The following is a 115,343-nucleotide window of genomic DNA, read 5'->3' as shown; positions in this document are numbered from 1 at the left end:
GTTTGGAAAGATGAAATGTCAAAAAAAACTGCTTAAAATTCATACAAAACGCGTTTTTAATGTAATTTTTTGCAGTTTTTTAAATTTTAGGACTTCACAACTTTCCCAATTATGCTACCTTAACTACTGTACTCGCTTAAGCCTTGTCACAAAAGGGATAGCAAGCGATTTACTTAAAGGTTAAAAAATTGTTAATCAGATCTTGAAGTTATTCTTCAAGCTTGTTATAACTTTTCGACTACAAAAATTTTGCAAAATATACGCAATATAATAACAAAACACTAAGGGGATCATATTGTGAACAAGTCTCAATTAATCGATAACATTGCTGCTAGTGCAGACATTTCTAAAGCTGCTGCTGGCCGCGCACTTGACGCTTTTACTGATGCAGTTACTTCTGCATTAAAAGATGGCGACCAAGTTGCACTTGTCGGTTTTGGTACATTCTCAGTTCGTGAGCGTTCAGCTCGTAGCGGCCGTAACCCGCAAACTGGTGAAACTATCCAGATTGCTGCTGCTAAAGTACCTTCGTTTAAAGCTGGTAAAGCACTTAAAGACGCTTGTAACTAAAGCGACATTAATTGTTAAAGGGCGATGCTTTTGCATCGCCTTTTTTGTTTCAAAACTGTATAATCTGCTCCCAGAAAAATTAGCAGAACGGCGAAGCTAGCCGTTACCCTCCAAAGTTTTACAAGGTTGTTGTAACTTATGTTAGAAAAAATTAGAGAAGGCGCTCAAGGACCATGGGCAGTCGCCATTGTTGGCTTGATTGTATTGAGCTTTGTATTCACGGGTGTTGGTTCGTATTTAGGCGGCTCAACAAGCGGTGCAGTTGCCACCGTCAATGGAGAAGAGATCACTGCGCAATCACTAGAAACAGCATATCAAAACGAGCGTTCTAGAATGGAAGCCCAGTTTGGCGAAGCTGTCTCTGCCATGTTTGCCAACCCAGAAACGCTTACAGAGTTTCGCAGCAACATCCTTCAAAGACTTATTAACGAGCGCTTGGTACAACAAAAAGCATATGAGTTAGGTTTGCGAGTAGGTGATGAAGAAATCAAGCAAACGATTGTCGAAATGCCTGAGTTTCAGTTGTTAGGTCAATTCGATAACGACACGTATCTGGCTCGTTTGCGCCAAGCAGGCTTTCAAGCTACTGATTTTAGAGATTTAATGCGCAATCAAATGACTGCACAACAACTAAATCAAGCTATCTCAGGCTCGTCATTTTCACTCAAAAATGAAGTATCAAGGTTGTTAACGCTTCAACAACAGACGCGTGATGCATCAGTACTTGAAATCAGTGTTGATAGCTTCAAACCACAAGTAGAACTCACAGAAGAAGAGATTCAAGCTTATTACGACGCAAACATTATGCGTTTTGAGACTCAAGAGCAGGTAAAACTCGCTTATGTGAATCTTGAAGTTAGCGAACTAATGAAAAATGAGTCAGTGACTGAAGATGAAGCGCGTGCGTTCTATGAAGAAAACAAAGCTCGCTATCAAACAGAAGAAGAACGTCGTGTTTCTCATATTCTTATTGAATTCAACGATGATGAAGAACTAGCACTTGCTCAAGCTCAATCAATTAGAGACGAAGTGATGGCTGAGGGTGCTGATTTTACGGCAATTGCGGCCGAAAAATCAGCAGATATCGTCAGCGCTGAATCGGGTGGTGACTTAGACTTTATCACGATCGGTATGATGGAGCCGTCATTTGAAGAAGCCGCGTTTGCCTTACCTGAAGTAGGCGCTATCTCTGAAGTAGTGAGAACTGAATTCGGTTTTCATATTATCAAATTGACTGATTTAACCCCTTCGGTCGTGACTGCATTTGAAGAGGTTTCTCAAGACATCACTGATACGCTTCTTAAAGAAAAAGCGCTTGATAAGTTCTTCGAGTATCAAGAGCAAATGGCAGCCTTGGCATTTGAGGTGCCTGATAGCCTTGACGAAGTCGCAAATGTTTTTGAAGGCACTGTCTTTGAAACGGCATTTTTTGAACGTGGTCGTCTACCAGCAGCCGTCAGCTATCCTCAAATTGAAGGGATTGCCTTTACGTCTGAATTGGTTGACGAAGGCGTTAATAGTGATCTAATTGAAATCAACAACGAAAAAGTGATGGTGATTCGCGTAGCTGACCACAAGCCACAAAGAACACTTCAGCTTGACGAAGTTAGAGCCGGCATCGAAGCTCAACTTACACAGGATAAAGCCCAAGAGCTTGCAATTGCATTCGCACAAGAACTTGAGTCTGACTTACACGCGGGTAACGATATTCAAGGTAAACTCGATGAGCAAGGAATTCAATGGCTGGCAACAAGCGCAGTCTCGCGCAATGCTTCTAGCCTAGACCCTGAAGTGACCAAAGCATTATTTGCCTTGTCTACCGAAAAGGAAAATAACTCTGATGTAGTGACACAAGCAAATGCGAACGTCGCACTAGTTAAATTAGACGGTGTTAATCAGCCAGCAGAAATAACAGAAGAAGACATCAAAGCTTCGCAAACTAGTTTTGCTGCAAGCAACAGTCGCAGAGTATTTGAAAGCTTTGTAGAAGCCTTAAAAGCAGAAGCTGAAATTGTGATTACGCAGTAAGCATTAGTTAAATACACTTCATAAAAACTGAAAGGGGCGATCATTTAATAATCGCCCCTTTTTTATATGTATTGACTCATTTTGAAAATCGTTGATTACAAAAATATGATTGTTCGCCACGAAAAATCGTCATCTTGGTGCATACTCCTAGCTCCTTGGAACACAGCACTGTTAAGTATAACCACTGTCGATAAACCTCAAACAAAATCTATTGCAACAAAAACATAAGCAAGCCAAATCCAAGCAAAATAGTCCCTGAGATCACCCCAATATACATAAACCCTTGTTTACCTTGGGCAAGGCTATAGTTGTTTTGTTTTAAATAAGCTGTCCATAAAAGCATTAGTACTAAAGGAATTAAGAACAAAAATTTAAACATTATTGGGCTCCATCTACCGAATCATTCCACACCAATGAAGTATACGTATGATGTTGGTGATAAGTACAAATTTTTCCTATTTTGTATTCAAAGTCAACATGCCCGAGTCTTTAGCTCAAATAGCGTTTCCGTTTCTTTTTAGTCAACTTATTCAAATCGATCATAACGAGTCCATCGACACAATCGTTGAAGTCAGGATCGCGATTAAAAGCAATATACGAAACCCCATCAGGTTCGCAAACTTCACTATATTGCTTAACAAGTGTCGGGACTTTGATATTCATGTGGCTCAATACATCTTTTAACTGCGAGAATTCATCTTCATAATGTTCGCCTGCAAACGTCATTAAGGGATCTTTGGGTTTTAAGACAGGCGTTTTTGGACGAGCAAGTGTTTCGTGATGAGGAAAATGTTTACCATAGAAATCGACTAACAGTGATATTGCGGTTTGCGGATAGGTTCCGGGTATGCTCACCGGACCAAACAAATAACGGTAATGAGGGTACTGCTTTAAAAAAGCGCCAATACCAAACCACAAATAGTCCAAACTGCGTTTACCCCAATATTTAGGCTGCACAAAGCTTCTTCCTAGTTCTAAGCCTTCTTCAAAATACCGCTGCATAGGCAGTTGGTAGTCAAATAAGGTGCCTGAATATAGGCCCGTGGGATGATCTGGGTTGGACAGTTTTTTTGCGTCCCCAAACCGATAAGCACCTGCGATTTCTAGCTCTTTTTCATCCCACAAAATGAGGTGAAAGTAGTGGCTGTCGTAGCTGTCGACATCTCTTCGTTTATTGGTTCCTTCGCCTACCGCTCGAAATGATATTTCTCGTAAGCGCCCAATTTCGCGCATGATTGCGCTGCTGGTTTCATGCTTGTAAAGGTAGATCTTTTTGTTGTCTTTTGTTTCGCCAAGTAACTCACACATCGAATTCATTTCTTTGAGCAACGTTCTGCGATCTTCGGCAAGGGCAATGGCCTTTTGCGTTTCAAACAAGCCAGGCTTATCTGCGGCTATCTTATAAATATGCCGTTTGAACAAAAGTGTTTGCTCATTGTAGTTAAGTTTCAGTGACAAATAAGACTCATTGGGTATCAGTTCACCTATGCGAAGACCAATGACATTTTCCTTTTGCTTAAACATCTCCTGAATCAACAAGGTAGTGGCGAGCGGTTTGAACAGCATCGAAACACTGTAAAACATGGGCGAGTTTTTAGCGTCAATATAGACAGGTAAGATGGGTGATTTTGTTTGCTTGGCAATACGAATAAAACCACTGTGCCATTTTGTGTCCCTGACCCCCTGAGGACGAAGACGAGAAACTTCGCCTGCAGGAAAGATCAGTACGATTCCTTCATTTTTAAGATGTTGATGGATATTTGTCAGGTTCTGTTTAGGGGTATTACCTTGCATGTTATTGACGGGGAGTAATAACTCGTGCATGGGTTCAAGTGCCATCAGCATCTCATTTGCGACGACCTTTAAGTCACCTCTTACATCCATAATCAACTTGATTAGGGCTAGCGCATCCAAAGACCCAATTGGGTGGTTTGCAATAATCACACATTTGCCTGATGCTGGAATGCGCTCTTTTTCGATATCCCTTACCGAAAATGAAATCGAAAAGTATTCGAGTACTTGTTCAACAAAATCAAGTCCTGAAAGGTGGCCGTATTGTTCGCCGAATTCGATCACGTCTTTTTCATGAAGTAAGCGGCGTAAAACAAATTTTAAGGGCTTAAACAGTAAGGGCTTATTAGCTATGTTTGGATAGTGTTTATTAAGTACTTCATCAACGGTGAACATTAAGCAGCCTCCGCTTGGCTGTCGCCCATTTCATTGACAGCGTTTGATTCTACGGCACTTAAAGCAGGTTTTTGCCAGTATATGATTTCGAGTGAACCATCTGAGTTTTCCGCAACGGCTGAGCAGTTTTCAATCCAATCACCATCGTTGATGTAAGTTGTGCCGTTTTCATTTGTTATTTCTGGATGGTGAATATGCCCACATATGACGCCGTCAAGCCCCATCTCTTTTGCTCTTTTTGTGCACGCAACGCGGTAGCGCGCAATGGCTTTTTGAGCGCCATTAATATGTGATTTGATAAAGCCTGCTAGCGAGAAATAGTGTTTTCTTCTAGATTGCTGAAGCTTGTTGTACCAACGGTTTATGAATAGAAGCAAATCGTACAATTTGTCTCCTATCCATGCTTCGAACTTTCCTAAACAGACTTCTTCGTCAAACTGGTCGCCATGTAGGACGAGATATCGTTTACCGTCTTCGGCTGTGTGAATGGTTTCTCTCAGCACACTGATACCACTAAAATCCATGCCTGAATATTTTTGCAGAGGTTCGTCGTGATTTCCGGGTAGGTAAATCACGTCTGTGCCTTCATTAGATAATTTGAAAATGGCATGCATCACTTCGTTGTGCGCTTTTGGCCATCTAAATTGACGATGCATCTGCCACATATCAATGATATCGCCAACTAAATACAGTTTTTCTGGACGGTGTAATTTCAAAAAATCTAGTAGTAATTCGGCTTTACAATCTTTGTTCCCAAGGTGGATATCTGATAACCAAATGGTTTTATATTGCTTAGGTGAGGGCATACTGTTTCTCCAAGCTCACTAAGATAGAAGGACTCAAGGCTTGGAATGCTAGAATATAGAGTGCAAATGACACATTCGTGACGATTTGTTGAAGGAATGGTGAAGCTGTTGCGCTAACTTACAGGCACAAAAAAAGCGCTTAAAGCGCTTTTCTTAGAAACAGTGCTAGCTGTTAGAGCATTAAAGCGCGTTGATTTGCGCGTTTAAACGGCTCTTATGACGTGCAGCTTTGTTTTTGTGGATCAAGCCTTTTGTAGCCATACGGTCAAGTACGGGTACCGCAGCATCAAACGCAGTTTGAGCAGCAGCTTTATCACCTGCAGAGATTGCAGCAATAACTTTTTTAATGCACGTACGAGTCATGGAGCGACGGCTTGCATTATGCTGGCGACGCTTTTCAGCCTGAATTGCACGTTTCTTAGCAGACTTAATGTTAGCCAAGGTGTAACTCCTAAATAAATTCATCTCAAAATTAAGGGTGCGGATTATGCTAGTTTTATCGGATGCTGTCAATCGCTATACGTGATAAATACTAAAAAATAGACGCAAATAACGCTTAAGTATGTTCTTACGCATGCGGATATAAAATATAAGAGAGTAAGAAGTGAATTTTAAAAGGAGACTTAGGTGCTGAAAGTCCAAGATATTATGACGGCGAACCCATTAACACTCACGTTTGGGCATACGTTAAAGAATGCGCATGATTTGACGCATGCTAAGGGGATTCGATACTTACCCATTATGGAAAACGACGAACTGGTTGGCATAGTGACGCATCGTGAAATGATTGCTAGCATCATTCGCATTATGCAAGAGCACGGCGCTGACAAATTGGTCGAGCAAGAAATGAAAACGCCTATCATGTCGCTAGCAGTGACCGATTTTAAACGGGTATATCTTGATCAGTCTTTAAAAGAAATTTCGTGCTTTTTCATTGAACACAAATACGGCTGCTTACCCGTTATGGATGCAAATGAAAAACTTGTAGGTATTCTAACTTCTTCAGATTTTGTTAAACTATCTATCAAATTATTAGAAATATCAGATAGCTAATTTTCTCAACGGTTGGACACAGCCGCTTTTCATGATTAGCTAACTCTCACAGAGCGTTAATCAATGTCTTCCAAATTATTGAAATCTGGCCTCATCGTCAGTGCGATGACTTTTATGTCTCGTATCTTGGGTCTCGTCCGCGACATGGTCATTGCTAATATGATGGGAGCGGGTGCCGCGGCCGATGTGTTTTTCCTAGCGAATAAAATTCCTAACTTTTTACGCCGTTTATTTGCCGAAGGAGCATTTGCTCAGGCCTTTATACCCGTGCTTACTGAAGTTCACGCACAAAACGATAAAAAGCAGTTGCACGAATTTGTGGCAAGAGTGTCGGGCACCTTGGGGGTAATCGTATTTTTCACCGCATTGTTAGGCGTTATTGGTTCGCCTGTTGTCGCTGCTCTATTTAGTGCGGGGTGGTTTTTAGAATACTTGAATGACGAGCCTCAAGGTGAGAAGTATGTATTGGCTTCTCAAATGTTAAAAATCACCTTCCCTTATTTATTTTTCATTTCGCTCGCTGGGTTTGCAGGCGCGGTATTAAATACATTAAATAAATTTGCAGTAGCCGCATTTACGCCGGTATTACTCAACGTTTGTATTATTGGTTGTGCCTGGTTGTTGTCGCCACATCTACAACAACCTGCGTTTGCATTGGCTTGGGGAGTCTTTTTAGGCGGTGCTGTACAACTGCTGTTTCAGTTACCATTTTTGTTTAAAGCTGGTTTATTAGTTAAACCTAAGTGGGGATGGCGAGATCCAAATGTGGTGAAGGTCCGCACATTGATGATTCCAGCGCTCTTTGGTGTATCGGTTAGTCAAATAAACTTATTGCTTGATGTGCTCATCGCTAGTTTCTTAATGACTGGCTCAGTTAGCTGGCTGTATTACTCTGATCGACTTTTAGAGTTCCCTTTAGGGTTGTTTGGTATTGCAATTGCGACGGTAATCTTACCAACACTATCAAGAAACCATGTTGCAAAAGACCCTCAAGCGTTTTCTAAAAACCTCGATTGGGCGTTCAGAGTTATTTGCGCCTTAGGTGTTCCCGCGGCAATTGCATTAATACTGATTGCTTGGCCTATTTTGATGGTTATATTTCAGCGTGGTGAATTCAGTATAAATGATGCATACATGGCCTCTTACAGCCTAATGGCCTATGCGAGTGGTTTACTTAGCTTTATGTTAGTGAAGATATTTGCACCTGCATTTTATTCAAGACAAGATACTAAAACACCCGTTAAATTTGGCATCATTACTATGGTGGCAAACATGGTTTTTAATTTGATTTTAGCCGTTCCGTTTGGGTATGTTGGACTCGCAATGGCGACAGCCTTATCTGGAACACTAAACGCTATTTTGTTATACCGCGAGTTACGCAAACAGGGTGTTTATCAGATAAGTCGCTCATCATTTATATTCGTCCTAAAAGTGACATTGTCCGCAACAATTATGGGTGGTGGTATCATATTTTATGCCATTGAGCTTAATTTACATGAAAGTTGGTTGAAAACTGAGCTGATTGGCCGCTTGATTGACCTTTCATGTATGATTGTATTTGGCTTATTCCTTTACATTTTATCCTTACTTATCTTAGGTTTGCGTCTCAAAGACTTTAAAAACATAAACCAAGCCTAATTCTTTTACTAAATGCAGCTTTCTAGGCATTGGTATTATCTATGTGGTCGTTTATAATTTCGCTCCCTAAAGATAGGCTCAGCACCGATCGATTAATTTTTCAGGTTCAACAGCAATTGAAAGGCAATTAAGTGGAGTTAGTAAGAGGCTTACATAACATTCAAGACAGGCATAAAGGCTGCGTTTTGACGATCGGTAAGTTTGATGGTGTCCACTTAGGTCATCAAGCCGTACTAAGCCGCTTAGTTGAGAAAGCAAAAGAACTTAAATTGCCATCTGTAGTGATGGTTTTTGAGCCGCAACCTGAAGAAGTATTTACGCCTGAGCATGCGCCAGCGAGACTCTCAAGACTGCGCGATAAGTACAAAGCATTCGCGTCTTTAGGTATTGACCGATTATTAGTTATAAACTTCAACCCAAAGTTGTCTTCAATGTCAGCCAATGCATTTATAGAGGATTTACTCGTTAAAAAACTCGGTGTGCAATTTCTTGTAGTGGGTGATGATTTTAGGTTTGGGCACAAACGTCAAGGAAACTTCGAGTTACTGCAACGTGAATCAAGCAGATTCCGCTTTGATGTGGTCAGTACCCAGAGCTTTAAGCTATTAGAATGCAGAATAAGTTCAACTGAGATCCGTACTGCGCTTGAGCAAAACAACTTCGCTTTGGCCGAAAGAATGCTCGGAACGCCCTTTGTGATTTCTGGGCGGGTAGTTCATGGAGACAAAAAGGGGCGGACAATTGGTTTTCCTACTGCAAATGTCCTTCTGAAACGCTGTAGATCGCCTGTGCAAGGTGTTTATGCGGTGAAAGTCAAGGTTAAAGGGGAATGCTATAAAGGAGTAGCAAATGTTGGGACTCGCCCAACTGTGAAGGGTGAACGCTCTCAGTTAGAAGTACATATATTTGACTTTAAGCAGACCATCTATGGTGAACTGGTTGACGTTAGTTTTGTCAGTAAAATTCGCGAAGAACGCAGATTTGACAGTTTCGAAGCGCTGCGATCACAGATAACAATAGACGCTCAGGCGGCTCGTGCTCAGTTTGCAATTGCCTGATTGAAAAATAAAGAATTAACACATTAAAAATAAAAGCATCATTATTAAGGTATAAGCCAATATGACTGATTACAAATCGACGCTGAACTTGCCAGAGACGGCATTTCCTATGCGTGGCAATCTGGCCAACAGAGAGCCGCAAATGCTAAAGAAGTGGACAGCGCGTAAACTTTACCAACAAATTCGCGAGGCAAAAGCGGGCAATAAGCCTTTTATTTTGCATGATGGTCCTCCATACGCGAATGGTGATATTCATATTGGGCACGCAGTTAATAAGATTTTAAAAGACATAATCGTTAAATCAAAAACACTGTCTGATTTTGACGCACCCTATGTTCCGGGTTGGGATTGCCACGGTCTTCCAATCGAATTGATGGTTGAGAAAAAAGTCGGTAAACCAGGTAAAAAAGTGTCTGTTGCTGAATTTAGAGAAAAGTGTCGTGCATATGCTCAACGTCAAATCGATGGCCAATGCAAAGACTTCATCCGCTTAGGTGTGCTTGGTGAGTGGGAAAAGCCTTATAAAACAATGGACTTTAAATCGGAAGCCGACATCATTCGAGTGTTAGGTGGTATCGTTAAGTCGGGACATTTAGAAAAAGGATTCAAGCCCGTTCATTGGTGCACAGATTGCGGATCGGCGCTCGCTGAAGCAGAAGTTGAATATCAAGATAAAGTATCCCCAGCGATTGATGTCAAATTTGAAATCGTTGAGAAAGAAATGTATGCAAAAGCCTTTTCTGTGGATGCCGACATATTATCGAATCTGAAAACCAGTGTGGTTATTTGGACAACGACACCGTGGACAATTCCTGCTAACCGTGCAATCAGTTTGCACCCAGAGTTAGTTTACAACTTAGTAGAAATCAGTGTAGAAAACTCTAAGCAACACTATATCTTAGCAGCCGATTTAGTCGAAGCATCGATGCAACGTTATGGTATATCTGATTTTAAGGTTGTCGCAAGTTGTCAGGGGCAAGCATTAGAAAGACTCACTGCCCATCACCCCATCAATGACTTAACAGTGCCACTAATATTAGGTGAGCACGTCACCACTGAATCGGGAACGGGCTGCGTTCATACTGCACCAGCGCACGGTGTGGACGATTTCAATGTGGGCAAAAAATACGATATCGAGATATACAATCCAGTTGGCGCGAATGGTGTCTATTTAGAAAATACGCCATTGTTTGCTGGGCAACATGTGTTCAAAGCCAATGAGAGTATTATTGAAGTGCTTAAAGAAAAAGATGCACTTGCGCTTAACACAAAATACAGCCACAGCTATCCGCACTGCTGGCGTCATAAAACGCCGATTATATTTAGAGCGACACCACAATGGTTTGTCAGTATGGATAAAAACGGCTTGCGCAAACAGTCATTGCAGCAAATAGAAAAAACCAAGTGGATTCCAGCATGGGGTGAAGGCCGCATCAAAAGTATGGTTGAAGGGCGTCCAGATTGGTGTATTTCGAGACAACGCACATGGGGTGTCCCTATCGCTTTGTTTATTAACAAGCAAACTGGCGAGCTTCACCCGAATACTAACGAGATCATAGAGAAAGTGGCGCTAGCCGTTGAGAGTAAAGGCATCCAAGCGTGGTGGGACATTGATGCGAGTGACTTGATTGATGATGCACAAGATTACGATAAAGTCACTGATACACTGGACGTTTGGTTTGATTCAGGAGTGACTCATTACTTTGTGGTCGATCAACGTGATGATATCCCAGCAAGCGCAGATCTGTACCTAGAAGGGTCGGATCAACATAGAGGGTGGTTCATGTCATCGTTGATGTCGTCAACGGCAGTTAAAGGGCATGCACCCTACAAAGAAGTACTGACTCATGGATTCACCGTTGATGCCAACGGTAAAAAAATGTCCAAGTCACTAGGAAACGTGGTCGCCCCGCAAGAAGTAACAAACAAATTGGGTGCCGATATTCTTCGATTATGGGCTGGTTCTACTGATTATCGCGGTGAAATGACCGTTTCAGACGAGATATTAAAGCGCTCTGCAGATGCTTATCGTCGCATTAGAAACACTTGTAGATTCTTACTGGCTAACTTAAACGGCTTTAACCCAGAAACAGATATTGTGCCTTTTGACGAAATGGTTGCGCTTGATCAGTGGGCAGTTTTAAAAGCAAAATCAGTTCAAGAGCAAATCCTTAACTCATACGATCAATACGACACATTAGTGGTTTGCCAAACCTTGATGCAGTTCTGCTCTATAGAGATGGGAAGTTTTTATCTGGACATCATTAAAGATAGACAATATACCGCGAAAACAGACGGCCATGCCCGTCGCTCGTGCCAAACCGCCTTGTATCACATTGTTGAAGCACTTGTGCGTTGGATGGCACCTGTCATGAGCTTTACTGCGCAAGAGGTGTGGGAGTCAATGCCGGGTCAGCGAGAAGAATTCGTATTCACTGACCAATGGTATCAAGGTTTACCAAGCGATGATGAACGAAGTGAGGCGCAAACGGTATTCAACGACGCATTTTGGTTGCAAGTGATGTCTATCAAAACTGAAGTTAACAGTGCCTTAGAAAAAGCCAGAAACGAAAAGGTAATCGGTGGTTCGCTTGAGGCGGCTGTTACACTTTACGTGGACGATACGCTTAGCGATGTGTTAGCTAAATTAGAAGATGAGCTTCGTTTTGTTCTGATTACATCGCAAGCCAAGCTTTTACCTCTTAGCGAAAAATCCGCAGAAGCAAGTGAGACTGCGCTAACAGGATTGTTTGTTGAAGTCAGTAAAGCTGAGGGCGAAAAGTGCGCTCGTTGCTGGCATCACAAAGCTGAGGTTGGCACCGACCAGACCCATCCTGAATTGTGTTATCGTTGTATCGAAAACGTTGATGGTGAAGGGGAAAAACGCGCTTATGCTTAAATTATTTACCCAAACGGGCTGGCGTTTTTTGTGGATTTCGTTAATTGCTTTTGTTTTGGACCAGTGGAGTAAGCAATCAATCGTAGCGTCTATGGATCTTTATGAGCGAATTCAATTGACTTCTTTTTTCAATTTTACCTACGTTCATAATTACGGCGCAGCATTCAGCTTTTTATATGATGCCGGCGGTTGGCAACGTTACTTTTTAACTATCGTAGCGCTTGTAGTAAGTGGTTTGATTTTGTGGTGGTTGAAGCAAACAGAACGTAAACAAGTATTACTCCCGGTTGCGTTTGCGTTTATTCTAGGCGGAGCACTAGGCAATGTTTATGATCGAATTGCTTATGGCTATGTAATTGATTTTATTGACCTCTATTATGGTAGCTATCACTGGCCAGCATTTAATATTGCGGACAGTGCGATCTTTATCGGCGCTGCACTGCTAATTATAGATATGTTTAAAAATAATGAGGCAAACGAACTTGAGCGTTGAATCAATTCAAATTGGCGATAATTGTGAAGTAATTCTACATTTTGACCTTAAATTATCAGACGGCTCAGCAGCCGACAGTACGCGCGTGAATAATAAGCCCGCAAAAATGGTAATGGGTGATGGCAGTTTGACCAAAAACTTTGAAGATTGTTTGCGTGGCTTGACTGCCGGTGACCGAAAAGAGTTTAGTTTGGCTGCGGTCGATGCTTTTGGAATGCCCAACCCTGACAACATCTACTATTTGGACCGAACCAAGTTTGATGCTGATGCAGATTTACAAGAAGGGATGATTATGGGATTTGCACAACCCGACGGTAGTGAGTTACCTGGTATTATAAGAGCAGTATCGCCCTTATCTGTAACGGTCGACTTTAATCACCCATTAGCTGGGCAAGATGTAGTATTTGATGTAGAAATCATCGAAGTTCGACACACTGAAGGCGAGTTGAAGGATTAACACTATGCAAATACATTTAGCCAATCCAAGAGGTTTTTGCGCAGGGGTAGACCGTGCGATCACTATTGTTGAGCGAGCACTTGAAATATTTGGACCACCGATTTATGTGCGTCATGAAGTTGTCCATAATAAGTTTGTGGTAGATGGTCTCAAAAGCCGCGGTGCCGTATTCGTTGATGAATTAAAAGAGGTGCCTGACGATACCATTGTTATTTTTTCTGCGCACGGCGTATCTCAAGCGGTGAGAAGCGAGGCCAATGAGCGAGGACTTAAAGTCTTTGATGCAACTTGTCCTTTGGTAACCAAAGTGCACATGGAAGTCATGCGTGCCAGTAAAAAAGGAACCGAATGTGTACTAATCGGGCACCATGGACACCCAGAAGTTGAAGGTACAATGGGGCAATACAATAACGCAGATGGCGGAATCTACTTGGTAGAAGATATCAAAGATGTTGAAGCATTGAGTGTGAAGAACCCTGATGAACTATACTATTGTAGTCAAACGACTTTGTCAGTAGATGATACTGCCGATGTAATCGACGCACTGCGCAAAAAATTTCCTAAAATAGATGGCCCAAGAAAAGACGATATTTGCTATGCGACTCAAAATCGTCAAGATTCCGTACGAGAGCTGGCTGCGGACTGCGATGTGCTTTTAGTCGTCGGCGCACAAAATAGCTCCAATTCGAACAGGCTTCGAGAACTTGCTGAGAAAATAGGGTCCAAGGCCTATTTGATCGCAGATGCTAATTGTATTCAAAAAGATTGGCTGAATAATGTCAATTCAATTGGGGTAACCGCAGGTGCATCAGCGCCGGAAGTCCTTGTGCAAGGCGTCATTGATAAACTCAGCGAGTGGGGCGCGACTAAAGCGACAGAAAGGCAAGGCAGAGAAGAGAATATAGAATTCGCAGTGCCCAAAGAGCTTAGAATTAAACAACTTTAGGTATCAAAATACCGCTGCTTACACGCATGGAGTATAGAGGCTTAAGTGCTAAGCCTCTAATTTATCAAAAGAATTTTCCAGCTAAATCTATCCTTATTACCAGTTAATCTCAGTATTTAATACCTTACACTATTTCAAAATAACCAATAAGCCACCAGTTTTCGTTATTGTGTTGCTGTTGAAATAGTCAGAAGAGTGCTAATGCAAGGTGTTAAGATAAATTGCTCAAACGCAAATAGTCCACTAAATATAAACAATGCCAATGCCTTCCTAGGTCAAACGGGTGTAGGTATGGTCGAAGTTCTTATTACACTATTTATCTTATCGGTTGGTTTACTTGGTGTGGCCTCACTGCAATTTGTCAGTGCGTTATCCAATTCTGATGCATTGAATCGCACGCAAGCGGTACTCGTTGCACAGCAATTTAGTGAAAGGCTAATCGCAAATGCTGTTCCATCGGCGCAAAGAGATGGCTTCGTCGTAGACAATGCTTACTTTAGTTCGAATGCTTATAACTTTGCTGATTTGACGTGTATCTCGGGTAATAATCCATTTGAGTGTTTTTGCCAGACACACCCTGCTGATATCCCTAATTGCCAAACAGGAGAGTGCAGTGCACAAGAGTTTGCTATGTTTGACGCGCATGAAATGTCATGTGCGGTCGTACAAAGTAACCCTAACGCTACTATTGCCCTTAGCTGCACAGACAATGACAATACAGATGCTGATGTTTGTTCAGCAGGTTCCATTCATAATGTGATTATTAAGTGGCCTACCAAATCCTTACAAAACCACAGTAAAATTTTAAACAGTGACTGCAATGCATCTACAAGCGAAAGTAATGACTGTATCGTGATTGAGGTGACATTGTGATGACCTCAAAACATATCAATATTAAAGCTGCTGTTCCTACCTTTGATAAACAAGCGGGTTTTACACTGATCGAAATCATGATCACCTTGGCGCTCGGCTTGGTTATCTCAACAGCGATCATTCAAGTAATGGCAAGTAATAGTGTGACAGAGCGCTTGAATCGAGCAGTGGCGTCTACACAAGAAAGTGGCCGCTTCATTATTAACAGAATGCGCAATGAACTCTTAATGGTCGGTATGTATGATGAACTCAATCCGCAGGTTGACCATCTTGCAAATGTGATTGACTTGGTCGAAGAAAACCAATTCGTGCGTGCTCATCCGATTATCTTACCCAACGAGTTCGGGGTAAGAGCTAGCTTAGGTAGCACACAAGGCGCAAGTGGTAATAGCGATGTTCTAGTGGTTAGTTTGTTAGCAGAACGGGATTGTCGAGGCTATAAACTTGGCTATGCCGACGGGGCGATGTTTTATGCAGTCAACGAGTACTTTGTAGAAAACAACAAATTGAAGTGCAGAGGGTTTGACGGCCGCTACCTTAGGGGACAAAAAGATGCCGTTGGACATAATTCGCATGCCGCTTTTACACTGCTAGATGGTGTCGAAAGTTTTCAAGTCACTTACGGTGTCTCTAGTTTTGCTGGTTCAAATGGCACTGCAAGGCCGATTCAATTTGTCGATGCGGATAGCTTAACTAACGCGTTTGCAAATGGTGAATTTGTGGTGGCAATGCGATTAGCTTTGGTTGTTAAAAGTGATGCTCAAATCAATGTGGATAACGCACCCACTTTCAAGCTGCTAAACGAAGATGCGTTTAGCACCAATAACGATGCCTTGTATAAATCATTTGAGACCACGATTACGCTGCGCAATATGAAGAACTATGTCAGGAGTAGTGTATGACTCAGATGAGTAATCGAACGGCCCAAACTCAAAAGGGCTTAGTGATGGTATTTGCATTATTAGTCTTGCTCTCGATGACCGTCTTAGGCGTAGCTTCGGTCTCTTCTAGCTTGATGCAAAACAAAATGGCGTCATCTTTAGAGCGAAAGTCGGTTGCATTTGATGCCGCAGAAGCTGCTCTTGCCGGCGTTGTATTTGAGTCAGAAGATGAAAGCCTTCTCGCGAACGCTGGCTTGAGTGATCCACTTTCAGAAGCGAGGCAACAAAATGCGCTCGATAGAACCGTTGAAACGCTGAGCTGCTTTGATGACAACCGTACCGACAGAATCATAACATCAACTGGGTTGACCAGAGGCACACGTCATATTGCTGAAGGTAATTATAGAGACAACCCCGAAGTGAGAAGTTGGTCCAGAACCACCTTCGTGCGGGAGCAAGCCTGCCGTGGTTCAAGTAATGTGATTGGTGGAAGTAATATTAATTGCCATGTCTTTATGATTCGAGGCTGTGGGCAAACTGCGGGCAGCAATTATGCTGTTGCAAATACGCTCAGCGCAGCTGTCTTTGCACCAGCAACAGGACAATGAGGTATTTCGTATGAAGTATACAAAGTTTAGTAGCCTTATATGTTCAGCAATACTAAGTGTTTGTATCAGTGTTGCTGCCTTTGCCGATGATTTAGAAATCTATTTAGGTACGGGCTCATCTGATGTTGAGTATTACCCCAATGTACTGTTCATCATGGATACATCTGGCAGTATGGCATCGAAAGATGGCACCTCTCAATCTCGGATGTTAAGAGTTCAAAATGCCTTAAAAGATGCGCTGTCCTCGGCAACAAACATCAATGCTGGGCTTATGCGTTTCTCTGATTTTGGTGGTCCCGTTCTTTTCCCTATAAGGGGTATTGATACGCCGGTGTCCCCCGAATTGATTGTGCCGGTGACTCGTGGTGAAGATGATGTGTATGAGATTGATGGAAATCTCAATATGTACTCAAACACTTTGCAACTGACACAAGGCACTGCTTCTGTGCTGACTGGCTTGCGATTTAGAAATTTAAATATTCCAAGAAATGCAATTATTACAGGCGCATTTTTACGATTTTCCTCAGAAGGTCTTAATACAGCTTCTTCAACACTAACCATTCGCGCTGAAAATAATGGTGACGCTCCTGTATTTGAAAATTCAAACAATAATCTTTCTGCCAGATCGGTGACGTCAAATGAAGTCGTTTGGGACAGTGATAATGATTGGCCTTTATCAGGTGAGAGCATTACGTCACCTGACTTTACCAATGTTGTGCAAGAGGTCATCGACCGCGCTGATTGGTGTGGAGGGAATGATTTAAATTTGATAATTGAAGGCGCTAGTTTAAATGGAACAAGTGCTCGTTCAACCACCTCAATTGATGAGGGAACGGGGTTGTCACCTCAAATAGTCATTACATATGATGAAACCAGCGCAACTGGGTGTATCCGAGATAGCATGATTTACCAAGTCGACCAGCAGGACGAAAATGCTGAAGAGCAAAGTAACGGTTATCAGTCCACGGGTAGCGAGCTAACACTCTATAACAGTAGCAATGCATATATTGGTTTACGGTTCAAAAATATCGAGTTACCAAAAAATGCAAACGTATTAAATGCTTACTTAGAATTTACTGCCTATCAGACCTACACAAGTGGTACTGCGTCGATGACGATTGAAGGAGTGAATGAGAACAACCCCAGTGACTTTGCCCCCTATACGCGTTACATGTTGCGTGACAAAGCAAAGACAGCTGCTATTAATTGGACGGGTATTGGCCCTTGGTATCGCAATCAAGTATACCAAAGCCCATCTGTGACCAACATCGTTCAACAAATTGTTAACCGCAGTGGTTGGAATATCAATAATGACATGATGTTCATTTTATCTGATTTTACGAGTAACAAACGCGGAGCATACACTTACAACGGAAAACCTTCAGGTGCCGCAAGACTTGTTATTGAGTTTGAAGCCAATGCTACACCCGGGACTAGTTCTACAGTTCGAGAACATTTAATGAGCAAGGTGGATGAACTATCAGCTAGTGGACTAACCCCTATTGTAGACACACTCTATGAGGCATCGCTGTATTACGGTGGCAAGGATGTGTATTACGGATTGAAACGAGGCGAGTCGTCTGTCAGCAGCACTGTTAGACGAAACACGCGCGTCAGTCATCGTTCATCGTACATTGGAGATGATCCCATAAGACCTTCAGGTTGTGAAGATGACGACTTGAGTGATAGTGATTGTATCAATGAACAGATCCCCAGCGGCGCAACATACATATCCCCTATTGTTGATTTGCAGTGTCAGACTAATAACCATATTGTTTTACTTTCAGATGGAGTGGCAAATAACAATCATAGTGTTGATGAAATACAAGCGTTACTCGGCACAAATTGTAGCGGGAGTGGAGGAGAGAAATGCGGTCTTGATTTAGTCAAAAACCTAGCAGATAAAGACCGAACAGCAATTGATGCAAGAGTGATTACACATACGATTGGATTTGCTGCCAATGCGACTGCATCTAACTTCTTAAATAAAATTGCGCTTGAAAGTGGCGGTGGCTTTTACGAAGCGGATAACAGTGCAGATCTTGTCACTGCATTTCAAACAATTCTCAGAAACGTAAAGGATGTTAATGCAACTTTTGTTTCTCCTGGCGTAGCTGTCAACCAGTTAAACCGCCTTACTCACCGTGACGAGCTGTATTTTGCGCTATTCAAACCGGCTGAAGGAGCGGTATGGCCTGGCAATCTTAAAAAATATAAAATTTCAGGAGACGAAGTACTCGATAAAAACGGTATAAATGCAGTAGATGGCTCAACAGGTTTCTTTTCTGAAAATGCACATAGTTATTGGTCTCCGTTAGCTGATGGTAATGATGTTAGGCAGGGCGGGGCAGCAAGCCGTCTAGATTTAGTGAGAAGATCATATACTTTTAACGCCACGGGTAACATTTTTACGACCGCTAACGAACTATCAGAGTCTAATACTAATATTACTGCAGAAGACCTCAATGTACACCTTCTCTCCGATTCCGCAGCTTTGAGGGAAACCGTCCTCAAATGGGCTCGCGGTGTTGATGTTCGCGATGAGGATGGCGATGGCTCTACTTCCGACGTCCGCATTCAAATGGGTGACCCAATTCATTCGCAGCCTGTAATCGTAAACTACTCTTTGACTGACAGCGCAATTTTTGTCGCGACTAATCATGGCTTCTTGCATTCGTTTGACGCAGAGACGGGTGAAGAAAATTTTTCAATTATCCCTAAAGAGCTGCTAGCAAACCTTTATGATTTTTATCGCGATGGGTCAAGTTTTAATCATATATACGGATTAGATGGGGATTTAGTACTGCGTCAATTCGATGACAAGACTTATCTTTATGTTGGTATGCGTAGAGGGGGAAACAATTACTATGTATTTGACGTCTCAACAAAACTAAGCCCAAGACTTGTATTCAAAGTTGATGGCGGTACTGGCGACTTTGCTAATATGGGGCAAACATGGTCACGTCCAACTATTACAAAAGTACGTATGGGAGATGTTGTCAAAAATGTGATGATTGTTGGTGGCGGCTATGATGAAGATCAAGATGATAAGACCAATAGCTCTGAAGACAATGTTGGTAACAGTGTGTATATGATTGATGCTGATACTGGCGAATTATTATGGTCTGCGAGCAATGCCAATGCAGACCTTATTATTCCTGAAATGAAGTACAGTATTCCTGCACGTATCTCAGTTGTTGACCGAGACAGCGACGGTTTTGCTGATCACATGTATGTTGCGGATATGGGGGCACAATTGTTTAGACTAGATATTTACAATGGCAAGTCTGGCAATGAATTTATTAGAGGTGCAGAGTTAGCGGATTTCAACTCAACGGAAGCTGAAAATAATCGCAGATTCTACTATGGTCCTGACGTATCTGAAGTGTCCCTCGGCGATGAACATTACTTTGCCGTAGCTATCGGATCTGGCTTTCGAGCAGGACCATTAAACACCGTTGTAGACGACCGTTTTTATATGGTCAAAGATACCGGTGTATTTAAGCGTGATGAAAGTGGGTTGTTCACTATGCCTTCAACGACAACCCTCACAGAATCAAATCTTTATGATGCCACTGAACACTTGCTAAATTCTGCGGATGAAACTCAACGTGAACTGGAAAATACCTTGTTTGCGAGTAAAAACGGTTGGATGATGAGGCTGACGGACGGGGGGGAAAAGGTCCTAGCATCGCCGCTTATTCTAGACTATAAAGTGTTTTTCACGACTTATTTGCCCGCCAGCGCAAGTGAAAGTGCGTGCGCGCCACCAACGGGCAACAGTCGTGCTTACCTTGTCAATTTAATTAACGGCAACGCAGTTGGTGACATAAATTTGAGCGAAATAATTGATAAAGAAGATCGCTCAGCCCAATTAGCGCAAACCGGTATCGCACCAGATACAAAAATATTGATTGAAAATATTGTAAAGCCTGTCGTTTGCCTAGGAGCAGAGTGTGTGTCTGCGGTTGTTGAAGTAGATGAAAATGGAGATGAAGTTGCTTGTGTCAACGGCTTCGAATGTTTGGCTCAAAACATATATGGACGTTTTGAACGTTTACAAAAAAATACTTGGACCACTGAAGTAGAGAGAAATTAATGAATAAATCAAACCAAAATGGCTTCACGCTCGTTGAGCTAATGATTGTAGTGGGTATCGTCGGCATTATTGCTTCCATCGCGTACCCAAGCTATCAATCCATGATTAATAACACAGCCAGAAGCACTGCTCAAGGTGACTTGATGAGTTTAGCGACGGCTCTTGAAAGACATAATGTCTCTAACTTTACATACAACGGTGCAGCCGCCAGTGGCGCAAATACGGGAACTCCTGCCATATACGCAGCATACTCTCCTGCTACCGAGAGTGTAGCTAATAAAAAATACGACCTTAGCATCGACTCGGTTGCGGCGAATGGGTTGAGTTATGTAATTAAGGCAACGCCAGTGAGTGGAAGTAGTACAGAGGGTACAGGTGCTTTATTTATGTTCAGCGATGGTCGAAAAGCTTGGGATAAGAGCAATGACGGAACGTTAGGTATCGATGAATATTGTTGGTCTTGCTAACGATAGGACTACCTGTTGAAACACGTCTTAAACATTCAGTAGCGATACGAAGCAATCACCGATGTGCGTGTTTCGGTATCGCTGGCCTGAGCAAAGAAATCAGGTTGATCGATACCAATCATTTTCCCACTCCGATGAATCTTTTCAAAGTTTATGCTAATTTTCCAAGCGCTAGAAGGTGCGTAACTAATCATCAATTTGAGAATATCTCGTTTATCTTTTAAATCTAAATCCTTGACGTTAGGGTTCCAGTCTCTGAAACGCTCAATTTTTTTATTATCTATAGAGTCCCAACGGTGCATTTTGGCATGTAAGCCCAGTGCCCACTGTTGATAATTGAGCTCAAAAGATGCGAAAGCGGTGTGTCCCAATGCGTAGGCATAAGCGTTCTCCCATAACGAGGACTTTGTATTCCAATAAAAATCTCGTACATTTTCAATGGCATTGTCTGCAAATGGTTTTACCATAGCAAAATCTACAAATGCATTGGCGCGAAAGCGCAACTCGATTGCTTTGTGATCGACATTTATCTTTCTCAAAGCGAGGCCTCCGTCTAGCCCTATTAAATTAGCAGTCGCGTAAAAGTCTTGGGTATCTCTATCTGCCCCCATGCTGTTGTATTCAATGCCCATTGATGGCCCAAGGAAAACTTGTTTTTCCCATGCAGAATGACGAATATTGGCTGCGCTAGCTTTTTCGGTTTTCGATGGCTTGGAAAAACGAGGGTTATCGAAATCTGAAGATTGATAGTAGTAGCCTCCTAGTAAAACTTGGCTATGTAAGCGGAAGTCTTCAAAACCTTCGCTCGAAAAACCGAACTCAGACACGACTTCTACTAACGTGGGCGTATATTTAAAACTGTCATAGTTGCCCTTTCGACTATCTACACTCGTCGTAATTCCAAGCGTTAATATTTGGCTGTTGCGCGCTCGATTTGCATGATGACTATTTGTATAACCTGCATAAACATCAAACACATCTACTGTATTTGAACGAGAGAATCTTGGTGCTTGTTGGTAGCCCATCCACGAGCGGATACTCTTTGCTGGATTGAATAAAATGCCGAATGCAGAGGGTATCCAACCTTCTTTTGTTTCAAGTAACTCGCTGATTTGAAAAAAGCTCTCTCCTAATACAATGCCACCATACGGCGTGAAAACCTGGTCGTTTATACTCACAACTTCCTTGTATTCAAAAAGTACTTCCCATGCTGTTGATGTGGCTATTGTTGCAAGCGTTGACTCATAAAAAGAGAAGTTATGGTTGCGAAATGCTTGGTGATAAATCATGCCTGCGTACGCATGCCCCCAATTCATTCCTTTAGTATTGTCGTCGAGTTTTAAGTATTCTTTTGTAAAAAGTCGATCGTGAAAGTACTCAAGTTCGTTGCCTTCTAGTTCATAATCAAAATCACGGGTAATTGTGTCGCCGCCGGCAAGGTATGCTGCTTTACCTAAAAACAAAATACTGCCTAGTTCATACATGGCAGCATTCCAATTTTTCGTCGTCGCACGTTTATCTGTATTAGTATTTTCTTCTAGCTCTATTAGAAACAATGTGGACGGGCTGTGAACGGGGGCAGATGTTTGGAAAGTTTGATCTTGAGCAATTGCAACGCGAGAGAAAACAAACATCGAAAAACAGGCTAGTAAACAAACCTTGAAATCACGCAAATCCATTTTGACACTCTCTGTGTAATTTTCTAGACAAACAAAAAATTTAAAACACGAGTATACAGTAGCTTACATCTGCATAGATAGTTAATTTAACAACTTAAGGGGTTACCATCAGTATCCTCATGTACACCATTTTTATCTGTGTCTTGGCTCAAACGAACGCGGCCTTGTAGACTTATTTCAATTTGCCGCGCATATTGCGCATTGTTAGATGTATGGCATAGCTTGATGATCGTTTGAGCACTAGACGCACCCGAATCTTCAAAGCTAATAACGTCACTTGTGCTGGTAAATGTCATGGTACTGTTCAAACTTTCCGTTGCGACTAATAACACCTCGTTAGCATCGCGTTCTCCATCATTATTTTGGTCAATAAATACCATTTTTGGATGTCGCCAATTCGTAGAACAGCTTGTAAAGTCGGAAGAAGGGCAAAAAACGGCATTGGCTTGCTCATCAATCGCACTATTGCGGGCATATTGAATCACCGTGCTCAGCTCGTTCATTGTTGCCACCGCTCTATTTTTGATCAAAATTCCCTGCACATTCGGTGCAACCACTGTCAGCACGATAGCTAGGATAGCTACGGTAATCATCATTTCCAATAGAGTGACACCTTTTTGCTTGCTTATGCTTCGTCTCATTTGCCCTTTATGCTCGCTATGATACTCTTAGATTAACTAACTTGCTGTGCATCCACAGCTGATTGAAAGTCTTAATTGCCAACCTAAATTATATGCGAATTATGTGCTTCATTGCGTATGTACAAAGGGCAAAGGTTAGTTGTCTTGATACCTTGAGCGTAAGCCGGATTATTAGCAGCTAGCGTGCAAATGATAGAAATAAATAAAGAGAATACTGCAATTAACGTATTGAGGAAGAATAATGCTTAAAGACGAGGTTATTAAGGAAATGCGGGTGTTACCGCAAATTGACGTTGAGTTTGAAGTTGACCGTAGAGTGCAGTTTATCAAAGACACGCTCACGGGCTCGGGCATGAAAACACTTGTGTTAGGGATTAGCGGCGGAATTGATTCGTGTACCTTAGGCCGTCTTGCACAACTTGCTGTTAATCAGTTAAATGAAGAACACGAAAGTGATGATTATCGATTTGTTGCGGTTAGATTGCCATATTCTGTGCAAGCAGATGAGGCAGATGCACAAGCTTCTATTGATTTTATTCAGCCAAGTATGAGCGTCACTACCAATATTCAAGCGGGCGCTGATGCTATTCATCAAGAAGCTGTCAACGCATTGGTCAGTGCTGGCTGCGAGTTTAGCGTTGAGAAAAGTGATTTTGTGTTGGGTAATACTAAAGCTAGAACACGTATGGCCACTCAGTTTGATATCGCTGGTTTGCTCAATGGCTTGGTACTAGGCACTGACCACTCTGCAGAGAATATCACGGGTTTTTACACAAAATATGGGGATGGTGCTTGCGATCTAGCTCCTTTATTTGGTTTAAGTAAACGTCAAGTTCGCGCGCTTGCAAAATTCATGGGAGCGCCTTCTAATGTCATTACGAAAGCCCCAACTGCTGACTTAGAAAGCTTATCTCCTCAAAAAGCAGATGAAGATGCATTGGGTATCAGTTATGATCAAATCGATGACTTTTTAGAAGGCAAAAGCAATGATGCAGATGTTGATGAAAAGTTGTTGGCAATTTATTTAAAGACTCAACACAAACGCGTTCCAATCCCTACTATTTACGATAATGAGTGAAACACATGAAAAAAATTGAAGCCATAATCAAGCCTTTTAAGCTAGATGATGTAAGAGAAGCGCTATCTTTGATCGGCGTGTCGGGCATCACAATGTCTGAGGTTCGAGGTTTTGGAAGACAAAAAGGGCACAAAGAGCTATACCGGGGAGCAGAATATCAAGTAGATTTTTTACCTAAAGTTAAACTTGAAATAGTGGTGACCGAAGACATGGTTGATCGCGTCGTCGAATGTATTATCGAAAGCGCTAAAACCGGCAAGATTGGTGATGGAAAGATATTTGTTTTTAATGTGGAACAGGCTTATCGCATCAGAACAGGTGAGCAAGCAGAAGACGCGCTATCTTAAAGCGCGTCTTTATCAATTTTTAGTGGCTGTGACCGCAGCCACCCTCTGCATGCACATGACCATGTGCAATTTCTTCAGTTGATGCTTCTCGAACGTCCAAAATTTCAACGTCAAAGTTGAGTGCAATACCCGATAAAGGATGATTGCCATCGACGGTAACAACCTCATCTGTTTTATCAATGATAATGACCGATTGTTCGCCATCGTCAGTCGTCGCTCTAAAACTCATGCCCACTTCAACATCCATGCCTTCGAACATTTGAGCAGGTACCTGTTGCACCAGTGCGTCTTGTCTATGACCATAAGCTTTCTCGGGCTCGACACTGACTTCAAACTTATCACCCTTTACTTTGTTATACAGCGCATCCTCTAGCCCCTGAATCATATAGTGGCTACCTTGAATAAAGGCTAAAGGCTCACTTTCTGTTGAAGAGTCAATCACGTCTCCATCTGATGTTTTAACAGTGTAGTGAAGGGTGACAACGTGATTGTCTTGAATTTGCATATCTGATCCTATTGCTTTGATGTTTGTTCTTTTATCTCGTAGGGAAGGCTTTGAACAGTAAATTGATGTTCGGGTAGCTCTTTTAATCTTAACACATCACCTACTTGTGTGTCATTTGCCAGTACAGCCAGAAGCCAAGTGCCGTTGCTATCAGCTTGAGATGTTTGATGCAAACTGGCTCCTCTCAAAATTGTGCCTCCAGAACGCCAGTTTTCACCTGCTTGTTTTTCCAATGCTTTTCCAGCTGCGATTGATGAGTCAGCTAACACCTCTTCACTCTTTAGAATAAAAGAAGCTCGTTTATTGCGCCCCAAAAACTTTGTTCTTGCTACGACCTCTTGGCCCATATAGCAACCTTTATCAAAGTCGATCGCTTCGATAGCCTGCATGTTCATCATCTGCGGTACAAATTCATTCACGGTTGCTTCTCTGACCACCGGTATGCCCAATTGTATGCACACAGCTTCCCAATATGCTTGATCTTTTAACATGCCAATAGGTAAATTTGCATCCAGCTTTGCTTTACCGTCACTAGTTAGTACTAACAAATATGCAGATAAGTCAACGTCAATACAAATTACATTGCCAAAGTCACTTTTTAAAACCGCTAAGTTTTGTTGGGGTAACTTAGTAAATATCGACTGTAAGCTTTCTATAGCATCTGCACCCACAACACCTACTATGTTGAGTTTTTCGCTTTCGTCTACAATGTCAACTTTCGAGAATACACCGTACTTTTTCAATTCGGCGAGTGACTGAGGTATACAACTTTTATCGCTGATAAGCTGATAACCATCATTGTCTTGTAGGGCTAAAAATGCATTCCATGTTTTACCCTTAAAATCACAATGACATCCATACCTCGATTTATTTTCAGACAACCTTCCCACGTCAATAGTGACTTGACCTTGAAGGTATTCTTGGGCTTGCTCGCCACTCAAAGATATTACGCCATAATGATTGAGTTCCGCTACAAAATTAACAGTGTTTACAGTCATACTTCATCCAAAATTTCTTTCTTGTCTTCATAAAAGTATGTCCAAACGCAGTAAAAGCAAGCATGTACGCATAAATAACCGCAAATAATATGAACTCAAAAGCAGACACTTGAGTTTATCGACTTGATATCTTTGTACAGTATTGTATCAGCACAACTTATGTTATTATTTAAGCTCATTTTTAAGAGAGACGATGGATGTTTACTGCAAAGCGATTAGCGAGACTGAAATGGGCATGTCGACGAGGTATGTTAGAATTAGACGTTCTTTTTTTACCGTTTGTAGAACAGGCATTCGATGATTTAGAAGATCATCAAAAGCTTGTTTTTGAACGCTTGTTAACGTGTGATGACCCTGACTTGTTTGCATGGTTTATGGGACACCAAAAATGCAAAGATCCTGAGCTATCTGATATGATAAAAATGGTACTCAATAGAGTAAAAGTCTAAGTGTAATTGGGCTGAAACTTGAAAAAGCGCTCAAAAGAAGTGACCTTTGATATCTATGTTTTTAACTTCTTATTTTTTACACCTCATTTTTGGTTAGTTTATTTGGCGCTTCCCCTAGGTGTTACTTGGTCTATTAAGGCGCATATCATTGAATATCAAATAGCACTACAGTGGTTAGCGAGTGCTTTAATTTGTTGTGGGAGCCTTTGGAAAGCAATTAGCTTATTTCAAGTCGAGTTAGATAAGCATTTGACCTTGGTAAATACTTCTGAACTTACAGAAAAGTCACGAGTTACACCCTTCTTTATCTTTGCAAATTTCACGTATGACTTACATTCATCTTCTGAAAAAGGGGCTAGGTGGTTAATTATCTATCCTTGGCAATGTTCCCCACCGAACTATAGGCGCCTCTGTCGCCAAATTCTGAAAATTCAATTATAGTTTAATCAGTTACTCTCAAAAGGATTAAAGTGAATGTTGTCACTGTTGGCGAAAAGCGCGTTGTATCGGCCGGATTTACCTAATGACTCGGGGGCCCTAACGCTACCAAAAATGGAAACGCGCCAATTTATCAAAATCAATGCTCAGCACTGCGAGCGTTACAATCGATTGTGTCAATGGCAATCTGGAATAGCCTCGGTCATTCATCCAAATTATATACAAGTGCTTAGCCTTCCTATGCAGCTTAGTATGATGAGTCAGCAACCTTTTCCCTTCAAACCATTAGGCTTGGTTCATATAAGCAACCATATTGAGGTTATTGCCTTGTGTGAACAACAATCAAAGCTAACACTTGAAACGAGCTTTGGACGATTGATGTGGCATAAAAAAGGCTGGGTCTTTGAGGTTATAACCAGGGCCTACGAAAATGAGAAGTTAATGATCGAATCTACGAGCAGTTATCTTGCTCGCACAAAGCACAGCACGAATGATTATTGTGATAATGCACTTGATTACAACGCTACTAAAACCAAACTTGCTAATGCTGATTTGTCCCTCGAACCTAATTATAAGCTACTCTATCAACCATTTGAGTTTCCTGCGAACGTGGGACGCCAATACGCGTCGGTGTCAAAAGACTATAATCCTATTCACTTATTTGCTGCTACTGCTAACTTGTTAGGCTTTAAAAAAGCTATCGCACATGGCATGTATTCTAAAGCGCTTTCGGTGTCGCACTTGTTAAAACGCATTCCAATGCTGAGGCATCATGTTCTGGGCAGGTTCAATATCTACACAGAATTTATGCAACCAATTTATTTACCCAGTAAAAATACGCTGGTGGCGAATAGTGTAAACAATGCCCAATACGAAGATAGTCGGTGTTTTAGTTTTCGGTTGGCGAGTTTCAAAAGTGGTAAAACAAGGGACTTTTTGCGCGGAGAAATCACTCCGCGCTAATATTTTTTTGAATGATCGTTGGTTCCGCATTTTCTAGTTGTTCGGGGTAATCAAGATTGTAATGAAGCCCCCTAGACTCTTTACGTTTCATCGCACACATGACGATGAGGTGCGCAACGCATACTAGGTTACGAAGTTCTAATAAGTTATTTTTCACTTTAAAGTTACTGTAATACTCGTCAATTTCTTGTTTAAGTAAATTAATGCGACGAAGGGCCCGCTCCAGGCGTTTGTCTGTGCGCACAATCCCAACATAATCCCACATGAATAGACGTAACTCATGCCAATTGTGTTGTATTATAACTTCTTCGTCAGAATCTATAACGCGGCTTTCATCCCATGGCGATATGGGTTCGTTTAAGCATTTACCTGTTATTCCGGCTAACATATGCTTGGCGGCAGCGTGCGCGAAAACCACACACTCTAGCAAAGAGTTGCTTGCCATCCTATTTGCACCGTGCAAACCAGTATAGGCGGTTTCGCCTATTGCATAGACATTTTCTAGATTAGTTCTTGCATCAAAATCGGTGACTACACCGCCACACGTATAATGAGCAGCAGGTACAACCGGAATCGGTTGGCGCGTAATATCAATACCAAGTGACCGACAACGACGATATATATTTGGAAAATGCTTAGTTATAAAGTCTGTCGATTTATGACTGATATCTAAATACATGCAATCGGCGCCCAACCGTTTCATTTCGAAATCAATGGCTCTTGCTACAATATCACGTGGTGCAAGATCACCTCTTTCATCAAATTTATGCATGAATCGAGTGCCGTCTTCATGACATAAAAAAGCACCTTCTCCGCGCAAAGCTTCGCTTATTAGGAAATTTTTAGCATCTGGGTGAAACAAACATGTAGGGTGGAATTGATTAAATTCCATATTGGCAATCTTACAGCCGGCGCGCCAAGCCATTGCAATACCATCACCACTGGCGATATCTGGGTTTGAAGTGTATTGATATACTTTACTTGCCCCACCGGTGGCTAGCGCAATAAATCGTGAACGGATTATTTCAACGCGCTCTTTGGTTCGATTCCATACGTAAGCACCCACACAGGTATTCTTAACCTGCTTACTTTTTATCAGGTCGATTGCATTGTAACGTTCAAACAAGTGAATGCTTGGGTGATTTTTAACTTGATCCGAAAGCGTAGCCTGCACGGCCTCTCCGGTTGCATCTGCTGCGTGAAGAATCCTGCGATGACTGTGCCCACCCTCCCTTGTTAAATGGTATCGCACTTCGCCGTCATTACTTTCTTCTTGATCAAATGGTACACCTTTATTAATTAACCAGTGCATACTTGTTTTTGCGTTGGATGCTGTGTACTCAACCACACTTTCGTCGCAAAGGCCTGCACCAGCCGTTAAGGTATCTTTTACATGAGCGCCCACCGAATCTTCATCATCAAAGACAGCGGCAATTCCGCCTTGAGCGTAACGAGTACTGCCTTCATTCAAATCGCTTTTACTCAAAACGATAACGTTGCAGTGCTCGGCCATTTTAAGTGCTAAACTAAGACCGGCTGCGCCACTTCCGATGATTAAGACATCACATCGGTGTTCTATAGAGTTGGACATATCTGATAAACTAGGGAATTAAGGGGTAGTTGGTTGGTGAATACTAATCAATAGTGGCAAAAATACAAGATTGGATCTTTTATTATCTTATTTTAAATAAAAAACGAACTTATCCATAAAGTGTCTGTCTATTAATACACTTGCATGAGCCATAGGTGAAAACGTTAGGAGTAGTGGCTCGAATGAGCGAGCAGAAAACCGACCAAGAGTTAGTCGAACAAGTACAGAAAGGCAACAAAAACGCATTCAATTTATTGGTACTCAGGCACCAGAATAAAGTAATGAACATTGTTGCTAGATATGTGAAAAACAGCGGTGATGTGGCTGACGTGACGCAAGAAGCGTTCATAAAAGCCTACAGAGCGTTACCAAACTTTAGAGGCGAGAGCGCTTTTTATACCTGGTTGTACAGAATTGCTGTCAACAGTGCAAAAAACTACCTTACTTCTCAAGGCAGAAAGCCGCCAGCGAGCGATGTTGATGCCAGTGAAGCGGACTATTACGAAGGAAGCGACGCATTAAAAGAAAATGCGTCTCCGGAAAAGACACTTTTATCGGATGAGCTTCAACAGAAATTGTTCGCAACAATCGAAGGATTACCTGAAGATTTGCGCTCAGCCATCACATTGCGAGAAATAGAGGGCTTAAGTTATGAAGAAATTGCGGCCGTAATGGAATGTCCGGTAGGTACGGTTAGATCACGTATATTTAGAGCCAGAGAGGCGATCGATAAAGTGATAATGCCATTGGTGCAAACTTAAAAAAGCCCAGTGGACGATAAATGTATTATCGAAACATACGTTGTCAAATGAGTATTATTTTAATGTGGTCAACACTAGCGTTTTAAATAAAAAACGGTGTAGTATTAAGGCCTAACTAGCAGGAAAGTGTTTATATGACGCAGCAACAAGAAAAGCTATCTGCATTTATAGATGGTGAATTAAATCAAGGTGATGATGTCAGTTCGTTGGTAAAAGAAATCAGCGCTGATAAAGACAACCTTGAAAAATGGAAACGATATCATTTGGTACGTGATCAACTGCGTAATGAAAATGTTACCGACATTCAGTTTGACCTTAGCGCGAATATTGCAGCCGCTATCGAAAACGAATTACCGATTGTTGCTCCTAAAAGACGTTGGACGGAATTGCCTGTCGTCGCAAGTGTTATCCCGTTAGTCAAGCAAAGTGGCCAACTAGCAGTTGCCGCATGTGTCACAGCGGTCATGATTTTTAGTTTCCAGACATACAACACACCTGAAGAAACGACACCATTCTTAACTGCACCACCTGTAGCAGGTCCTCAAGGCGGGCTGAGACCGGTTAATTTAGAACAAACTCGCAATGTTCAACGAGATGACATGGCCATTTTACTTGAGCAAAGGCGTCAAATTAACGCGCTAATCGAAGACCATCAACGCCAATTAAAGTTAAAGAATACAGGTTTGGTAGACGGTAAAACTCAAGAAAAAAACAGTGAAGTTGAAGTAAAAGAGACCTCTACAGCGCAACAACCATAGTCTAGATAAGCATGTTTACTGCATATAAATACTCATCCAAACAGCAGTCTTTTCGACTGCTTTTTTTGTTAACTTTGCTATGTTTCTTAACCGTGACACTTTCTCCAAACTTGCGCGCTCAAGAAAACCAAACTCAGAACACCTCAGACACTTCAACAACGCAAAGTGATGTCCAGACGCCGATTGACTCGGGAGAAAAAGCAGCCTTTCAGTTCAATGCTGCAGACCCTTTGTCATGGATAGAACGATTGGCCTTACAAGCAAGCTCATTAAACTATGAAGTGTCTTTCGTACTGAGCCGACCGAGTAGTGAAACTCAGCCATATTTGTGGCGGCATGCAGTACTCGATGATAATAATACTGTCGAACAATTAAGTTTGTTGAATGGTCCAGGGTTTGAGCATATTCGATACAACGAAGTCGTCAGTATTTTCGAGCCTGGCTTTCCTCCCTATAGTATCCCCGGTTTAGCAATAGATGGTCCAATACCTTCTGTTTTGTTAACAGATCCAGCTAAATTAAGAGAAGGCTACGAGTTTGTGCTTGTCGGCAGAAGTCGTGTTTCAGGACGTGCAGCCCAACAATTGCGGATAGTACCAAGAGATAAAACACGTTATGGCTATCACCTTTGGCTGGATGAAGACTCAGGTATGCTCTTAAAGCTTAATATGTATGATTTGGGTGGTACGTTGCTTGAACAGATTCAAGTTACTCAGCTGAGTGTATCTGACCGCGTCAAAGAGGTATTTAATAGTCTGCAGCTATCTAGTTTGCCACGTGTTATCACCATGAAAAACCCGCCTCAACGAAATCATAAATGGCAGGTTGAATTTTTACCTCTGGGAATGCAACGCGTTAAACAGGATACCCACCGTTTGGCGATCACGGGGCAAGTTGTTGAATATTCAATGCTCAGTGATGGGCTAGTTGATGTATCCGTTTATATTCAGCAGGCCAGTCAAGCGTTTGCAGAGGGCGTTGAGTACAAACTTGAAACCCAATCGGTTCTATCTCGAACCAATGGAAGGGTGCAGGTCACCGTAGTTGGTGAAATCCCTCTGGTGACGGCGGCACGAATCGCAGAGTCGATCGCTTTAATAGAAACTGAAGTTGAAAATTAATGAGTAAATCGTTTCATGATTGAAGAAATGGGAGTGGTAAAAAAAGTCGAAGGAGAATTCGTTTGGGTAGAAACTCAAGTGAAAACAACGTGCGGTTCATGCCAAGCAAAAAGCAATTGCGGGACCAGTGTTATTGCTAAAGTGTTCAACCCTAAAGCAGAATTACTGCGATTAAAAAGTCCAATCAATTTAAAGGTAGGGCAACAGGTTAAGCTAGGTATTCCAGAAGAAACGCTAGTGTCTGCTTCAGCCCTCGTTTATTTATTACCTTTGTCTGTTTTCATGTTAACCATTTTCTCAACTCAAAGCGCCTTTGCGTTACATGAACTATTCAGTTTATTTTTTGGCTTATTTGGGGCGTTGATATCTTTCTGGTGGGTGTCTCGATATAGTAAAACTCAGCAAACATCTTCGTTTTCTCCGATTATTATGGGCGCAATTAATCAGTCCGAGATCGTATTAAAACATGAAATTCCAAGTAAAAAACTCAGTTGAATCAAACGTAGACACGTTTAGTTACATTACTCATTCTAGATAAATCTAAAAACTCTGAACCAAGTTTACGCTTATCCACTCTAATCATTCGCAATCTCGCCGATAAAACGGTAAAATCGCCGCCTTATTTTTGCCCGTGTCGTGCGCGGTTCGAGCAAAGTGTCTTCATTTTCTAGGTGTAATTAAAACGATATGCAACTTAAGAATATTCGTAACTTTAGTATTATTGCTCACATCGACCATGGTAAGTCGACTTTATCTGACCGTCTTATTCAACATTGTGGCGGGTTGACTAATAGAGAAATGTCCGAGCAAGTACTTGATTCAATGGATATTGAACGCGAGCGCGGAATCACGATTAAAGCGCAGAGTGTCACACTAAACTACACAGCAACAGACGGTGAAACGTATCAACTTAACTTTATTGACACGCCAGGACACGTTGATTTTACCTATGAAGTCTCGCGTTCGTTGGCTGCTTGTGAAGGCGCATTACTAGTTGTAGATGCAGGGCAGGGGGTTGAGGCGCAAACGCTAGCAAACTGCTACACGGCAATTGATATGGAAATGGAAGTCGTTCCTATCCTAAACAAAATTGACTTACCACAGGCTGAGCCTGAGCGTGTCGCAGAAGAAATTGAAGATATTATCGGCATTGATGCAGTCGATGCGGTTAAATGCTCTGCCAAAACAGGCATCGGTATCGTAGACGTGTTGGAAGAGATCGTTAACAAGATTCCTCCTCCGCAGGGCGACGAAAATGCCCCACTCAAAGCCATGATTGTTGATTCATGGTTTGACAATTACCAAGGTGTTGTATCCTTAGTGCGCATTGTACAAGGTGAATTAAGAGCTAAAGACAAGATTAAAATCATGTCGAACGGTGTCGTTCATCAAGCCGACAAAATCGGTATTTTTACACCAAAACAAACCGAAACCGACGTGCTAAAAACAGGCCAAGTTGGGTTCATTATTGCCGGAATCAAAGAAATTCATGGTGCACCAGTTGGTGATACCATTACCTCTGCGCGCTACCCTGCAGAAGAAGCGCTACCTGGATTTAAGAAAATCAAACCACAGGTTTACGCTGGTATTTTCCCTGTGAGTTCAGATGACTATGAAGATTTCAGAGATGCACTGGCGAAACTTTGCCTCAATGACGCATCCATTTTTTATGAGCCAGAAAGTTCAGCCGCGCTAGGCTTTGGGTTCCGCATCGGTTTTCTTGGCATGTTACACATGGAGATCATCCAAGAACGCTTAGAGCGCGAATATGATTTGGATCTCATTACTACTGCGCCGACTGTGGTCTACGAGGTGAAAACAACGCGTGGAGAAGTATTAAAAGTTGATAACCCCTCAAAGTTACCACCGGTCAATGATATAGAAACGATACGCGAACCAATCGTGACGGCAAACATACTGGTTCCTCAAGAATATTTGGGAAATGTCATTACGCTTTGTGTCGAAAAGCGTGGCATGCAAACTGCAATGACTTATCACGGTAAGCAAGTGGCAATTACCTATGATTTGCCCATGGCAGAGGCGGTACTTGATTTCTTTGATAGGCTTAAATCAACCAGCCGCGGTTTTGCTTCGTTGGACTATAATTTTAGTCGTTTCCAAGAAGCCGACATGGTGCGCTTGGATATACTAATTAATGGTGAGCGTGTTGATGCGCTTGCGATTATTACGCATAAAGACAATGCTCAGTACAGAGGGCGTGATTTAGTAGAGAAACTACGTGAGTTAATTCCACGTCAAATGTTTGATATCGCTATTCAAGCTGCGATTGGTAACCACATTGTTGCCAGAAGCACGGTTAAGCAACTTCGTAAAAACGTAATCGCCAAGTGTTATGGCGGTGACGTCAGTCGTAAGAAAAAACTCTTACAGAAACAAAAAGAAGGTAAAAAACGCATGAAGCAAGTGGGCAATGTCGAATTACCGCAGGACGCATTTTTAGCAATACTCAAGGTTGATAATTAATGGCTAATTACTTTTCAATTTTTCTGGTTGTCATGACCCTGATCACCGGATTGATTTGGTTGATAGATTCACTGGTTTACGCGCCAAAACGCAAAGCCGAAAACAACGAAGAACTTCCCGCATTAGTTGATAATGCCCAACAGTTTTTCCCAATCTTTGCATTGGTCATGGTGTTTCGTTCGTTTATCTACGAGCCGTTTCAAATTCCATCAGGTTCAATGATGCCCACGCTATTAGTGGGTGATTTTATCCTTGTTGAAAAATTTAGCTATGGTCTAAAAGATCCTGTTTGGCGTTCAAAAATGATAGAAACGGGAGAACCCAAGCGCGGTGATGTTGCAGTGTTCAAGTTTCCTGATGAAAACAATAACATCGACTTTATTAAACGAGTGGTTGGTTTACCAGGCGAAACCATCGCGTATCGCAACAAGCAGCTTTTTGTAACACCAGCGTGTCCGACTAAAACCAATTGCAAACCTGAGGTCTCTATCGAGATTACCGATAATCAACGTAGCGAGTTTGAACAAAGTCGCGCACAACTGGTGCAGTCAGTAGAAAAGCTGGGCGAAGAACCGCACAGCATCTTACGTCATCCATTTTTAGGCGCAACAAAAGCGAATTTTTATCAAAAAAGTGACCAATGGGTGGTTCCTGAAGGGCACTATTTTGTATTGGGTGATAACCGTGATAACAGCCGAGACAGCCGCTTTTGGGGCTTTGTACCGGATGCCAACCTAGTCGGTAAGGCAGTGTTTATTTGGATAAGCTTTGAATTTGAGCGCGAAGATGACAGTGTATTACCGTCATGGGTGCCAACGGGTGTTCGCTTTAGCAGAGTCGGCACAATATAACAAGTGATCATGGTAAAATTAAATAAGACCAATTACAGCAGATTATTCAAGACCATAGGCTACGAGTTTTCACAAATCGAACTGTTGGAACAAGCGTTTACGCATCGTAGCGTGGGCAAAAACCATAATGAACGACTCGAGTTTTTGGGTGATGCGGTGCTTGGTATGATCGTCGCAGAGCTGTTATACCAAAAATTTCCCAAGCAACCTGAAGGAAAACTTACACGTATGCGGTCTTCTTTAGTGAAGGGCGATACGCTTGCAAAAATTGCCACAGAATGCGGCTTTGGTGAATATCTAAAACTCGGCTCTGGCGAAATGAAGAGCGGTGGGCACAGACGTAGCTCTACGCTGGCTGATGTGGTCGAATCGATCATTGGAGCGGTGTATTTAGAAGCGGGACTAGAGGCTGCTAAGCAGTTAATTTTAAAGTTATTTGCCGATCGCATCGAAAAGCTAGACCCAAACGTACAAATAAAAGACAGCAAAACGCAGCTGCAAGAATACTTACAGTCAAGACAATTGCCGTTACCCGAATATGAGGTTGTTAACATACAGGGTAAAGACCACGCGCAAACCTTTGAAGTAAGTTGTAAAACGCAGCCATTAGACCAAGTGTTAACAGGCGTTGGTCGTAGTCGCAGACATGCAGAGCAAAGCGCGGCTAAACAGACTTTAGAGAAATTATTAAATGGATAAAACCTATTGCGGCATGGTCGCAATCGTAGGCAGACCAAACGTCGGTAAATCTACAATTTTGAACCAGATTCTGGGGCAAAAAATCAGTATTACTTCACGCAAACCACAAACCACTCGTCATCGAATTATGGGGATTGACACGGTTGAACATAAACAAGCCATTTATGTTGATACCCCAGGTCTACATTCTGAAGAAAAGCGCGCAATTAACCGTTTAATGAATCGAGCGGCTTCAAGCAGTCTTGCCGAAGTTGGTTTAGTTTTATTTGTCGTTGAAGGCACACGATGGAATGACGATGATGCGCTGGTCCTTAACAAAATAAAAGAATCGGGCATACCCGCTTGGCTGGTGGTCAATAAAACTGACAAAGTCGAAGACAAAACCGAGTTAATGGCAACACTTCAACACTTAAATACACTTCATGCTTTTGAACACGTTGTGCCGGTATGTGCTAAACAAGGTAAGCACATCGACCACTTACGTCAATTAGTTCTAGCGTCCTTACCCGAGAGTGAATTTTATTTTCCAGAAGATCACGTTACCGATCGCTCGAGCCGCTTCATGGCCGCAGAAATCATTCGCGAAAAATTGATGCGCTTTACTGGCGATGAATTGCCATATTCAACAACTGTTGAAATCGAACAATTTAAGCTGACACCCAAAGGGATATATCACATCAACGGGCTTATCCTTGTTGAGCGCGAGACCCAAAAACGCATGGTCATTGGCAAAGGCGGTAGCCATTTGAAAACCATGGGTGCTGAAGCTCGAAAAGACATGGAATTGCTTTTTGACAACAAGGTGTTTTTAGAACTATGGGTAAAAGTGAAAGCCGGATGGGCGGATGATGAACGCGCATTAAGATCCCTTGGCTACGAAGATGACTATAAGAACTAATTAGCTTACACACCGCCCATTTAGAGACAAATGCGCTCAAAGGAAATGTATGAAGCCATTAAGTGATTTTAGAAAAGAATATACCCTTGGTCGTTTGACATCTGATTCATTAACCGAGCATCCTATCGATTTGTTTGATACATGGTTAAACGATGCGATTAAGGCTGAGTTACCTGATCCAAACGCAATGACAGTGGCGACAGTTGATAAAAACGGATGCCCCTCACAGCGTATAGTATTGCTTAAAGACCTTAGCAAAAAAGGCTTTGTATTTTACACCAACTTAGGCAGCCGCAAGGCAAAAGAACTTGCGGATAACGCTAACATCAGCTTGCACTTTCCGTGGTATTTTTTAGAAAGACAAGTGCGCGTGATGGGTAAGGCAACGCCACTTAGCAGAGCAGAGGTCGCGAAATACTTTTTCTCACGACCAAAAGACAGCCAGCTCGGTGCTTGGGCATCCAAGCAAAGCCAAGTGGTATCAACCCGACAAATGTTATTGACTCAATTTCAGCAGGTAAAAGAAAAATTTGCCAAAGGCGAAGTCCCCTTGCCCGATTTTTGGGGCGGTTACTTAGTTGAACCTCACACGATCGAATTCTGGCAAGGCGGCGAGCATCGCTTACACGACCGCTTTGAGTATGTGCGGCAAGACGACAATACATGGTCTACTCAACGCTTGATGCCCTAGTGATATGATAGACAGCCATTGTCATCTAGATTTACCAATCTTTGATAACGATCGAAATGAAGTGCTGCAACGAGCCAAAGCCTTGGGGTTAACCAAATGTCTGTTACCTGGTTTGTCTCTAAAGCAATTCCGAACTCTTCTGACCTTGAAAGCACAAGAACCTTGCTATGATATATGTTTGGGTTTGCATCCATATTTTCTAAGGTCACAATCACCTCATGAAACTCAACAGACGATAAATGTGCTAAATAAACTTGCAGATGAGCACAAAGACAAAATCGTAGCAATTGGTGAGACGGGTCTAGACAGCAAAATTACAACAAATATTGAATACCAGAAAATACTGCTAAAAGCACAAATTGAAATAGCAGAACGATTAAACAAACCATTAGTGCTGCATCATAGGCAGTCGCATAATGAACTTATTCGTTTGTTAAAACAAGCTGGGTTCAGCAATGGCGGGGTAATACATGCATTTTCAGGAAGTGACCAAATTGCACAAACCTATATTCAAATGGGTTTTTATCTGGGCGTTGGTGGCACAATAACGTATGAGCGTGCAAAAAAAACGCGTGAAACAATAAAGCACATTGGTTTACAATATCTTTTGTTAGAGACTGATTCACCTGATATGCCGATGTGTGGTAAACAAGGGCTTCGCAATGAACCTGCATATTTGATTGATGTCATTGCTACATTGTCCAAGCTTAAAGCTTGTAGCGAGACATCCATCATTCAAACGACAACGAACAACTATAACAATTTGTTTTCTGGTGAGTTAAAACGATAACGGTTTCTAATTTTGTAAAACAAACGCGTTAATAACATGGCGCATACTGCGGTTAGGCAAATTATCAAAACGGTCTGCATGAGTTGAGTTTTATTAAAACTCTGATGATGTTGAATAATGGCTTCTCGATCTAAAATTAATTTTAGATAACCAACTACTTCATCATTATGAATAATATCCTGAATGAAGATAAGCGGCTTAGTATCTTCTATCCTAAATTGCTGTACCACAGAATAGTCATTGTCAAAACTTTTTATCGTACGGCCTTTGTTATCATACAAAGCGGTGCCTTTTATAAAACTATCGACCTCAATGTTTTGTACATAACTATCAATTGCCTCTCTGTCATCATTCACCAGCGGCCCAGCGAGCATCCTAGCAGCCTGAGTAGCTAAACTTCGGCCTAACTGTTCAGACTCATAGCTGTACCATTGTTGTGCGTTTTTGTTGTGCATCAGCCATAAGTTTACCGCGATAATAATAATCAGTACCGCAAGTATCGCATTGGAAATACGTTTGATCACGGATGAATTTGATGGTTTATGAGAGCGCAATTGTTACCTAACAACACAAGTTTTTTGTTTACGATAGGTTAATTTAGCAAATTTTCCAAGCGCTTGTTTAACATTAAGCGCGCTTTCGTTATTATTAGCACCACATTAGTTAAGGCATATAATTGTGTCTACTCCCATTTATAAAGAGTCATTGTGTCAGTTCAATTATCATTTTCAGATTCATCTCTCGTCAGAAGCGTCGCGTTTTTTAATACTCAATTAAACACCCGCGCATCAATTAAGTTTTCTATAAATGAAAGTGCACTTGACATTTACTGTGAGATTGAACACGACACTACTGAGTTAGCGCAACACTCAACCCAAAAGCTTGTGATGATTAGTCAAACAATGACATTTGAAATACTCAACAAAATTTTGCGCGAGCTTAAACACTATACTTCGACTTTTCATGTGCGCAAAAATAGCTTTTCTGGTCAGTTTGCAGAAACAGTGATTGATGTTTTACCTAGCCAACTTTCAAAGCCTATTCCTAACGAATTACTCAGCAAACTTTCAAGGCAATTTCATGTTGATATCAGCGTTAAATCTAGTGCGCGCTTAAGTGAACCGGGTTTAATAGTGTTTGATATGGATAGCACGGTAATAGAAATGGAGTGTATTGATGAAATAGCTAAGCTGGCTGGGGTTGGCGAGCAAGTCGCTGAAGTAACCGAACGAGCAATGCAGGGTGAAATAGCCTTTAGTGATAGCTTGATACATCGAGTTGCTTGCTTAAAAGGTGTTGAGTTAGCGAAACTTCAAACCATCCGTGACCGACTGCCGTTTTCTCCCGGTTTTGCAATATTAGTGACACACCTAAAAGAGGCTAATTGGACAATTGCGATCGCTTCTGGCGGTTTTACTTATTTTGCAGACCATATCAAAGAAATGTTTGATCTAGACGTAGCAAAAAGTAACCAGCTTAAACACGAAGACGGCGTTCTTACTGGAGACGTGATTGGTGAGATTGTTGATGCTCAGAAAAAAGCAGATTTGCTAGTATCTTTAGCACAATCCAGTCGCGTAGATAGAGCACAAACACTTGCCGTGGGAGACGGTGCTAATGACCTTGTCATGATGAGTGCAGCCGGCTTTGGCGTCGCCTATCATGCTAAACCAAAGGTACAATTCGAAGCCCAAGGGAATATTCAGTTTACGGGGCTTCAGTCAATATTGTATTTATTGGCTTAGTGGCTCATTGCATACTGCCAAGTGCTTTTAATTTATACCTGACGAGAACCTCATCTGTGATATCAGTTAAATAGACTTCACCACTGATATTCCACATCAATTCTTCAAGTTCACGGGCTTTGTGGATTGCGTACTGACCTAGATACTGAATCTCCTCATTGAGTAAGCTAGTGTCAGGTCGTGAAACTGCATTTATACTCACTCTAAAGGCAATCAATTGCTTATTTTTCAGAGTGTTTTTAATGAATTTGTACTTGGCTTTATGGGTACTGAGATTGTGATCCCAATGAACAACACACGCTTTATCGGCATCAGGTGCTAGATTATTGAAAGCAATAAATACTTCTGTTTCAATCGGCGCTTTGTTGAATTTTAGGGTTCTCAGTGATCTCGCAATAAAGGCATCATTGCTTTTTCGGTCGTGGAACAGCCAAGACAAATTCAGTTTGCCCAATGGAATTTCATGACGCATAAAGCCATATGCGTAGTGATTTGGCTGACAGGTCGTCACCTTGATCGGCGCATAGCCCAAGGATGTTCGTTGAATATAGGCACAAAGTTGCGGAGTGACTCTACTTTGTATACAGCGAAGAGCAGCCCCCATTCCGGGTACGCTTTCTTCGTTTGAAATAACACCCAGTTTATCTTTGTTGTTATCAATCAAACGAGAAAAGAACTGTTCTGCAATGCTTAATTCATCGTCTGAAATTGCTTCTAAATGCAACACATAGCCGTCGTCGCTTATGTGTTTGATGCGGTATCTCAGGTTGGTTAAATCAAACTCATCAGTGCGCTCATGCAAACTAGGTAGCTCAATAGACACTTTGTCATTAAGTTTGCTTATCGACGGCGCCACTAATTCGAGCCGCAGTCCGCTAACGGACACGTCTTCCGTTACGCCTTCAATACTTATATCATCATGAACTATCGCCTGTGTTCTAAGCTGATAACGGCGCTCTTTACGCTTGTCTTGAGTGGTATACCTGAATACCTGGACAGGTTTTGGTGGTTTATTTCTAGGGTGCCCGAAGGCGGCGAGCAGTTTAATTCTGTCTTTTTCTAACTCTCGACGTTGATAGCACTGTTGACCTATATTAAAGGTGATATCGCTGACAGTAACCACATGAGAAATGTGTTGAAGTTTAGATACAAGGCGTGGGGCTAAAGGGCGATTTAGTTTATCGATGGCTTTATTAACGCCATTAGGTACCGATGAGGGTAAATAAGCGTAGTTCGGATTGACTTCACTTGGCACTAGTTTAAATACTCGCCAACTCACTTTCCTCGATGCATAGCTTAAGAACACATCTCTCAAATCATGGTTTTCAGCCAGTTCCAATTCACTCGCAGAGTAAAAATACACCTTGTTTTCAAGTACAAAAGTAAACGCATAAACGATAAGGCTGGGATCACTGGCGTTGCTAGTAGTGAGCGTAAGCAATCGCTTTTGATTTACTAAATGACCAATTAACTGTGATTTGTTTTCATCTAACCAATAATCAAGAATCTCAGCGTTATGGGCATTCACACATGCGTATTCTGCAAACGGATGTTCGGGGTCCTTGCTATTGACGTACAGGCTCAAGCTAGGGGTATTACTTGCAAATGCCTGCTCAAAGATTTTGCACTCTATCGACTGTTGAGTATTTTCTAAATTGAGTCGATAACGACGTTTTTGGTGTTTGATTAGATTGGCGACATATTCATTAAACGCAGTTGGGCCAAGCTGCCAGTCCCGTGATAGGTGAATGCGCGTTTGCTCGCCTTCTCCCGTGATTCTAACGACTTTGTATTCAATCGCTTCTTTACTCAGACCAGAGCTATGAGAAAAACCAGTGAATACAACGGTTAATGGACGGTAATTCTTCATTAAGCTGATGTCATCAGTATTTTGAAGTTTGAGTTTGAGTCCTCGATGCGAAATATCAACAGACGATGCTTCTATGCGTTTTGATGCTGATATGACGATTTCGAGATCGACCACAAAATTCATTCGCTCATCACGTCGGTGATGGTAATACATTAGATCATTGTAGGGCGTAATATACTTCTTCCATGCAGATTGCTCTTCTTGCCCTTTGATGTATTCACTTTCAAAAACTTGGTCTTTGTTTTGAGATGCAGTAGATGCATCTAAAATAGCTTCATATACCCCATAAGTGTACTCGCCATATTGAGCGACCAATTCATCAAATTGTTGAGTAGCATATTCATTTAAATAGTGCTCAATACCTTGATAATTAACCAATGCACATTCGTCATCCACCATAATACGCAGATCTATGCTCCGCAAACAGGGTTTGGCAAGGCGTTTCATTTCCATTTTTAATAGAAATCTGGTTTCGTCATCGACATTTTTGGTGTACTTACGCAACAAGCTACCAAAGTCTGCTTGTTGTACTTTAGGGGCCAGTTTGTCGATGATGTCTTGATATTCTGCGAGTTGCTCTGCCATTGAAACGCTTCTTTTATCCTAGAGTCTAGCGACTATACTTCAATTTATCGTATACCTAGATTGACTAATTTACGAGCTCAAATTGAACCATTTTGTGTTTAATTTTACTTCTAAATAGGTATCGGCCATCTGACCAGAATCTCAATAAAATAAAGTATAAACAGCGACATGGCGGTTAAAAATAAGTAAGCTTTAAGGTAAAAGCTCCATAAGGTAGATGCAGTAGAATGGCAAAAAGAAAAACAGCGTATGTGTGTTCAGAGTGTGGTAGTGAGCATCCGAGGTGGCAAGGGCAATGTAATGACTGTAAAGAGTGGAACACACTAAGTGAATTTGTGGTCGAAAACTCAACGACTAAAACTGTTCCTGGTCGACAAGGTTTTGCTGGTGCAACTAACGCAAAAGTCGAGCTGCTAAATCAGATTGACTTGGCCGCATTACCGCGCTTTTCTTCTGGTTTTAAAGAGTTGGATAGGGTGCTTGGTGGCGGCATCGTGCCAGGTTCAGCTATTCTTATCGGTGGTTCACCAGGAGCAGGTAAAAGTACATTGTTACTACAAGTGATGTGTCAACTATCGCAAAGTACCTCCGCTTTATACATTACTGGTGAGGAGTCGTTACAGCAAGTCGCAATGCGAGGTAAGAGACTGCAATTGCCAGAAGATAAACTGAAACTATTGGCAGAAACAAATGTAGACACCATATGCTCAATTGCACTAGAGCATAAACCTAGTGTCATGGTCATTGATTCCATCCAAGTCATGCATATGGCCGATATTCAATCTGCTCCGGGCGGTGTCGCGCAGGTTCGCGAGAGTGCAGCAGCCTTGACTCGTTTTGCAAAACAACATCACATCGCCATGTTTCTTGTCGGTCACGTGACTAAAGACGGGAGCCTAGCCGGCCCTAAAGTACTTGAGCATTGTATCGATTGTTCGATGATGCTTGAAGGCGAGAGTGATGGGCGATTTAGAACGCTTAGGGGCACAAAGAATAGGTTTGGTGCCATAAATGAACTAGGTGTGTTCGGTATGACAGAAAAAGGCATGAGAGAAGTGAGTAATCCTTCTGCTATTTTTTTGAATCGTGAGGAGCATGCTTCCGCGGGCAGCATAGTCATGACAGTGTGGGAAGGTACTCGACCACTCTTGGTTGAGATTCAAGCGTTGGTAGATTATTCGCAGTTGTCTAATCCCAGAAGGGTAGCAGTAGGTATGGATCAAAACCGCTTGGCGATGTTACTTGCTGTTATGCATCGTCACGGAAATGTACAAATGAATGATCAAGATGTCTTTGTGAATGTTGCAGGGGGCGTTAAAATTGCTGAAACGGGCGCAGATCTCGCGTTGCTATTGGCTATGGTATCTAGCTTTCGCAATCATATTTTGCCCAAAGAATTGATTGCCTTTGGTGAAGTTGGCTTGTCTGGTGAAATAAGACCTGTGCCTAATGGCACTGACAGGATTATTGAAGCGGCTAAACATGGCTTTAAAAAAGCGATTGTACCTAAAGCAAATGCACCTAAAAAAGCCATTAAAGGTATAGAAGTCGTACCCGTAACCAGGCTTACTGAGGCGCTGGAGGCGATTTAGTTAGCTAGAACAAGTTTTTCATTTGTAAGCTTCTTTCGCGTATCATTATCAATACGCTTTCATTACTTCTGAGCTTTTCCATTATGCTGAACATCGTTATCGTTCGTGCACGTTCCTCTTCGCTAGGGACGGTATGAAAAGTAACGGAAGTGAATGATGAGCCACGATAAGATATCAATAAGAACATTAATAAAAAAATCAGTAATTGCATTATCTTTCCTTGCACATGCATGCGTAGTTAGCGCACAAAGCGAAGTTCAGCAAGGCTTGTCGGCGTGGTTTTTTGACATAGGTGAACAAGGATTAATCTACACGATATTGGCACTATGTGTATTGACGCTATGTTTGGTCTTTCTTTTTATTAAAAGCAAAAAGTTGGCGAAAAAATTAAGCAATGAGCTTACGTTAGCGAATGTACCCGTGGCAATTAGCACTGCAGGCCTTATACAACTTGATGACAACTTTAGTGTTTCACACTGTAATACAGCAGCCGCTAGTTTATTGGGAAGGAAGGTCGAGAACTTAGTCAATGTTCCCATCACGAGTTTATTTAGCTCGTCTGATCAAAGTAATGTTGAAGCATACTTTAAAACGACTGATGACCAAAGGGGCTCAATTGTCCTGAAGGCGCAATCGAGCCAGAAATTTTTGAAAGTAAACCTTGAAAAAGCTTTCAATATGCTCGGCGATACAACGAATACCGTTAGCTATGTCGCCACTTTCGTCGATGTAAATTCTTGGATAAATGAGCAATCACGACTATCCCAAAGACTAAACGAACTTGAGGCTCATCATAATGAAGCAGGTAACTTGGAGTGGGAATTAGATCTCAAATCTCACCAGATACAGTGCACGCTTGGTAGTTTTGCATCACTCGAAATATTTAATGACGAAGATAAGCGTATATCGTTTGCAACGCTAGAAAGCTTGTTAACTAAATCATCTCAAAAAATTTGGCAGAACTTTATTTCTCAATTAGTTAGAGACGAGGGAAGTCATGCCCAACAGACACTTAATTTGAGCTTTATTGCGCAAAAAGAGCAACAGTTTACCCACTTAAAACTTAGCATCTTCTCTCTTAACGGCATGGTGTGCAAAGTCTTTGTCCAAAACACCACCAAAAGTACTCAACTTAAGCAAAGCGCCGATACCGCAGAGTTTAAGTTGCAAAATATCATCGCGATGTCACCGGAGCCAGTTTATATTCTAGATGAAGTGGGAAAGCTAAGTGCTTGTAACCCAGCGTTTGAGCGGCAGTTTGGTCTAAGAGGGACTCAAAACAAAGGCAAGTTACTCGAGCAGTTAAACATCATGCCTGACAAAATTGCGCAACTGCATGTGTGTGCTCCCGCGAAAAGACTAAACAAAGCTGCAAGCTTAGCTGGAAATCTTGCCACTAATATTACACCGATCGCTCCGGTAAGCGCCAAAACAATTAGAATCAACCAAACCATCTGTTTTGATAGAGATAACCCCAATGAGGTTATTTTTCCTCAAGAATACGAAAATGTACAAAACTTAAGAAAACTTCAAATCGTTGCACAGTCGGTCAGGCTAAAGGATAACAATCAAAGCCTAGTATTTGGGTTTACAAGGGACTTAAGCGAAATTCATCATGCCAATCTTCAACTGACGCGCGCACAGTCTCATTTTGAAAACATCGTGAATCTTGCACCAGTCGCTATTGCAACTATTGATAATGACGATCGAATCGTCAATGCCAATACAACGATGCTTGCACGTTTGGGGTTACTGGAAAAGGACCTTAAAGAAGGCAATTTTTTCGAACTATTCAATGATGTATCAAGCTCTGGGAAAATTGCCAAAGAGCTTCACAAAACAGGCCGAGTACGTAATTTCTTTGCGCAATTAAAAGGAAAAAATAAAGAGCTTCACCCAAGCGAAATCAACATAGACTTGTTCAACAAAGATAAGCAAGAGTATCTGTGTTGGATCAGTGATAAAAGCGCAGAGCAGTTTCAACAAGATCGCTTTGAAAGCTTACTGAACCATAGCAGTATGCCAATGGCAGTTTTAGGCGAGCATGGATTTAGTGATATCAACCCTGCGGCGATGCGCTTTTTTAAGACAGATAACAAGCAAGATCTGTTGCATATGCATCCATATTCGCAAGTGCTAAATGGAGAAGATGCAGAGCACTTAAAACATATAATCACTCAGGTTAAAGCGACCGGACAGTCTCAGACAGTAAGTTGGGAACATATGGTGAAACAACAATGCATGCCTTGTCACTTAACTCTAGTTCCTTTGTTTAAGGGGAAAGGGTTTGATTCTATCTTATGTATTTGGGTCGATTTAACCGCGTTAAAACAGGCCGACCAAGAGCGCTTATATGCCTTAAAACTTCAGCAGAAAGCGCAAGCAGAGACGATTGAAGTGAATAAAAAACTGCAAACTAGCCAGTCTATCCTTGCTAGTAAAGAAAAGAGCCTCGCTGAAACTGCCTCTGAACTTTCATTGGTCAAAAACAACCTAAATGAAAAACAAAGTGAGTATCAAAATCTCAAGGCCGCGCATTTGTCGGTGAAAGAACACCTTAAAAACTTACAAAATGAATATCAAACTAGTTGCGACCAACTTAAACAGGTTAAACACGATAATGAAGCACTGAGTAGCCAATTAAACGAGTCATCAATATTAGTCGAGCAATTAGAAGAACAACGAAAGGAAATAGCGAGTCGTCTTACCGATAGCCAGGAAAAATACGAAGCAACAAAACACGCGCTACAAAATAGTGAAGCAAAAGGCAAAGACCTGGAGCGAGCAAAAGAAACTTACATTCAGGAGATGGAAAACTACAAGCAACAAATTGAGTTGATGCACAATTCTATACATGAGAAAGACCAGCAAATAACTGCTGTTGGTCAACAGATTACAGAATTACAGTCACAACTGAACGCTTCTGACCGAGCATCCGAGACACTCAAACAGCAATTACTAAAACAGCGCCGAGCAAGCGAAAAAGCTGAATCTCAAAGAAGGGAGTTCGAACAAAAAGTTCAAATTGCACAAACTGAACTCTTAAGTAAAGAGGCTAATTTAAAGCATATACAATCTGAAATGCAAAAGCTTGAAGAATTATCTTCCATCGAAAAAGACGACATGCAAGCGATGCAGCAAAAACTTAAAAATGAACTTCAACAAAAACAAGCAGCCCTCACGCAGACCCAAGTTGAATTAGCGCAAAAGGCAAAAGAAGCTGAAAAAGAACGCAACGAAAAACAAGAGCAGCAGTCATTCCTTGCTCAATTGAGCAAGGAATTAAAAGAAATAGAAACAAATGCTCGAATTAAAGAACAAGACCTTCAAACGCTGCAGAAAGAAAGACAAGATCTTGAAGAAAGCATGAAAAAAGCCTTAGACGAGAAACAAGCTCAACTCCATGAGGCCCAAGATATTCTTAGTAAAGCTAAGCAAGAGACCGAGGCAGAGCGTGCCGAAAAACAAGCACGTTCTGCTGCGTTAGAAAAATTGGAAGTTGAACTCAAAGATTTAGAGCACAAAAATCGACAGAAGTTAGAAAACTTTATTAAACAAGAGCGGGAACGGAAAAGTCAACATGATGAAAAAGAGCAAGAGGTTGCTGCCAAAAAAGAGCAACTTGCGATCACGCAAGCGCGTGTTTCAGCATTACAAAAGCAAGCTGACGATGAGCGTCTTGCTCGACTCGCACAGCAGCGAAAAGTAGAACAGCTAAGTAAAGAGCTTGATGACGTGCAGGCTCGTGCGCAAAAACAAAAAGAAATGCTAGAAGGAAGTGACGAACAGTTCCGTGAGCATCACGAACAAATCGAAGAGCAAAAGCTTGCATTTCAAAAGGCGCTAGAAAAAGCACAGCAGCAAAACAAAGAATTGGCTGCACAATTGAAAAGTAATATAGAAGACCTAACACTTGCTGAGCAAAAAGTAAGCACCACACAATCGGATGAGCAACGTTTGCAACATGAACTTCAACAATCAAAAGCGCAAGCAAAAGCCCTAGTTGAAAAGCTTGCTTCACAGGAGCAAAAAGAGACGCTGTTACAAGATCAAGTAAACAATCAACAAGCAGCGCTTGAAGGCAGAGAGCGAAATATTGCTGAACTACAAAAAGCACAAGAGAAACTCGCGCAACAGCTCAGTCAAGTGCGGTCCGAATATCAGCAAAGTAAAAATAGTATGCAAAGCCAACAAGCTAACCAAAGCGAACTTGCGGATAAGCTTCAAACACTAGAAAGTGAATTAAATATTAGTAAATCTCAGCTTAACGAGAAAGAGTCGGCATTAGCAGAGGTGCAAGCTCAACTTCAACTAAGTGAGAGCGAAAAACGTGCTCAAGAACACGCTTTATTGGCAGCTCATAGATATGAGTTAAAAGAAGCCAGGAACCAACAACCATCAAATAACGAAAAACATGAAAACAACAACGATATTCTAGCGGTAGAAATGCCTGAAAACCCTAGTAATTGGTTTGACCTTCTATCTTACTTACAGGGGCAAGACCAAGAAGAACCTTTGCCAGTATCGCTTAAAAGTTTGCTCGATGAGTTAAGTGATCTGATTGACAACATTGAACAAGCAGTGGCTCAAGATAATCGAGGAGAAATGCTCAAAGGTGCTAGACACCTTATAGATATTGCAAAGAAAATAAACGCAGATGGTTTAACTGATGTTGTCAGTCATATGCATAGCGACGATGCGCAAGTGCTGTTGGACAACATATCAATTGCTTGGCCGAGCATCAAGCGCGCCATACAAAATACTCTAAGAGTTACTTACTCACATTTAATGGGTAAATAAGCGATAAATTTAAATATAATATTTATCTTATAAATATGGTTTGGCGTATTGCATGCTAGTAATATAGTGTTTATTCTGGCGCACATTAACTAGACATACTTTTGCTTGTATTTGTTTGTCCACTGAACATACCTTTTGATATCAAAGTCGGACCATTAAAAAAGCAATTGGCTTTACTTCGATTTTGAAAAAGGCTAAGCATGAACAATAACACCATCAGCTTATCAACAGTGATAGCGAGGCGAGACTGGGAAACACAACAGTCAGTCCAAGCAAATCAAATCAAAGCCCATAGTCCACTAAATGGCTACTTGTCCGTTGAAGATGCATTGCACAAACAGAACGCTCAAAAGCAATGTCTTAATGGTCATTGGGACTTCAAACTATTTGATAAACCAGAACTTGTCGACAATTCGCTTTTAGATCAGTTGACAAATGAAACGTTATCATCGCTTGGTTGGCAATCAATAGAAGTGCCATCAAATTGGCAAATGCAAGGTTTTGATAAGCCAATTTATTGTAATGTAAAATACCCTTTCACGGTTAACCCACCGTTTGTACCGAGTGATAATCCAACCGGCTGTTATCGCCGACAATTTTCTCTAGAAAAATCGCAACTGAATAAACGCAATCACATTGTATTTGATGGTGTTAATTCTGCGTTTCACCTTTGGTGTAATGGAACATGGGTCGGATACTCCCAAGATAGCAGGTTACCAAGTGAATTCGATTTAAGTCCATTTTTACACGAGGGAGATAATACCTTATCTGTAATGGTTATCCGCTGGAGTGACGGTAGCTATCTAGAAGATCAGGATATGTGGTGGTTGAGTGGCATTTTTCGTGATGTTTATCTTTTGTCTAAGCCGCAAACTCAGATCAAGGATGTATTTATCACGCCCGAACTAGATGCTTGCTATCGGGATGGTAGTTTAAAAATTAAAACGGCTATTGATGCCCCTGATAATTATCGCACTAGTGCGCAGTTGTTTGACGGTACGAAAATCATTGCACAAACCAAAATTGATGGCGCCAATAATAGACGCATAGATGAAAAAGGCGGATGGGATGATGTCATTTTTCAGTCTCTTGATATTTGTGAACCTAAAAAGTGGACAGCCGAAACCCCATACTTATATCGCTGTGTTATTTGTTTACTTGATGAGCATGATAATATCGTGGATATCGAAGCTTATGATGTTGGTTTCCGAAAAGTCGAGGTTATCAAGGGCCAACTGTGTGTCAACGGGAAACCAATTTTAATCCGCGGTGTCAATCGGCATGAACATCATCCAGAGTTAGGTCATGTCACATTAGAAGCTGACATGATTAATGACATAAAGTTGATGAAGCAAAACAATTTTAACGCGGTTAGAACAGCTCATTACCCAAACCACCCTCGTTTCTATGAATTGTGTGATGAATTTGGTCTGTATATGGTGGATGAAGCCAACATTGAGACACACGGTATGTATCCTATGGGGAGGCTATCCTCAGATCCAAGTTGGTCCGGTGCATTTATGTCACGTTATACTCAAATGGTCGAGCGCGATAAAAATCACCCTGCAATTATTATTTGGTCATTAGGCAACGAGTGTGGATATGGCGCCAACCACGATGCTATGTATGCATGGTCTAAAAGTTTTGACCCTTCTAGGCCAGTTCAATATGAAGGTGGCGGCTCTCAAACCAGTGCAACTGATATTATCTGTCCAATGTACGCGCGTGTAGACACGAATATTGACGATGAAGCGGTCCCCAAGCATGCCATTAAAAAATGGATTGGGTTACCGGACGAATCCCGTCCTTTGATACTTTGTGAATATGCTCATGCAATGGGAAATAGCCTTGGAAGCTTCGACGAGTATTGGAAGTCTTTTCGTGAGTATCCTCGTTTACAAGGGGGGTTCATATGGGACTGGGTTGACCAAGGCTTATCCAAAACTGATAAGCTTGGACAACACTATTGGGCATATGGAGGCGATTTCGGCGACGAACTAAATGACCGACAATTTTGTATAAATGGTATTCTATTTCCCGATAGAACACCTCACCCCAGCCTCTACGAAGCGAAGTATTGTCAACAGCACATTTTTTTCAATTTAGTTTCTCAGACCAGCGAAAAGCTAGAGCTCCAAGTCACGAGTGATTATTTGTTTAGGCATACTGATAACGAAAAGTTGGTATGGCGCTTACTTGAAAATGGCGTACCAATCGAGCAAGGCACCCTAACATTGCTGCTTTCCCCACAGGAAGAAAAGTGTTTCACAATTGTGCTAACTACTACTTTTAAAGCGGGGAAACAATATCACCTCAACCTTGATGTTGCGCTTATAAATAATAGTGCTTTTGCAGATGCTGGGCATATCATGGCGACTGAGCAATTTGCACTAGAGAACTCGAACATTTTGGTACCATTGCAAAACCTTAATTCTGAATGTTCTAGCAAGCCTTTTGAACTAACGTATAGAGATGATATTGCGCTCATTAAAGTTGCTTCGCAGTGTTTTGAGTTTAACCAAAAGAGTGGTTTGCTGAATAGCTGGAAGACAAATAGTGAATATGTGCTAGCAGGCTCACTCACCGACAATTTTTATCGCGCTCCTTTGGATAACGATATCGGTGTGAGCGAAGTTGATAATTTAGATCCGAATGCATGGGAAGCTCGCTGGATACGAGCAGGTATTGGTAATTGGTCACGAAAGTGTATTCAATTCAAAGTGATAGAAAGTAAGGTTGATATCCGAGTGATCTGCCAATTTGAATATAGCTATAAGCAAACTATTGTTGCCCAAACGAGGTGGATCTATACTATTGATTCAGATGGTATAATAACACTAGATGTTGAAGTCGGTTTGACGGATTCGTTACCCCCTATACCCAGAGTGGGTATCTCAACTACTTTGCCTGTATCGCATGAAGACTCTGCAACTTGGTTGGGACAAGGACCATTTGAAAACTACTCCGATCGCAAGTCTGCAAGTCGATTTGGTCAATACTCATTAACGGTTAGTGAGTTTCATACGCCTTATATTTTTCCCACTGACAATGGTTTGCGAAGTGACTGTAGACGGCTGAGTGCTGGGCATTTGATTGTTGAACCAGCTGCTTCTTACAGTGCATCGTATAAAAGTGGATTTGCATTTTCATTGAGTCCTTACTCGCAGAATACACTTAGTCAAGCCAAACATACCAATGAGCTAATACCAGATAAATATACGCATTTGTGCATTGATCATCTTCATATGGGGGTTGGGGGTGATGATTCTTGGAGTCCAAGCACGCATGAAGAATACCTACTCGATGATAAACGTTATCAATACTCTTTGCTGCTGCGCGCTAGGAAGGTTGAATAAGTAGTCGTTGAGTTAAGCGCAGCTTTGAGAGCAGAGCAAAGTAATCATTTAATACAAAAAGTGACTAGCGCAAATGCGGTAGTCACTTTAATCTAGAAGAATCTACTTAATTAAAAGCGGTAGCTACCTCCCACTAAGATTCGTCTATCTGTCAGACCTTGGAAGCACAGTAAGGCTCCTTCATTAACGCAAGATTGCACTGCATCAGACTGAGTGATATTGATCCCTTCAATACCGACACTAAATTGATCATTAACGGCGTAATTGAGACTCGCATTTAGCTGACCGCGCGCTTCGTTTACGCGAGGTAAACCAAATTGGAAAGCATCGGTTGCGATATAGCTTGAACGCCAAGTGTATCGAGCTCTAGCCGATATGCCATATTTCTCATAGAACAGCGTAAAATTGTATGCATTTTTAGATAAATTTTGTAACTCAACACGATCTTGTGCGTCTTCTTCTGCGATACCTAATGCTTCAAGAATAGCTTTTCCTCGACTATTAAAACTTCTGAAATCATCTCCACTATCAGCTTTTTGATAGGTATAGTTTGCAACAACACCAAAACCAGATGCCCAACCCAACTCGTCTTCAAACCCTGATAAGTCGTATTGAAAAGCGAGTTCAATTCCTTTTTGAGTGGTATCTCCATTTCCGTTAAACGTCGATTCAAACGGCACACAGATACCTTCTCCAGGTGTTGGGTTATTAATATTTCGGTCAGCTACTGGGTTGAAAATACCGCCACCTTCACATGGAGGTGTTATATCGATATTTAATACACCATCTACTACATTACCAGGGGGATCTTCGGTGAATGGAACAAACAGGTCTTTACGTTTCTTATAGAATATACCTGCGCTTAAAACACTTGAGGGTGCAAAGTAGTATTCCACCGCTAAATCAAATGACCAAATATCTTCTGGCACTAAGTTTGGATTGCCTGCTCGTACAGCCGCATTTGCGTTTCCAGTAAATTGAGTGGACGTTGATAGGTCATCAAAATCAGGGCGATTGATATCTCTGCCGATTGCTGTTCTCAAAACGATATCATCAGTTAAATCAGCAACAACATTCAAACGAGGTAATACAAAGTCGTAATCACTGCTTTGAACCACTTGCTCAAACGTTCCATTGTTTTCTACTAAACCAATCGACTCTAGCTCTGTCGTGATGTAACGCAGACCAAAACTTCCGCGAAGAATATCTGTTTCAAAATTTGCCTGAGCATAGAGGGCATGAGTTTCTTCCGATATATCAAAAAACGCTGACTCATCTTGAACGAGAGGACCTAATAACTCTCCAGGGTTCGAAGGGTCATCTGACGCACTAATAATTGCCGCGTTTAGTATGTCCGCAACTGTATCTGGGTCAGTGAAAGAGAGTGTCGGATCGATAATTAAGAAATCTTTGACGAATAATCGACGCCCGTCTGCAGCATTAAAGTTTGGAGATCCCGGTACAAGGATTTCTGAAAAAAGGTTCCCGCGGGGACGGTCAAACTCGGATGTAGAGCTCGTCAAGTTTACGCGCGAGTTTTCAAAGTCATTGTTTAGAGTAGATGTCTCATTGTATCGATAGCCTAAATCAACTGAAGTGACATAAGGTATCTGATCATCTAAGAAGTAAGTGAAATCTGTCCTAAATGCTGTTTCTTGGTTTTCGGCGATATCTCGCACTTGTTGAGCTTGGCTTAACGCGTAGTTAGCAGGGTCTAGTAACATATCGGTTGTCGGAGAGCTTGGTAAGCCTTGAGCGATACCAAATTGCAACATACCGCCGCGCAAATCAAACTCTACAGGCGTACCATTGTCAACACTGCCCCCAAGGACAGGTTGTGCCGCATTTGGATTGATAAAATCTAAACGGGTTGAAAGGTTGGGTGTCACCGTATCAGATTGAGAAACTGCGTATTCAGCGGTGAATACATAGTCATCATTTGTCCACTCACCGCCTATCCTGACCACAGAACTGTCGGTAAGACGAGCACCGGTTAGGCTTCTTGTGCGAATATTTGGATTGAGCCCACTTGCAAGCACTGCGTCAGGTAATAAGACACCTGAAGTCACAGCTTGAATACTGGGAATATTAATGATGCCGCTTGGCGTATCTATCGAACCTAAATTAATGGTTTCAAAAGACGTATTATTTGTTAAATCCACCACATCTATATCTGACACACCCGAAAACTGTACTTCTGAACTCTCTTGTGTACGCTGTTGGTCATTTACTAGGGTATCGACATATAGCCGCAGATTGTCGTTTGGAGCCCATTCGAAAGAGGCAGAAAGGTTAGTCGTTTCATATTCAAGATAATCATAATCTTGATTAAAAAACTGAATTCTTAAGAAATCAAAGTTTTCTGCGCTTCCTATTACTCTGTCAGAAGCTTCTCCAGCTCTACCGTCAGCATCGTAGTTTTGATTAACTGTTACAAGCCCATCTCGGTCCGCTCTGGGGCGGAAAGCTGAAACGCTTTGTTCGGCATAGCTCATACTAACAACGACGCCAAATTCACCGTTATCAGTTTGCCAATTATCTCCGTAAGTTCCCGATAATATTGGCGTATAATTATCATTCACATCCAAATCACTGTTTTGCAACTTTCCGCGAACAGCAAATACTGTATCGTTTAATTCTAAAGGTCGAAGCGTTCTTAAATTAATTGTGCCGCCAACCGAACCTTCTATGGTTTTAGCCTCTGGCGCTTTAGTAACTTCCACCGCTGAGATTAATGCGGCCGGCAAGTCCTCAAAACTTATCCCGCCACGTCCAGAACCAGATCCAACAGTAGAAACGCCGTTAATTTCAACTCTATTTTCGTCAGTTCCGCGAATCTGAACAGCAGTACCAACCCCTGCTGTTCGCGTAATTTGGATACCCGTTACATTTTCCAATACTTCAGCTAAGTTTTGGTCGGGCAGCTTACCGATATCATCCGACTGGATGACTTCAATAACGTTATTGGCAGAACGTTTTTCAGCCAGCGCTTTTGTTAAGGAAGAACGAATACCGGTTACTTCAATAACTTCTACTAGGTCATTGTTGGCAGATTGGTCTTGGGCTATTGCAAAACTTGCTGGTTGCATCGTCGCTATAAGTGCGATTGCAATGGTTGATAGTTTGAAGCGGTTTTTAGAACTCACAGTATCCATCCTTTTGGGCTTTGTATTGATGCTTCACCATGTTCTGCAAGGAACTAAGAAGCGATTTAACAACATATTCATGGTTAACTTAAATTTAACAACTGGACACTATGATTAACATTATCGGTCTATCTGTCAAGTGGTAAGGCCAAATAAATTTTGCCTATATTTTTTGTTTGTTTCTACTTGTGCTGAAAACGCAGGAACTGAAATTTATTCGTGTTGTTTCACAAGCCGAATGAACAAAATCTAGCCAAATGGCATTGAAATATGCACAGTATTTTGGGGAGTTGACGCGCTTTTTTTTCACTAGTGTGAAAAAACTGAACAGTTTTTTTACCTTTAAATTATTACCAAAAAAAGTTGGGTAATCGATTATTGGTAAGACAATGATTTTTGATGTTAATCAAATATTCACCGTTATTTTAACAATTATATTTTTTATAATTTGCATTTTTCGCATTTACCAATAAATAGATTATACGTATATTAAAGAGTATAAATCCTAATTAAAACAGTTGCATAGTGTTTTTTATTTTCTTTATTGTGTCTATTGTTTTGGTCTGTATGGTAATTTCTTAATTGGTTGATTAAATGTTATTAATTGGTTATATTAATTCTGAAATGTGAAAATTATTACATAGGGTTAACAATTTTTCGTTCATGGGACACTTAATAACACACACGGAGACCTCGATATGTTGTTTAAATCAGGTGCAGAATCTCGAGGAGATCGTTTGAAACTTCCTCATCAACAATTTGCGCTTCATCCAACTGCAAGATCAGTCAAAGCAATAATGCTCGCTAGTCTCGCAACTATTGCTAGCAGCGCTGCACTAGCGCAAGAGACCCCTCAAGCCGAACAAGCTGAAGATGACAAGCAACTTGTAGAAGTTATCGACGTTGTTGGAACGCGCAAAGTCATTCAAGACCAAATCGCAATAAAAAGAGAATCAACTACTATTGTAGATGGATTATCGGCTGAAGATATTGGTGACTTGCCTGCTTTGTCTATCGGTGAAGCGCTAGAAAATCTAACTGGGGCCGCATCACACCGAGAAAACGGTGGTGCGACGGAAATCACAATTCGCGGCTTAGGTCCTTTCCTAAGTGCTACACATATCAATGGGCGCCAAGCAACTAATGGTAGTGGTGATAGATCAGTTAACTTCTCTCAATTCCCTTCTGAGCTTGTTAAGAAGGTCGCGATTTACAAAACTCAAGATGCATCAATGATTGAAGGCGGGGTCGCCGGTGTTATTACGCTTGAAACACTCAAGCCCTTGGATTTCGGCAAACAGCGTTTCCAAGCTGAAGTTAAGTTAAATCACAACCCGGATGAAACTAACGTCGAGAACTCATTACATGACGGCGTCGGCTTTAGAGGCACAGTCAGTTATGTTGATCAGTTTGAATTTGACAATGGCCAAAGCTTAGGTCTTTCAGTAGGGATGCAACGCCAAGACATTTCTCAACCTGAAGCTGAATATAGAAGTTCAAGCCCTTCAGGCAGTTCTTTGTGGGGGTGTATATTTGACCCTTCAAACACCAATGAAGGTTTCTTTAGATCATCTGGTGGTGATTGCGAAGATCAAATCAGCGGTAGCAATAACGTTGGATATGAGACAGAAATCGATCCTGAAACTGGCAGAGCTATTGATGATGGCCAGCGCTATGCCTGGACGGGGAGTAGCAGAAGCTTCCGTCAGAATGAGACGTCTGATGAGCGAGATGCAGTATTCTTTGGCTTGCAATATCGTCCAACCGATAGGTTGGATATCAATATTGACGCGCAGGTTTCAGAGCGTGTTCAGAATGAAGCAAGACATGATTTAATCATGCTTCAAAAACGTGCGACACCTGGAATAACTGGCAATACATTGGTAACCAACTCGGTCGGTGGCATTTTACACTGGGAAGGATTCGATAGAGTAGAGTCAGCAGGTGAGCAGTTTGAACGTGCTGAAGATTATCTTGGATATGGCTTAAACGTTGTTTACTTTGCCACTGATGATCTAAAAGTAGCATTTGATGTTGGCTACTCAGAGACTAAACGCGAAGAATTACAAATTTCTAACCGCGGTCGCACTGGCAGCCCTGGCAGTAATCTATCTCCTTTCTTTACTTGGGACTTGGGCAGTGAGATTCCCCACTTTACCTTTACCAATTTTGATGTCACAGACATAAGCAATTTCAGCAATGACTTGCGTACGCGTGTCGACCGTGAAAACGTGCGTGACAATGATGTATTAGGTGCAAAATTAGATTTCGAATACACCTTAGAAAGCGAAGTGTTTTCTGTTTTGAAAGCGGGTGTTCGTACCTCAGAAATGAATTATATTCAATACGGTGGTAACCAAGGTAACGGCAGCAGAACACAAGGTACTTTGGGCAGTCTTGTTGATTCTGCAGATGTTTTTGGCCTGTGCCAGATCAATTTTCCTGAAAGTGATTTTCTATCAAGTGTTAGCGATGGGAACATCATTACCAACATAGATGAAAACGGCACAGTTATTCAAAGTGGAACAGGAAACTCTTGGGCAACTTATGACAACGTTTGTTTCTCCAAAGCTATCTTAGCTTCTACTGGTTCAGAGTTCGCTTATCCAGAAGTATTTTATGAAAGCACAGGTACTATTGACGTAACTGAAAAAACAAATGCTGTTTATGTAATGACTGAGTTTGATACTGATATCGGTGGTTACTTCATCCGCGGTAATTTTGGTGTTCGAGTTGTTGACACCGAAGTCACATCTCGTGGATTCAGAGGCGCGTTTGATATCGTCGCTGACGAAGAGACCGGGGCATTGGAAATTGTAGAAAATCCAGACGGATTGCTCGAGCAAGTCGAAGGTGGCGGTAGTTACACAGAAGTCTTGCCTAGTGCGAACTTAGTGGTTGATTATTCTGATGATATCCTTTTACGTGCTGGTGTCTACAGAGGTATGTCTCGTGTAGATCCTTCAGATTTATCTTTCAATCGTACTTTCCAAGAAGACACGTCTGGAGAGGCATTTACAGTTGCTGATTTGCTTGTAGGTGCAAATGGCTCAGGTAATCCAGATGCGAAACCCTTGATGTCTTGGAACTTTGATATCGGCGTTGAATGGTATCCAAACGAAGATGCTATTTTTGCACTCGGTTTTTACTATAAGCAATTCCAAGGTGGTTTTGAAAATCGCACAGTACTTGAAACGTTTAACGTTGGAAATGAAACTGTCAACCTTCCTATCACTAATCAAACGACAGTTGACGATACCTCTGATCTATTTGGCTTAGAAGCAACGGTTGCATACCGCTGGGATTCTGGCTTTGGAGTGAAACTAGGCTACAACTACGCAGATTCTAACTTCAAGTTTAATGACAGCTTGTACGGCGATACTTTCACCACTGATTTAGATGGTAATACCACGCAATTAACAGCCGGTATTATTCCTCCAGGAAGTGTTCCTGGTTTATCTGAAAATGTGTTCAGTGGTCAAATTTATTACCAAATCGGTGAGTTAGATGCGGCACTTATCTATAAGTATCGTGACAGTTACTTCCAACCATATGTGAGCAACGGCACACGCTTGAGATTTGTTGATGATGTCGGTGTGTTTGAGGCTCGTGTGAGTTACCGCATTAACAAGAATATTCGAGTTCGTTTAGAAGCTATCAACTTGTTTAGTGAACCAAGAAGCGATGATTTCTTTGTTCAAGGTAACTTAGGTAGTGTCAGTGATTACGGCCCACGCATGTTTGCGGGTATATCGTTTAAATATTAAGGGACAGATGCGGATGTTTGAACCACTATCCGCATCCATAAAAAATTAAGAAATAGAGAACAAACAAAATGAAGAATTTTTATAAAATTAGTGTCTTAGCTGCGGCTATCTCACTGGCAGCATGCGGCGGTGATGATAACGCTGAAAATTTTCCTGGCTCACTAAGCATAGCCGGTAGCGCAACTGAAGGCTCAACACTGACAGCCACGCTAACTGACCAGAATGGTGTTTCAGGTGGAAATGAACAGTATAGCTGGTTTGCTAATGGCGTGCCTATTGCTGGTGCAAGTGCGAGTACTTTTGTAATTACTGCAGCACAAGATGGTGCTGACATCACTGCATCTGTTTTATACGAAGATGACGACGGTTTCGTTGAAGTTGCATCTTCTACAAACTCAATCACGGCGATTGCCAATTCGCCGGGTGAAATCACTATTAGTGGATCTCCTTCCGTAGGTGAAACATTAGTAGCTAACCTATCTGATGCAAATGGTTTCCCAGATAGTATTGCATTTACATGGACAGCAGATGATGTGGTTATCGACGGTGAAACCGGTGCATCGTTAGTACTGACTGATGCGCAGGTTGGCACAGCGATCGCGGTAAGTGCATCTTATACTGACAACAACGGTTTTACTGAAAGTGTAAGCTCAGCACCCACAAATCCAGTTTCGTTAATGAATAATGCAGCCGAGTTTTCTGGCTTAACTGCTACGATTTCGAACGACACGGAAACACTGACTGGCACGGTAACTGTTACCGACGCTGACGAAGGTGAAGCAAGTATCGTTGCCGAGACCGACACGGCAACTACGTTTGGTACATTCAGTATCGACGAACAGGGTGCGTGGACGTATACACTCGATACTGATAATGCCACAGTTGCTGCTCTACCTAGTGCTAGTGATACAGTAACTGACACCATTTCAATCGCATCTGCGGATGGTACAACAGCGGATTTAGTGATTACTATTACCGGTACTGATGCAAACCTTAATGTAGCTGTTATTCGCGATACTAATGACAGTGATACAGGTGAGTTGCGTTATGTATTACCAGAGGATTTATTATCTGGAAGCGTATCTCTATCATTTAACCGTGTATTTGAAGCGACTGATACAATTTCTGGGAATAGAAGAGACGGTTTTATTACGTTGTTTAATGAGTCAAATAGTACAAGTGGACAACGCGCTATTCTTGATTTACGTATCCGCAATGACGAATATCAAATCCGAGATCAAACCTTTGATATTACTGAAGTTCCTAAGCCAGGTGAATTCCAAGATGCTGTAATTACATGGGATGCGCCAGATGCAACGACGCCTCCAATGGTCACAATTACGATTGACGGCGTAAGTTTCACGACTGAAGCATTTGCTGCTCCTGAAAATGCAATTGGTGGTGTAAGTGCAATTGCATTTAGATTTGCTGACAACAGTTCGGTACTGCCTGAGGAAGCAACTTTCGCAGTAGATGATGTCAAAGTAACGTCAGACGTTGCAGCAACAACAGAAGTGTTTTCTGATGACTTCGAATCATATGCTATTGGTGATTCTCTAGACTCAGATAACGATGCTTCTCCATATAACTCGTCTACATCAGAAGCAAGTGTTGCTGCTCGTGGTGATTTCATTTCTCGCGGCGAAGGTTCGGGTAATCAAATTGCAACAATTACGGATACTGATTCGGGTGATACTGGTGAATTACGCTATCAATTTAGCGATGATTTACGCGCTGCTACTGGTGGTGTGTTAGCTGGTAAAGTATCTATGTCATTTAAGAAAGATGACGATGCAGTTGAAATCAATGATGCTTTCGAGCCTAAGGATGCTTATATCACGCTTTACAATACCTTAAACAGTGTTGGAAGCGGCCGCGCGATTGCGGATTTACGTATTCAGTCTGAGCAGTTTGTACTAAGGGATCAAGACGATATTACAGTTCCGGTTCCATTTAGACCGGGCGAGTGGCATGACGTTGAGATTTCATGGGAAGCGCCGGACGGTGATACGCCTCCAATGGTAACCGTAACTATTGACGGTGTGGCAGTGACTACTGAACCATTTATGTCTCCTGAAAATGCATTAGGTGGTGTAAGAGCGATTGCATTTAGATTTGCAGATAACACAGCAATTCTTCCAGCTGATATTACTTTCAACATCGATGATGTGAAGATTTATACCGATGCGGCTGGCACTGTACTAGAGTTTGAAGACGACTTTGAAGCTTATGCTGAAGGTGATTCTCTAGATACTGACAATGGAGCCTCTCCATATAACTCTTCTACTTTCCAAGCGATTGTTACCAAAGAGTAATGCTTAATAGCTTTTAAGCTACGCAAGTAAAAATAGCGCTCTTGCAGCGCTATTTTTTTTGCTTTTGAACAGACGTTTATGTCTTGTAGTGATAATGAGCAGCTTTTGCTAGTCACCATGTATGACACAATTATTTGATTGCTTAAATCACGATTTAGTTGAAGTAATCTTTAACAAAGATAAGGAAAACAAGATGAAAAAATATTTGTTTCTTGGATGTTCGATTCTAATTTTATCTGGATGTGGTGGCTCTTCCAGTTCAGAGCCTCCCGTTGCAGAGCCAGAGGTGCCGAGTCAACCTGATCCCACGCCAGATCCTGATCCAACTCCTGAACCATCTATTGCTGACCCACTTTTTCCGCCAAATTTAGCCGTAACAAGCTGCACTGGCTTGGACTACATTCAGATCGTCAGCGCAAGCAGTGATGATAATACAAATAGTGCTTTTCTGGCTAGCAACGTTATCGATGGTCAACTCGACAGAAATGGTAGTTGGATTACTGAACTACCCGATGCAACCGTAACACTAGATTTAGGCTTTAGGTACGAGGTTAAGCAAATTGGAAGTGCTTGGTTGAACGGTGAACAGTCTATCAATAGTTTTGATATTGAAATTTCTGAAGACGGCAGTGCATTCGAAACCATTGCAAGTTCGGTCGACTCGAGTGGTGAAACCGCATATTTTGATATAACGAATATTGAAGATACTCCTGCTCGCTTTATTCGCTTAACGAGCAAGGGCAGCGACACGGATGGTCGAACTGAACTAGCAGAAATCGCAGTGATGGGGTGTCCTTTAGATGTTGATAGTGCTCCAATTACAGAACAACCCGTGGATATCGCTCAGTTCAATTTGGACCCAAATGTGCCACCGGGTAGCAATTTCGATTTATTGTCGTGGGCACTCGATACACCAGAAGTTGACCCCAACGATGGTTTTTCATTAAGAGCGAGTGAACGTCAATTAGATGCTGGTTATGTGAGTGAGCAATACTTTTATACTGCCGAAGACGGCGGAATGGTCTTTGTGGCAACGGTAGATGGTGCTAAAACCTCTGCTAATACCTCTTTCACGCGTTCTGAATTACGCGGTATGCTCCGTCGTGGTGATACCAGTATTCGCACGCAGGGTGTGAATGAAAACAACTGGATATTAGGTTATCAGCCTGATCCACAAACGACAGTTGGTGGTCGCGGCGGTCGCATGACAGCCACATTAAAAGTGGACGAAGTCACTACTACCGGTTCGCAGCTTCATGAAGGCCGTGTAATCGTAGGTCAGATTCACGCTGATGACGATGAACCCATTCGTTTGTATTACAAGAAATTTGAAAACAATGAACGCGGTTATATCTACTTTGCTCACGAATTACGCGGCGGCGATGATTTATGGCTCATGGTTGTGGGTGATGAATTAAGTAGCGACCAATCACATCCCACCATTACCAATAATCCTTCGCAGGGCATTGCATTAGGCGAGGTATTCTCTTATGAGATTGACCAACGTGGAGCACGCATTGATGTCATTATCAGAAGAGGGAATTTGAATGGCCCGATTATCGGTTACAACTACGTCGATATGAACGAACGCGGAAGCGGTTACGACATTATTGAAGAGTGGAATTATTTCAAAGCCGGTGCGTATTCACAAAACAATACGGGTGATGGTGATGATTTTTCTAAGGTGACGTTTTATCAGTTAAATACTGAGTATGGGCCTCAATAAACAACTTTCATAAAATTTGTGCCGCAAGGACGCGGCGCTAAAGCGGCATGGATGCCCGTGTGCGTTTTTATGAAAGCGAATGGGCTTATATGGTAAAAGCTGAATATTACATACGAAGTGCGATGCAAAGTCATCCAAATCAGCCCGCAAACCCAGCAAATTTTTCCAAAAACAAATCATGCGACGGCAACTTCGGTAGCGGCTCGTTTTTAATTTCTTTTAAGCGACGCAAAAACTCAAACAGATCAGCTTCACTCATTGAGTTTGCCAAAGGATGGTAGTCTTGAGGTTCAATACCTTGACCAAGCATGACTTGAAGCCAAGAACTTTCATGAAATAAGTCATTAAACTCCCGAACTATCTTGCCAGATTCTCTAAACAAATCCATTTTGTGTTGCAACAAAGATGGGATTTCCATTTCTCTCACATCACGCCAAAACGGCGCGTCTGTTCTCTCGTTTAATGTATAGTGCAAAATAATAAAATCACGAATTTGTTCGTATTCTAATTTAGATTGAGCGTTGTACTCATTGATGTTGCTCTGTGACATACCGTCATGCGGAAACAGTTGTATTAGCCTAGTCACCGCAGATTGGATCAAATGAATACTGGTTGACTCCAAAGGCTCTAAAAAGCCACTTGATAAACCAACAGCCACGACGTTTTTATGCCATTGCTTACGTCTTCTGCCGGTTTTAAATCTAATATGGTTGGGTTCACTTAGCGCTTTCGCATCAAGGTGTTTAAGTAAAAAGTCTTCTGCTTGCTCTTTGTTTAAATGAGCGCTGCTATAAACTAAGCCATTGCCATTCCTATGTTGCAGCGGTATACGCCACTGCCAACCAGCTTCACGCGCAATTGAACGGGTAAATGGTGCTGTTTGCTCATGTCGTTCTGAAGCAATTGCAACTGCGCTATCACACGGGAGCCAATGTGACCAATCTTCAAACCCTGCATTTAGCGTTTGTTGGATCAATAATCCTCTAAAGCCAGAGCAATCAATAAATAAATCTGCTTGCACTTCTTTGCCATTTTCTAGCTTTAAACGAGTAATATTGCCACTTTGCTCGTCTTGAAGAATCTTTTCAACACGGCCTTCAGTGCGCACTACGCCCATTTGTTCAGAAAGTTTTCGAAGGTAACGGGCATACAGACCCGCATCAAAATGATAGGCGTAGCTCAAATCCAATACGGGGTCTTTTGCGTTAATCTGTGCAAATTTATTCTCTTTACAGCACAAGTAATTAAGGTCGTATTCCCAAAGTGATTCTTTTAGACCTAGCGTCTTTGCGCGTTTCCAAAAGTGATGAAAGTGGCAAAATGCCATTGAACGACCAGGCGCGCCAAAAGTATGAAAGTAGCTTTCGCCATTTACTCGCCAGTTTTCAAATTTAATTGCCAACTTAATGGTGGCTTTTGTTTCGCGTAAAAACTCGGCTTCATTGATGCCTAAAACTTGATTTACTTTTTGAATCGGCGGGATAGTGGCTTCGCCCACGCCAACCGTTCCGATTTGCTCAGATTCTACTAATTCTACATCAACGGTTGTTCCCAACACCTTTTTTAATAGCGCTGCAGATATCCACCCAGAGGTACCGCCACCTAATACTGCGACTTTTTTTACCTGTGTTTGCATGTCGATGTATCCTTTTTACTTTTTTTAAAACAATGATTTTGCTAGTTTATAAGCACCAAAGACTAAGTGTTCACTCTGTATTATAAAGCGCTTATTGAGGCAAAAAGCCCACCAAAGGTGGGCTTTATTTAGCTTTGTAGAATATCACAAAACCTTAACTTAGAACTCGTAATTGAAACCAAGTAAGAAGTTGCGACCAAAGCGTTGGTACTGAGTGATCAAACGTGGGTCTGTGTCACTTGTTTGAACCGTTTCTTCGTCTGTTAAGTTTTGAGCTTGTAGCGTGATACGAAGTCCTTCAAGAGCTTCAATACCTGATTCACTAAAGTCATAGCCAATTTGTGCGTCTACCAATGTTGAACCTTGGTCAACGGTTTCGTCAAGACGTAGGCTTAAACCACGTACTTCAGTTGTAAACTCATCGCGTTTACGGGCTGAAATACGCACTTCAAAACCGGCTCTTTCATAGAATGCTGTCATTTGGTAGCTTTCTTCAGATAGGCCTGGAACACTAGTGCCGTCTGTGAATTCACCGTCTAAGAAAGTTGCACTACCGAATAAACCAAGACCTGCAAGCGTGTCGCTAAACATCGCAAATGGCAAGCTAGCTTGGAACTCGTAACCACGCACATAACCTTCTAATCCATCGTTAGTTTGGTTAACTAGGCCAGTGAAAATGGCCGGAGAAACACCGTTAGCACTTTGATGGAATTCAGGAATATATACCGCGCTAAAGTCTTGCACGTTATCTTGTGTTCTATGCCAGTTTTTGATGTCTTTGTAGAAGAAAGCCGCACCAAAGAAGCCTTCATCGTCAAAGTAATTTTCATATGCGATATCAAACTGGTTACTTTCGTAGTTTTTAAGCAATGGGTTACCAGAGCTTCCAGACCAAGCACTACGCTGAGGATCAGTTGACGTGATTCGAGTCTCATCAAACGAGAAACTAGCCTGATTGTTTGGACGCATATCGTCCATACGAGGGCGAGAAATTGTTTTTGAAGCAGCTAAACGAACGAACTGACCTTCAAGTACTTCTAACGCTAGGTTAAAGCTTGGTAATAGGTCGGTGTAGTCATCTCCACCTTCAACAGGTGTCGCTTCGCTCAGTCCTGCTGCGTTAGTGATAACACTAAAGCCAGTAGCACTTTGGTCTGCACTCATTGCTTGTAAGCCGAAGTTACCACGTAAGTACATATCACCAATAAAGGTATCGATGTCCGCACGTACCCACATTGACGTTAGTTCTTCTTCAACTACGTAAGTGTCACCTAGGCGAGAGTTGTCTGTTAGGTTTGCATTAAACTCGGTGTAGAAACCGCTGTTGAATAAACCCAAGCTGTCATATGCTAAAATACCGCCAATACCGATAAATCCAAGGTCAACTGTACCTAACACCTCAGGTATAGCATCTTCACCAGGGTAGGCAGGTGCACGCAAGAAAATACCGTCATTGACTTTAGACTTAGAACGGTCAGAGTATGCAAAGCCAGCTTCAACGCCAGAAATTATGCCGTATTCGACAACACCGTTTAAGGTGAAGCGAAGTGAATCTAAATCTTCTTCAAATGCAGGGCGGTTAACAAAACCGTCTTGTCCGTCGCTGCCTGTTATAGCAGAACCCCAAGCTTGTGGGCCAGCTAGCTTGATCAGGTTAGGGTCGGTCAAATCAACACCCGGAAGCGTTGGGTGAGCGCCAAACATAATGCCAGTAGCCGTTTGTGTCCAACTTCTCGCTGATAATGGGCGACCATCAATTCCAGCACGACCAACGCCTGAATAGCTTTCTATGTCAGTAATCGTTTTTTCAACGCTACCTGTTGAAATATCTAAATCAGCTGACCAGTAATCGTTAATTTGATACTCAACGTTAAGACCAAATGTCTTAAGTTCTGCATCTTGTTCTGACACGTCGTTGCGCACAACAGAATGAAATCCATCATGGAATCCAGCAGTGACTAATCCATCTTGAACTTCCGTGACTGTATAGTCTACGCCACCCCATACAGGGCCACCTTCTTCCAAGCCACGCTTTGCATTTTGCTCATTAAAATCGATAAATAGCGCGTCGAATTTAACTTCTAAATCATCTGTTGGTTGATATTGAACAACCGCTGCAAGTGAATCACGTTTTAATAAACCAGAACGGAAAAATGAATCATGACCGCCATAGATAAGTGTGCCCTCAGGGACATCAACTTGGTCGCGATCGTTTGTTGTGCTTGCACCAGGATATCCCCAACCACGGAAGTGCTCTTCTTGGCTTGGCGATTCTAGTGAAGCAAAAGTAACCGCTACACCCAATGTATCGTCAGCAAAAGAGTCTACAAAGTTGAGAGAGAAACGATGACCTTGGTCGTCAAAGTCAGGGTTTTGTGAATCAATTTGGTTTTGTTCTAAAGAGCCATTAAATACGATTGTGCGATCTTTACCAATTGGGTTGATAGTCTGTAAATCGACAGTACCACCAATACCTTGGTTTAATAGGCCAGCTTCAGGTGTCTTGTATACAACAACGTTCGCTATGATTTCAGAAGGGTATAAATCAAATTCAACACCACGGTTGTCACCCATACCAAGCAATTCACGACCGTTTAAGCTTGTTGCTACATAGTTTTCGTTAAAACCACGTACTGATAAGCCTGATGTGCGTCCGTTTCTTCGCTCACCTGCAATACCAGGTAGACGAGCAAGTGATTCAGCGATACTTGTATCTGGTAACTTACCGATATCTTCAGCTGAGAGCACTTCTACAAATGAAGTGTTATCTTGCTTAAGTGCTTGTGCACGGATAAGAGAACCTCTTATGCCTGATACTTGGATAATTTCTACGTTAACACTTGGCTCGTCGCTTTGAGCGTCTGTTTCTTGTGCAAAGCCATTTGAAGCGTATGCTAATCCGCTAGTCATTAGCGCTGCGCAGATTAGATTGGGTTTAAATTTTTTCATTATGTCTTGATCCTGTGGTGTGTGAACGATTTCGAATCTTTATCAAAAGACTTCAAAAATCTGACATGAATGTTACAAACCCACACTTTTATTAGCAATCCGTTTACATTTACTACATACGTATTCATAACGTCGGTCATCAAAAATGCATACGTATTCATAATTATTCAGGTGAAAATTAAACAAATTATTAACATATCCAGAGGGCGTATTTAGATTTTAAAAGGCTTGATTTTTACATTAATTACCTAAATGCTATGCCCGTTTTTAAAACTAAAATTAGGCCTAGTTACTATATGCTTAAACTCCGACCAAGCGAGTTATCTGCGCCAAACGAATACCATGACTTGAGTCGTGATGAATTTGAAGCGCTCATACAGAATACTTATCAACCATTCGTTATAAGACGGGTTGCAAAGGATTGGCCAATCGTTACTGCCTCAGATGATGCGTTTCGATATCTCCAAACTCAAGCCAGAGAGAGTGACAGTGAGATTGAAAATGTTCGATTGACAAGAGTGCCAAAATCGTCTCAAAAAAAGATGTTTTACAGAGAAGACATGAGGGCAATGAACTTTGGAATCGCAGAATTGAGTCTAAAGAATTGCTTTGCTCGCATGGAAAGAAAAATCGACGATGCCGATTATGCGGTTCAAAGTACACCACTTTCGAAGTTATTCAAAAGCATGTTAAAGCAGCATCACACGCATCTACTTGATAGCTTTAGAAAGCCACTAATTTGGTTTGGACATGGTTTAAAAATTGCTGCTCATTTTGATGAGGCAGATAATCTAGCTATCGTCGGCGCGGGTAAACGGCGCTTTACCTTATTCCCACCAGAGCAAATTGCTAATCTATATGTGGGTCCTATTGATCATACTCCTGCTGGCCAGGCTGTCAGTTTAGTTGACATAAACCAACCCGATCTTAATCGCTTCCCCAACTATGTTTATGCATATGAAAATGCTTTGTCGGTTGAATTGAATGCAGGAGACGGTATTTTTATACCAACACCTTGGTGGCACCACGTGGAAGCGCTTAGCAAATTTAATGTGTTACTCAATTATTGGTGGTCAGACCGTCGAGTTTCGACCGCTACACCTGTTGTCGCGTTGCTTCATGCAATACAAAGCTTTAACACTATGGAGAGCAATAGAAAAGAAGCTTGGAAAACCCTGCTAGGGCATTACTTGGGAGAACCAGAAAAGGTAAGAGGGCATATTCCAGAACATGCCCAAGGGATATTATCTGATATGGATATCGACCTTATTAAAAACTTAGATGCCTATATCAAACAAGAACTTAACAAACGTTAGTGTTTTTTGGAGCTTAAAAAATGAAACAATAAACCTTGTTTAATAATCATATCCTTGATGTTCATTTTTAATATGGTAGAAGGTAGCTTGGACAAAGTCATTGTCTTCACCGCCATTATTTTGGTTGTACACACCTGCTTTAAAATACATGTATTGGTTTGATTTTCCGTATCCGCTTTCGCTCATATCAACCGTTTTAGTAATGTTTGGTTTGCCTTGTCGAATAAGAGTGACGGTAAGATCATCTTTCACGACACTTATTTTGTATGAAAACAGTTCGTTGAGTTCGATCCCGTCTTCGGGGTCTGATAGGGTATGAGAGCGAGAGCCAACTAGGTTTATCCAAATATCATCCCCCCCATTAATCTCGTGTGCAAAGTATACTGAGCCCTTCGTGTTACCGGGTAGTTTGCGATAATAAAGCCGAATTGGCTCGTCTTTTATGGCATGTATTTGACCAACGATCACACGTCCTACCATTTTAATATCACCAGTCGTCGACACTCTATTGACTGCCAATGTAGCTTCTAAACTGCCGTCAACACCACCTGCTTTGCGCTGACCTGAACGATGCATTGAGCTAAACACCCAATTATTTTTATTAACACCTTGTGTTTTAATTGATTTGTTACCGCGACGAAGCATTTCACGTAATTCTGTTCGGGTGTATTTAGTGTTTTTTGAAGTTTTAGCACCTTTATTGGGAGCAACGAACACTAAGCCCCCATCGTTTCCTGTAAAAAACAAAGGCTTTAATTCAAATCCATTTGCCAAAAAAGGTTCTTGGATGGTGTCTGCCTTTCCATCTTTATTAGTGTCGATAGGCAGTGTTAGGTGCCAATCGATTAGTTCGAAATTTTCACTCGGCTTCTTCCTTGCTTTCACAGCGTCGATATCACCTAATAAAACACCATCGGCCAGTATTTCGTGGTCGTAAGCAGTTACGAGGCTGGGCGTTGAAAGAGAAATGATAGCGACTCCGCCTAAAAGTAGCTTCATGAGCGTTTGTTGAAGAAATTTCGAATACATTAAAAACCTCAATAAATGAAAACAAGTTCGATTGAACAAGCTGTTATTTAAGCGTTAATCACGCAACATCTTGCTAACACATAGTGCATGATACATAAAAAACATGGTATTACCAATAAATTCAATATTGGTAATATTTTAAATTTTAATTGGTATTAATAAAGGTTGACAATTATGCGATACATTGTTTACATATTAGTATCAAATGTATGACATTTTATTGTCGTTCATGAGTGCGTGTTTTTTGAACAGTGCTCGAATCAAAAATAATAATGATTAACGAAAAAGGTAGTGAAGTAATGAAGGGTACAAAATCAGCGGTATTAGTTCTCTCACTATTAGCCGTGATTGGCCTCAGTGCTTGTGTAGGGTCAAACGAGACGAAAACCAAATCGTCAATTGAGTTACCACAAGGTCACGTTTTAGTAGCCGACCAAATTGCTTTCAACAAGGCGATGGAAAACGCTCAACCTGGACAAACCATTGTACTCGCAAACGGTGTCTGGGAAGACTTTGAAATGTTGGTTCAAGGCAAGGGTACCAAGGAGTCACCGATAGGCGTAAGCGCACAAACTGAAGGTGAGGTTATATTGTCAGGGCTTTCTAACCTTAGTTTGTATGGTGAGCACCTTGTCGTGTCTGGTTTAGTATTCAAAGACGGTTATAGCCCGACTGGTTCTGTTATTTCCTTTAGAAAGAGCGGAGATAAACTAGCAAATCATTCAAGAGTGACTCGCACAGTCATCGACAATTTCTCTAACCCAGATAAATTTAGTTCTGACAATTGGGTTGCAATGTATGGCCGATACAATCGCTTTGATCACAACCATCTTGAAGGTAAAAGTAACGCTGGTGTTACAATGGCTGTTCGCTTAAATAGTGTCGCAAGCCAAGAAAACTATCATCAAATTGATCACAACTATTTTGGTCCTCGCCCTATTTTAGGCTCCAATGGCGGTGAGACGCTTAGAGTCGGAACCAGTAAATACTCACTGAGCAATTCCTTTACAGTTGTAGAGAACAATTATTTTGACCGGGCAAATGGCGAAGTCGAAATTATTTCGAATAAATCAGGCAGCAATACTTTTAGAAATAATACCTTTTTTGAGTCTCGTGGCACATTAACACTTCGTCATGGAAATGGGAATTTAGTGGAAGGCAATGTGTTTTTAGGTAATGGCAAAGACCACACGGGTGGTATTAGAGTTATCAACGCTGATCAAACGATTCGCAATAACTACATGGAAGGTCTAACGGGTATAAGGTTTGGAGGCGGTTTTGTTGTATTAAATGGTGTGCCGAACTCTAGAATCAATCGCTATCATCAAGTTAAAAATACAGTAATCGAAAATAACACTTTAGTTAACTTATCTAATATCAACCTTGCAGCAGGTAGCGACGCCGAACGCACAGCCGTGCCTATCGACAGTGCGTTTAAAAACAATCTAGTTGTCAGTGAAGGTGAACAACCATTTAAAATTTTTGACGATGTCTCTGGTATCACGTTTTCTGGCAATTTAACAAATGCTGATATGCCGGAACAAATAGCGTCAGGTTTCGTCAAACAAGCGATCAAGGTTGAGCGTGCTGCTACAGGCTTACTTGTGAATACCGAAGCTGCTTCAAAAGGAGTTGGCGCAAGTTTGACACTCCGCCCAATTGACAAAAATAAGACAGGTGTAAGTTGGTACCCTAAAGATACGCAATTAGTTGAGTTTAGCAGTGGAAATGAAGTGACGGTCGACAGTCCACAAGGTCTTGTTGATGCCGTTGCAAATGCAAACGCGGGCGATGTTATCAAGCTTGTTGCTGGTGAATACGAAATGGTTAAGCCACTTATAGTCGATACTACTGTGACCATCATGGGTAGCGGTGAAAAGGCTGCGGTAGTTTACCCAATGCGAACCCTACTAGCAGAAATCAGTGATGGTGGTAGTCTTAAACTTCACAACTTAGTCATCGACGGAGAAAAGGCACCAGATGCGGCTGGTAATGTTTTAGTTCGCAATACTCGACTTCCTACCTTAAAAAATTATCGCTTGAGCTTCGACAACGTAATTGTGCGAAATTTAAACGTCAACCACTCAGCACACGTGTTTGATGCGGGTTATCGCAGCATGGCTGATCGAATTACGATTACCGATAGTGTTTTTGAAAACATCACGGGAGACATTCTTAGATTAAATAAAGAGCAGGATGACTTAGGCATCTACAATTTAGAGTATCTGACTATTAGTAACTCTCAGTTTAAAGATATTCAAGGCGCGGTTGCTAAAATCTATCGGGGTGGGACTGACGAAAGTACATTTGGACCACATGTATTTGTTGAGAATAGTCGTTTTGAAAACATCGCTAAAGGCAAGCGCAATAAACACCAGGCGAGCTTTTATCTTCATGGCGCACAAGATACTGATTTGTTGAACAACGAGTTCGTTGACTTGATGCCAATAATCATCGAACACACTGTTGGTGAGCCACAAACGCTAGTCGCAAACAATTCATTTATAGACGTTGAACTGCCTAAGGTCACAGAAGTGTTTACCAAGGGTGATTCAACGGCAGTATTAAGAAATAACACAGTAAAAGGAAGCAAGTAGTCATGAAGCACATAGTTGTTTTGGTTTTAAGTTTATTTGCACTTGCATCATGCACGCAAGCAGTGAGTGGGCCAGATGTACAAAAATCACGAACTTACCTACTAGAGACCCAAGAACAAGTTGATAGCATGCGTTCGCAGTTGCTTAACAATGGCCGTTTTTCTGAGGCATTCTTGGCCCAAAAAGCGTTGATTGATGCGAAACTAACTCAAGAAATAAATGTGCCTTTACCAAAAGATGCTGGTGGTGGTTACACGCATGAAGTTCACAAAAAGAACTATGCAGATATGTACAACGCGGGGCGCTTGTATGTGCTGACTCAAGAGCAAAAATACGCTGATTACGTGACGCGTATTTTAATGGAATACGCAAACATGTATCCAACTTTGCCTTTGCATCCAAAACAAAAAGAGCAGTCTCCTGGGAAGTTGTTTTGGCAAAGCTTGAACGAGGCAGTGTGGTTAGTTTATACAAGCCAAGCATACGATGCAGTAAAACATGCAGTTTCAGAAAAAGACCAAGCATTTATAAAGACTAACCTGTTTGAACCTATGGTTGACTACCTTTCTGAACAGTCTCCACAAACGTTTAATAAAATCCATAATCACGGCACATGGGCGACAGCTGCTGTTGGTATGATTGGTTATGTGTTAAATAATCAAGAATGGGTAGAAAAGGCGCTATATGGCCTAGATAGAAACGGTGACGCTGGTTTTATGAAACAACTTGATATGTTGTTTTCACCACAAGGTTATTACAACGAAGGCCCATATTACCAACGCTATGCGTTAATGCCATTTGTACTGTTTGCACAAGCGGTAGAGACTAATCAACCTGAGCGCAAGATTTTTGAGTACAGAGATGAAATTTTGCTAAAGGCAATTAATACTACGATTCAACTTAGTTACAACGGCCTATTCTTTGGTATTAATGACGCGATAAAGGATAAAGGTATCGACACGAGTGAACTCGTTCACGGCGTTGCAATTGCTTACAATAAGACGGGCGAAAAGGGTTTATTAACCATCGCTGATAAACAACAGCAAACCCTATTGACTGGTTATGGTCTTCAAGTGGCCAATGATTTAGATAAGGGCATGGCTACTCCATATCCCTTTGCTTCAATAAACTTTGGCGACGGTGTTAATGGTGACGAAGGATCGCTGGTTGTGTTTCGTCAGAACCAGTTAGAAGATCATCAAACACTTGTCTTTAAGGCAACTTCTCAAGGATTAGGCCACGGTCACTTCGATAAACTGCATTGGATGTTTTATAACAAAGGTGAAGAAATCGTATATGACTACGGAGCGGCTCGCTTCCTAAACATCGAGGCAAAATATGGCGGTCATTACCTTCCTGAGAATAAGTCTTATGCTAAGCAAACCATCGCACACAACACACTAGTTGTAGACGAAATAAGTCATTTTAAAGGGAACACTAAAACCGGTAATCGCTTTCACCCAGAAGTGTTATTTGTTGAAACTGATGAAGAAATTCAAGTGGCTTCTGCGAAAATCGATGAAGCATATGACGATGTCAACTTTACCAGAACTCAAGCTATGATAAACACAAAAGAAGGCAAGGTTTTCGTGCTTGATATATTAGATGTAGCCTCCGAATCTAGTCACCAGTATGACGTGCCGGTTCATTTTATTGGTCAGTTCATTGACTCTACGGTGACATTGGAAGCAAACACACTAGAGCAGAAACCGCTCGGCGATAAAAATGGCTATGAGCACCTATGGCTTCAAGCTAAAGGTAAGGTTGAACAGCCACTTGCCAAAGTGACCTGGTTGAAAGATAAAACGTTTTATACACACGCTACTGTTCAATCAACGAATCATGAACTTTTGATGACGCGCATTGGCGCTAATGATCCAAACTTCAATTTAATTGCCAATCAGGCGTTGATTAACCGTGTTTCAGATGCGTCAAATCATCAATTTTTGAGCTTGCTAGAAGTTCACGGTGAATACAATGCTAGACAGGAGTTTACGATAGCGAGCCATAGTCAGCTAGCGACTCTAAAAAATGTGAGTTCAGCTGCAAGTAATGGTGTAGCTTTGTATGAAGTCACGTTTAAAACAGGCGAAGCTTATTTGATAGCGATTGCGCAAGACGCACAGTCAGAAAACGCATCGAAAACCTTCACTTTTAACGATTCAGAATACACGATCGTAGGTCAAGTTGAGTTAATTCGAATCTAATTCCTACCAGTTGTATGTGTGCCCCTGTTAATACAGGGCTTTCAAGAGGCTTATATTCGTATAGGCCTCTTTTTTATTTTGTAAAACCAGCCCACTAAAATGTTATTACCAATGATAAAGTTATTGGTAATGTTACTTAAATGGGTTATTCTTTACATATGGACACTTTATGTTATCAAGTCTTTTGTTAAGTCTTTAAAATCATTAAGCAAAAGTCTAGTTTTATAGTAAGAAAGTTAAAAGAATTATTCAAAAAGGTTACAAAATGAAAACCCGTCGCATGTTTTGGCATATTGTCGAAAAAATCGAAGCATTAATAGATTCTGGTTTATACCCACCTGGCAGTCGTTTGCCACCAGAGCGTGAGCTAGCAGAAACTTTTGATGTAAGTCGACCGACAATTAGAGAAGCAATCATAGCGTTAGAAGTTAGGGGAAGAGTAGATGTTAAAACTAGCTCTGGCGTTTATGTTTTAGAGCAAGTAAACCAAAGCGAACAAGAAGCAAATGTCAGTCCATTTGAATTAACGCAAGCGCGCGCTTTGGTTGAAGGTGAGGCGGCAGCTTTGGCAGCTCAGGCAATTACTGAAGAAGAATTGAAGGAGCTTGAGCGTACCCTGCAAGAAATGGAAAAAGGCGCTCACCCTGAAAAAGCAGATAGGGAATTCCATTTAATTATTTCTACAGCAACGCGCAATAATGCCATTCTACTTGCGGTTAAGAAATTTTGGCAGTTAAGAGATAGTCAACCTGAGATCAAAACTGCGTATAAATCAGTGTGTGACACCAGCGACAAGGATCGCCTTGATGAGCACAAAGCCATTGTCGACGCACTCAAGAATAAAGACGCTGCGGGCGCGAGAGCGGCTATGCATGCTCATTTTAATCGTCTAATAAATACACTTTTTGAAATGAGTGAAGCCAAAGCGCTAGAAGAAGTCAGAAAGAAATCTAATGAGACGCGTGGGCTTTATTCCTTGAATCATTTGGTTAATTAAATCGTTAAGTAAACCTTGTTAGCATATGACTAATACAAAAACGGCGCATGAAGCGCCGTTTTTTGTTTTTCGTTAATCAATACTTTTATATTTCAATCGATGAGGTTGAACAACATCCGCACCATGGGTTTCTTTCAACCAAGCTTCATACTCATTATAGTTACCTTCGTAGAAATTGGTTTTACCTTCATCTCGGTAATCAAGAATGTGAGTGGCGACTCTATCCAAGAACCATCGATCGTGTGATATCACCATTACGCAACCCGGAAATTCTAAGATCGCATTTTCTAATGCGCGCAGTGTTTCAACGTCTAGATCGTTGGTTGGCTCATCCAGAAGCAAGGTGTTACCGCCCGCTTTTAGCAGCTTAGCCAAATGCACTCGGTTGCGCTCTCCACCTGATAAATCTTTGATGAATTTTTGCTGGTCGGTACCTTTAAAGTTAAAGCGACTGCAATATGCGCGGCTATTTATTTCAAAGTTTCCAATGCGAATAATATCCTGACCGTCAGAGACTTCTTGGAAAACGGTTTTGTTCCCATCCATGTGATCTCTAAATTGATCGACACTCGCAATTTGAACGGTTTCACCGACGATAACTTCACCTGAATCGGCTTGCTCTTGACCCGTTAGCATTCTAAATAGCGTTGATTTACCTGCACCGTTTGGACCGATAATTCCTACGATAGCGCCTTTAGGTACCACGAAGTTCATGTCGTCGATTAAGACCCTGTCGCCATAGGACTTTTTCAGCTTCTTGACTTCAATAACTTGGTCGCCCAAACGCTCACCTGGTGGGATAAATAATTCGTTTGTTTCGTTGCGCTTTTGATAATCGCCAGTGTTCAACTCTTCAAAACGCGCCATACGCGCCTTGCTTTTTGCTTGACGACCTTTAGGGTTGCTTCTCACCCATTCAAGCTCTTGCTTGATTGATTTTTGGCGTGCGTTTTCGCTACGCTCTTCTTGTTCTAAGCGTGCATCTTTTTGTTCTAGCCAGCTTGAATAGTTACCCTCCCATGGAATACCTTCACCACGGTCTAGTTCAAGTATCCATCCCGCAACGTTGTCTAAGAAATAACGGTCGTGGGTAATGGCAACGACGGTCCCCTCGTAGTCGTGTAGGAATCTTTCTAGCCAAGCGACCGACTCGGCATCCAAGTGGTTAGTGGGTTCGTCTAGTAATAACATTTCTGGCTTTTCTAGCAACAAACGACAAAGGGCCACTCGACGCTTTTCACCACCCGAAAGCTTGCTTACATCGGCATCCCACGGCGGCAGGCGAAGTGCATCTGCTGCGCGTTCAAGCGCGTTTTCTAAATTATGACCGTCTTTGGTTTGAATGATTGATTCCATTTCGCCTTGTTCTTTAGCAAGGGCGTCAAAGTCAGCATCTGGCTCTGCATATGCAGCATATATTTCATCAAGTCTTTTCAATGCATGCGCGACATCGGCAACTGCTTCTTCGATATTGCCTCTTACGTCTTTGCTTTCATCTAACTTGGGTTCTTGCGGTAAATAACCAATTTTTAGATCAGTTTGAGGCCTAGCTTCACCTTCGATTTCAGTATCTACACCGGCCATTATTCTGAGCAAAGTAGATTTACCTGCGCCATTTAAACCCAATACGCCAATTTTCGCGCCTGGGAAAAAACTCAGTGAAATGTTCTTTAAAATATGTCGATTGGGTGGGACAATTTTGCCCACGCGATGCATGCTATATACGTATTGAGCCATAGTCTTCTCATATTGGTTTCATGTTATCGTTCTATTCTAATTGACAATGCCCATTCAGTGCTACTTTGTTTGTGTGTTATATTCTATAAAAAACTGCGTAAAAAATTGTTTGTCGGCTTTATATTCGTTTGCACGGGCGCACGAAAAGTAACACACAAGCGTAAACAGGGGACTCAACTTAAAATGACTCAAGCCTTTTCTTTGGGTGAAATCGCTCAACATATACAGGGTAAACTTGTTGGAAACAGTGATTTGATGATCACAAAAATGAACACGCTTGCGTCGGCAACGGGTGAACAGCTGTCTTTCCTTTCCAATTCGAAATACAAGGCAGATTTAGCAAACTCTAAAGCGGGCGCGGTGATCTTGAATCAAGCAAATGCCAGTGCATTTGAAGGCAATGTGATTATTTGTGATGACCCTTACGTCGCATTTGCAAAGGCTTCTCAATTATTAGATAGCACCCCTTCACTAGATGAAGGTATTTCAGACGCCGCAAATATTCACCCAAACGCTACTATTGGTGAATGTGCCAAAATCGCTGCAGGCGTAGTGATCGAATCGGGTGCTGTTATTGGAGACCGCGTAAGCATTGGCGCGAATAGTTTTGTCGGTAAAAATGCGGTGTTGGGAGACGATGTAAATTTAAGAGCCAACGTCAGCATCTATCACTCGGTGCAGTTAGCTGATGGTGTATCTGTGCACAGTGGAACGGTCATTGGTTCTGACGGTTTTGGCTATGCAAACGATAAAGGGCAGTGGGTTAAAATTCCTCAAACGGGCTCAGTAGTCGTGGGAAAAAACACCGAGATTGGTGCGAATACCTGCATTGACCGCGGCGCACTCGATGACACAGTGATTGGCGCAAATGTGATTATCGATAATTTGGTACAAATCGCACACAATGTCACTATTGGCGATGGTTCCTGTATTTGCGGCGGTACCGGTATTGCGGGCAGTACAAATATCGGTAAATATGTAGTCTTGGCGGGTACTGTTGTCGTGAATGGACATATTGATATTTGTGACAAAGTGCAAGTAACGGGATTCAGCATGGTGACTAAAAACATTACCGAACCTGGCGTATATTCCTCTGGCATGCCCGCGCTTCCGACTCGAGATTGGCAACGAAACACTGTGCGACTTCGCCAAATCGACAAACTATATGACCGCGTAAAAGCACTTGAAGCGTTTAACGCTAACAAAAGCTAACCTCTAACAGCGTTCTTCGTAAGTAATATTCAGCTTTTACCAGATAAGCATTTCCCCTTTATAAAACCACTTTACGGCATCCATGCCCGTTTCTAGCGCCACGTCCATTTGGCACAAGATTTTATAAAGGGGAAACGCTCATCTGGCGCGCTGAATGTTCTTTAGTAATGCTTGCTCTAAAGTTTGATTGAATGGTTGTTGATTGACGAGATTCCTTCATTCGAAGGAATGACGATCAAATTTGCAACATCGAAGAAACGTCATCCTCGCGAATGCGAGGACCTCCTTGGAACTCTTCCATGTTCACCACAAAGAAACGTCATTCCCTTGAAAAAGGGAACCTCCTTGGACCCCATCATAGTTAACAACAAAGAAATATCATTTCAGTAAAAGCGATAACCCCTTTGGAACCTTCCAACACCCAAAACTCCCATACTTTTACAGCCCCGCATAGCTTATTCCAACAAAGCGCTATACATGCTGGCAAAAATGAATAAAATACCCGCAAAATTTAAAATCTATATTTGTGATTGTTACCGCGTTATTGGAGAGCCCGCCTATGTTAAACGATAAAAGCACCATTGCTGAATTTGACCCAGAATTAGCTGCTGCGATTGAAAAAGAAAATCAACGTCAAGAGCATCACATTGAATTGATTGCTTCTGAAAACTATTGCAGCCCGCGTGTTTTAGAAGCGCAAGGTTCTCAGTTAACTAACAAATACGCAGAAGGCTACCCAGGCAAGCGTTACTATGGCGGTTGTGAGTATGTCGACATTGCTGAAGATTTAGCGATCGAGCGTGCAAAAGAATTATTTGGTGCTAAATACGCTAATGTTCAACCACATTCTGGCTCACAAGCGAACACAGCAGTGTTTATGGCACTTATCGAAGCTAACGACACTGTGTTAGGTATGAGCTTAGCGCACGGCGGTCACTTAACACACGGTTCTCACGTTAATTTCTCTGGTAAAACATACAATGCAGTTCAATACGGATTGCACCCAGAAACAGGCATCATTGATTATGACCAAGTTGAAGCATTAGCGCTTGAGCATAAGCCAAAATTAATCATCGGCGGTTTCTCAGCTTATTCAGGCATTGTTGACTGGGCGCGTTTCCGTGAAATCGCGGATAAAGTCGGTGCATATTTATTGGTAGATATGGCGCACGTTGCGGGTTTAGTCGCAGCAGGTGTATACCCAAGCCCACTGCCTCATGCTCATGTTGTGACGACAACAACTCACAAAACACTAGCAGGGCCTCGTGGTGGTTTGATTTTGTCTGCATCAGATGATGAAACACTTCACAAGAAACTAAATAGTTCTGTTTTCCCAGGCAACCAAGGTGGTCCTTTATGTCACGTCATTGCGGCTAAAGCAGTTGCCTTTAAAGAAGCCTTAGCGCCAGAATTTAAGACTTACCAAGCGCAAGTACTTAAAAACGCAAAAGCGATGGTGTCGGTAATGCAAGAAAGAGGGTACAAAGTTGTATCTAATGGTACCGACAACCACCTGTTTTTGCTTGATTTAATTGATAAAGATATCACTGGTAAAGATGCTGACGCTGCTTTAGGTCTTGCTAATATTACGGTTAACAAGAACTCTGTTCCAAACGATCCGCGTTCACCGTTTGTCACTAGTGGATTGCGCATTGGTACACCTGCGATCACGCGTCGAGGCTTCAAAGAAGACGAAGCGAAGCAAGTGGCTACGTGGATATGTGACGTATTAGACGGGATCAGTGATGAGTCTGTTATTGAGCGCGTTAAAGGTGAAGTCGTGGCCTTGTGCCAACAATTCCCTGTATACGCTTAATAAGCAAGTAGTCAGTATGCTCTTTCATTCACTATTGTCTGAATAGACAGCGCTGATAACGAGCATTTGATTTCTAACTATTTGAATTGATACAAATAGACTATACTACAGCCGGAGTTTTACACTCCGGCTTTTTAGTTAATCGGCTTTTTTAAAACCAAAGGACAGTTGATGTTTTGCCCGTTTTGCTCAGTACAAGAAACCAAAGTCATTGATTCAAGACTAGTCTCTGATGGTGCTCAGGTTCGTCGTAGACGAGAGTGTATGCAATGCAAAGAGCGCTTCACAACCTTTGAGGCCGCTGAACTTGTGATGCCGCGAGTAGTCAAGAGAGATGGTTCCAGAGAGCCATTTCATGAAGAAAAGCTGCGTGCGGGTTTGCAACGCGCGCTCGAAAAACGACCTGTGAGTACCGAACAAATCGAAAAATGCATTACCCGCATTAAGTCAACACTAAGGGCAACGGGCGAACGTGAAGTAGAGAGTGCTTTGGTAGGAAATATCATCATGGACTCCTTAAAGGAGTTAGATAAAGTCGCATATGTGCGCTTCGCTTCTGTTTATCGATCATTTGAAGATATTCGTGAATTTGGTGAAGAGATTGCCAAATTAGGTGATGAGTGATTCAAAGTAGTTTTTCAGAAACTGACCAAAAGTGGATGTTGCGTGCACTTGAGCTTGCTGCTAAAGGTCGTTATTCAACAACACCCAACCCTAGAGTGGGTGCAGTGATTGTGGATGAAACAGGACAGCTAGTCGGCGAAGGTTACCATCAAAAGTCTGGGGAAGCTCACGCTGAGGTTTTTGCATTGCGTCAAGCAAGGCACAAAGCAAAAAATGCGACATGCTATGTCACTCTAGAGCCTTGTAGTCACAAGGGTAAAACACCTCCATGTGCGGATGCACTTATTGCCGCTCAAATTAAAAGAGTCATTATTGCGTCAGTTGATGTAAACCCATTGGTCAATCAAAGCGGCATTACTAAACTAAAACAAGCTGGTGTTAAGGTCGAAACGGGCTTGTTGAAAGATCAAGCCGATGATTTAAATCGCGCGTTTTTTCACAGAATGCAGCATGCTAAGCCTTGGGTAACGGTAAAGCTAGCTTCGAGTTTAGACGGCAAAACAGCCTTAGCGAATGGCGTGAGCAAATGGATAACGGGCGAGAAAGCAAGAGCTGATGTGCAAGACTTGCGCGCGCAGAGTTGTGCGATTTTAAGTGGCGCAGATACTGTGCTGGTAGACAACCCGCAGTTGAATGTTCGTCCTAGTCTACTCTCTGAAGAAGCGCAAACAGCCTTCGCATACCGTGAAAAACAACCTTTGCGCGTATTAGTCGATAGTAAAAATCGTTTGAGCGATGATTATCAAATTTTCCAAGACAAGCATCCGGTACTTGTTTTCAATCATCAAATTAACAGTAAATTAAGCCAGAAAAACACACAACAGATCCAAGTCAAACTAAATGCTGAGAATACTCATCTTTGTTTGAAGTCCATATTACTTGAATTGGCAAACATCGAAATCAACAATCTTTGGGTCGAGGCGGGTGCAAGTCTTACGGGTGCTTTGTTTGATAATGCGCTCGTCAACGAGCTAGTTCTATATCAAGCGCCAAAAATCCTCGGCAATGGTGCGCGCAGTCTTACCAATACAAAATTATTAACTGACTTGACTGAAGTAATCGATCTTAAATTAGTGGATTGTGTACAAATAGGCGACGATACGCGCCAACGCTTTGTAATTAAACCGTCAAGTGCGCGAGTATAGGAGAATAAACCATGTTTACAGGCATTATTGAAGCAATAGGGACGATTAGCGCGCTAAAAAATCACGGCGATGATCTTAGACTGACCGTCAATGTTGGCAAGCTTGACATGTCAGACGTGCATTTAGGCGACAGTATTTCGACTAACGGCGTATGTCTGACGGTGGTTGATTTTGGCAGTGACTACTACTCAGTCGATGTATCTAAAGAAACCATCAAGTACTCTGGTTTTGCTAATTACCAAGTCGGCTCAAAGGTCAATCTTGAAAAAGCAATGAGAGCAGATACCCGTTTTGGCGGGCATATTGTCAGTGGTCATGTCGATGGTGTAGGAGAAGTACTAGCGGTTAACGACCACACGCGTTATGTTGAAGTCTGGGTAAAAGCGCCCGATGAACTTGCAAAGTATATTGCGCATAAAGGGTCTATTACTGTCGACGGCGTAAGTTTAACGGTTAATGAAGTAAAAGGCGCATCGTTTATGTTGTGGTTAATACCTCATACGCTACAAGAAACGATAATTGGTATGTACAAGCCAGGCACAAAAATCAATTTGGAAGTCGACGTAATCGCGCGTTATCTAGAGCGCTTAATGTTGGGCGATAAAGCGGCAACGACAGAAAAACAAGACATCAGTATGGCGTTTTTGGCCGAGCACGGGTATTTAAAATAGACCTTATAAAATAATAAAAAGTGAATAATTTACCTATACTTAGCGGGTTAAAGTCACATTAAGACACATGTAATTAATATGAATTGATTACACATTAACACACACAAAAGATATTAAAGAGAATTTGGTATGCCATTAAATAGTACACAAGAAATCATCGAAGACATCAAACAAGGCAAAATGGTTATTTTGATGGACGATGAAGATCGAGAAAATGAAGGCGACCTAATCATGGCGGCTGAACACGTGACGCCCGAAGCCATCAACTTTATGGTAACGCATGCCCGTGGTTTAGTGTGTTTGCCAATGACAACAGAGCGTTGCGAACGTTTAAAGCTTCCGTTGATGGTCGATAACAATGGTGCACAGTTTTCTACTAATTTTACGGTCTCAATCGAAGCCGCTGAAGGCGTTACTACGGGTATTTCTGCCGCCGATCGCGCTAAAACTGTCCTCGCAGCCGTTAATCCAGACGCGAAAGCAAAAGACATTGTACAACCAGGCCATATTTTTCCACTGATAGCAAAGGCCGGTGGAGTATTGAACAGAGCAGGGCATACCGAAGCAGGTGTTGATTTAGCTCGTCTTGCAGGATGTGAACCTGCGTCAGTCATTGTTGAGATATTAAATGACGATGGCACGATGGCAAGACGTCCAGAGCTTGAAGTTTTTGCTCAAAAGCATGATCTTAAAATTGGCACAATAGCCGATTTGATCGAGTACAGAAACCTTAATGAAACGACCATTGAAAAAGTCGCGACCTGTCAATTGCCAACCGAGTTTGGTGAATTTACCTTACATACATATAAAGATGTCATTGATGAGCAAATCCACTTTGCTTTGCAAAAAGGCGAAGTCAGCGATGCTGAACCGACCCTAGTGCGCGTGCATTTGCACAATACCCTAAGCGACCTCTTGGGCTCAACACGTGCAGTTAATCGCTCAATGCCCTTACACAAAGCAATGCAACGTATTCATGACGAAAATGGTGTGCTGGTTTTATTGGGCAAAGATGAAGATATCGAAGCTCAAGTTAAACGCTTCCAAGCCGAAGATAATGACGAAGTTGCAACCAGTAAGACATGGCAAGGGTCAAGCAGGACGGTTGGCGTTGGTAGCCAGATACTCGCCAGCTTAGGGGTCAAGAAAATGCGCCTGCTAAGTAAGCCTATCAAATACTCAGCGCTTTCTGGTTTTGGACTAGAAGTCGTTGAATACCTTTACGATAAATAACCTTAATTCCTTAGCGTGTTGTGATATACTTCGCGCCGATTTTTTGCGGGCCTTTTTTTAAGGCCCCAGTTTTGGAGAGCATAAATGATTGAGATAGAAGGCGGTATCCGCGCAACGGGTAAAAAATTTGCAGTCGTTGTTTCACGCTTCAATAGTTTTGTGGTTGAAAGCTTGCTTGAAGGTGCATTAGACGCTTTAGACCGTTTTGGCGAAATCAACTCAGATGATATCACCGTGGTTCGTGTACCCGGTGCTTATGAGCTTCCTATCGTGGCAAAGAAACTTGCTCAACAAAACAAATACGATGCAATCATTGCACTTGGCGCAGTAATTAGAGGCGGCACGCCGCATTTTGATTTTGTTGCAGGCGAATGTAACAAAGGCTTAGCGCAAGTCTCTCTTGACGCAACCATTCCAGTCGCTTTCGGTGTTATTACGACAGATAGCATAGAGCAAGCCATCGAGCGCTCTGGTACAAAGGCTGGTAATAAAGGTGCTGAGGCAGCGTTAAGTGCGCTTGAAATGGTCAATGTTCTTAGCGCTATTGACGAGGCTAAGTAAGTGAAACCAGCTGCAAGAAAGAAGGCGAGGCAACTCGCCACACAGGGTTTATACGCATGGCAAATGAGTAAAAACCCAATTGCGCAAGTCGAACTGACTATCGCCACCACCAATGATATGAGCAAAGTAGATATGGAGTATTTTCAAGCTTTGCTAAATGGTGTGGCAAGCAGAGTCGATGAGCTTGATGAAACAATCAAACCCTATCTTGGTCGTCTACCAGAAGAACTTGATCCTGTTGAAGAAGCGATTCTTAGGCTCGCAACACTAGAGTTGGTTGAACGCATCGACACGCCTTTCAAAGTGGTGATTAACGAAGCAATTGAACTTGCCAAGTTATTTGGCGCTGAAGAAAGCCATAAATTCGTTAACGGTGTACTCGATAAAGCGGTTAAAACGCTTAGAAAGGACGAGCGCAGTTAATACCTGCTCACGTAAATGAACCTGTTTTGAAAGAATTTGATTTAATCGCAAACTACTTTGCCACTGGTGGCCATCAGCGAAAGGATGTCCTAATCGGTATTGGGGACGATGCTGCGGTCACTAAAGTCCCTCAAGGGCAGTTACTCGCTTCAACGACCGATACTTTGGTTGAAGGTGTGCACTTCTTGCCGGGCACACCTCCAGAATACATTGCTCATAAAGCAGTCGCTTGTAATCTAAGTGACTTAGCGGCAATGGGCGCAGAGCCAGCTTGGATAAATTTAAGCTTGAGTATTCCCAAAACAGATGAGCTTTGGTTAAGCGCGTTTTCAAACAAGTTACATGAGCTAAGCGAATACTTTTCATTTCAACTGATTGGCGGTGATACTGTTCAAGGGCCGCTTAGCATTACGATCACCGCACAAGGGTTCGTACCCGAAGACAATGCATTGACCAGAGGCGGTGCGAAGGCCGGTGATTTAATAATGGTGACTGGTACACTAGGCGATGCAGGCGCTGGGCTAGACATTTTATTAGATAAAATCAGTGTTGACCCTGAAGCCTCAAATTATTTGACCTTAAGACACTGGTGTCCGACACCCCGAATACTGGCAGGCACAACACTAAGACGCATTGCTAGCTCGTGTATCGATATTAGTGATGGCTTATTGCAGGATGTAGGGCACTTAGTTGAGAAGTCTGGTACCGGCGCATTAATCCATTTAGACAAACTTCCCATTTCAGAACACCTAGGCAAAAACATAGACGATTTATCGACAGCGTTGAAATATGCGGCAACGGCTGGCGATGATTATGAGCTTTTATTCACGGTTTCTGAAGAGCAGCGCGTACACATAGAAACATCACTTGCAAGTTATAATATCGACGTTACCTGTATCGGTAAAATGACTGGTGCAACGGGTAAAATAGATATTCGACTTGATGAAAAACCATTCGATATAAGTACTTTAGCGTCCGAGGGCTTTGAGCATTTTAGTGAGAACTAACATCAGCCATCAAGCTCTAATCACAATAGTAGTATTTGATTTAACAAAGGCGTAATTATAATGGATAAACATTTAAGAGCCAAAGTAAGCCTTAAAAACCCGTGGCACTTCGCCGCGTTTGGTTTTGGCGCTGGTTTGATTCCGTTTATGCCAGGTACTTTTGGGTCACTAGTTGCTATTCCTCTTTTAATCGCGATGAGTTATCTCAACGATTATTGGTTTATTTCGATAACTGTTTTGTCTTTCATTGTCGGTATTAAAATATGCCAAAAAGCCTCTGATGCTATGGGCATGCATGACCACGGATCGATTGTTTGGGATGAAATTGCTGGCATGTTTGTCACGTTTTTATTCATACCGATCAGCATAACCACGCTCGTTGCAGGATTTTTGCTGTTTAGGCTATTTGATATTTTAAAACCATGGCCGATTCGCGTGTTCGACAAAAACGTGCATGGCGGCTTTGGTATAATGATAGACGATATCGTTGCAGGCGCGATGGCTTGTATATGCCTACATCTCATCCTGTATTACCTGATGTAACTCACCCATAAAATAAATCTCTAAAATCGATTCTTGTCACCTAAATGACGCACAAATAAACTCACAATTGAATATCATATATTTATAATATACGATATACCTGTTGATTTATCACTGACTTCAAAAGGAACAATGCTAAATGATGACTTATATTGAGCCGCTAATAGGCGGTATTATTCTGGGCCTCTCAGCCTTACTATTGTTATTCGTGAATGGCCGAATCGCAGGTATTTCAGGCATTGTGAGTCAATCCTTAAGTCTTAGAGCAGACAGTGCTTGGCGGTGGATATTTATTCTTGGGTTAATAATCGGCCCGTTTTTGTTAAGTGATACCAAATTTACTTTACCCGTTATTGATAGTTCATGGTGGATGATCGCAGTTGGCGGATTGCTAGTCGGATTTGGCAGTGTTTATGGTTCTGGTTGCACAAGCGGTCATGGCATCTGTGGTATTGGCCGTATGTCGAAGCGTTCGATTTCTTCGGTCTTAGTTTTTATGGCGACCGCTGCTGTCACTGTTTTTATTATTCGTCATGTTATTGGAGGATAGTAATGAATTTATTTTTTTCTCTACTCGCAGGTATCGGTTTTGGCATTGGGCTGACAATTTCTAATATGGTTGACCCGAAAGTTGTATTGGCATTCTTAGATATTACAGGCGATTGGGATCTCAGCCTTATGTTTGTGATGGGTGGTGCTCTAATGGTGTTTATTCCTAGCTATTACGTATTGAAAAAGCGCATGAATCGTCCATTATTCGCCGATTCGTTTTTTGAACCGACACTTAAAGAGGTTGATAAGCCTTTGTTAATTGGTGCAGCAGTGTTTGGTATTGGATGGGGCATAACAGGTATCTGCCCGGGCCCAGCGATTGCGAACCTAAGTGGAATGAATGAAAAAATTTTCGCCTTTATTTTTACAATGTTAATTGGCATGATGGTGGCAAATTGGTTTAAACGCACTCAGTAATTAAACGCTATCAAAGTTCTATTAACACTTATAAAAGATAAGCAGTTCACGCTATGAAAGATTTTTCCAAAATGGAAGCCAATGCTAATGAAGCAGTTAGTTTACTAAAGGCCTTGGGAAATCGTTATCGCTTGATGATATTGTGCGTGCTTCAAGAAGGGGAAATGAGTGTTTCAAAGTTGAACGAGCTTATTTCAATCCCGCAATCATCACTTTCTCAACATCTAGCTTGGTTGCGCAAAGAGCACTTTGTTGCAACCAGACGAGATGCTCAAACTATCTTTTATTCTTTAAGCAGCAAAGAAGTCACTGAAGTGATTGCTGTTCTTTACAGACTTTATTGTCAGGACGATTAAGCTAAGAACGCCTTGGTTTGCTTGATAATACCTGCTGTATCTAAGCCCAGTTCAGCGTACATTTCCTGTTGCGTGCCTTGCATAATGAACTGATCAGGTAAGCCTAGTTGCAGTAATTTACAGTGAGCTTGGTGTTTGAATAATACTTCCGCCACGCCACTGCCAGCACCTCCTGCAATCGCACCATCTTCTAGTGTTACAAGTAGCTCATGCTCTTGAGACGCTTTCAATACGGCCTTCTCATCCATGGGCTTAACAAAACGCATATCAATGAGTGTTGCGCCTAGAGCATTTGCCGCTTCTTTTGCATAAGGCATCAATGTACCAAAGTTTAAAATCGCGATTTTTTCACCTTGCTTGAGTAAATTTGCTTTGCCCAAGGTAAGTGCTTGCATAGGCCCAGTTGCATCAATGCCACTGCCAGTGCCTCGCGGATACCTAACAGATGCTGGTTGATTGGCTACGTGACCTGTATAGAGCATATTTCTACATTCGAGTTCATCCGACGGCGTCATGATGATCATGTTAGGAATACAACGTAAAAAGCTAATATCAAACGCGCCTTGATGTGTTGGGCCATCAGCGCCCACGATCCCTGCGCGATCAATTGCAAACAACACCGGCAAATTTTGAATCGCGACATCGTGAATCAATTGGTCATATGCGCGCTGCAAGAACGTAGAATAAATTGCGACGACTGCATTTTTACCCTCACGAGCCATGCCTGCTGCAAGGGTAACTGAGTGTTGTTCAGCAATAGCAACATCAAAGTATTGTTGAGGGAACTTTTGAGAAAACTTGACCATGCCCGAGCCTTCACGCATCGCTGGTGTGATGGCCATTAAGTCTTTATCTTGGCTTGCCATGTCACATAGCCATGAACCAAATATAGCGGAGAAACTGGGTGAGCTTGGTTTACTTTCAGGTAACTTTTGCTCAAGGTGATTAAACTTAGGGACGGCATGCCATTTAATGGGATCTTGTTCAGCTAATTCGTAGCCTTTGCCTTTTTTAGTGACTACATGCAGTATCTGAGGGCCTTTGATATTGCGCATGTTCTTAAGCGTATCAACCATGCCTTGCACATCATGACCATCAATAGGGCCAATATAATTAAAGCCTAGCTCTTCAAAAATAGTGCCAGGGACTACCATCCCTTTAATGTGCTCTTCTGCTCTGCTTGCGAAATCTTTTATCGGCGGAACATTGCTGAGGATTTTTTTACTGCCATCGCGTATTGAATTAAAGAAATTACCGGTAAGCAAGCGAGCGAGGTGGCTGTTTAATGCACCTACATTTTCTGAAATAGACATCTCATTGTCATTGAGCACCACGACCATATCTTTATCAATATCACCGGCGTGATTCATCGCCTCAAATGCCATACCTGCTGTCATAGCGCCGTCGCCAATCACCGCAACCACTTTGCGCCCTTTATCTTCTTGATCAGCGGCAATGGCCATACCTAAAGCTGCACTGATTGAAGTTGAAGAGTGACCTACTGCAAAGGTATCGTATTCACTTTCAGGTGGCCAAGGAAAGGGATGTAAACCGCCTTTTTGGCGAATCGTTGTCATTTTGTCGCGACGGTTCGTTAATATTTTATGTGGGTAAGCTTGGTGACCAACGTCCCAAATCAAGCGGTCAAATGGCGTGTTATACACGTAATGAAGTGCGACTGTTAGTTCGACGGTTCCTAAACCAGAGGCAAAATGTCCGCTACTAATACTCACGCTATCCAATAAATAGCGCCTTAGCTCATCGGCAACCGCAGTTAGCTTGTCCTTTGGCATCAAGCGTAAATCTTCAGGTGTTTTAGCCTTCGCTAGATTCGGATAGTCATTTAAGTCTAAGGTCATGCTTATTGTGTTCTTCTTTTATATATCAGCTTTATTATATAACAGTCTTAGTGATTTCGGTTCACTAAATAGTCGGTGAACGCTTTTAATTGCGCGGTATTGTAAGGTAGCGCCTCAAGCGCACTGAGCGCTTTGTTTTGCAAAGAGTGCAAAAACTCTGTTGCACTTTCTACACCTAAATGACTGACATACGTGCTTTTTTCTAGTGATTGGTCGGAGCCTTGAGGTTTGCCCAATGTTTGGGAGTCACCAATTACATCCAAAATGTCATCTTGAACCTGAAATGCAAGCCCTATGTTGTCTGCATAAATATCGAGATGTTCAAAGTCTTGTTCGCCGGTATCAGGTGCGAGGTGAGCCGCCATCATTATACTGGCTTTTAGCAAAGCACCTGTTTTTAAAGCATGGAGTTGACCGAGTTGCTCAATAGAGATATTTCTTCCCGTGGCTTCTAGATCAATACTTTGACCTGCGCACATACCGCCCATTCCGCTTGAGCTAGCTAGAATTTTGATAAGCTCGATGCGTTTGCTGTCACCATAACGCGTCATTGGACGCGTTGTTAGTAGCTCAAAAGCGAGAGTTTGTAGTGCATCGCCAGCGAGTATTGCAGTAGCGTCGCCGTATTTAATGTGATTGGTAGGTTGGCCTCTTCTAAGGTCATCGTCGTCCATTGCTGGTAAATCATCGTGAATCAATGAGTAAGCATGTACGCATTCGATAGCCATCGCAACGTTAACAATGTCGTTTCGATCGGCACCTAATAAATTACCCACTATCGTTGCAAGTACTGGCCGCATGCGTTTGCCGCCATTGAGCAAACTATATTGCATTGCTTCCTTTAGCGTTGGCGAAGCACATTGATAAGTGCCAATAAAGTCACTTAGACCATCGTCGATTTCCGTCTTGATACTCGACACTAAAGCCGAAAAATTTGGATTCATCTAAGCGCAAGCCTATGCGTCGGTTTCTTTATCAAAATCGGAAAGCTCACCTTCAGCATCGTTGCTAAGTAATATTTTTACTTTTTGCTCAGCATTTGAAAGCTGCTGTTGGCTGGCTCTAACAAGCTTAATGCCTCTTTCGAACTTTTCTAGTGAAGCCTCAAGGCTTATTTCGCCGCTTTCCATTTGACTCACGATATCTTCTAGCTCGGCTAATGCATGTTCAAATGATTCACTGTTATTAGGCATGTTCTGGCTTCTTTATTGACTGCTATTTAATGACGTGTGAAGCGTAACCGACAGGTTAATAGAGGTCAATTTTTTTGCCCATTCTGCACAGTTTTGAAGCATATATTTTTCATAAAGATTTATGTGTAAATGCCGTTACAAGAGCTAGTAGAAAATACATTGAAGCACCGAAGCATCCTTTTTCAGTCTTTAATGAAGCGATTACTTCAAGTAACGGGAGTCACAAGTGGATTTAGCAACCATTATCGGCATGATTGGTGCCATTGGTTTTATTGTCATGGCGATGGTGTTAGGCGGTGATTTAGCCATGTTCTTCGATGTGCCATCAACGCTTATCGTATTTGGTGGGACCACCTTTGTGACCTTATCTCAGTATCCACTTGGTCAATTTTTAGGAGCGGGTAAAGTTGCAGGTAAAGCATTTTCATTTAAATTGGCACCGCCGGAAGAGCTAATCGCAAAGATTGTCGAAATGGCTGATGCAGCTCGCAAAGGAGGGTTCCTTGCTTTAGAAGAAGCTCAGATTGATGATGCGTTCATGCAGAAGGGCGTTGATATGTTGGTTGATGGACACGATGTAGATGTTGTGAGAGCAACGCTTGGAAAAGATATCGTTAATACGACTGAGCGGCATGATGCAGGTGCGCAAATCTTCAAAGCAATGGGAGATATCGCTCCTGGCATGGGCATGATCGGAACGCTTATTGGCTTGGTTGCTATGCTTTCAAATATGGATGACCCAAAGGCTATCGGGCCTGCGATGGCGGTAGCATTGTTAACCACTATGTACGGTGCATTATTAGCAAACATTATCTGCCTTCCAATCTCGTTTAAACTTGGAGTAAGAGGGTCTGAAGAGAAGCTCAATCAACAACTAATTCTCGATGGCATACTAGGTATAGCTGACGGTCAAAATCCACGCGTAATCGAAGGTGTTCTTAAAGGTTATATCGCAGAAGGTAAGCGCGGCACGGCGGAGGAAGCGTAATGGAAGACGAATGTCCCAAATGCCCCCCCGAAGGTCTGCCCGCATGGATGGGAACCTTCGCGGATTTAATGTCCTTATTGATGTGCTTTTTTGTATTGTTATTGTCATTTTCAGAAATGGACGTGAAAAAATTTAAACAAATCGCTGGCTCGATGAAATTCGCTTTTGGTGTACAAAACAAGCTAGAGCTAAAAGATATCCCAAAGGGTACAAGTGTGATTGCGCTTGAATTTAGACCGGGTAAGCCAGAACCAACGCCTATCGAAAGTATTCAGCAAATTACTCAAGATATCACTAAACCGATGCTTAACTTTCAAGACGGGGAAGAAGATTCATCTGGGGGCACTCAAAAACAACGGGGCACTCTTCGAGGCGGTCAATCTGCTCAAACTGCCAATCAACAAGCGGCGGCAGCGTCTTCAAGTTCGGAAAACGAACAAACTGAGCAAAATAAGAAAAAAATCGAAGAGCTTCTCCAAAAAGAGATCAAAGATGGTGCGATTGATGTCGAAAGCTTGGGGCAACAAATTATTATTCGCATAAGAGAAAGTGGTTCATTTTCTGCTGGCTCAGCGTTTTTACAACCTCAGTTTGTGCCAGTAATAAGGCGGGTAGGTCTTTTGTTAAATGATATGCCAGGTGAGATTGTAGTATCCGGTCATAGCGATAGTACAAATATTTCAAATGAGTTGTATCGTTCAAATTGGGATTTATCGGCACAAAGAGCGGTGGCAGTTGCAGAAGAACTTAGACGTGCTCAAGGGTTTGACGAAAACAGAATGAGAATTGAAGGAAAAGCATCTACTCAACCCATGGAAGTCGAAGACACCGCCGAAGCGCGTGCACGCAATCGACGCGTTGAGATTCAAATCATGCAAGGTAAACCAATGTTTTCTGATCCGATATCGGTATTGGAACCACAATAAGTTTCGCAAACTACTATGCTAAAAAGGCGATGCTGTCGAGCATCGCCTTTTTAGTGTTACCAAAGTTGATGAGCTAAACGGTTCTAATTACCTCATCCCTATGCCCAGGTTTGCAAATGACTAGTTGTACAGTGCTGATAACCCGCTCCAAAAAACCACCTTCGCAATAATTCAAATAATACTGCCACATACGCATAAAACGCTCATCATATCCATCGGCAAGCAGCGCTTCTTTACTGCCATCAAAAGCAACATGCCAGTCTTTTAGTGTTTTGGCGTAGTCTATGCCGATATCATGTAAATCGCGCACCATAAAGTCGGTATACTTTTTTAAATGTTCGCTGATAATCAGTTGCGAGGGCAAAAAACCACCGGGGAAGATATGCTTTTGAATAAAATCAACGCTGTTTGAATAGCTGTCATAACGTTTGTCATTAATTGTAATAGCCTGAAGCAACATCAAACCATCAGGTTTTAACAATGAAGAACATTTTTCGAAGAAGTTTCTCAAATAACGTTTACCCACCGCTTCGATCATTTCAATAGATACCAGCTTGTCGTATTTTCCGTCAAGCAGCCTATAGTCCTGCTTTAAGAGCGTAATCTTGTCTTCTAGGCCTTCTTTTGCAACCCATTGTGTCGCCCAAGCGTATTGTTCTTCTGATATTGTCGTCGTGGTCACTCTACAGCCGTAGTTTTTTGCAGCATACACTGCTAAACCGCCCCAACCAGTACCGATTTCCATAAGATGATCACTTGGTTTTAACTTTAACTTGTCACAAATCGACTTCAACTTATAGGTTTGCGCTTCATTCAGGCTTGAATTAGCATCTGGATATATCGCCGCAGAATACATCATCGTTTCGTCTAAAAACTTGGTATACAGTTTATTACCCAAATCATAGTGCGCCGAAATGTTCTTTTTTGCTTGGGCCTGATGATTGCGATTCGCAAAGTGTTTGAGCTTCAAAAAAGGCATTGTTAGCCATTTGAATTTGTTTTCCCACTCATCAAGCGTCGGTAAGTTTCTGGCAAAAATGCGAATCACATTGGTTAAGTTAGGTGAGTCCCATAACTTATCGGTGAAGGTTTCACCTGAGGCGACACTGCCACCTAACATTAAGTGTTTGTATGCTTTAGGATCAAGAATATCGACTTCGGCATGAAGTTTATCGGCTTTGTTGCCAAAGTGAGCAACCAAATGCCCATTTTCTGTCAAGGTCAATTGACCTTCGGGTAATTTTTCCAATGCGCTCATAAATAATGAACGATAAAGCCTGTCCATATAAGACAGGGTTTCGGGATTGGTTAAAGTATGTTCACCGTGAGACATTTAGGTTTTCCTTACTTTATTGATGCATGTAAATAGGAACACGTTTAAAAAAGAGTTTAGTCGCTTGCCAGTATATTCCCAGTACGGTTTTGATAGTCATGCTCGGAATTGATAATAGGCTTTTACGTAAATTTGCATTATTGAGTGCTTTTTTTTCTAAATTTAGTGCAGCTGTAAAATGCTTTTCTTCTTTGACGCAGGATAATTGCAAACGCAAGCGCTCGCTCGGTTGTTGTACTCGCCATTGGTATTGCATATCCATGGGGTTAAATGGCGAGACGTGAAAATTTTTGTCTTGGTCTTGTTGGTCGTCAAGGTCAACCAAGTAGTGGTGACGTTCATTCCAAGGTGTATTGCTAACTTCTGCTAACAAATGAGAAAAGTGGCCGTTGGCTTCGCGCAGGTAATAAAAATTCACTGGGCTAAAATACATGCCAAAGGTACGCGCTTGCCCAAGAAAAAATATCTCACCTGCCAACTTTGTTCCCTTCAGTTCTGACATTCGATTAAGTACCGAGGTTTGCAAGCAAACATCGGTACCTAAATAGTCATCTCTGATAAACTTAACCCAAGACCACTTGTCTTTATTTGTCGAAAAGTTATTGAGCGTCGACGATAGCTCTGGAATTTCGCTTAGCTTGAGCCAGTACAGATAAATTTGGTAATCAAACTTATGCGTTTTTGGAACAAAGCGCTGGTGGTGCACTTTACCCGTGTAAATGGCACTTTCTAATTTGCCAGTCACAGACTTTCCCCGAAGCGTTTACACACATCTAATGCGCTTCTTACGCCGTCTTCGTGAAATCCGTTGTACCAATAAGCGCCACAGAAATGCAATCCATCTTTTCCGCACACTTCTTCACGGCGCGATTGGGCAGCAACCATCTGTGGACTAAATTGTGGGTGAGCATAGTGATAGGTACCTAAAATCTTGCTCGAGTCGATAGCCGCAGTGTTGTTTAAGGTAACGCAAAAGGTCGTATCAGACTCAATTCGTTGCAGAATATTCATATTGTAGGTCACACTTGCTGGCTTTTGACTTTCACCTTGTGTACCACAAATTTCATAATTCCAGCTTGCCCATGCCAAAGGTCGTTTGGGCAATACATTTGTGTCAGTGTGCAAAACCACTTCGTTCATTGAATATGGAATAGCGCCTAGTACGTCTTCGTAGTCTTTATGGTTAAGCTCGTTACTTTCATTTAGCTGTAACATCTTCATTGCTTGGTCACTGTGGCATGCAAACACAACCTCATCAAATTCTAGGCTTTGTTCGCTTCCTTGATTCAAAAAAGAAACATGATAGCTACCATCTACCTTTGTCACGCTTTGAATCGGCGAAGACAGCTTTATCTTGTCTTTATAATTTGCCGTTAAGGGTTCAATATACTGTTTTGAGCCACCAACTAAGGTTCTCCATTGAGGTCTATCAGTAATATTGAGGAGACCGTGGTTGTTGAAAAACTTTAAAAAGAATGACAAGGGAAAATTAGCTGAAGCTTCCAAAGAAGTGGACCATATAGCTGCGCACATCGGCAAAATATAGTTTTCTGTGAAGCCCTTACTCAAGTTGTTTTGTTCTATAAACGCTAACAAGGTAATGTTTTTGCTAGGTTTATTTTCAGCTAGGTGCGCTTTACACAGCTTATTGAACTTAACAATATCCAACACAATTCGCCAAAAGCTTGGGCTGATAATATTTCGTCTCTGAGCAAATAAGCTATTGATAGTATTACCATTGTATTCAAGGCCACTTGCCAGGTTTTTAACGCTGAAGCTCATCTCTGTTGGTTGATTCACTACACCTAGCTTATCGAGTAGTTTGATGAAATTGGGATAAGTCCAATCGTTGTACACTATGAATCCCGTATCAATAGCGTATTGTTTGCCGTTTACGTTTACTTCCTTTGTTGCGGTATGGCCGCCGACATAGTCGTTAGCTTCAAATACCGTGATATCATGCTGTCTGTTGAGTAAATACGCACACGTCATGCCTGATATACCTGTGCCTACAATGGCAATGCGTTTCTTCATTATTTATTTTTCTCTTGTTTCGCGTTGTTTTTTTCTAGTTCTTTTTTTGCAGCGTTGACCGCTTGTTGTCGCATCGACACACATAGTTTTCTTTGTATAAATTCTGGAAGTAGATTCAAAAACCTAATAATCGCGCTGAATCGCCGTGGGAAATACACACTTGAGCGATTCGAAAGTATGCCGTCAAGCATGTATTGCGCAGCTTGTTCCGAACTGATTAGCATTGGCATAGGAAAGTCATTTTTATCGGTCAATGGTGTTTTAACAAATCCAGGTGATATGCTTTGTACCTTGATGCCTTTGTCGGCTAAGTCTACTTCCATAGTCTTTGCGATGTAGTTCAACGCAGCTTTGCTAGCCCCGTAGGCTTGGCTTCGAGTGAAGGGCAACAATCTGGCTAAACTGTCAATAAAGACCACTTTATTCCCCGCTTTAAAATTGGGGAGCAAGGCGCCCATCACATTGACGACACCGAATACGTTTGCATCAAAGACTCTTTTGAACATGTCTGGTTCGACCTTAGAAACATCCACATATTCACAAGTACCAGCGTTTAAAACGGCGATGTCACAACGAATGTCGTTTAGTGCTTCTCTGGTTGATATTTCGTCTATTACATCAAAACGACATGTTTCAATATTTTGACATTGAGCTAGCTCAGCAAGTTTATCTTCATTGCGTCCACAGGCGATCACTTGATGACCGTTTTGAGCGGCAAGTAATGCGAGTGATTCACCCAGCCCTGATGTTGCGCCTGTTATTAATATTCTTGCCATTTATACTTTGCCTCTTGAAATACTTGGGCTTGCGCTCTAAACCGTAAACATTTATGTGAAGTTAGACGTTTGCACATTATTATTTGATATAAACCGTTTTACCCGTCTAAGTGTAGTAGAGATCATGAATTAAATATTTTTAATTCAGTGCTTTGCGAATCTAATTATCATTTGTCTGCGTAATTAGCTTTGTAAATTTGAAAGAAAATGAGAGTCGAGTGAAAAAAATGAAGTTACCCCTGTTCCCACTATCAGCGCACATCCTTCCAGAAGGAAGAATGTCTCTGCGGATTTTTGAGCCACGCTATACGCGGATGGTTAAAGAAGCATGTCAGAACGATACTGGATTTGTAATTTGCATGTTGAATTCGAAAGGTGACAAAACAACTAATTCTCACATTTTCCCAGTGGGTACATTTTGCAAAGTCATCGATTTTGATGTCCTCGATGATGGCCTTCTCGGCGTTACCGTAGAAGGTGAACGTTGTGTGACTATCGAAAAGATAGAAACTGAGGCTGATGAATTAAGAGTCGGTGAGTGCACATGGAGTGAACCATGGCAGTGCGGTTTTGAATTGGAAGACATTCAGCCAATGGATAAAAGACTTGCAGAAATATTCGAAAAATTTCCGGAAGTAAATGGGCTTTATGAACAGGTTAAATTAGATGACCCAATGTGGGTGATAAACCGGTGGTTAGAGCTTTTGCCAGTAGATGCTGAACAAAAGCAACACTTCCTGTCACAAAAAGATTGCAGCCAGATTGTTGAATATTTATCACAACTTATTGAATGATCTTTTCCAAAAGTGTAAACGTATACTACAGTTATAATCACAAATAGGTAATAGTGTAATGCTGATCGGAATTCCATTGGAAAACAAAAAGCCAGACGTAAGAAAGCCGAAAGACTGCGCCGCTGAAATGTCAGCGTATTTAGTGACGGTCGCGGAAGAACGTTGCAAAGCATCATTCGCCAAAATTTTTGGTTATTTTGCACCTCGCCTTCGCTCATACGCACTTAAACAAATGGGCAACGAAGCGCTAGCAATGGAATTAGTTCAGGACACTATGTCTAATGTTTGGCAAAAAGCTCATTTGTTCAACGCAGAGAAAGGTTCTCCATCGACTTGGATATTCACGATAGCGCGAAATATACGATTCGATATGTTGCGCAAACTTCAAAATCGAAAAGAGGACGTATGTTCAGACGACCTTTGGCCGGTGCTTTGCGAACAAACTGCTGATCCGAAGGAGCAGTCACTAGAAGAGAAAATCACCCTAGAAGAAGTGGGGCAGTATTTTAACAATTTGCCTGCTAAGCAGAAAGCGGTGATAGAAGCGATTTATATTGAAGGCAAGTCTCAACAAGAGGTTGCGGATGAATTGTCCATTCCGTTAGGAACAGTTAAGTCAAGGACACGTCTTGCGCTGCAACGTTTAAAGGACATGCTCGAAACACATGATTAATTTTCACCCAAACAATCAACAGCTAGCGTTGTTTGCGGAAGGAAACTTATCTCCTGCAGAGGCGTTGATAGTATCGGCACATTGCGACATGTGTGAGCATTGTCAAAGGATCGTGCAATTCCACACTGAATCGGTCGCCGAAGACCTGTTTGCAGACGATGCTGACGGTTCAATAGACTTCGATTCTATGATGAGCGAAATCACAAATATACATGTGGAACCGAACCAGCCGGCTAAAAGCTATTCGAAAATAATTGAGTTAGACGGTAAAGAGTTTGTATTACCAAGGTCGCTCAATAGATTATCATCCAAAATGGGTAATTGGTCTCATTTGGTTGGTAAAATTTGGCAGGCTCCTGTAGACATTGGCGGCGTTAACGTTGCAAACTTTATTTACATGGAGAAAGGTGGAAGCGTTCCAGAGCATACACACCGTGGAAGCGAAACAACGCTAGTCATAAATGGCGAATTCAGTGACGGGATTGCTGATTATGATAGCGGTGATTTTATTCAGCTTAATGGCAATCATACTCATACCCCTTTTACGCAAGCTCAAGAGGGCTGTTTGGTATTTAGTATTGTAGATAAACCGTTGTATTTTACGTCGGGTTGGGCTCGCTTAATTAATCCTTTTAGTCACTTGTTCTTTAAGTAAAACTTCATTTGTTTAGATAAAAAAGCTCTTCAGTTTGAAGAGCTTTTTTATTGGTATCTAATCGTTAATTTAAAAAAGCACTCTCTGGATAGTTTAAGCGAAGCGTTTTGGCCGCGTTATCACGCAGTTCAGGCAGATTTAGCTGGTCATAACTTTCCACCATGATTTCCAAAGCTGCTTGCACTTGATCGGTATCAGGAAAGTTTTCTATTACATATCTGCCTCGATTTGATGAGGCTACGTATGCACCGCGTCTCATATAATATCGAGCAACAGCGACTTCATAGCTCGCAAGTCTATTTTTAATGAATAACATGCGTTTTCTTGCGTCAACTGCGTACTTGCTATCGGGATACTTTTCTAATAAACGTCTAAAGTCTTCAAATGCTTCTTTTGCTTTTGATGGATCTCGGTCTGCTCTATCAACGCCAAGTAATTCTTGAAATACGTTGTTGTCTAGTTCCATATTCGTTAAACCACGCATGTATAGTGCATAATCGACATCTGCATGATTTGGATTTAAGCGCACAAAACGATCGACAGTAGCCAATGTCTGTTCGCTTTTGCCTGATTTGTAATACGAATATATTAAATCGAGTTGTACTTGGTGTGATAGAGGCCCAAAGGGAAATCTAGAATCTATTTGACTTAAAATCTCAGCTGCTAATGCAAAGTTGCCATTATCCATACTTCTTTTGGCATCTTCATAAAGCGCACCTGCTCCTTGATTAGCCAGTATCTTAGCTTGCTCGTCTTCGACAGAAGAACATCCACTTAGAGACAAAATAGAGCATGCTACAGCAGCTATCGCCGCTTGCTTAATTAACTTCATGTTTACTGTTTAACCCTTTTATTACCGCTTATGGTCTATTATCGCGAATCATCATTCGTTTTGCGTTTATAAAACGTATTTTCTCACGCCGCATTCTACACTAGCTAAATCTGATCTTACATAAAATCTTGTGTTAGGGATGTGCTTCAATTCTTGATATAATCCACATTCAATTTTTTATGATGAATGTTATGACGCAAAAAAGCCAAAACGAAGACCAAAGTGCCAGTGGGCAAGCCATCTCTTTATCGGAGATCGTGCCCGAAACTATGTTTAACCAAAGACTAGACCAATGTTTAGCAGCTTTGTTCCCTGAATATTCGCGTTCTAAGTTAAAAGAGTGGATTTTGGCTGACTTTGTTTGCGTCAATAATGAAGTGGTCAATACGCCCAGAACAAAAGTCGTAGGCGGTGAGTCTATATCAATATCAGCATTTCAAGAGGTGCAAGTACAAAACCTAGCTCAGAAAATCGATTTGAATATCGTTTATGAAGATGATGATATTTTAGTGATTGATAAACAAGCCGGTTTAGTCGTGCACCCGGGTGCAGGCAATCAAGACGGTACCTTGTTAAACGCTTTGTTGGCGCATGTACCGAGCATTGAGCATGTGCCCAGAGCCGGTATTGTGCATCGTCTTGATAAAGATACTACTGGACTAATGGTGGTGGCGAAAACATTGGTGGCTCAGACTAGCTTGGTTGACCAATTACAAGCGCGCAGTATGGGGCGTGAATATGAGGCCTTGATAATGGGCACTATGATTGCCGGTGGCACAGTTGATGAGCCTATCGGCAGGCACCCAACAAAGCGAACCGCGATGGCAGTACGAGAAACTGGCAAGGAAGCTGTCACGCATTATCGTGTGATCGAAAAGTTTCGCGCTTACACCCATTTGCGTTTGAAGCTTGAGTCGGGTCGCACACACCAAATAAGAGTCCATATGGCGCATATCAAACACCCACTTGTAGGCGATCATTTGTACGGCGGCCGACCACGCTTACCTAAAAATGCATCTGAAAGTTTTGTAGACACACTTCGTGGGTTTAACCGACAAGCGTTACACGCAGCGCAATTGACTTTAACTCATCCTATAACGGAAGAAGTAATGACCTTTAAAGCGCCAATTCCGCAAGACTTTGTTGATTTGTTGGCGGGTGTTCGTGAAGATACCAGAATTAACGGTATGGAGCTTTAGTGCAAAGCCTTTCGCTGTGTTTACCTTCGAAGCCATTAAGTGAAAACGTATATGCGTTTTCGAGTACTCGAGATATTGAAGTAGGACACAGTAAAGGCAATCAAACGCAGGATTTTAAAGCGTTTAACCTTGGTTTTCATGTGGCAGATAATCCGCAACATGTGCAATTAAACAGAGCGCTCTTAAAAGAACATGTTGAACATAGCTTGGATTCACGCTGCGAGCTAGTCTGGCTTGACCAAGTGCATTCAAACGAGATATTGTCTTTAGACAGCGAACAGGCAGTATCTGATTATCTCAAGTTATCAGAATTACCTAAGGCCGATGCAGTCTTTACCGACCAGTCCAATCTTGCACTTTGTATCATGACCGCAGATTGCGTACCGATTTTGCTAAGTGATCGAGATGGCAAGCAGATTGCAGCGATTCACGCAGGTTGGAAAGGCTTATATGCAGGTATTATTGAAAAGACCTTGGCTTGTTTTGATGCTTTGAGCGCGGACATTCAAGCTTGGATAGGCCCGTGTATTTCTCAGAATAATTTTGAAACTAGCATTGAGCTTGCAGATGCTTTTAGTGCTTATCCTAGCGCTATTATTCAAAGCGAATTAAACAGCAAATATCACATCGATCTTAAACTCATCTCCGAACTAAAACTTCGCGCACGTGGCGTCACACACATTCAAGTATCAAGCGCATGTACATATGCAAATACTGATTCGTTCTTTTCTCATCGCCGTAGCACCCACCTTGGCCAACTATCTTGTGGGCGAATGGCAAATATTATTATAAAACAGTAAATTAAACTATATTCTCCAAGTCATTGCTTGAATAAGTCAGCAGTTGTACCCATAACTTTTATGTGGAAATTTTGGAGAATTTTTATTCATGCGTTTAGATAAGTTCACAAGTAAGTTTCAAATTGCTATCTCAGATGCACAATCATTGGCTCTGGGACGAGACCATCAATACATCGAACCTGTTCATTTGATGACTGCATTGCTAAACCAGCAGGGTGGAGCCGTGCGTCCATTGCTAGATCAAGCGCAAATAAATGTGAACAGCTTACGATCTTCACTTTCAGAAGCGCTGGATAAATTGCCGCGTGTCGATGGAATCGGCGGCGATGTGCAATTATCGAATGGAAGTATCAGTTTGTTAAATTTGAGCGATAAAATTGCTCAGCAACGCAAAGACGATTACATCACGTCAGAGATTTTTGTACTAGCAAGCTTGGACGATAAAGGCGCTTTAGGAAACATATTACGCGATTTGAAGGTCGATAAAAAACAAATCGAAAAGGCCATCGATGCACTTCGAAAAGGTCAAAAAGTAACAGATCCCAATGCTGAAGACGTTCGACAAGCACTAGAAAAATATACCAGTGATTTAACTGAACGCGCAGAACAAGGCAAACTTGACCCAGTCATTGGTAGAGATGACGAAATACGCAGAACGGTTCAAGTATTACAACGCCGTACCAAGAATAATCCAGTGTTAATTGGCGAGCCGGGCGTTGGTAAAACCGCGATTGTTGAAGGTTTAGCGCAGCGTATTATCAATGGTGAAGTACCAGAAGGGCTTAAGAATAAACGCGTTTTATCGCTTGATATGGGCTCATTATTAGCGGGTGCTAAATATCGAGGTGAGTTTGAAGAGCGTTTAAAAGCTGTACTGAACGAATTATCCAAAGAAGAAGGCCGCGTCATCTTGTTTATTGACGAGCTTCATACCATGGTCGGTGCAGGTAAAGGCGATGGCGCGATGGATGCCGGTAATATGTTAAAACCAGCTCTTGCACGCGGTGAACTTCATTGTGTCGGTGCAACTACGTTAGATGAATACAGACAATATATCGAGAAAGATGCTGCGCTTGAACGTCGCTTCCAAAAAGTACTAGTTGAAGAGCCTAGTGTCGAAGATACCATAGCGATTCTGCGGGGATTAAAAGAACGGTACGAACTGCATCATTCAGTAGATATTACTGATCCTGCTATCGTGGCTGCAGCAAGCCTATCGTATCGCTACATTAGCGACCGTCAGTTACCTGATAAAGCGATAGATTTGATTGACGAAGCTGCTTCATCAATTCGTCTTCAAATCGACTCAAAGCCAGAAGAAATGGATAAGCTCGAAAGACGTATTATTCAACTAAAACTCGAAGAACAAGCGCTAGCGAAAGAAAAAGACATCGCAAGCCATAAGCGATTAGAAGTAATAGAGCTAGAGCGTGAACAGCTTGAGTTTAAGTATTCAGAACTTGAGAAAATTTGGAAGTCTGAAAAGCTTGCCATGCAGGGAACACAAGGTATCAAGGCTGAATTAGAGCAAGCTAAATTAGACTTAGAAATTGCCAGACGAGCATCTGATTTATCTCGTATGTCTGAATTACAATATGGCCGGATACCCGAGCTCGAACTTAAGCTTGAGCAAGCTGGCGAAGCAGAAACGCAAGAAACCCAATTATTAAAGAATAAAGTCACGGATGTCGAAATCGCCGATGTCTTGTCTAGGTGGACGGGGATTCCTGTTGCCAAAATGTTGGAAAGTGAAAAACAAAAACTTGTGCATATGGAAGAAGTGCTTGGCAAACGAGTGGTTGGTCAGACCGAAGCCGTTTCTGCAGTCTCTAACGCAATCAGGCGAACAAGGGCTGGGCTAGCCGATCCGGATAAACCAATGGGCAGTTTCTTGTTTTTAGGGCCGACTGGCGTAGGTAAAACAGAATTGTGTAAGTCTCTAGCAAGCTTTATGTTCGATACAGAAGACGCGATGATTCGACTAGATATGTCGGAGTTTATGGAAAAACATTCTGTTTCTCGTTTAGTGGGTGCTCCTCCGGGGTATGTTGGTTATGAAGAAGGTGGATATTTAACCGAAGCCGTTCGACGTAAACCTTACAGCGTTGTATTGTTGGACGAAGTTGAAAAAGCTCATCCAGATGTATTTAATATTTTATTGCAAGTACTCGATGATGGGCGGTTAACCGATGGACAAGGCAGAACCGTAGACTTTAAAAATACGCTTATTGTGATGACGTCTAACTTGGGATCAGACATCATTCAATCGTTTAATCAAGACTCGGAATATCAGCATATGAAAGACGGTGTCATGGCTGAGGTTGCCGGTCACTTTAGACCAGAGTTTATTAACCGAGTGGATGATATTGTCGTCTTCCATGCGCTAAACAGAGAAGAAATAAAATCGATAGCAAAAATCCAGTTGCTGGGTTTACGTCAGCGGTTAAATTCGATGGATTTAAAATTAGAACTTTCTGCAGCCGCGCTTGATGCAATTTCCGATGCCGGTTTCGATCCTGTCTTTGGCGCGCGACCTTTAAAGCGGGCAATTCAAATGCAAATTGAAAACCCGTTAGCCAACTTGTTGTTGGGAGGGGAATTGGCAAATAAAGAATTGGTGCGTGTCGACATAAAAGATGGTGAAATAGTAATTACCTAACCTGTCTGCTTTTAGTCATGACCCGTTTGAGGTCATGACTAAATAGGTGAGCATGTTTTAGCTGTTAACTTTGGTCATTTAAAAGATCTAATAAATTAAGCGCGCTTTCTCTATTTTTAAAACTTTCGGACTTAGCAAGTGCCCCCTCTAGCGTCTGCTTTGCTTCTTTTTTTCTATCAAGTTCCTTAAGTGCAAATGCAATATGATACATTGTATTAGGGTTAGAAGTATTTAACGAATATGACTGCCGCAATAAGTCGAGGCCCTCTTGCACCTCGCCCATGTTTACAAGTGACCACCCCAGTGTGTCTAAAGTCGCGCTATTGTTAGGTTCAAGCGCGAGTGCATTTCTAGCATACGTAACAGACTGTTCGAAATCTTTTTCGAGTTGATATACGTAACTCAGGTTATTCAATATTGAGGCCCTTTTAAAATAACGAGTATCTCTTAGTGCCAAGGAATAGTATGACTTGGCTTTAGTGGTGGCACCGCGACTTAAGTAATAATCTGCAAGGTAGTGATTAACAGATGTGGTAGTGTCGCTTTGAGATGCAAGTTTTTCAAAAGATGAAACAAAATGAGTTTCTTCAATACCACGCATTGCGAGGTTATAGCGTTTGTAGAGTGCCTGTTCAAAATATTTATTTATTTTTATTGCGGTGTCGTAGTAACGACTAGCTTTTACAGCGTCATTTTGTAACAAAGCAAGGTCGCCTCTTAATAGCGCGACATCAGGATTATCTTCGAATAATTCAGACAAGACTGAGATAGACGAGGTAGCTTCGCTCAATTTATCTAATGCAAGACTGTATTGAGCATGCAATCTAAGCAAATAAAAGTCGGTGGGCTTTAATTTCAGCGCGCTTGAAACGGATTTAAACGCCGCTTCTTTTTCATTTAAACGCCATTGAAGAGCTGCAAGAGTATATAGATCTTCAGGCGAGTCTTGGTGAATACTAAAAAGTGTATTGAGATCTTTAACGACATTTTCAAATTCGCTAAGCTGATAGTATATCGTTGCTCGTAATTTCAACAACTCCTCATCTAAAAAGTTTTCTCTCAAAAGCACATTGACTTCAGACAAGGCCTTAGAGAATTGGTTTAAGGCTTGGTAGTTTTCAATCTGCAATATTCTGGCTTGGCGAAAATCAGCTTGTTGCTGCAATGCAATTTCTAATTGGTTGATGCTAAGTTCAAATTCTTGAGCAGAATGAGCAATCGCCCCCAATAAATAAAGCACGTTTACTTGTAACTCTTTCTCTTGTTGAAGCACTTGAGCAAGCTGTTTTGCTTGCTCAAGTTTGCCCTGATTAAAATACACAGATGCTAAATTAAACCTAGCTTCATAGTGTTGAGGTGAAGTATTTAGTAGCTTCTTAAGAAGGTTCTCAGCTTCTGCAAAACGCCCTTGCTTAATCAATATACCCGCTTTCAAGTTCAAATAATCAGAGTTAGTAGGAGACTGTTCAAGAAGTTGATTAGATGTGGTTTCAGCAAGTTGTAATTGCCCTGTTTGAATAGCCAGCAAAGCCTTTGTAATTTGAGTTGTATTACTTGTTTGTGTGATGTTTTGTAATAATGTGAGCGCCTCTCTGTCTTTTCCTTGAGCAGACAATGATTGAGCTCGCAGTGACAAGATAAGAGGGGCTTGCTGTAAGGCTGGGTCGATGCCTCTCAATAGTCTGTTGCATTTAATGTGCGATTTCGATTCGAAATATAAGGCGCAGACCCTACTAATCAAGTCTATATCGCTTTTCAAACGCTCACTAAAAGCAAGTAACGTACTTAGTGCTGCATTCGTGTTTCCCGTTCTTGCGTATAAGTCAGCCAGTATTTTGGCTGCTTTCAAGTTATTTGGTTGATAAGTGAGGTATTTTGCAAGTTCTGTTTTCGCTTTTTCATTATTGCCCAAAGCAAAATTAGCTAATCCATTTACGTACAGAAGCCCAGAAGCTTTATCGATGATAGCATTGTCAATTAGACTCAAATCGTTAACAAGGACTTGAAGTCGTTTACTTGAACTATCAGTTTCACCACTAAGTGAGTCAATATAACTCAACAATAAACTGGCCATAAAATCCTGTTTATTATTGGCTAGTAGCTTTTCTAAGAGCTCACGAGACTTTTTTACATCATTTTCAGACAAGTACGCTGTGATCAAATCGCGCAGAACAAAAGGTTGTTCACTGTCTATCTCAATTGTTTTTTCGAGGGTTTCTATGTAAAGCTGCTTATTATCAGACAACTTGTAAAGCAGGGCTTGTGTTCTAAGTGTTTCTGAATGTGCAGCATCGATTGAAAGAGCCTTGTCCAACTGTGCTTGGGCCGCCGAAAGTTGGTTATTTGAAATAAGATATCTAGCGTATGCGTTCAAAATACTTGGATTATTTGGCCACCCTTTGAGTGCTGAATCAAAATACTCATCTGCACCGGGCTTGTCGAGCGCCTGTACTGCATTTGCTTTAAAAGAGTTGAGAAGCGCAATATTTCTGACACTAAGCCTTTCTTTTGAAAGACTTAGAATCTTATCAAACTCCCGCTGGACTACTAATGAGTTCACGTAAAACTCTATTATCAAATTTGGATCTGCACCAGCCAGAAGAGCTTCTTCAAACTCTATTATCGCTTCAGAATAATAAAGTGATAGCGCAAGTACTTTTCCCATTAATACCTTCGATGGAAGGTGATTTGGCTCATTATCAAGGCTATTTTTCAGATGTATATAAGAGGCATCAAACTGCTCGGAATTAAACGCCTTTATTGCTTTTTCGTAGTCTTCATTAATTTCACTTGCTACTAGCTGCAGAGTGAAAAAAACTAAGGAAACGAAGGCCAAAACACTGCGAAACATCAAATTACTCCTGTTGAGCTTCGATTATTAAAAATAAAAAAGGCGGATGTCAAATCCGCCTTGATGTTTCATTAAAAAACCGCTTACTTCGTTTTTCTTCTGAATACCATAGCGGCACATCCTAACGCAAATATACCTATGCTCGCAGGAGCACTAATTGTGCCAGTTCCGCCGTCAGTAAAGTCGCCGAGCTTCATGAAGTCTACACCTGCAATTTTGATGTTGTCGCTGATGTCATATTTTCCGCTTTCGTAAAAAGCACGGCTAACATTGTTTGCTGCCCCAACAAGCCAGTATTTTGAAAAAACACCAGTAGAGGCAATCGGCATTTTGTAGTATTGACCTCCACCGATGGACACTTTATCAGTCCCGTTTGCGTCAAAGCTTTCATCAACAATTTCCCAGCCATCTTGCAGGGTATCTTGCCATGTTTGTGTGCTAGAAAAAGGTGTTGAAGGATTGAATGACGAACTATTACTTGTAAGCGCCATTGCAGAGGCCTCAGCTTGCCCTTGAGAACCATAGATTGTTCCTCTTTTTTCATAGAGCTTGTAATTCCAACCTGTGTAAAGGTTGCTAAGGTTTACTTGTTCGCTAAAGGAAAGTAATAACATGTCATAGTCAAAGTCATTGTTGTCTACAGCATGATTATAGTTTGAGCCTGATTCATCATCGTTTATTGCGCCTAGACCTGAAGTGCCATACTCAGTCAATTCTGCCCTTTGGATACACTGGTCGTAACCTGAAGCATCAAAACAAGAAGAGCTGCCACCTAATGAAGACGACCAGGCCGTTATGTTTAAGCTAACGCCATGTTGTTCAAGATTGAAAAAAGTATTGTTAGCACTAACACTGTTGTCATACTTTTTGATATTTAGTTCATCAACATGCGAATTGGTAAAATTTGAACTGAATCCAAAAAAATCTGGACCGGCAATAATAGACTGACTAAAGGCGACCAAAACAGCTGATAAGACTAATTTTTTAAACATAACTTCTCCAACTTCTATCCCTTGAACTATACTTTTAAACAGTATTAAGAGAAAAAAGCGACTGCTCTACTTATTTTATACTAATTTTCAGCGTCATCGACACATTTTGGTGCGTCTTGCAAGTTTTAGGCCGATTTTTAAGTTGTTGAATTTTAATGACTTAATATACAAAAATCCACCAATATATTAGGTGTGTAAAATATGCTGACTGTATACTTGGCTAATGTTTGCCACGCTGAGCTTAAAGCAACTGGCGTAATTCTTCAATACTAGTGTTCAGTTCGGTCGAGTATTCCTCTTCAATCTGTTCCAATATTTGTCTTGCTTCAACTTTCCGTTCTAACTCATGCAATGTATAAGCGAGATGGTATTTTATAGAGTTGCTTTGCGAATTCTTGGCATAAGCCTGTCTCAGCACACCTAAGGCCGACTCATATTGCCTATCTTTTATTAAAAGCCTGCCATATGTATTTAAGATATGCGCTTGGTCGGGTGACAATTGATAAGCCAAAAGAATATGAGATCTTGCTTCTTGTGATTTGCCTTCGTCTAATAGTATGTTGCCTAGATTGTTTGAATTTCCAGCAGTATTGGGCGCATTATTTTCAAGCAAGTATTCATAATGTACCTTTGCTTCTTTGGGCCTTTTTCTAGTTAACAAAAAATCGGCAAGTAAGTTTCTATGAAAGCTTAAATTTTCATCTACTGCTAGAGACTTTTCCATTAGTTCGTCAAATGCAATATTAACTCCTTCTTTCACTGCCAACGAATACAATTTTGCTGCCGGAAGCGCTTCGCTTGGGGACAAACTTAGTGCTCTCTTATAATGCTTGGCTGCTTGTTCCTTCTCCTCATAAAATGCTAAAAAATAATCGCCCTCTAGTAACGCTATCGTTGGATCATTTGGGTATTTTACCTTTAATATTTCAAGGGTTTCATTACTTAGCTCTTTATTGCCAGAGTATATTGCTAAAGATAGAATGCGGCGCTGAACAAAATCACTTTCTTCTAATTGATAGCTCTTTTGTAGCGAAGCGATAGCATCATCAAGCGCATTAATATTTTCTTGAAATCGAGCTAGCCGAGAAAGGTCGATTGCAGATTCCTGCCATAATCCATATAAAATCCTAAGTTGCTGTTTTGCTTCTTCTATTTGTTCTAGTGCGTATAGAACGTCTGCTTTTAGTTTGATATACGTTGGTTGCAAAAAGTAGTCTCGATTGAGCTTATTTACCATAGTCAATGCTTTTTGAAACTCGTTAGTTTCAATATAATGACGAACCAAAAGCTCAAGAGGGGCGGGTTCATTGTTATAGATGGCTACCATATCAACTAGCTTAGTTTCCGCCTCTTCAAAGTTTCCTTCTAGTAAAAGAGTATTGGCTAATAGAAAATTAGCTTGGTATTCCTTTGGAAAACGCTCTACCAATTGCACAAGTAAATTTTTCGCTGTCTTTATATCACCGGTCGCTAGTGACACGCTTGCTTCATTGAGTTGTGCACTGTAGGAGTTAGGGTTTTCTTTGATTACTTGATTATTTATCTCTTTAGCATCTTCAAAACGATTAATTGAAATCAGCAAATTTGCTTTAATTGCCTGCAAGCCACGGTTTTCTTTATCGTACTTCAACCTTTCTTGAATCGATGCAATTGCTGTTTCTTGTCGACCCGTTTGTCTTAGTAGCCTGATATAGATTAGGAAGTTTTCGATCGACAACTCCTCGATTCTAAAATGATCTTTTAAAACCGTCAGTGCCTGTTGGTATCGCCCTTTCTTTTCAAGAATTTTGACATTAACAAGAGATAGCGCGGCGGTATCTGGGAATCGAAACTTTAGTAAGTCCCGCAATTGTTCGCATTTAAACACTTTGTTGTTGTCCAAATACAACTCACATAACAAAACACCTAAATTGAGGTCGTTTGATGTCAGTTCATATTGCCTGTCAAGCAGTGCCTGTGCCCTTCGATTTTGGCCTAGATTTAAGTAAACGTTTGCCAAAATTGCGATAGCATTTTTGTTATTTGGGACTTTTGATTGATAAGCTTCTAGATGCGAAAGCGCAAGTTCAAAGTTACCGGTCATAAAGGCTGATAGCCCTTGGATAAGCTGAATAGCTGTATTTTGCTCGATGAATTCGTCTCTGAATATCGATAAGTTCTGAGTGATAGAATCGAATGCTTGAGTGGCTAATAATGATTCTGAGTTAATGTTTAACAACCTCGCTTGGAACAACAACGCATAAGGATCGGACGGTGTTTGCGCAAGTATTTCGTCAACTAGAATACTTGCTTCTTCAAACGATTGCGCTCTCATTAATTCACTCGCCAAGCCTCTTTTGATCAAGGGATCTTGACTGTTTAATGAATGCGCTTTTTTATATTCGTTTAAGGCTAAATCAAAATTACCTTTTTGCTTTTCAAGCTCCCCATTTAGGTAATGATATATAGAAGAATTAGCCCCTTCATCCCTGACTAATTGAAGTGATTTTTCTGCTTTTTGAACTTGGCCCGTTGCGATGAAAAACTCAGCCTGGCTCGACAGCACTCTTAGTCTTTGAAAACTGTTTTTGAGTAGACTTTCATAGGTTTCCTGTGCTTTTCCCAATAACCCTATAGATTGGTATGCGTGGGCCTTAGCGAGCAATAGTTCCGTTGCATTTGTATCGTTCAATCGCTCCTCAGATAGCTGAAATAATTGATCGTAGTTACTTGTTTGAATATAAGATGACGATAAAGAGCTAATAATTAAATTTGGATCTGCACCTCGTTCAAGTGCTTCTTCAAATTCTTGTATGGCTTCTCGCGTGAAACCTTTTGCCAATAATACTTCTCCCATAAGTACTTTCGACGGTAGGTGCTCATCATCCTCTTGAAATGCGTTTTTTAAATAAATAAATGCCGCATCGATATCACCTTGTTTGTAGGCGCGAAGTCCAAGCTCGTAATTGTTGTTTGCTAGGGACGGAAAGCTACTGAAGACAACGAGTAAAAATATCACAATTGTTTTGAGATTAGCGCGCATATTTTTGTAAATAACTTCCATGGGTAATTTAACACGACCCGATATTAGAACAAAAAAAAGCACGCGTATATGCGTGCTTTACTACTTTGTTTCAACTTATTTTGTCAAATCACATTGCTCTTCGACGCAACAGTGCGATAAGCGCGAAGCTAAACAAGCCTAGACTTAAGGGCGCGTTGATCACGCCTGAGTTGTTCGAGCCATCTACTGAATTGCGGAAGACCAAGTTGTCTATCGCACCTGAACCAGGCATATTCAGAACAAATGATTCAACGTTAAAGAGGTTTGTGTATTCTTTTCTAACCAAGTTTGAACCACCGGTATCTGGTACATTCAGCCTAACAAGCTCAGACTGACCTTTGATAGAAAAGAAAATGGCGTTATTTGGAGACGAAGAACTGGCTTCATTTGATTCGATATCAAAAAAGTCTATATTCAAAATATCGACTGGGTTGCTAAATTCAAATTTAAAGAAACCCGCAGGTCGCGCGCCTTCATCATCGGGCCCGCAAGGTACACCGTTGCATGTGTTTTGTTCGTTTAGAATCAATACATTACCTGGACGTTGCCAAGTGCTTTGAATTTCAGCATCGTTTGACAAGTTTTCGTAATATGAAACGTATTCATCTAAGGCCGGATACAATTGTCCAGTTTCTGCGGTTACATAATTCTGAGCGCCAGTAGTTGGGTCTGTGATGCTAGTAATATTGGGGTTGTTGTTGACGTCAGCTTGGGTGACTTCTCTTACTTCTAGGTCCTCATCACGTGTATTCGTTAACGACGTGTCGAACGCTACCTGTCTACCCTCATCATGAGCTGTGGTGTCGCATATACCTGCTACTTGGTTAGTACCCTGCAAGGCTGAACCGGCAATAAGGCAGCTTGATATCTGTAGACCCCAAGCGCTATATTGATTTGAGATTACATCACCATTATTGATAGCCGCTCCATTACTACCAAAGTCAAAATCGATAACGCGAATTTCCGCGTAACCAAGTGCACTTACCAACACACTTGCGATTAACGATGATTTAAAAAAACCTTTAAAAGACACTCAATTCTCTCCTGAGACTACAACATTACTCTGATTGATAAGCATAAATCATACCGCTTGAAATTAGCTTATATAAATTAGTGTGTTACATCCATTTCTATGGCTATATCAGCCACTAACCAGTATTTAACGTAAAATATGCTGACACCTAATTCGCGATATGAACTTTCATTTTACGAACTCCAAGGGAGTAATAAATTTTTAAGTTACCAATTTGCGAATACGTTTTATCTGTTATTATATAACGAATTTGTTGCCCAACAAAGCATCGCTCTAAATAAGGTAATTATGACCAACAAACGAAAAGGTATTTATTTACTACCTAACCTACTAACGACTGCGGGTCTTTTTTCAGGATTTTACGCCGTTGTAATGTCAATGAACAATCACTTTGAGTCAGCAGCTATCGCGATATTCATTGCAATGGTATTTGATGGGCTAGATGGAAGGGTGGCAAGAATAACGAATACACAAAGTGATTTTGGTGCTGAGTATGACTCGATGGCCGACATGGTTTCATTTGGAATGGCACCAGCACTGGTCGCTTACAATTATGGTTTAACTGAACTAGGTAAGATTGGATGGCTTGCTGCATTTATATACGTGGCTGGCGCTGCTTTGCGACTCGCTCGCTTCAATACACAGGTAGGAACAGCTGATAAACGATTTTTTCAGGGGTTAGCAAGCCCAGCTGCTGCAGCGCTAGTGGCAGGTATGGTATGGGTTGGTGTTGATTATGATATAGATGGAAACGAACTGGGACTAATCGTTGCTTTGGTAACAGGCCTAAGTGGTATTTTAATGGTTAGTAACTTTAAATATAACTCTTTTAAAGAAGTTGATTGGCATGGGAAGGTTCCATTTGTAGCAATCTTAGTGGTTTTGCTTATTTTTGTTATTGTTTCTACCGCGCCGTCGTTAGTTTTATTTATTGTATTTGTTCTTTACGCACTTGCTGGACCAATAAACACCTTTAGGACTGTTGATAAAATAACATTGGAAGATGTCGTTGGTGAAGCTGAAGAAGATGCCGATTTTATCAATACTGCTTCCGAAACCAACCAAAGCGATAAAAACAAAAAGAGTTAAGCTTGGTATAGATAACATAACATGCCTTAGCGGACCACATACTGGTTTAACTGCAGGCATCTTATGCTATTTAAATTTCTACTACTCATGGTGGACGGCCTAAATATAAATCGTAATTACGACGAAGTAATGGGTTCATCGAGAAATGTGATGTGAATGCACATTTTTACATGCATATGAAATGAAAAGTATCGCACTTATAGCTGCATAAATTTCAAACGAAAAGTTTAACTTATTGTTTTTAATGAACTAAATTTTCAAATGTTTCCCTTTTGCAAATTTTATCCGATTTTTACGTGATTTTTTCAAAAATAGTGTTGACCTTAAAGTTAGCGCGTGTACAATGCGCACCTCTTCAACGAGGCAAGCCCAACAGGGCATTTACGCTACGCTGAAGCGGCAAGTGGTTTTACTTAATACGGTTTCGAAAGTCTCAAAAACTTTCAAAAAAGATTAAACAAATCGCTTGACAAAAAATAGGATGTCGGTAGTATTCGCATCCCGCTTGAGGCGGACTAAACAACGACTCAAGCCGCTAGGTAACTAGCACGTTGGTGGAATAGAAAGAAACCAACGCTTCATTAATATGAAGAGTTCTTTAACAACTTAACTAACAAGACAATCTGTGTGGACACTCGTTAAGAGTGACCATAACAAAAAACGATTTACAAAATATTTAATTGAAGAGTTTGATCATGGCTCAGATTGAACGCTGGCGGCAGGCCTAACACATGCAAGTCGAACGGTAACATTTCTAGCTTGCTAGAAGATGACGAGTGGCGGACGGGTGAGTAATGCCTGGGAATTTGCCTTTGCGAGGGGGATAACCATTGGAAACGATGGCTAATACCGCATAATAGCTACGGCTCAAAGTGGGGG

At 41.6% G+C, this 115,343-nt stretch carries 89 protein-coding genes and 1 rRNA gene; 63 read left to right on the top strand and 27 right to left on the bottom strand.

All coding sequences use genetic code 11. The features are described 5' to 3' along the window. Positions 1 to 297: 297 nt before the first annotated feature. Together hupB and KUL10_RS10075 are read left to right on the top strand one after the other, a co-directional pair. Positions 298 to 570 carry a nucleoid-associated protein HU-beta gene (hupB, locus tag KUL10_RS10080; RefSeq protein ID WP_110428811.1) on the top strand — a complete coding sequence of 91 codons (273 nt, stop codon included), beginning with the start codon at positions 298 to 300 and terminating at the stop codon, positions 568 to 570. Between the two features lie 138 nt (positions 571 to 708). Then, positions 709 to 2,598: a SurA N-terminal domain-containing protein gene (locus KUL10_RS10075; protein ID WP_110428810.1), complete on the top strand. Its 1,890-nt coding sequence runs from the start codon at positions 709 to 711 to the stop codon at positions 2,596 to 2,598. A 489-nt stretch (positions 2,599 to 3,087) separates the two neighbouring features. Here the strand turns inward: KUL10_RS10075 and KUL10_RS10070 are convergent, their stop codons facing one another. The 3 genes from KUL10_RS10070 to rpsT form a co-directional block, all read right to left on the bottom strand. After that, positions 3,088 to 4,785 carry a lysophospholipid acyltransferase family protein gene (locus KUL10_RS10070; protein ID WP_110428809.1) on the bottom strand — a complete coding sequence of 566 codons (1,698 nt, stop codon included), beginning with the start codon at positions 4,783 to 4,785 and terminating at the stop codon, positions 3,088 to 3,090. Next, positions 4,785 to 5,591 (bottom strand): UDP-2,3-diacylglucosamine diphosphatase, encoded by an 807-nt coding sequence (locus KUL10_RS10065; protein WP_110428808.1) that lies wholly within the window; start codon positions 5,589 to 5,591, stop codon positions 4,785 to 4,787. Before KUL10_RS10065 ends, KUL10_RS10070 begins: the two co-directional genes overlap by 1 nt. Before the next feature lie 180 nt (positions 5,592 to 5,771). After that, the gene (rpsT, locus tag KUL10_RS10060; protein ID WP_110428807.1) at positions 5,772 to 6,032 is read right to left on the bottom strand and encodes a 30S ribosomal protein S20; all 261 of its coding nucleotides are present in this window, start codon (positions 6,030 to 6,032) and stop codon (positions 5,772 to 5,774) included. A 186-nt stretch (positions 6,033 to 6,218) separates the two neighbouring features. Here rpsT and KUL10_RS10055 point away from each other — a divergent pair, with 186 nt between their 5' ends. From KUL10_RS10055 to KUL10_RS10000, 12 genes are all read left to right on the top strand, one after another. Beyond that, the gene (locus KUL10_RS10055; RefSeq protein WP_110428806.1) at positions 6,219 to 6,644 is read left to right on the top strand and encodes a CBS domain-containing protein; all 426 of its coding nucleotides are present in this window, start codon (positions 6,219 to 6,221) and stop codon (positions 6,642 to 6,644) included. Between the two features lie 63 nt (positions 6,645 to 6,707). Further along, positions 6,708 to 8,282 (top strand): murein biosynthesis integral membrane protein MurJ, encoded by a 1,575-nt coding sequence (murJ, locus tag KUL10_RS10050; RefSeq protein WP_110428805.1) that lies wholly within the window; start codon positions 6,708 to 6,710, stop codon positions 8,280 to 8,282. A gap of 131 nt (positions 8,283 to 8,413) precedes the next feature. After that, positions 8,414 to 9,340, top strand: a complete 927-nt coding sequence (gene ribF / locus KUL10_RS10045; RefSeq protein ID WP_110428804.1) for a bifunctional riboflavin kinase/FAD synthetase — start codon at positions 8,414 to 8,416, stop codon at positions 9,338 to 9,340. Between the two features lie 61 nt (positions 9,341 to 9,401). Beyond that, positions 9,402 to 12,239 carry an isoleucine--tRNA ligase gene (gene ileS / locus KUL10_RS10040; RefSeq protein WP_110428803.1) on the top strand — a complete coding sequence of 946 codons (2,838 nt, stop codon included), beginning with the start codon at positions 9,402 to 9,404 and terminating at the stop codon, positions 12,237 to 12,239. Next, entirely contained in the window at positions 12,232 to 12,732 is a 501-nt protein-coding gene (lspA, locus tag KUL10_RS10035; protein WP_110428802.1) for a signal peptidase II, read from the top strand. Before ileS ends, lspA begins: the two co-directional genes overlap by 8 nt. Further along, on the top strand, positions 12,722 to 13,189 hold the full coding sequence (fkpB, locus tag KUL10_RS10030) for an FKBP-type peptidyl-prolyl cis-trans isomerase (protein ID WP_233499778.1): 468 nt from the start codon (positions 12,722 to 12,724) through the stop codon (positions 13,187 to 13,189). Before lspA ends, fkpB begins: the two co-directional genes overlap by 11 nt. Positions 13,190 to 13,193: 4 nt before the next feature. Next, positions 13,194 to 14,135 (top strand): 4-hydroxy-3-methylbut-2-enyl diphosphate reductase, encoded by a 942-nt coding sequence (ispH, locus tag KUL10_RS10025; RefSeq protein ID WP_110428800.1) that lies wholly within the window; start codon positions 13,194 to 13,196, stop codon positions 14,133 to 14,135. 201 nt (positions 14,136 to 14,336) lie between these two features. Then, positions 14,337 to 15,008: a pilus assembly protein PilV gene (locus tag KUL10_RS10020; protein WP_306305331.1), complete on the top strand. Its 672-nt coding sequence runs from the start codon at positions 14,337 to 14,339 to the stop codon at positions 15,006 to 15,008. Further along, positions 15,008 to 15,910, top strand: coding sequence for a PilW family protein (locus KUL10_RS10015; protein ID WP_110428799.1), 903 nt, complete (start codon positions 15,008 to 15,010; stop codon positions 15,908 to 15,910). Before KUL10_RS10020 ends, KUL10_RS10015 begins: the two co-directional genes overlap by 1 nt. Positions 15,911 to 15,915: 5 nt before the next feature. Then, positions 15,916 to 16,497: a PilX N-terminal domain-containing pilus assembly protein gene (locus KUL10_RS10010; RefSeq protein ID WP_110429013.1), complete on the top strand. Its 582-nt coding sequence runs from the start codon at positions 15,916 to 15,918 to the stop codon at positions 16,495 to 16,497. Between the two features lie 10 nt (positions 16,498 to 16,507). Continuing rightward, on the top strand, positions 16,508 to 20,596 hold the full coding sequence (locus KUL10_RS10005; protein ID WP_110428798.1) for a PilC/PilY family type IV pilus protein: 4,089 nt from the start codon (positions 16,508 to 16,510) through the stop codon (positions 20,594 to 20,596). Next, a complete protein-coding gene (locus tag KUL10_RS10000; RefSeq protein ID WP_110428797.1) occupies positions 20,596 to 21,063 on the top strand; it encodes a type IV pilin protein in 468 nt (155 codons plus the stop codon). Before KUL10_RS10005 ends, KUL10_RS10000 begins: the two co-directional genes overlap by 1 nt. A 35-nt stretch (positions 21,064 to 21,098) precedes the next feature. Here KUL10_RS10000 and KUL10_RS09995 read toward each other — a convergent pair whose 3' ends face one another. Together KUL10_RS09995 and KUL10_RS09990 are read right to left on the bottom strand one after the other, a co-directional pair. Next, complete coding sequence (locus KUL10_RS09995) at positions 21,099 to 22,742, bottom strand: DUF3943 domain-containing protein (RefSeq protein WP_110428796.1); 1,644 nt, start codon at positions 22,740 to 22,742, stop codon at positions 21,099 to 21,101. A gap of 86 nt (positions 22,743 to 22,828) precedes the next feature. Beyond that, positions 22,829 to 23,383 (bottom strand): GspH/FimT family pseudopilin, encoded by a 555-nt coding sequence (locus KUL10_RS09990; protein ID WP_233499777.1) that lies wholly within the window; start codon positions 23,381 to 23,383, stop codon positions 22,829 to 22,831. A gap of 241 nt (positions 23,384 to 23,624) precedes the next feature. Between KUL10_RS09990 and nadE the strand changes: the two genes are divergently transcribed. Continuing rightward, on the top strand, positions 23,625 to 24,461 hold the full coding sequence (gene nadE / locus KUL10_RS09985; protein ID WP_110428795.1) for an ammonia-dependent NAD(+) synthetase: 837 nt from the start codon (positions 23,625 to 23,627) through the stop codon (positions 24,459 to 24,461). Between the two features lie 5 nt (positions 24,462 to 24,466). Further along, positions 24,467 to 24,808 carry a P-II family nitrogen regulator gene (locus KUL10_RS09980; protein WP_110428794.1) on the top strand — a complete coding sequence of 114 codons (342 nt, stop codon included), beginning with the start codon at positions 24,467 to 24,469 and terminating at the stop codon, positions 24,806 to 24,808. 19 nt (positions 24,809 to 24,827) lie between these two features. Here KUL10_RS09980 and KUL10_RS09975 read toward each other — a convergent pair whose 3' ends face one another. Together KUL10_RS09975 and ygfZ are read right to left on the bottom strand one after the other, a co-directional pair. After that, the gene (locus KUL10_RS09975; protein WP_110428793.1) at positions 24,828 to 25,313 is read right to left on the bottom strand and encodes a peptidylprolyl isomerase; all 486 of its coding nucleotides are present in this window, start codon (positions 25,311 to 25,313) and stop codon (positions 24,828 to 24,830) included. Between the two features lie 8 nt (positions 25,314 to 25,321). Continuing rightward, complete coding sequence (ygfZ, locus tag KUL10_RS09970) at positions 25,322 to 26,311, bottom strand: tRNA-modifying protein YgfZ (protein WP_110428792.1); 990 nt, start codon at positions 26,309 to 26,311, stop codon at positions 25,322 to 25,324. A gap of 197 nt (positions 26,312 to 26,508) precedes the next feature. Between ygfZ and KUL10_RS09965 the strand changes: the two genes are divergently transcribed. The 3 genes from KUL10_RS09965 to KUL10_RS09955 are packed head-to-tail and all read left to right on the top strand — an operon-like array spanning position 26,509 to position 28,161. Continuing rightward, entirely contained in the window at positions 26,509 to 26,760 is a 252-nt protein-coding gene (locus KUL10_RS09965) for a succinate dehydrogenase assembly factor 2 (protein ID WP_110428791.1), read from the top strand. An 18-nt stretch (positions 26,761 to 26,778) separates the two neighbouring features. Beyond that, a complete protein-coding gene (locus KUL10_RS09960; RefSeq protein WP_110428790.1) occupies positions 26,779 to 27,201 on the top strand; it encodes a hypothetical protein in 423 nt (140 codons plus the stop codon). A 33-nt stretch (positions 27,202 to 27,234) separates the two neighbouring features. Beyond that, positions 27,235 to 28,161, top strand: a complete 927-nt coding sequence (locus tag KUL10_RS09955; protein ID WP_110428789.1) for a MaoC/PaaZ C-terminal domain-containing protein — start codon at positions 27,235 to 27,237, stop codon at positions 28,159 to 28,161. Here the strand turns inward: KUL10_RS09955 and nadB are convergent. After that, the gene (nadB, locus tag KUL10_RS09950) at positions 28,148 to 29,752 is read right to left on the bottom strand and encodes an L-aspartate oxidase (protein ID WP_110428788.1); all 1,605 of its coding nucleotides are present in this window, start codon (positions 29,750 to 29,752) and stop codon (positions 28,148 to 28,150) included. The genes KUL10_RS09955 and nadB overlap by 14 nt on opposite strands. 182 nt (positions 29,753 to 29,934) lie before the next feature. Between nadB and rpoE the strand changes: the two genes are divergently transcribed. The 10 genes from rpoE (at position 29,935) to KUL10_RS09900 (ending at position 38,805) form a co-directional block, all read left to right on the top strand. Continuing rightward, positions 29,935 to 30,513: an RNA polymerase sigma factor RpoE gene (gene rpoE / locus KUL10_RS09945; RefSeq protein WP_110428787.1), complete on the top strand. Its 579-nt coding sequence runs from the start codon at positions 29,935 to 29,937 to the stop codon at positions 30,511 to 30,513. Between the two features lie 134 nt (positions 30,514 to 30,647). Beyond that, a complete protein-coding gene (locus KUL10_RS09940) occupies positions 30,648 to 31,271 on the top strand; it encodes a sigma-E factor negative regulatory protein (protein WP_110428786.1) in 624 nt (207 codons plus the stop codon). 92 nt (positions 31,272 to 31,363) lie between these two features. Beyond that, positions 31,364 to 32,392, top strand: a complete 1,029-nt coding sequence (locus KUL10_RS09935; protein WP_233499776.1) for a MucB/RseB C-terminal domain-containing protein — start codon at positions 31,364 to 31,366, stop codon at positions 32,390 to 32,392. 15 nt (positions 32,393 to 32,407) lie between these two features. Then, a complete protein-coding gene (locus KUL10_RS09930; protein WP_110428784.1) occupies positions 32,408 to 32,887 on the top strand; it encodes a SoxR reducing system RseC family protein in 480 nt (159 codons plus the stop codon). A gap of 192 nt (positions 32,888 to 33,079) precedes the next feature. After that, the gene (gene lepA / locus KUL10_RS09925) at positions 33,080 to 34,876 is read left to right on the top strand and encodes a translation elongation factor 4 (RefSeq protein ID WP_110428783.1); all 1,797 of its coding nucleotides are present in this window, start codon (positions 33,080 to 33,082) and stop codon (positions 34,874 to 34,876) included. Further along, a complete protein-coding gene (gene lepB, locus KUL10_RS09920; RefSeq protein ID WP_110428782.1) occupies positions 34,876 to 35,727 on the top strand; it encodes a signal peptidase I in 852 nt (283 codons plus the stop codon). Before lepA ends, lepB begins: the two co-directional genes overlap by 1 nt. A 9-nt stretch (positions 35,728 to 35,736) precedes the next feature. Continuing rightward, complete coding sequence (gene rnc, locus KUL10_RS09915; RefSeq protein ID WP_110428781.1) at positions 35,737 to 36,426, top strand: ribonuclease III; 690 nt, start codon at positions 35,737 to 35,739, stop codon at positions 36,424 to 36,426. Next, positions 36,419 to 37,324: a GTPase Era gene (gene era, locus KUL10_RS09910; protein ID WP_110428780.1), complete on the top strand. Its 906-nt coding sequence runs from the start codon at positions 36,419 to 36,421 to the stop codon at positions 37,322 to 37,324. Before rnc ends, era begins: the two co-directional genes overlap by 8 nt. Positions 37,325 to 37,373: 49 nt before the next feature. Continuing rightward, positions 37,374 to 38,015, top strand: coding sequence for a pyridoxamine 5'-phosphate oxidase (pdxH, locus tag KUL10_RS09905; RefSeq protein WP_110428779.1), 642 nt, complete (start codon positions 37,374 to 37,376; stop codon positions 38,013 to 38,015). A 4-nt stretch (positions 38,016 to 38,019) separates the two neighbouring features. Continuing rightward, complete coding sequence (locus KUL10_RS09900) at positions 38,020 to 38,805, top strand: TatD family hydrolase (RefSeq protein WP_110428778.1); 786 nt, start codon at positions 38,020 to 38,022, stop codon at positions 38,803 to 38,805. Here the strand turns inward: KUL10_RS09900 and KUL10_RS09895 are convergent. After that, complete coding sequence (locus tag KUL10_RS09895; protein ID WP_158525364.1) at positions 38,769 to 39,359, bottom strand: AhpA/YtjB family protein; 591 nt, start codon at positions 39,357 to 39,359, stop codon at positions 38,769 to 38,771. The genes KUL10_RS09900 and KUL10_RS09895 overlap by 37 nt on opposite strands. 153 nt (positions 39,360 to 39,512) lie before the next feature. On the opposite strand from KUL10_RS09895, the gene serB reads away from it, so the two are divergent. Then, a complete protein-coding gene (gene serB / locus KUL10_RS09890) occupies positions 39,513 to 40,550 on the top strand; it encodes a phosphoserine phosphatase SerB (protein WP_233499775.1) in 1,038 nt (345 codons plus the stop codon). A 4-nt stretch (positions 40,551 to 40,554) separates the two neighbouring features. Here the strand turns inward: serB and KUL10_RS09885 are convergent, their stop codons facing one another. After that, entirely contained in the window at positions 40,555 to 43,005 is a 2,451-nt protein-coding gene (locus KUL10_RS09885) for a PilZ domain-containing protein (RefSeq protein ID WP_110428777.1), read from the bottom strand. A 227-nt stretch (positions 43,006 to 43,232) separates the two neighbouring features. Between KUL10_RS09885 and radA the strand changes: the two genes are divergently transcribed. From radA to KUL10_RS09870, 3 genes are all read left to right on the top strand, one after another. Beyond that, the gene (gene radA / locus KUL10_RS09880) at positions 43,233 to 44,597 is read left to right on the top strand and encodes a DNA repair protein RadA (protein WP_110428776.1); all 1,365 of its coding nucleotides are present in this window, start codon (positions 43,233 to 43,235) and stop codon (positions 44,595 to 44,597) included. A 153-nt stretch (positions 44,598 to 44,750) separates the two neighbouring features. After that, positions 44,751 to 49,397, top strand: a complete 4,647-nt coding sequence (locus tag KUL10_RS09875) for a PAS domain-containing protein (protein WP_110428775.1) — start codon at positions 44,751 to 44,753, stop codon at positions 49,395 to 49,397. Positions 49,398 to 49,597: 200 nt separating this feature from the next. Then, a complete protein-coding gene (locus KUL10_RS09870) occupies positions 49,598 to 52,753 on the top strand; it encodes a beta-galactosidase (protein ID WP_110428774.1) in 3,156 nt (1,051 codons plus the stop codon). 110 nt (positions 52,754 to 52,863) lie between these two features. On the opposite strand, the gene KUL10_RS09865 is transcribed toward KUL10_RS09870, so the two are convergent. Continuing rightward, a complete protein-coding gene (locus KUL10_RS09865; RefSeq protein ID WP_110428773.1) occupies positions 52,864 to 55,908 on the bottom strand; it encodes a TonB-dependent receptor in 3,045 nt (1,014 codons plus the stop codon). Positions 55,909 to 56,597: 689 nt separating this feature from the next. Between KUL10_RS09865 and KUL10_RS09860 the strand changes: the two genes are divergently transcribed. The 3 genes from KUL10_RS09860 to KUL10_RS09850 all read left to right on the top strand — a co-directional run bounded on the left by KUL10_RS09860 (position 56,598) and on the right by KUL10_RS09850 (position 63,707). After that, the gene (locus KUL10_RS09860; RefSeq protein ID WP_110428772.1) at positions 56,598 to 59,666 is read left to right on the top strand and encodes a TonB-dependent receptor; all 3,069 of its coding nucleotides are present in this window, start codon (positions 56,598 to 56,600) and stop codon (positions 59,664 to 59,666) included. 68 nt (positions 59,667 to 59,734) lie between these two features. Further along, a complete protein-coding gene (locus KUL10_RS09855) occupies positions 59,735 to 61,981 on the top strand; it encodes a VCBS domain-containing protein (protein ID WP_110428771.1) in 2,247 nt (748 codons plus the stop codon). A 193-nt stretch (positions 61,982 to 62,174) separates the two neighbouring features. After that, positions 62,175 to 63,707, top strand: a complete 1,533-nt coding sequence (locus KUL10_RS09850) for a polysaccharide lyase family 7 protein (protein ID WP_158525363.1) — start codon at positions 62,175 to 62,177, stop codon at positions 63,705 to 63,707. Positions 63,708 to 63,846: 139 nt separating this feature from the next. On the opposite strand, the gene KUL10_RS09845 is transcribed toward KUL10_RS09850, so the two are convergent. Continuing rightward, on the bottom strand, positions 63,847 to 65,343 hold the full coding sequence (locus KUL10_RS09845) for a tryptophan halogenase family protein (protein WP_110428769.1): 1,497 nt from the start codon (positions 65,341 to 65,343) through the stop codon (positions 63,847 to 63,849). Positions 65,344 to 65,502: 159 nt separating this feature from the next. Beyond that, the gene (locus tag KUL10_RS09840; RefSeq protein WP_110428768.1) at positions 65,503 to 68,292 is read right to left on the bottom strand and encodes a TonB-dependent receptor; all 2,790 of its coding nucleotides are present in this window, start codon (positions 68,290 to 68,292) and stop codon (positions 65,503 to 65,505) included. Between the two features lie 296 nt (positions 68,293 to 68,588). On the opposite strand from KUL10_RS09840, the gene KUL10_RS09835 reads away from it, so the two are divergent. Next, positions 68,589 to 69,608 (top strand): cupin-like domain-containing protein, encoded by a 1,020-nt coding sequence (locus tag KUL10_RS09835; protein ID WP_158525362.1) that lies wholly within the window; start codon positions 68,589 to 68,591, stop codon positions 69,606 to 69,608. A 39-nt stretch (positions 69,609 to 69,647) separates the two neighbouring features. Here the strand turns inward: KUL10_RS09835 and KUL10_RS09830 are convergent, their stop codons facing one another. Next, entirely contained in the window at positions 69,648 to 70,637 is a 990-nt protein-coding gene (locus KUL10_RS09830) for a polysaccharide lyase family 7 protein (RefSeq protein ID WP_110428766.1), read from the bottom strand. A gap of 299 nt (positions 70,638 to 70,936) precedes the next feature. Between KUL10_RS09830 and KUL10_RS09825 the strand changes: the two genes are divergently transcribed. The 3 genes from KUL10_RS09825 to KUL10_RS09815 all read left to right on the top strand — a co-directional run bounded on the left by KUL10_RS09825 (position 70,937) and on the right by KUL10_RS09815 (position 76,438). Next, complete coding sequence (locus KUL10_RS09825; RefSeq protein ID WP_110428765.1) at positions 70,937 to 73,234, top strand: chondroitinase-B domain-containing protein; 2,298 nt, start codon at positions 70,937 to 70,939, stop codon at positions 73,232 to 73,234. A gap of 2 nt (positions 73,235 to 73,236) precedes the next feature. Continuing rightward, complete coding sequence (locus KUL10_RS09820; RefSeq protein ID WP_110428764.1) at positions 73,237 to 75,441, top strand: heparinase II/III family protein; 2,205 nt, start codon at positions 73,237 to 73,239, stop codon at positions 75,439 to 75,441. A 265-nt stretch (positions 75,442 to 75,706) separates the two neighbouring features. Next, on the top strand, positions 75,707 to 76,438 hold the full coding sequence (locus tag KUL10_RS09815; RefSeq protein WP_110428763.1) for a FadR/GntR family transcriptional regulator: 732 nt from the start codon (positions 75,707 to 75,709) through the stop codon (positions 76,436 to 76,438). Between the two features lie 72 nt (positions 76,439 to 76,510). On the opposite strand, the gene ettA is transcribed toward KUL10_RS09815, so the two are convergent. Next, on the bottom strand, positions 76,511 to 78,175 hold the full coding sequence (gene ettA, locus KUL10_RS09810) for an energy-dependent translational throttle protein EttA (protein ID WP_110428762.1): 1,665 nt from the start codon (positions 78,173 to 78,175) through the stop codon (positions 76,511 to 76,513). A 183-nt stretch (positions 78,176 to 78,358) separates the two neighbouring features. Here ettA and lpxD point away from each other — a divergent pair, with 183 nt between their 5' ends. From lpxD to KUL10_RS09745, 13 genes are all read left to right on the top strand, one after another. Then, entirely contained in the window at positions 78,359 to 79,387 is a 1,029-nt protein-coding gene (lpxD, locus tag KUL10_RS09805) for a UDP-3-O-(3-hydroxymyristoyl)glucosamine N-acyltransferase (RefSeq protein WP_110428761.1), read from the top strand. A gap of 559 nt (positions 79,388 to 79,946) precedes the next feature. Beyond that, positions 79,947 to 81,203: a serine hydroxymethyltransferase gene (glyA, locus tag KUL10_RS09800; RefSeq protein WP_110428760.1), complete on the top strand. Its 1,257-nt coding sequence runs from the start codon at positions 79,947 to 79,949 to the stop codon at positions 81,201 to 81,203. Between the two features lie 171 nt (positions 81,204 to 81,374). Further along, the gene (gene nrdR / locus KUL10_RS09795; RefSeq protein ID WP_110428759.1) at positions 81,375 to 81,827 is read left to right on the top strand and encodes a transcriptional regulator NrdR; all 453 of its coding nucleotides are present in this window, start codon (positions 81,375 to 81,377) and stop codon (positions 81,825 to 81,827) included. Further along, positions 81,824 to 82,972 (top strand): bifunctional diaminohydroxyphosphoribosylaminopyrimidine deaminase/5-amino-6-(5-phosphoribosylamino)uracil reductase RibD, encoded by a 1,149-nt coding sequence (ribD, locus tag KUL10_RS09790; RefSeq protein WP_255417690.1) that lies wholly within the window; start codon positions 81,824 to 81,826, stop codon positions 82,970 to 82,972. The genes nrdR and ribD overlap by 4 nt, the downstream gene beginning before the upstream one ends. Positions 82,973 to 82,983: 11 nt before the next feature. Further along, the gene (locus KUL10_RS09785) at positions 82,984 to 83,643 is read left to right on the top strand and encodes a riboflavin synthase (RefSeq protein WP_110428758.1); all 660 of its coding nucleotides are present in this window, start codon (positions 82,984 to 82,986) and stop codon (positions 83,641 to 83,643) included. Between the two features lie 129 nt (positions 83,644 to 83,772). Continuing rightward, positions 83,773 to 84,876: a bifunctional 3,4-dihydroxy-2-butanone-4-phosphate synthase/GTP cyclohydrolase II gene (gene ribBA, locus KUL10_RS09780; protein WP_110428757.1), complete on the top strand. Its 1,104-nt coding sequence runs from the start codon at positions 83,773 to 83,775 to the stop codon at positions 84,874 to 84,876. A gap of 84 nt (positions 84,877 to 84,960) precedes the next feature. Beyond that, positions 84,961 to 85,437 (top strand): 6,7-dimethyl-8-ribityllumazine synthase, encoded by a 477-nt coding sequence (gene ribE / locus KUL10_RS09775; protein WP_110428756.1) that lies wholly within the window; start codon positions 84,961 to 84,963, stop codon positions 85,435 to 85,437. Further along, complete coding sequence (gene nusB, locus KUL10_RS09770) at positions 85,438 to 85,860, top strand: transcription antitermination factor NusB (protein WP_110428755.1); 423 nt, start codon at positions 85,438 to 85,440, stop codon at positions 85,858 to 85,860. It abuts the gene before it with no gap. A 26-nt stretch (positions 85,861 to 85,886) separates the two neighbouring features. Beyond that, complete coding sequence (gene thiL / locus KUL10_RS09765) at positions 85,887 to 86,867, top strand: thiamine-phosphate kinase (protein WP_110428754.1); 981 nt, start codon at positions 85,887 to 85,889, stop codon at positions 86,865 to 86,867. Positions 86,868 to 86,927: 60 nt separating this feature from the next. Beyond that, positions 86,928 to 87,410 (top strand): phosphatidylglycerophosphatase A, encoded by a 483-nt coding sequence (locus tag KUL10_RS09760; protein WP_110428753.1) that lies wholly within the window; start codon positions 86,928 to 86,930, stop codon positions 87,408 to 87,410. A gap of 139 nt (positions 87,411 to 87,549) precedes the next feature. Then, positions 87,550 to 87,960, top strand: coding sequence for a YeeE/YedE family protein (locus tag KUL10_RS09755; RefSeq protein WP_110428752.1), 411 nt, complete (start codon positions 87,550 to 87,552; stop codon positions 87,958 to 87,960). 2 nt (positions 87,961 to 87,962) lie between these two features. Further along, a complete protein-coding gene (locus KUL10_RS09750) occupies positions 87,963 to 88,379 on the top strand; it encodes a YeeE/YedE family protein (RefSeq protein ID WP_110428751.1) in 417 nt (138 codons plus the stop codon). A gap of 53 nt (positions 88,380 to 88,432) precedes the next feature. After that, a complete protein-coding gene (locus KUL10_RS09745; protein ID WP_110428750.1) occupies positions 88,433 to 88,735 on the top strand; it encodes a metalloregulator ArsR/SmtB family transcription factor in 303 nt (100 codons plus the stop codon). Here the strand turns inward: KUL10_RS09745 and dxs are convergent. From dxs to xseB, 3 genes are read right to left on the bottom strand one after another with little or no spacing between them, the layout of a single operon-like run. After that, positions 88,732 to 90,594 (bottom strand): 1-deoxy-D-xylulose-5-phosphate synthase, encoded by a 1,863-nt coding sequence (gene dxs, locus KUL10_RS09740; RefSeq protein WP_110428749.1) that lies wholly within the window; start codon positions 90,592 to 90,594, stop codon positions 88,732 to 88,734. The genes KUL10_RS09745 and dxs overlap by 4 nt on opposite strands. 47 nt (positions 90,595 to 90,641) lie before the next feature. Continuing rightward, a complete protein-coding gene (gene ispA / locus KUL10_RS09735) occupies positions 90,642 to 91,538 on the bottom strand; it encodes a (2E,6E)-farnesyl diphosphate synthase (RefSeq protein WP_110428748.1) in 897 nt (298 codons plus the stop codon). Positions 91,539 to 91,550: 12 nt separating this feature from the next. Next, a complete protein-coding gene (xseB, locus tag KUL10_RS09730; RefSeq protein ID WP_110428747.1) occupies positions 91,551 to 91,787 on the bottom strand; it encodes an exodeoxyribonuclease VII small subunit in 237 nt (78 codons plus the stop codon). Positions 91,788 to 92,013: 226 nt separating this feature from the next. Between xseB and pomA the strand changes: the two genes are divergently transcribed. After that, positions 92,014 to 92,775: a flagellar motor protein PomA gene (gene pomA / locus KUL10_RS09725; protein ID WP_110428746.1), complete on the top strand. Its 762-nt coding sequence runs from the start codon at positions 92,014 to 92,016 to the stop codon at positions 92,773 to 92,775. Next, on the top strand, positions 92,775 to 93,701 hold the full coding sequence (locus KUL10_RS09720) for a flagellar motor protein MotB (RefSeq protein WP_110428745.1): 927 nt from the start codon (positions 92,775 to 92,777) through the stop codon (positions 93,699 to 93,701). Before pomA ends, KUL10_RS09720 begins: the two co-directional genes overlap by 1 nt. A 73-nt stretch (positions 93,702 to 93,774) precedes the next feature. Here KUL10_RS09720 and KUL10_RS09715 read toward each other — a convergent pair whose 3' ends face one another. Genes KUL10_RS09715 through KUL10_RS09700 form a run of 4 tightly spaced genes read right to left on the bottom strand, consistent with a single transcriptional unit; the run spans position 93,775 to position 97,844 of the window. Next, entirely contained in the window at positions 93,775 to 95,034 is a 1,260-nt protein-coding gene (locus KUL10_RS09715) for a cyclopropane-fatty-acyl-phospholipid synthase family protein (RefSeq protein ID WP_110428744.1), read from the bottom strand. Between the two features lie 16 nt (positions 95,035 to 95,050). After that, positions 95,051 to 95,779: a DUF1365 domain-containing protein gene (locus tag KUL10_RS09710; RefSeq protein WP_110428743.1), complete on the bottom strand. Its 729-nt coding sequence runs from the start codon at positions 95,777 to 95,779 to the stop codon at positions 95,051 to 95,053. After that, positions 95,776 to 97,068: an NAD(P)/FAD-dependent oxidoreductase gene (locus tag KUL10_RS09705; protein WP_110428742.1), complete on the bottom strand. Its 1,293-nt coding sequence runs from the start codon at positions 97,066 to 97,068 to the stop codon at positions 95,776 to 95,778. The genes KUL10_RS09710 and KUL10_RS09705 overlap by 4 nt, the downstream gene beginning before the upstream one ends. Beyond that, on the bottom strand, positions 97,068 to 97,844 hold the full coding sequence (locus tag KUL10_RS09700; RefSeq protein WP_110428741.1) for an SDR family NAD(P)-dependent oxidoreductase: 777 nt from the start codon (positions 97,842 to 97,844) through the stop codon (positions 97,068 to 97,070). Before KUL10_RS09700 ends, KUL10_RS09705 begins: the two co-directional genes overlap by 1 nt. Positions 97,845 to 98,071: 227 nt before the next feature. Here KUL10_RS09700 and KUL10_RS09695 point away from each other — a divergent pair, with 227 nt between their 5' ends. From KUL10_RS09695 to KUL10_RS09685, 3 genes are read left to right on the top strand one after another with little or no spacing between them, the layout of a single operon-like run. Further along, a complete protein-coding gene (locus tag KUL10_RS09695; RefSeq protein ID WP_110428740.1) occupies positions 98,072 to 98,638 on the top strand; it encodes an LON peptidase substrate-binding domain-containing protein in 567 nt (188 codons plus the stop codon). A gap of 58 nt (positions 98,639 to 98,696) precedes the next feature. Next, positions 98,697 to 99,311 carry a sigma-70 family RNA polymerase sigma factor gene (locus KUL10_RS09690; RefSeq protein WP_110428739.1) on the top strand — a complete coding sequence of 205 codons (615 nt, stop codon included), beginning with the start codon at positions 98,697 to 98,699 and terminating at the stop codon, positions 99,309 to 99,311. Beyond that, positions 99,304 to 99,966, top strand: a complete 663-nt coding sequence (locus KUL10_RS09685; protein ID WP_110428738.1) for a ChrR family anti-sigma-E factor — start codon at positions 99,304 to 99,306, stop codon at positions 99,964 to 99,966. Before KUL10_RS09690 ends, KUL10_RS09685 begins: the two co-directional genes overlap by 8 nt. A 64-nt stretch (positions 99,967 to 100,030) precedes the next feature. Here KUL10_RS09685 and KUL10_RS09680 read toward each other — a convergent pair whose 3' ends face one another. Further along, positions 100,031 to 100,798: an outer membrane protein assembly factor BamD gene (locus tag KUL10_RS09680; RefSeq protein ID WP_110428737.1), complete on the bottom strand. Its 768-nt coding sequence runs from the start codon at positions 100,796 to 100,798 to the stop codon at positions 100,031 to 100,033. 191 nt (positions 100,799 to 100,989) lie between these two features. Between KUL10_RS09680 and rluD the strand changes: the two genes are divergently transcribed. The 3 genes from rluD to clpB all read left to right on the top strand — a co-directional run bounded on the left by rluD (position 100,990) and on the right by clpB (position 105,456). After that, the gene (rluD, locus tag KUL10_RS09675) at positions 100,990 to 101,997 is read left to right on the top strand and encodes a 23S rRNA pseudouridine(1911/1915/1917) synthase RluD (protein WP_110428736.1); all 1,008 of its coding nucleotides are present in this window, start codon (positions 100,990 to 100,992) and stop codon (positions 101,995 to 101,997) included. Next, positions 101,997 to 102,797, top strand: a complete 801-nt coding sequence (gene pgeF / locus KUL10_RS09670; protein ID WP_110428735.1) for a peptidoglycan editing factor PgeF — start codon at positions 101,997 to 101,999, stop codon at positions 102,795 to 102,797. The genes rluD and pgeF overlap by 1 nt, the downstream gene beginning before the upstream one ends. An 88-nt stretch (positions 102,798 to 102,885) precedes the next feature. Further along, a complete protein-coding gene (gene clpB / locus KUL10_RS09665; protein ID WP_110428734.1) occupies positions 102,886 to 105,456 on the top strand; it encodes an ATP-dependent chaperone ClpB in 2,571 nt (856 codons plus the stop codon). A gap of 64 nt (positions 105,457 to 105,520) precedes the next feature. Here clpB and prsT (KUL10_RS09660) read toward each other — a convergent pair whose 3' ends face one another. From prsT (KUL10_RS09660) to KUL10_RS09645, 4 genes are all read right to left on the bottom strand, one after another. Next, positions 105,521 to 108,307, bottom strand: a complete 2,787-nt coding sequence (gene prsT, locus KUL10_RS09660; RefSeq protein WP_110428733.1) for an XrtA/PEP-CTERM system TPR-repeat protein PrsT — start codon at positions 108,305 to 108,307, stop codon at positions 105,521 to 105,523. Positions 108,308 to 108,390: 83 nt separating this feature from the next. Beyond that, positions 108,391 to 109,299 carry an exosortase-dependent surface protein XDP1 gene (gene xdp1, locus KUL10_RS09655; RefSeq protein ID WP_110428732.1) on the bottom strand — a complete coding sequence of 303 codons (909 nt, stop codon included), beginning with the start codon at positions 109,297 to 109,299 and terminating at the stop codon, positions 108,391 to 108,393. A gap of 241 nt (positions 109,300 to 109,540) precedes the next feature. Beyond that, positions 109,541 to 112,384: an XrtA/PEP-CTERM system TPR-repeat protein PrsT gene (gene prsT, locus KUL10_RS09650; RefSeq protein ID WP_110428731.1), complete on the bottom strand. Its 2,844-nt coding sequence runs from the start codon at positions 112,382 to 112,384 to the stop codon at positions 109,541 to 109,543. A 46-nt stretch (positions 112,385 to 112,430) separates the two neighbouring features. Continuing rightward, positions 112,431 to 113,375 (bottom strand): hypothetical protein, encoded by a 945-nt coding sequence (locus tag KUL10_RS09645; RefSeq protein WP_110428730.1) that lies wholly within the window; start codon positions 113,373 to 113,375, stop codon positions 112,431 to 112,433. A gap of 285 nt (positions 113,376 to 113,660) precedes the next feature. Between KUL10_RS09645 and pssA the strand changes: the two genes are divergently transcribed. Then, positions 113,661 to 114,464, top strand: coding sequence for a CDP-diacylglycerol--serine O-phosphatidyltransferase (gene pssA / locus KUL10_RS09640; protein ID WP_110429008.1), 804 nt, complete (start codon positions 113,661 to 113,663; stop codon positions 114,462 to 114,464). A gap of 677 nt (positions 114,465 to 115,141) precedes the next feature. Continuing rightward, positions 115,142 to 115,343 (top strand): 16S ribosomal RNA (locus tag KUL10_RS09635); the annotation flags it as partial.

Source organism: Glaciecola sp. KUL10 (genome assembly GCF_003203515.1).
In the GTDB taxonomy this organism is placed as follows: Bacteria; Pseudomonadota; Gammaproteobacteria; order Enterobacterales; family Alteromonadaceae; genus Glaciecola.
The sequence above is the reverse complement of the archived record's forward strand: the minus strand, read 5'-3'. Positions and strand labels throughout refer to the sequence as shown.

Coding starts and splice junctions, on each gene's coding strand:
- lepA (WP_110428783.1), top strand. CDS start 33,080: ATGCAACTTAAGAATATTCGTAACTTTAGTATTATTGCTCACATCGAC.
- lpxD (WP_110428761.1), top strand. CDS start 78,359: ATGACTCAAGCCTTTTCTTTGGGTGAAATCGCTCAACATATACAGGGT.
- KUL10_RS09875 (WP_110428775.1), top strand. CDS start 44,751: ATGATGAGCCACGATAAGATATCAATAAGAACATTAATAAAAAAATCA.
- ribBA (WP_110428757.1), top strand. CDS start 83,773: ATGCCATTAAATAGTACACAAGAAATCATCGAAGACATCAAACAAGGC.
- KUL10_RS09885 (WP_110428777.1), bottom strand. CDS start 43,005: ATGGCAGAGCAACTCGCAGAATATCAAGACATCATCGACAAACTGGCC.
- pdxH (WP_110428779.1), top strand. CDS start 37,374: ATGAAGCCATTAAGTGATTTTAGAAAAGAATATACCCTTGGTCGTTTG.
- KUL10_RS09700 (WP_110428741.1), bottom strand. CDS start 97,844: ATGGCAAGAATATTAATAACAGGCGCAACATCAGGGCTGGGTGAATCA.
- KUL10_RS09695 (WP_110428740.1), top strand. CDS start 98,072: ATGAAGTTACCCCTGTTCCCACTATCAGCGCACATCCTTCCAGAAGGA.
- KUL10_RS10015 (WP_110428799.1), top strand. CDS start 15,008: ATGACCTCAAAACATATCAATATTAAAGCTGCTGTTCCTACCTTTGAT.
- KUL10_RS09980 (WP_110428794.1), top strand. CDS start 24,467: ATGAAAAAAATTGAAGCCATAATCAAGCCTTTTAAGCTAGATGATGTA.
- KUL10_RS09820 (WP_110428764.1), top strand. CDS start 73,237: ATGAAGCACATAGTTGTTTTGGTTTTAAGTTTATTTGCACTTGCATCA.
- KUL10_RS09930 (WP_110428784.1), top strand. CDS start 32,408: ATGATTGAAGAAATGGGAGTGGTAAAAAAAGTCGAAGGAGAATTCGTT.
- KUL10_RS09825 (WP_110428765.1), top strand. CDS start 70,937: ATGAAGGGTACAAAATCAGCGGTATTAGTTCTCTCACTATTAGCCGTG.
- KUL10_RS09830 (WP_110428766.1), bottom strand. CDS start 70,637: ATGTATTCGAAATTTCTTCAACAAACGCTCATGAAGCTACTTTTAGGC.
- rpoE (WP_110428787.1), top strand. CDS start 29,935: ATGAGCGAGCAGAAAACCGACCAAGAGTTAGTCGAACAAGTACAGAAA.
- KUL10_RS09870 (WP_110428774.1), top strand. CDS start 49,598: ATGAACAATAACACCATCAGCTTATCAACAGTGATAGCGAGGCGAGAC.
- KUL10_RS09715 (WP_110428744.1), bottom strand. CDS start 95,034: ATGTCTCACGGTGAACATACTTTAACCAATCCCGAAACCCTGTCTTAT.
- ispH (WP_110428800.1), top strand. CDS start 13,194: ATGCAAATACATTTAGCCAATCCAAGAGGTTTTTGCGCAGGGGTAGAC.
- KUL10_RS09685 (WP_110428738.1), top strand. CDS start 99,304: ATGATTAATTTTCACCCAAACAATCAACAGCTAGCGTTGTTTGCGGAA.
- KUL10_RS09760 (WP_110428753.1), top strand. CDS start 86,928: ATGGATAAACATTTAAGAGCCAAAGTAAGCCTTAAAAACCCGTGGCAC.
- KUL10_RS09975 (WP_110428793.1), bottom strand. CDS start 25,313: ATGCAAATTCAAGACAATCACGTTGTCACCCTTCACTACACTGTTAAA.
- KUL10_RS09940 (WP_110428786.1), top strand. CDS start 30,648: ATGACGCAGCAACAAGAAAAGCTATCTGCATTTATAGATGGTGAATTA.
- nadB (WP_110428788.1), bottom strand. CDS start 29,752: ATGTCCAACTCTATAGAACACCGATGTGATGTCTTAATCATCGGAAGT.
- KUL10_RS09705 (WP_110428742.1), bottom strand. CDS start 97,068: ATGAAGAAACGCATTGCCATTGTAGGCACAGGTATATCAGGCATGACG.
- KUL10_RS10020 (WP_306305331.1), top strand. CDS start 14,337: ATGCAAGGTGTTAAGATAAATTGCTCAAACGCAAATAGTCCACTAAAT.
- ribE (WP_110428756.1), top strand. CDS start 84,961: ATGATTGAGATAGAAGGCGGTATCCGCGCAACGGGTAAAAAATTTGCA.
- KUL10_RS09955 (WP_110428789.1), top strand. CDS start 27,235: ATGTTGTCACTGTTGGCGAAAAGCGCGTTGTATCGGCCGGATTTACCT.
- KUL10_RS09855 (WP_110428771.1), top strand. CDS start 59,735: ATGAAGAATTTTTATAAAATTAGTGTCTTAGCTGCGGCTATCTCACTG.
- ygfZ (WP_110428792.1), bottom strand. CDS start 26,311: ATGACTGTAAACACTGTTAATTTTGTAGCGGAACTCAATCATTATGGC.
- KUL10_RS09745 (WP_110428750.1), top strand. CDS start 88,433: ATGAAAGATTTTTCCAAAATGGAAGCCAATGCTAATGAAGCAGTTAGT.
- KUL10_RS09995 (WP_110428796.1), bottom strand. CDS start 22,742: ATGGATTTGCGTGATTTCAAGGTTTGTTTACTAGCCTGTTTTTCGATG.
- KUL10_RS09755 (WP_110428752.1), top strand. CDS start 87,550: ATGATGACTTATATTGAGCCGCTAATAGGCGGTATTATTCTGGGCCTC.
- KUL10_RS09815 (WP_110428763.1), top strand. CDS start 75,707: ATGAAAACCCGTCGCATGTTTTGGCATATTGTCGAAAAAATCGAAGCA.
- KUL10_RS09845 (WP_110428769.1), bottom strand. CDS start 65,343: ATGCAAACACAGGTAAAAAAAGTCGCAGTATTAGGTGGCGGTACCTCT.
- nrdR (WP_110428759.1), top strand. CDS start 81,375: ATGTTTTGCCCGTTTTGCTCAGTACAAGAAACCAAAGTCATTGATTCA.
- radA (WP_110428776.1), top strand. CDS start 43,233: ATGGCAAAAAGAAAAACAGCGTATGTGTGTTCAGAGTGTGGTAGTGAG.
- KUL10_RS09860 (WP_110428772.1), top strand. CDS start 56,598: ATGTTGTTTAAATCAGGTGCAGAATCTCGAGGAGATCGTTTGAAACTT.
- rluD (WP_110428736.1), top strand. CDS start 100,990: ATGACGCAAAAAAGCCAAAACGAAGACCAAAGTGCCAGTGGGCAAGCC.
- glyA (WP_110428760.1), top strand. CDS start 79,947: ATGTTAAACGATAAAAGCACCATTGCTGAATTTGACCCAGAATTAGCT.
- prsT (WP_110428733.1), bottom strand. CDS start 108,307: ATGTTTCGCAGTGTTTTGGCCTTCGTTTCCTTAGTTTTTTTCACTCTG.
- KUL10_RS09965 (WP_110428791.1), top strand. CDS start 26,509: ATGTTTACTGCAAAGCGATTAGCGAGACTGAAATGGGCATGTCGACGA.
- dxs (WP_110428749.1), bottom strand. CDS start 90,594: ATGACCTTAGACTTAAATGACTATCCGAATCTAGCGAAGGCTAAAACA.
- xdp1 (WP_110428732.1), bottom strand. CDS start 109,299: ATGTTTAAAAAATTAGTCTTATCAGCTGTTTTGGTCGCCTTTAGTCAG.
- KUL10_RS10070 (WP_110428809.1), bottom strand. CDS start 4,785: ATGTTCACCGTTGATGAAGTACTTAATAAACACTATCCAAACATAGCT.
- KUL10_RS09835 (WP_158525362.1), top strand. CDS start 68,589: ATGCTTAAACTCCGACCAAGCGAGTTATCTGCGCCAAACGAATACCAT.
- ettA (WP_110428762.1), bottom strand. CDS start 78,175: ATGGCTCAATACGTATATAGCATGCATCGCGTGGGCAAAATTGTCCCA.
- KUL10_RS10010 (WP_110429013.1), top strand. CDS start 15,916: ATGAGTAATCGAACGGCCCAAACTCAAAAGGGCTTAGTGATGGTATTT.
- KUL10_RS09990 (WP_233499777.1), bottom strand. CDS start 23,383: ATGAGACGAAGCATAAGCAAGCAAAAAGGTGTCACTCTATTGGAAATG.
- lspA (WP_110428802.1), top strand. CDS start 12,232: ATGCTTAAATTATTTACCCAAACGGGCTGGCGTTTTTTGTGGATTTCG.
- rnc (WP_110428781.1), top strand. CDS start 35,737: ATGGTAAAATTAAATAAGACCAATTACAGCAGATTATTCAAGACCATA.
- KUL10_RS09865 (WP_110428773.1), bottom strand. CDS start 55,908: ATGGATACTGTGAGTTCTAAAAACCGCTTCAAACTATCAACCATTGCA.
- KUL10_RS09750 (WP_110428751.1), top strand. CDS start 87,963: ATGAATTTATTTTTTTCTCTACTCGCAGGTATCGGTTTTGGCATTGGG.
- KUL10_RS10075 (WP_110428810.1), top strand. CDS start 709: ATGTTAGAAAAAATTAGAGAAGGCGCTCAAGGACCATGGGCAGTCGCC.
- murJ (WP_110428805.1), top strand. CDS start 6,708: ATGTCTTCCAAATTATTGAAATCTGGCCTCATCGTCAGTGCGATGACT.
- KUL10_RS09900 (WP_110428778.1), top strand. CDS start 38,020: ATGATAGACAGCCATTGTCATCTAGATTTACCAATCTTTGATAACGAT.
- ileS (WP_110428803.1), top strand. CDS start 9,402: ATGACTGATTACAAATCGACGCTGAACTTGCCAGAGACGGCATTTCCT.
- KUL10_RS09720 (WP_110428745.1), top strand. CDS start 92,775: ATGGAAGACGAATGTCCCAAATGCCCCCCCGAAGGTCTGCCCGCATGG.
- KUL10_RS09690 (WP_110428739.1), top strand. CDS start 98,697: ATGCTGATCGGAATTCCATTGGAAAACAAAAAGCCAGACGTAAGAAAG.
- ispA (WP_110428748.1), bottom strand. CDS start 91,538: ATGAATCCAAATTTTTCGGCTTTAGTGTCGAGTATCAAGACGGAAATC.
- KUL10_RS09850 (WP_158525363.1), top strand. CDS start 62,175: ATGAAAAAATATTTGTTTCTTGGATGTTCGATTCTAATTTTATCTGGA.
- KUL10_RS09840 (WP_110428768.1), bottom strand. CDS start 68,292: ATGAAAAAATTTAAACCCAATCTAATCTGCGCAGCGCTAATGACTAGC.
- nadE (WP_110428795.1), top strand. CDS start 23,625: ATGCTTAAAGACGAGGTTATTAAGGAAATGCGGGTGTTACCGCAAATT.
- KUL10_RS10065 (WP_110428808.1), bottom strand. CDS start 5,591: ATGCCCTCACCTAAGCAATATAAAACCATTTGGTTATCAGATATCCAC.
- era (WP_110428780.1), top strand. CDS start 36,419: ATGGATAAAACCTATTGCGGCATGGTCGCAATCGTAGGCAGACCAAAC.
- clpB (WP_110428734.1), top strand. CDS start 102,886: ATGCGTTTAGATAAGTTCACAAGTAAGTTTCAAATTGCTATCTCAGAT.
- KUL10_RS09785 (WP_110428758.1), top strand. CDS start 82,984: ATGTTTACAGGCATTATTGAAGCAATAGGGACGATTAGCGCGCTAAAA.
- KUL10_RS10005 (WP_110428798.1), top strand. CDS start 16,508: ATGAAGTATACAAAGTTTAGTAGCCTTATATGTTCAGCAATACTAAGT.
- KUL10_RS09680 (WP_110428737.1), bottom strand. CDS start 100,798: ATGAAGTTAATTAAGCAAGCGGCGATAGCTGCTGTAGCATGCTCTATT.
- lepB (WP_110428782.1), top strand. CDS start 34,876: ATGGCTAATTACTTTTCAATTTTTCTGGTTGTCATGACCCTGATCACC.
- xseB (WP_110428747.1), bottom strand. CDS start 91,787: ATGCCTAATAACAGTGAATCATTTGAACATGCATTAGCCGAGCTAGAA.
- KUL10_RS10000 (WP_110428797.1), top strand. CDS start 20,596: ATGAATAAATCAAACCAAAATGGCTTCACGCTCGTTGAGCTAATGATT.